The following is a 115,343-nucleotide window of genomic DNA, read 5'->3' as shown; positions in this document are numbered from 1 at the left end:
CTTGGCGTCGATCCGGTGCATCAGCCGGGGGGCGAGCTGGGAGCCGAGGATGACGCTCAGCGAGTGCGGCAGGAAGCCCAGCCCGGCCTGGATCGCGCTGTAGCCGAGGACGTTCTGCATGTAGAGCGACATGAAGTACCACATGGAGAACAGGGCGGCGCCGCAGACGAACATGCACAGGTTGGCCGCCCACACCGAGCGCAGCCGGAACAGCCGCAGCGGCATCAGCGGCGCGACCGCCCGGGACTCCACCGCCAGGAAGCAGCCGACCAGGGCCAGTCCCGCGCCCAGCGGAGCCAGTGCCGCCGGAGCCGTCCAGCCCAGGCCCTCGGTGCGCACCACCCCGTAGGCGACCGCGCCCAGGCCCAGGGTGACGAGCAGCGCGCCCGGAACGTCCAGCCGCCGCCCGGCGGCCACAGCCGCCCCGTCGGAGTCCGGCTCGGGGCGGCTCTCCACCAGCCACAGCAGCGCGGCGAGCAGCACCACCCCGCCGACGGGCCCGTTGATGAGCAGCACCCAGCGCCAGGAGAGCGCGTCCGTGAGGATCCCGCCGAGCAGGCCACCCACCGCGCCGCCCCCGGCGCCGACGGCCGTCCAGACACCGATCGCCCGGGTGCGGGCCCGGCCGTGCGGGAAGGTGAGCGTCAGCAGCGTCAGGGTGGCCGGGGAGAGCACCGCGGAGCCCACACCCTGCGCGGCCCGCGCGAGGAGCAGCTGCCAGGGCGCCTGGGCCAGTCCGCCCGCCAGGCTGGCCGCGGTGAACAGGCCGAGCCCGGCGACGAACACCCGCTTGCGGCCGAAGAGGTCGGCCGCCCGGCCGCCGAGCAGCATGAAGCCGGAGAAAGTGAGGGTGTAGAGGTTCACCACCCACTGGAGTCCCGCCTCGTCCATCCCGAGCCCGGTCCGCATCGAGGGCAGCGCCACGTTGACCACCGACACGTCGAGCACGGCCAGGAACTGCCCGGCACACGCCGCCAGCACCACCACCCACGGCCGTGAGCCGCCGCCCCGGGCCCGCGGCGCCCCGGCGGCCGATCCGGACTGCGACATAGCGCGCATCGTCGCACCGGTACCCCGCCACCGGCCGGTATCCCCCGCGCGGGGTGCCGCGCACCGGAGGGAAAGCCCAGTTCAGCGCGGTCCGTCCGGCATGCTGGGGCGGCCGCGCACCCGGACGGCCGCCCTCCGTACCGCGCTGGCCGCGGGGCCGCCGGGCCGCCGGGTGTCCCGGCCGTCGCCCGCTCCGGGGGGGGCGGACGGTGAGCGGGCCCCGCCCCCGCGAGCCACCACGGGCGGTACGGCATCATGTCCCCGCCAAGCCGTGCCCTGGGACCGGAGGAAGAGTGTGAGCCAGCCCCCCCAGCCCGAGACCCTCGCCGCCTTCGAGGCGGCGAAGGGCTTCATGCCCACGGACGAGGGGCTGGCGCTGCACGCGGCGGCCGCCGAGGCGGCCACGCTCGGCCTGCCCCTGCTGGAGATCGGCAGCTACCGCGGACGCTCCACCCTGCTGCTGGCCGACGCGGCCCGGACGGCGGGCGTCCAGGTGGTGACCGTCGACCACCACCGTGGCAGCGAGGAGCAGCAGCCCGGCTGGGAGTACCACGATCCGGAGACCGTCGACCCGCGTACCGGGCGGATGGACACCCTGCCGCTGCTCCGCCGCACCCTGGCGGAGGCCGGGGCGGAGGAGGACGTCATCGTGATCGTGGGCCGCTCGCCCCGGGTGGCGCGGCTGTGGGGCGGCCGGTTCGGGCTGGTCTTCGTGGACGGCGGTCACACCGACGAGCACGCCACCGCCGACTACGAGGGCTGGGTGCCGCACCTCGTCCCGGGCGGGCTGCTGGTGATCCACGACGTCTTCCCGGACCCGGCGGACGGCGGGCAGGCCCCCTACCGGATCTTCCAACGCGCCCTGGGATCAGGAGCGTTCGACGAGGTCTCGCGGACGGCCTCGCTGCGGGTGCTGCGCCGGGTGGGCGAAGGCCAGTGAGCGGCGACGGCATGGGCCGACGGCGCTACGGACTGTCAGTCGCCCTGACCGCGCTGCTACCGGCCGGGCTGGTCGGCTGGCTGGTGTGGCAGGGGACGTCGGGCGGGCCCGGCGGCGACCGGGCGGAGCAGCCGAAGCCCGCGCCCTCCAGCACCGCGACGGAGCGCGGCCCGGACGCGAGCGGCGAACCCGGCGCGAGCGCCTCGCCCGGCGGCCCCTCGGCCTCCCCCACCGGGGCGGACCGGAGGGACGACCTGCGGGGCCGTACCGTGGTGCTCGACCCGGGGCACAACCCGAACAACGGGAAGCACCCGGACCGGATCTCCCGGCTCGTCGACGTCGGGAACGGCCGCAAGGAGTGCGACACCACCGGCACCCAGGCGCGTTCCGGTTACACCGAGGCGGAGTTCACCCTGGACCTCGCGCGGCGGGTCCAGAAGCGGCTCGAAGCCCGGGGCGCCACCGTGAGGTTCACGCACACCGGGCGGCTGCCGTGGGGCCCGTGCGTGGACGACCGGGCGGAGGCGGGCAACAGAGCCCGCGCGGACCTGGCGATATCCCTGCACGCGGACGGAGCGTCCCCGGGCGACCGGGGGTTCCATGTGATTCTTCCCGCACCGGTGCGCGGGGACGGGGCGAACACCGGGCCGATCGTGCGGCAGTCGCGACGACTTGGGGAAGATCTGGTGACCGCCTTCCGGAAGGCCACCGGCACCGCCCCGTCCAACTACCTCGGTGGGGGAAAGGGCTTGGACACCCGTGATGACCTCGGAGGTCTCAATCTGAGCACGATCCCCAAAGTTTTCCTCGAATGCGGCAATATGCGGGATCGCCAGGACGCGGCCCGGCTCGCTGACCCCGAGTGGCGGGAGCGTGCGGCACGCGGCGTCTCCGACGGCGTCGCCACGTATGTCACGGGGGTGCGGTGAACGAGATACGAAGAAGCGAACCCCCCCGCCGGGCCCGTAGTGTCATCCGTACGATGGGGTGCCCGCCCCCGGCTGACCAAGACCATGACAAGACCGACTAAGGACCCTACGTGAACATCCGCTCGCTCACGCGAGGCGACGCGGCGGTGATCGCAGCCGCAGTTCTGCTGTTCATCGCCTCGTTCCTGAACTTCTACACCGTTGACACTGGCCAGATGGGTGGTTCGGCCGACGAGGAGAACGGCTGGGCGTCCGAGCTCTTCCCCGTGCTGCCGTCGATCTATCTCGCCGGCATCGCCGGTGCCGCGCTGATCGTGTTCGGCCGGGCCCTGGCGGGCCGCACCTTCGCCGGGCTCGACCTGGGCCAGCTGGGCGTCGGCGCCGTGCTGTTCGCCACCTGGACCGCGCTGTGGACGATGTTCGACAACCCGATCAAGAACATCGGTGGCGACCAGATCGAGCTGGGTTCCGGGCACATCCTGGCCTTCATCTCGCTGCTGGTGATGTCGGGCGCGGCCATCGCGACCCCGTTGGTGCCCGCGCTCAAGGCACCGCTGACGGGCGGTACGCCGGGGCAGCCCGGTCCGTACGGCGGTGCGCCGTACGGCGGCCAGCCGCAGGGTGGTTACGGCTACCCGGGCGGCCCGCAGGCGGGTCAGCCCGGTCCGTACGGCGCGCAGCAGCAGCCGGCCGCGCAGCAGCCCGGTGGCGGCGCCCCCGGTGCTCCGGACCCGAACTTCCAGCCCTTCTGGTTCGCCGTTCCGGTCGCCCGTCCGCTCTACGCGGAGGACGGCTCCCCGCAGCCGGTGGCCGAACTCGCCCCCGGTACCTGGTACCTGGCGGTCGAGCAGCGTGGCCAGGCACTCGTGGCGCAGACCCAGGACGGCCGTCGCGGCGTCCTCCAGGACACCTCCGGTATCCAGCGCGGCTGAGCCCCGGGTCGGTCGGCGGGTCCGGCAGCCTCCGTTCGGCGACGCCGCACAGCACGAAGGCCCCCATTCTCGGATGGGGGCCTTCGTGCGTCGCGGGACCGGCGTGTGTGCGGGGACGGCGCGTGTGCGGGGCCGCCACCGAGCGGCCGGGCCCGTACGCGGCCGGGCGGGCGCCGGGCGGCCAACAGATGACCAACAGGCCCTGGAGAGCCGGTTGTTCGGAGCCGGTTGAGGACTGTCGGGGCCGGTTGAGGACTGGTTCGGGACTGGTTGAGGCTGGTCGCGGGCTGGCTGAGGCTCGTTCAGAGCCGGTTCGTGCGCGGTGCTCCGGGCGACGGGCTCAACGGGTGGCGCCCGCACAGCAGTCGGGTTCCAGCACGGTGGGCAGCCGCTCGCCGCCGAACACCGTGGCGGTGGCCTCCTCCCCCACCAGCGCGGCCACCGCCAGCAGCAGGGAGCCCGCCGTCCAGGCGGTGCGCTCGACGGGCCAGACGGCGGCGTCCGCGAAGACGTACCCGGTCCAGTACATGCCGTCGTCGGCGCGCAGGTGGCGGATCCAGCGGAGGATCAGCGCGGCCCGCTCCGCGTCGCCCATCGCCCAGAGGGCCAGGGCGAGTTCGGCGCTCTCGCCCCCGGTCACCCAGGGGTTGGGGAGCACGCAGCGCACGCCGAGTTCCGGCACCACGAACCGCTCCCAGTCCGCCGCGATCCGCTCGCGCGCGGCCTCGCCACGCAGCGCGCCGCCCAGCACCGGGTAGTACCAGTCCATCGAGTAGTGGCTCTTGTCGAGGAACAGCTCGGGGTGGTGCCGCAGCGCGTGCCCCAGCCAGCCCGCGGCCAGCTCCCAGCCGGGCTGCGGCTCCCGCCGGTGCTCGGCGAGCGCCAGCGCGCAGCGCAGCGCCTGGTAGACGGAGGAGGAACCGGTCAGCAGGGCGTCCGCGACCGGGGTGCCGTCCGCCTCGCGCTTCCAGCCGATCTGCCCGCCGGGCTGCTGGAGTTGGAGCACGAAGGTGATGGCGCGCTCCACCACCGGCCACAGCCTCTCGACGAACGTCTCGTCTCGGGTGGCCAGATAGTGGTGCCAGACGCCGACCGCCACGTAGGCGCAGAAGTTGGTCTCCCGCGCCAGGTCGGTGGGGCGGCTGGCGTCCCCGTCAGCGTAGGCGGAGTACCAGGAGCCGTCGGGCAGTTGGTGCCGGGCCAGCCAGTGGTAGGCGGCCTCCGCGTGGTCGTGCTCGCCCGCCGCGTCCAGCGCCATCGCGGCCTCGACGTGGTCCCACGGGTCGAGATGGTGCCCGCGGAACCAGGGGATGGCGCCGTCCGGGCGCTGTTCGGCCAGCACGCCGCGTACGGTGCGCGCCGCCTCGGCGGCGGTCAGCACCCCGGGCAGGACCAGCGACTCCGCCTTGCCGCAGGTCACTTGACGGCCGTCGCGGGCAGCTGCGGCTTGACGGCGTACGCCACGAAGCTCTTGCCGATCAGCGGGTTCAGCGCGCGTTCGGCGGCCCGGGTGGCCAGGGGGCGCTTCATGATGTCCCAGACCAGCAGCTTGTGGTAGGCGCGGACGGGCAGCGCCGCCGCGTCCCCGTCCCGGTGCACGCCGAAGGCGCACTTGAGCCACCAGTAGGGGGAGTGCAGGCCGTGCGCGTGGTGGGTGCCGTACGGCCGGAGCCCGGCCTCCCGCATCCGGCCGAGGAGTTCGTCGCCCCGGTAGATACGGATGTGGCCACCCTCGACCTCGTGGTAGGCGTCGCTCAGCGCCCAGCAGACCTTCTCCGGGCCGTAGCGCGGGACGGTCACCGCGATGCGCCCGCCGGGGCGCAGCACCCGCACCATCTCGGCGAGGACGCCCTTGTCGTCCGGGATGTGCTCCATCACCTCGGAGATGATCACCACGTCGAAGCTGTCGTCGGGGAAGGGCAGCGCGAGCGCGTCGCCCTCCAGCGCGGTGGCGGTGGCGCCCGCCGGGGCCTCCCCGGCCTCCTCCATCGCCGAGAACCAGCGCGCGACCTCGCGGATCTCCTCCGCGTTCCGGTCGAGCGCCACGACCCGGGCGCCGCGCCGGAAACACTCGAAGGCGTGCCGTCCCGCGCCGCACCCCAGATCCAGGACACGGTCGCCGGGGGCGAGGGGAAAGCGGGAGAAGTCCACGGTCAGCACGGGGTGTCTGCCTCTTCCTGTTCCTTGGGGGTCGCCGGGCCGCTCGCCACCCGGCGGTGGTCGTGCTCCGGGCCGTTCGCCGCCCGGCCGCGCCGGTGTCCCGGCCGCCGCCAGCCCACCGCCTCAGCGGGCCGCCGGGGCGGCCCGGGCCGCGAGGGCCGCGCGGTAGCGCTCGACGGTGCCGCGGGCGGCCTGCTCCCAGGTGAAGCGGCGCAGTACCCGCTCGCGTCCGGCGGCGCCGAGGCGGGCGCGCAGCGCGGGGTCGCCCAGCAGCCGCCCGAGTCCGGTCGCCAGCGCCCCCGCGTCGCCGGGCGGCACCGCCAGGCAGGTCTCGCCGTCGGCTCCGGCGACCTCGGGGATCGCTCCGCCGGTGGTGGCCAGCAGCGGGGTTCCGGTGGCCATGGCCTCCGCGGCGGGCAGCGAGAAACCCTCGTACAGCGAGGGCACGCAGGCGACCTGGGCGCCGCGCAGCAGCTCGGCGAGGTCGGCGTCGCTGATGCCCTTGACGAACTCGACGGCTCCGGCGAGTCCGTGGCGCTCCATCGCCGCGGCGACCGGCCCCTCCGTGGGTCGGGTGCCGACGACGACCAGATGGGCCCGGGGGTGCTCGGCGCGCACGGCGGCGAGCGCCTCGACGAGGTGCACCAGCCCCTTCAGCGGCACGTCCGCGCTGGAGGTGGTGACGATCCGGCCCGGCACCTCGGGCGTCGCCGGCTCGGGAGCGAACAGCCGGGTGTCGGCACCGACGTGCACCACGTGGACGCGGCGGGCGGGCACGCCCAGCTGCTCGACGATCTCCCTGCGGGAGGAGCCGGAGACGGTCAGGACGGTGGGCAGCCGCCGGGCGACCCGGCGCTGCATCCTGGTGAAGCCGTACCAGCGGCGCACCGAGAGCCGCCGCCGCCAGTCCGGGGCGGCCTCCAGCTCCAGGCGCCGGTCGACGGTGATGGGGTGGTGGATGGTGGTCACCAGCGGGGCGCCGAGTCTCCCGGGGCCGCCGAGCAGTCCGTAGCCGAGCGTCTGGTTGTCGTGGATCACGTCGAACTCACCCCGGCGGGCGGCGAGATGGCGTCTGGCGCGGAGTGAGAAGGTGAGCGGTTCCGGGAAGCCGCCGGTCCACATGGTGCCGACCTCCAGCCGGTCGACCCAGTCGCGGTACTCCTCGCGGGAGGGGGTGCGGAAGGCGTCCGGCTGCCGGTAGAGGTCGAGACTGGGCAGTTCGGTGAGGCGGACCCCGTCGTCCAGGACCGGGTAGGGCTGCGCGCCGATCACCTCGACCGAGTGGCCGAGGCGGGCCAGCTCACGGGAGAGGTGGCGTATGTAGACGCCCTGCCCCCCGCAGTACGGGTTGCCCTTGTAGCTCAGCAGCGCGACGCGCAGCGGGCGTTCGGCGCCGCCGGGGGCCGGGGCGGGTTCCGGGGGCCGGGTCCGGGGGCCGGACTCGCTGTCCCGTATGGCCTCTGCGGTCACTCGCGGCCCCCTTCGTCACTGCACTTTCGCGGGAGCGTAGCCGCCCGCGCTAACCTAGAACAAGTTTCAGGATTCGCCTTCCCACGGGGTTCCGCACACCCCGCGCGCTATGAATCTACCGGCCGGTCACTTCCGGCGAACGACCGGTCCGGGTGATTCCCGCCACCCGGCGCCGACCAGCGCGCACCGCACCGCGCCCGGCCCGCCGGGACCACGCGGACCCGCCGGGGAGCCGTGGACGCCGGGGAACCCGGAGGCCCGCAGCCACGGAGGACCCGGTGAGCCCCAGGAACGACGAGGCACACGGAAGGCAGCACGGAGGGTGGGAGACATGACGACGCGGGCCAGGCCGTCCGCCTCGGCGCTGACCGAGCGCCAGGAGGCGCGCCGCCGCCGCATCCTGGGGGCCAGCGCGGAGCTGGCCCGGCGCGGCGGGTTCGACGCGGTGCAGATGCGGGAGGTGGCGGAGGTCTCGGGGGTGGCGCTCGGCACCCTGTACCGCTACTTCCCGTCCAAGATCCACCTGTTGGTCGCCACCATGCGCGACCAGCTCCAGCGGATGCGGGAGACGCTGGACGAGCATCCGCCCACCGAGCCGGACCCGGCCGACCGGGTCGCCAAGACGCTGATGCGCGCCTTCCGCGGGCTGCGGCACGAACCCCAGCTCGCCGACGCCATGGTGCGCGCCCTCACCTTCGCCGACCACTCGGTCAGCGCCGAGGTGGACGAGGTCTCCCGGCTGACGACGGCGATCATCCTGGAGGCCGTCGGCCGGGACGTCCCACCCGATCCACGGACGCTGTCGGTGGTGCGGGTCATCGAGCACACCTGGCTGTCGGCGCTGATCACCTGGCTCTCCGGCCGCGCCTCGATCGAGCGGGTGCGGGTCGACGTCGAGACGGTCTGCCAACTGGTCACCACGCTCCCGGACCCCGGGGCCGGAACCCGGACCAGCGCTGGAGCCAGCACCGGGGCACCCGGGACGAACCGGGCGGAGACGGACGGCGGGTGAGCCCGGCGCGCGCGGCGCCGGGGAGGCGCCGCTTCCGGTGCGGTGCGTCCCGCGTACGCCCCTCCCGCTACAGTGGCCGGGTAGTCAGTGCCTCCGTTCGGGGAAAGCCGGTGCGAATCCGGCGCTGACCCGCAACCGTGAGCTGGCCCGGAAGGGCGGCGAGCCGGAGCACCCGGACAGAGGCAGGCTCGGACGGCCGGAACCTCCCGCACGGGGTACCGCCGTCGGCACCGTCGAGGTATACGGAGCCGGGCCCGGTGTGCATCGCGCGGCGTTCCGCGGGGTGGGCGGCCGTGCGCGGCTGCTGACCGCTCACCGAAAGGCACCCGAGATGTTCCTGCGCCGCAGTGCGGCGGCCCTCGCGGCCTCCGCCGTGCTCAGCGCCGCCGTTGCCCCCGTCGCCCACGCCGACGGCTCCCCCTCACCCGGGAAGCCGTCGAAGCTCCCCGAGGGGCTGTACGGGAAGAGCGACCCGACGTTCGACGGGGTCTGGCGGCAGTCCCTGACGCTGCTGGCCCAGGAGGCGTCCGGGGCCACCCCGGCCAAGGAGGCCGTGGACTGGCTCGCCGGGCAGCAGTGCGACGACGGCTCGTTCACCGCGTACCGCGCGGACCCGGAGCGCCCGTGCGACGCGGAGGACCAGAAGAAGACCCCGTCCGACACGAACGCCACGGCGCTGGCCGTCCAGGCGCTCGCCGCGGTGGGCGGGCGGAGCGACGCGGTCGCGAAGTCCGTGGACTGGCTGACCTCCGTGCAGAACAAGGACGGCGGCTGGGGCTTCAACCCCGGCCAGCCCTCGGACGCGAACTCCGTCGCGGTGGTCGTCGGCGCGCTCACCGCCGCCGGGGAGAAGCCGCGCGAGGTGGTGAAGGACGGCAAGGACCCCTACGCGGCACTGCTCTCCCTCCAGCTCGGCTGTGACGCGAAGAAGCCGGAGCGCGGGGCCTTCGCCTACCAGCCCGACAAGAAGACGGGCGATCTCGCCCCGAACGACTACGCCAGCACGGCGGCGGTGCTCGCCACACTCGGCAAGGGCCTGCTGACCGAACCGGCCGACGGCGAGGGCTCCTCCGAGCCGAAGCCACTGGCCTGCGAGGACGGCGAGGAGACCGGGAAGCGCACCCCGAGGACCGCCTCCTCGGCCGGCGCGGCCTACCTCACCGGGGTACTGGACGCCAACGACGGCCACCTCCGCTCCGCGATGCCGGGCGCCGAGAAGCAGCCCGACCACGTCACCACCGCCTACGCGGTGATCGCGCTGGCCGCCGGGGGCCAGCGGGACGAGGCCCGCACCTCGCTGAGGTGGCTGGAGAAGAGCCTCCCCGACTGGAAGAAGGCCAAGAACGACCCCGGCTCGATCGCCGCGGTGATGCTCGCGACGCACGCGACCGGCGGTGACGCCGCCGAACTGGGCGACGTCGCCCTGCTGAAGCGGCTGAACGCCACCGGACCGGAGCCCGCCGCGATGCCCGCCGCCGGATCGGACGACGGGGACGGCGACGGGGACGGCGGCAGCAGCGCAGTCGCCACCTGGTCGCTGGTCGGCGCCGGACTGGCGGCCGGGGCGGGGATCGGTTTCCTCATGAGCGGCCGCAGGAAGCGCCAGGGACTGTGACCGCGGACCCCACCGGGCGGGCCCGTCCCGCCCGGCGGCTCCGCGCGGGCGCGGTCAGCGGCGGCGCGGGGCTCGCCGGGCTCGCGGTACTCGCCGGGGCCCTCGTGTCCGGGCTGGCCCTCGCGCCCGGCGCGCTCGCCGCGAGCCACTCGGCCGACCGGGCCGCCGCCCCCACCGCCACGCGGGCGGCCGCCGCGGAGCAGTACCGGTACTGGTCGTTCTGGGAGCGCTCCGACGACACCTGGCGCTACGCCACCCAGGGGCCCGCCACCCTGCGCCCCGGCGAGGGGGACACCGTCGCCTTCCGCTTCGCGGTCAGCGAGGACTCCCGCGACGCCAAGGAGCCGCGACGCGCCCCCACCTTCGCCGCGACCTGCGGTGACACCGACCGGCCCGACGGCGGCAAACGCGTGCTGGTGCACCTCGACTTCGGGACCAAGGACGACGCCCCGCGCGGCGAGACGCCGCCCGCGCCCCGTTCGGCCTGCGCCGCCGTCGACGCCGACGCCAGCGCCGCGGACGCGCTCGCGAAGGTCACCAAGGGGCTGCGGTACGACTCCGGTTCGCTGCTGTGCGCCATCGACGGCTACCCCGGGCGCGGCTGCGGCGAGCCCGCCGGTGACGGCTCCGGGGCGGACGAGGCGGACGCCGCCGACGAGCCGGGCGACTCCGACGGCCTCCCCTCGTGGGTGGGGATCACCGCGGGCGCCGTGGGCGTCGCCGCGCTCGGCGCGGGCGCCGCCTGGCAGATCCGCCGCCGCCGGGGGTAGTCCGATGAACCGCGCCACCCGCCCGGAGGCGGGCTCCGCCCGGCTGCCCCGGGAGCGGCCCGCGCCGCGTCGCCGCGCGGACCCCGCCCGCCGTTCCGGGGGCGGGGAGGCGCGGCGCCCGCTGGAGCGGCTGGGCGCGCCCCGCGCCACCCGCGCCACCGCCCTGCACCCGGGAGCCTGGTGGCTGTGGGCGCTGGGCCTGGCCACCGCGGCCTCCCGCACCACCAACCCGCTGGTGCTGGCGCTGCTCGTCGCGGTCGCCGGGTACGTGGTGGCGGCGCGCGGCAGCGACGCGCCCTGGGCCCGCTCGTACGGCGCGTTCCTCAAGCTGGGCCTGGTCGTCCTCGCGATCCGGCTGGTCTTCGCGTTCTTCCTGGGCTCCCCCATTCCCGGCACGCACGTGCTGGTGACCCTGCCCGAGGTTCCGCTGCCGGAGTGGGCGCGGGGCGTCCGCCTCGGGGGGCGGGTCACCGCCGAGGGGCTGCTCTTCGCGCTGTACGACGGGCTGAAGCTGGCCACCCTGCTGATCTGCGTGGGGGCAGCGAACGCGCTGGCCAACCCGGCCCGGCTGCTGAAGGCGCTGCCCGGCGCGCTCTACGAGGCGGGGGTCGCCGTGGTCGTCGCGATGACCTTCGCGCCGAACCTGGTCGCGGACGTGCGGCGGCTGCGGGCCGCCCGCCGTCTGCGGGGCCGGGCCGACCGGGGCGTCCGCTCGGTCCTCCAGGTCGGACTGCCGGTCCTGGAGGGCGCGTTGGAGCGCTCCGTCGCGCTGGCCGCCGCGATGGACGCGCGGGGGTACGGGCGCACCGCCGCCGTGCCCCGGCGGCTGCGCCACCTCACCGCCGCGCTGCTGGTCAGCGGCCTGCTCGCGGTGTGCGCCGGAACCTACGGGCTGCTGACGGCGGACGCGGCGCCCCTGGGCCTGCCGGTGCTCGCCGGAGGCGCGGCACTCGCGCTGGGCGGACTCTGGCTCGGCGGACGGCGCGCGGTGCGCAGCCGCTACCGGCCCGAGCGCTGGGGCGCCCGGGCCTGGCTGGTGTCCGCCTCGGGCTGCGCGGTGGCGGCGCTGATGATCTGGGCGGCGGGCGCCTTCCCGAACGCCCTGCACCCGCCGACGATGCCGCTCGCCGCCCCCGCCCTGCCACTGCCCGTCGCGGCGGCCACCCTGCTCGGGCTGCTGCCCGCCGTCGTCGCGCCGCTCCCGGCCCGGAACGTCCCGGCCGCCGGGGACCCCGTTACGGCCACCGCCGGGGAGTCGGTCCGGGACGGCCCGGGCCCCCGGACCGGGCGGGTCCCGGCGGCGGCCTCCCGGGCCACGCTCGTCCGGCTGCGGCCCGGCTACCGCCCGTCGGAGTACCCGCCGCCCGCCGCACCGCACGAGGAGGAGCGTCGCCCGTGATCCGCTTCGAGCAGGTCTCCGTCCAGTACGAGGGCGCGGCCCGGCCCGCGCTGCACTCCACGGACCTGACCGTCCCCGAGGGGGAGCTGTGCCTGCTGGTCGGCCCGTCCGGCGTGGGCAAGTCCACGCTGCTGGGCACGGTGTCCGGGCTGGTGCCGCACTTCACCGGCGGCACGCTGCGCGGCCGCGTCACCGTCGCCGGACGGGACACCCGCGAGCACCGGCCCCGGGACCTGGCCGACGTGGTGGGCAGCGTGGGGCAGGACCCCCGCGCGCACTTCGTGACCGACACCGTCGAGGACGAACTCGCCTACGGCATGGAGTCGCTGGGCCTGCCACCAGGCACGATGCGGCGCCGGGTGGAGGAGACGCTGGACCTCCTCGGCCTCGGCGAACTGCGCGACCGGCCCATCGCCACCCTCTCCGGCGGTCAGCAGCAGCGCGTCGCCATCGGGTCCGTCCTCACCCCGCACCCCCGGGTCCTGGTGCTGGACGAGCCGACCTCCGCGCTGGACCCGGCCGCCGCCGAGGAGGTGCTGGCCGTCCTCCAGCGCCTCGTCCACGACCTGGGCACGACGGTGCTGATGGCCGAACACCGGCTGGAGCGGGTCGTCCAGTACGCCGACCGGCTGCTGCTCCTCCCCGAACCGGGCGCGCCGGCCCGGCTGGGCGGCCCCGCCGAGCTGATGGCGGTCTCCCCGGTGTACCCGCCGGTGGTGGCGCTCGGCCGCCTCGCCCGCTGGTCGCCGCTCCCCCTCTCGGTACGCGACGCGCGCCGGGAGGCCGCCCCCCTGCGGGCCGAACTCGACACCCGGGCACCGGAGTCGGCCCGGCACGCGGCCGACGCCACCACCACCGACGCCACCACCCCGGACGCCACCGGTGCGGTCGGCTCCGGTTCGGTCCGCTCCGGGCCACCGGCCCAGGTCACCGGGATGACGCTGCGCCGGAACCGGCTCACCGTGCTGCACGAGATCGACCTGACCCTCCGGGCCGGGGAGACGGTGGCGCTGATGGGCCGGAACGGCGCGGGCAAGTCCACGCTGCTCAACTCGCTCGTCGGACTGCTCGAACCGACCCTCGGCAGCGTCACCGCCGGAGGCGCCGCACCCCACCGCACCCCGCCCCGCGAACTGCTGCGGCGGGCCGCGCTGGTCCCCCAGGACCCGCGCGACCTGCTGTACGCGGACACCGTCGAGGCGGAGTGCGCCGCCGCCGACGCGGACGCGGAGGCCGAACCGGGCAGCTGCCGCGCGCTCGTCACCGAACTGCTGCCCGGTGTACCGGGCGAGGCGCACCCCCGTGACCTCTCCGAGGGACAGCGCCTCGCGCTCGCCCTCGCGGTGGTGCTCACCGCGCGCCCGCCGCTGATCCTCCTCGACGAACCCACCCGGGGGCTGGACTACGCAGCCAAGTCCCGCCTGGTCCAGGTGGTGCGCGGGCTGGCGGCGGCGGGCCACGCGATCGTCCTGGCCACACACGACGTGGAGCTGGCCGCCGAACTCGCGCACCGCGTCGTCATCCTCGCGCAGGGCGAGATCGTCGCGGACGGGCCGACCGCCGAGGTCGTCACCTCCTCCCCCGCCTTCGCCCCGCAAACCGCCAAGGTGCTCGCGCCCCAGCCCTGGCTGACGGTCGCCCAGGTACGGGCCGCGCTGGAATCCCGCCCCGCCCGGGGCGCCCCGGGCGATCCGGAGGTGCCCCGATGAGCGGCGAGCGCGCGGGACGCCGCCCCCGTGCCATCCGGCTCGGCCCGCGCTCCGTCCTCGCGCTGGCGCTGACCAGCGCGGCGGGCGTCGCCGCCTTCGGCTGGCCGCTGCTCGCCGACTCCACCTCCGGACTCGCGCACTCCGGTGACGCGCCCTGGCTCTTCGCCGCCCTGCTCCCGCTGTTGCTGGCCGTGGTGCTGGCGACCATCGCCGACACCGGCCTGGACGCCAAGGCCATCGCGATGCTCGGGGTGCTGGCCGCGGCGGGCGCCGCGCTCCGTCCGCTCGGCGCCGGAACGGCCGGACTGGAGCCGATGTTCTTCCTGATGGTGCTGTCCGGCAGGGTGCTGGGGCCGGGCTTCGGCTTCGTGCTGGGGGCGCTCTCCATGTTCGCCGCCGCGCTGCTCACCGGCGGCGTGGGCCCGTGGATGCCGTTCCAGATGCTGAGCATGGGCTGGGTGACGATGGGCGCCGGGCTCCTCCCGGGCGCCCACACCCTGCGCGGACGCCGCGAGCTGCTGCTCCTCGCCGGGTACGGGGCGGTCTCGGCGCTGCTCTACGGGCTCGTGATGAACCTGCACGGCTGGCCGTACATCGCGGGGCTCGGCTCCGGCATCTCCTTCGTCCCCGGCGACCCGCTGACCGACAACCTCGCCCGCTACCTGGCGTACGTCCTCGCCACCTCGCTGGGCTGGGACGTACCGCGCGCCGTCCTCACCGTGGTGCTGACCCTCACGCTGGGCGGCACCGTCCTGCGGGCGCTGCGCCGGGCGACCCGCCGGGCCGCCTTCGAGGCCCCGGTGGGCTTCGAACCGCCCCCCGTCACACCGCTCCCCACCACACCCGCCGTCGGGCCGCCCGGGTCACCGGCCGCCGGTCCCCCGGCACCGCCCCGCCCGCCGGGGCGCTGAACACAGCGGCGGGCCACCGCCGTCCGGCGAACCCGGGCCCGGGAGGCCGGAACGTCCGGGCCCGAGGTACGGAACCTCCGGCCCCGAGGTCCCGAACGTCCGAGCCCGGAACGGGGAGACGCGGGCTCTCAGGCGCCCTTCGGCGCCGCCTGCTGCACCACCTCGAAGGACCACAGCGTCGAACCGGTGGCCGCGGGCCGGGACTCCTTCCCACCCCGCTCACCGTCCCGCGCGCCGCCGCCCGAACCGCCGCCCTGGTGCGCCGCCTTCATCGGGCCCTCCATCCACGCCTGGAAGTCGGCCTCGCTCCGCCAGCGGGTGTAGACGAGGTACTGGTCGGTTCCCTCCAGCGGACGGAGCAGTTCGAACCACTCGAAACCGTCGGAGTTCTCCACGGAACCGGCGCGGGCCGCGAAACGCCGCTCCAGCGTCTCCCGCTGCTCCTCCGGCACCGTCAGGGCATTGATCTTCACTACGCTCATGCGTCCATCGTGCCGTACGCTCGTCCGAGACGCGGACCGGTCCCGGCGCTGACCCTGTCTCACACGCGGCATTACCGTTCATGACCGGTCGCCGGGAGACCCCTCGCGCACACTCGCCCAAAGACACCGGGAGTATGTCAGGCAGCGAGTAAGTTGCTCGCGTCTGACCCTCGGGCCACCCCTCGGTGCCCGGACGGTGATCCTCGCGGAAGAACGACAGGAGACAACGGGGCGTGGCGGCGGAAACGACGGCGGAGCGGAGCCCTCAGCGGCCCGGCACACTCCTGCGGCACCTCGGATCTCGCACGGGCCTGGCACTGGCCGGCCTCTGGCTTCTCGCGGGCGCGCTCGCCGTGCGGCAGGCCCGGGCGATCCTCGGGAAGCCCGTGGACGAACGGCTGCCGGACCTGCTGGGCTGGCTGGGCGACAACGGCGCCCTCCAGGAACGGGGTTCGCTCTACGAGGGCGTCTCCCCCTTCACCGGCACCCCGCTCGCCGGTCTGGTGCTGACCCCGCTGACCCGGGCGGCCGAGCAAGGGCTCGGCGTGGCCTGGACGTTCGGGACCATGGCGCTGGTGGTGGCGCTCGGGGTGGTCGCGGTGCGGGCGCTGCCCGGCCCGCTCTCCCCCCGGGCCCGGCTCTTCGCCGTACCGGTGGCGCTGACCCTGCTGGCGGTCTCGGTACCGGTCCGCAACACCTTCCACCTCGGCCAGACCAGCGTGCTGCCGGTGCTGCTGGTGCTCGTCGGCTGGCTGCTGACGGGGCGCCGGGCGCGGCTGGGCGGTGTGCTGACCGGCCTCGGCGCCGCGCTCCAGCCCGCCGTGCTGCTCTTCGCGGTGCTGCTGTGGCTGGTCCGGCGGCGCGAGGCGGCGATCGCCACCGCCGCCTCCTTCGCCGCCGCGACGGCGGTGGCCTGGGCCGCGCTGCCCGGCGACTCCTGGACGTACTGGGTGCACCACCTGGCCGGAACCGGGCTGGGCGAACCGTCCGACGCGGTGGCCAACCAGTCGCTGCACGGCGTCCTGCTCCGCGCGGGCCTGCGCGGACCGCTGGAGATCCTGCTGCTCCTGCCGCTGGTGGTGGGGGTCTGCTGGCTGGCGCTGCGCCGCGCCGTCCGGTACGCGCGGGACGAGCAGCCGCTGCTGGCGGCGGCCGTCACCGGCTGCGCCGTGATCGCGGCCTCCCCCGTCGCCTGGCAGCACCAGCAGCTGTGGGTGCTGCTGGCCGTCGTCGGGCGGGTCGGCAAGCGCAGCGGGGACCGGCTGATGTGGCCGGTCCTCGTGGCCCTGGTGATGTCGCTGACCAGCGACGCGCTGGTGCCGAAGATCGCGGTGCTGGGCCCGCTGGGCGAGAACGCGCCGCTGATCGCCGCGCTGCTGACGGCCTGCGTGATCCCGTTCATGCCGCGCACCTCCGAGACCTGGGACCGGCCGCTGCCCTCCGGGCCGCTGAGCAGGCCCAACCTGATGCTGGAACTGATGCTGATCCGGGTCGGGTACTGGGCCTACTCGTACGTGCGCGGGCACGCCCCGGACGGACGTGACCTGGCCGAGGGCCACGGCGAGCAGATCCTGCGCTGGGAGTCGGTGCTCCACATCGACATGGAGCACGCCCTCAACCTGGCGGCGGCACGCACCCCCTGGCTGGAAGCGGCGTGCAACTACTACTACACGACCTTCCACTTCCTGGTGCCGCTGTCCCTGCTGGCCTGGCTCTACCTGCGCAGGCCGGGCACCTACCGGAAGACGCGCACCGCGCTCAGCTTCGCGACCCTGCTCGCGCTGATCGGCTTCTACTTCTACCCCCTCGCGCCGCCCCGGCTGATGCCCGGCCTCGGCTACATCGACACCGCGCACGGCCCGCAGGACCTGGAGGACCCGGACTTCGGCGCGCTGACCGAGATCTCCAACCAGTACGCGGCGATGCCCTCGCTGCACGTCGGCTGGTCGCTGTGGTGCGCGGTCGTCATCTTCCTGGTGACCCGGCGCCGCTGGATCCGGGCGCTCGGCGCCCTCTACCCCCTGCTGACCACCTACGTGGTGATGGCCACCGCCAACCACTACCTGCTGGACGCGGTCGGCGGCGCCATCGTCGTCGGCACGGGCTTCTGGCTGGCCCACCTGATCGCCCGGGCCAAGGACCGCCACGCGCCGGAGGAGCCGGAGACCCCCGAGGGCGCCGGGAGCCCGTCCGGCCCGAAGGACACGGGGAGCGCCGGGGAGGCGAAGGACGCGGCGGTGGAAGGGTCCGGCGGGGACCACCCCGAGGAGGAAGGGCGCGAGGCGGCTCCGGCGGCGGCCGAACCGGCGCGCGCCGCCGTGGCCGCCGGGCAGGCGGACGAGACGAAGCCGGGCGTCCGGGCCACCGTGCCCCGGCAGAGCCGGAGTTCGGCGGCGGACGAGGCGGAGCCCGGCGCGGAGGAGGGCGCGGCCGCCCCGTCCGCGGGCGGTCAGCCGCCGGAGGGCGGTCGCCGGGCCCCCGCGCCCCGGGAATAGGCCCAGCCCGCGCGTACACCCACCGCGAGCAGGCGCGTCGGGGGCCGAGCCCACGCGTCCCCGGGCCCACACACGGAGCACCGCCCCGGAAGGTCACCTTCCGGGGCGGTGTCGTGTGCGGAGCGGGCCGGTGGCGAGGCCCGGCGGCGCGGGCGGGTCCGGCGCGGGCGGGCCCGGGCGGGGTCAGCCGAGGTGCAGGCGGAAGCCGCCGTCCCCGGGGAGCCGTTCGACGCGGACCGCCCGCAGGTCCGGGACGTGGGCGGTCGGGCCGAACTCCGCCGCGCGCGGGCCCACGCCCACCACCGGCGACCCGGCCGCCCGCGCTGCCTCGATCCCCGCCCTGGAGTCCTCGAAGACCACGCAGTCCGCCGGGTCGTGGCCCAGTTCGGCGGCGCCCTTGAGGAAGCCCTCCGGGTCGGGCTTGCTCGCGCTCACGCTCTCCGCGGTGACCCGGGCCCGCGGCATCGGCAGGTCGGCGGCGGACATCCGGGCGGTGGCCAACGCGAGGTCCGCCGAGGTCACCAGCGCGTGGGGGAGCGGGGCGATCGCCGCGAGGAAGGCGGCGGCGCCGGGGACGGGAACCACACCCTCGGTGTCGGCGGTCTCCCGGGCCAGCAGCTTCCGGTTCTCCGCGAGGTGCCGCTCCAGGGGGCGGTCGGGCAGGAAGTGGGCCATGGTGGCGTGCCCCTGCCGTCCGTGCGCGACGCGCAGCACCTCGTCCTGGTCGAAGCCGTACCGCGCCGCCCACTCCCGCCAGATCCGCGCGACCACGGCGTCCGAGTCGACGAGGGTGCCGTCCATGTCGAGCAGCAGTCCGTGGGCGGTGAGGGGTGCGGTCTGCATCTGCGAGTACCTCCGGGAGCGGGATGACACAAGTGGCTCCGTCCGCCGGTCAGGGACGTCCGCGACGCTGCGGACCACGGACGGAACCACTTTGTTCCTCCACGTTACAAAACGAGTCCGCTCCACGCCACGCCTGGTTCCGGCCCATCCCGCCACGGGCCACTCCGCCGCCACGGGCCACCCCGCCACGGGCCCGGCTGGAACAGACCGGTTCGGAACATGCCGAAGGGAATGTACCGAGGGGAACGGAACCGGTCGGAACAGACCTCTCGTCCCGGCCGGGACCACCACGGCCGGGGCGGGCGGTCGGACGGCCGGGACCACCCGGGAGGACGCGTCGGGAAGGCCGGGACCACCCGGGAGGGCCGGGGGACGAGCCGGGCGGACCGGACGGGTGGGCAGGCGGGCGGGGCCTCACCCCCGGCCGTCCACCCCCCGGCCGTCCGCCTTCCGCTCACCCGAGGGGCACTCACCGGCCGCCCCTCCGGTCCGCTCGTTCAACTCCCGCACCAACTCGGTCAGATCACGCGGCCGGTCCGGCGTCCACCAGTCGCCGAGCAGCTCGGCCAGCTCGCCCTCCCGCGCCTCGGCCAGCCGGGCGGCGGCCTCCTCCCCCGCCCGAGACAGCACCAGCGGCAGCCCCTCCCGGACCGCCAGCCCCCGCTCCTCCAGCTGCCGGGCCGCCCGGGTGACCACCTCGCGCGGCACCGAGGCGCGCTCCGCGAGCCGTCCCGGCTCCACCGAGCCGTACCGGTGGGCGCGAAGCACCAGCCAGCAGGAGGCGGGGGCCAGGTCCAGCCCGGCACGCCCGGCGATCCGCGCGTACAGGTCCCGCTTGCCCTCCCGGGTGCTCAGCAGGGACAGCGCGCGCCGCAGCTCGTCGGCCGAGGAGCGCTCCACCGGGTTCGGCGGCAGGTTCTCGCTGCCCTCCGGCACCCGTACGGTGCCGCGCAGCCGCTCGCTGCGCAGGAAGAGGGAGAGCGCGCAGGCCAGGGCGGCGACGGGCGCCGCGTAGAGGAACACCTCCGTGATCGCGGACGCGTACCCGTCGAGCACCCCGACGCGCACCGCGGACGGCAGCGCGCCGACCGACCGCGGGTCGTGCTGGAGGGACTCGGCGGAGACGCCCGGGGGCAGCCGCCGCCCGCTCAGCTCGGTACGGAGTTCGCCGCCCAGCCGGGCGGTGAACAGCGCGCCGAAGACCGCGACCCCGACGGCCGCGCCCACGGACCGGAAGAAGGTGGCGGCCGAGGTGGCGACGCCCAGGTGCCGGTAGTCCACCGCGTTCTGCACGACCAGCACCAGCACCTGGAGCACCAGTCCGAGGCCGAGCCCGAAGACCGCGAACCGCAGCCCCATCTCCAGCGTCGAGCTGCGCCGGTCCATCCCGGAGAGCAGCACCAGGCCGACGGCCATGATGGCGGTCCCCAGCGGGGGGAAGCCGCGCCAGTGCCCGGTCCGGCTCGCGAGCTGCCCGGAGAGCGTGGAGGAGAAGAACATCCCGGCCACCATCGGCAGCATGTACACGCCGGACATGGTGGGCGAGACCCCGTGCACCACCTGGAGGAAGGTCGGCAGGTAGGTCATCGCGCCGAGCATCGCGAACCCGACGATGAAACCGATCACCGAGCAGAGCGTGACGTTCCGGATCCGGAACAGCTCCAGCGGCAGCACCGGCTCCTCCGCCCGCCGCTCCACCCGGACGAACAGCACCACCGCGACGGCGGCCAGCGCCGCGAGACCGTAGGTCCACGGGCCGTTCCACGGCCAGCTCGTCCCGCCGAGCGAGGTGAGCACCACCACCGCGGCGGCGGCCGTGGCGATCAGGAAGGTGCCCAGGTAGTCGATGCGGTGCCGCACCGGCCCCACCGGGATGTGCAGCGCCGCCGCGATCACCAGCAGCGCCAGCACGCCGAGCGGCAGGTTGACGTAGAAGACCCAGCGCCAGTCGAGCTGCTCGGTGAAGAAGCCGCCCAGCAGCGGCCCGAGCACGCTCGTCGTCCCGAAGACCGCGCCGAACAGGCCCTGGTACCTGCCCCGGTCCCGGGGCGGGACCAGGTCGCCGACGATCGCCATGGAGAGCGTCATCAGCCCACCACCGCCCAGCCCCTGGAGCGCCCGGAAGCCGATCAGCTGCGCCATGTCCTGGGCGGCGCCGCAGAGCGCGGAGCCGATCAGGAAGATCACGATCGCCAGCTGGAAGAGCTTCTTCCGCCCGTACTGGTCGCCCAGCTTCCCCCAGAGCGGCGTCGCGGAGGTGGCGGCGAGCAGGTAGGCCGTCACCACCCAGGACAGGTGGTTCAGGCCACCGAGTTCGCTCGCGATGGTGGGCAGCGCGGTCGCCACGATGGTCTGGTCGAGCGCGGCGAGCAGCAGCCCGAGCAGCAGCGCCGCCATCGGGAGCAACACGGACCGGGCGGGCGGGCCGTCCCCGGGTTCGGTGGCCGGTGCTGACGCGGACTGCTCCGCCACGACGCCTCCTCGCTCCTGGGCCGCGAGACGAACGGCGATACCGGACGTTCAGCCCGATACGCCCATCATCGTCGCCGGACCGGAACCCGGCCTCCGCACGTCCCTCCCCCGGTGGCGCCCCGCCCGCCGGGCGACGCGCCCGGCCATCCGGACGACGGGCCGGACGGACAGCCGAACGAACGACCGACCAGCCGGACCGATCCCGCCCCGGACCGATCCCGCCACCGGACGGTGGCGGAACGGGCGGCACGGCGCGGGAACGGGGCGGCGACGGAGGGACGGACACCACCGGACGGTGACGGAACGGGCGGGGTGGCTCAGCCGGTGAGCGCGTCCACCAGGCTGAGCCCGGCGAGTACGAGCATCAGCAGCGCCGCCACCCGCGTGATCAGCTTGAGCGGGACGAAGCGCATCAGGGTGCGGCCCCCGAGGACGCTGATACCGGCCACCGCCCACAGGGCCAGCACCGCGCCCAGCCCGACCGAGAGCGGGTCGTCGTACCGGGCGGCGAGGTTGGCGGTCATGATCTGGGTCAGGTCGCCCCACTCGGCCACCAGGATGAGCGTGAAGCCGCTCCCGGCGACCTTCCAGAAGGACTGCCCCTCCGGGGTCCTGACCTCCTCCCCCTCGTCGTCGTCCTTCCGCACCAGCAGCAGTACGGCGCCGATCAGGAAGAGCGCGCCGACCACGCCCTGGAGGAGGCGCTGCGGCAGCAGTGTCAGCACGTTGCCGACGGCCACGGCGATCGCCACGTGGACGAGGAAGGCCGCCGCCATCCCCGCGAACACGTAGCTGGCCCGGTAGCGGGTGCCGAGCACCAGCCCGGCGAGCGCCGTCTTGTCCGGCAGTTCCGCGAGGAAGACGACGCCGAAGGTCACGGCGAGGACGGTCAGACTGAGCACAGGGTTGATCCCCTTACTGGACGGGGCCGCCGCGCCGACGCGAGACACACTCCGGCCCGGCGGCGTCGGCACCGGGACACACCCGGTGATGGGACACCGCGGCCGAAGGTCTCGCTGGCGTGCCGCGCGGGCACGCTCCGGGCGCCGGGTCCCCCTCCTCGCGTCCACCCGGGGTGGCGCGGCGGGGTGCGGGACCAGTGTGTCGACGGTCCGGCGAAGAGCTACTCCCCTTCAGTCGGGGGCGACTGTACTCGATGCCCCGCCCCCGCGCGACGCGCGCCGTCCGGCCCCGCCCAGGGGCCGCGCGGGAACCGGGATCGCGCGGGTTCCGGGGCGGCGGGGTGGGCCGGAGCTTAAGGGCACCGTAAGCGTCCCCTAAGGACGCGTCGGGCGGAGCCCCCGGCTCCCGCGGGCGCGCGGCGGCTCGCGGGCCGCGCCCGGGGGCGACACCGGGGCGAACGCCCGGTCGACACCACCAACGGTGAGGCGCCGAAGGGGAGTTCGGACGGGGCGAAGCGGATGGGAAGAACGCGCGCCGGGTATCTAACCCTTGAACTGACGTGCACACGTCGCCAGTCTGTTACCTGTCACCCGCGGGGCGGAAACCCGGTGGGGGCAGCATGTTCGCCAACAGCGCCTCATACCGAGGGATTTACTTCAGGGAGTTACGTATGCAGGGCATACGCCGCAAGCTCTACGCGCGTCGAGGGAGGTCGGCACTGTTCGCCGGACTCGCGGCGCTGGTCGCGGGCGCGCTGATGTTCATCACCGGCACCTCCTCCGCCCAGGCGGAACCGCCGGCCCCGCCCAGCGCGGAGGAAGCGACCACCATGCTCAACGGCCTCACCGAGGAGACGGAGGGCTCCTCGGACGGCTACGACCGCGACAAGTTCCCGCACTGGAGCGACCAGGGCGACAACTGCAACACCCGGGAAGCCGTCCTGAAGCGGGACGGCGAGGGCGTCGAGACGGGCAACGACTGCTACCCGACCAGTGGCAGCTGGCCCAGCCCGTACGACGGCGAGACCTGGACCGACCCCTCCGACGTGGACATCGACCACGTCGTCCCGCTCGCCGAGGCGTGGCGTTCCGGCGCCGCGGACTGGACCCAGGACGAGCGCGAGGGCTTCGCCAACGACCTGGACATCGCCCAGCTGATCGCCGTGACGGACAACGTGAACCAGTCCAAGGGCGACAAGGACCCCGGCGAGTGGATGCCGCCGAAGTCCGACTACCACTGCGAGTACGCCCGCATGTGGATCTGGGTGAAGGACGAGTACGGCATGACGGTGGACTCCGCGGAGAAGGGCGCGCTCAGCGAGGCGCTCGGCACCTGCTGATCCCCTCGGTCCGGCCCGCTCTCCGGCCGGACCCGGTGGGTTCCGGTCCCGGCTGACCGGTGCCGGAACCCACCCGTCGAGCCCAGCGACCACTCCCGAACAGCGCCCCGGACCACCGGCCGACCCCGGTCGCGGCCCGGGAGCGCCCGGCCGGATCCCCCCACACGGTGGGCCCGTCCCTCCAGGCGGCGGGTCCGCCGTATCCGGCCGGCCATCCGGGAGCTGGCCCTTCCCTCCGTTGTTCCCTACCGTGCGGAACGACGGAGGGAAGGTTCGAGGCTGATGGCCACGCTGCTACTGGGACCACTGCTGCGCTACGTCGACGAGGGCACCGCGACCGTCTGGGTCGAGACGGACGCCCCGTGCGCGGTGGAGATCCGCTGCCCGGGCACGGACGCGGGAGGCCACACCCCCTCCTGGCGTGTGGCGGGACACCACTACGCGCTGGTGACGGTCTCCGGGCTGCCACCCGGGACGGACACCCCCTACGAGGTGCTGCTGGACGGCGCCCCCGTCTGGCCGCCGCGCGGCTCCCCCTTCCCGCCCAGCGTCATCCGCACCCCCGCCACCGCCCCGGGCGGCCAGGCCCCCGGGCTGCGGGTCACCTTCGGCTCCTGCCGCTGGGCCGCCCGCCCGGCCGGAAGCCACCACGCGAGCATCGGCCCCGACGCACTCGACGCGCTCGCCGAGGCGATCCTCTCCGGCGGCGAACGCCCCGACGTCCTCCTGCTGCTGGGCGACCAGGTCTACGCCGACGAGACCTCGCCCGCCGTCCGCGAACAGCTCGGGCACCACCGCGACCTGGACCAGCCGCCCTGGGGACAGGTGGCGAACTACGCGGAGTACACCCGGCTCTACGCGGAATCCTGGCTGGACCCCGAGGTGCGCTGGCTGCTCTCGACCATCCCCAGCCTGATGATCTTCGACGACCACGACGTGGTGGATGACTGGAACACCAGCGAGACCTGGCAGCGGGAGATCCGGGCCACCGGCTGGTGGCGCGAACGCATCCTCGGCGGCCTCACCTCGTACTGGGTCTACCAGCACCTCGGCAACCTCACCCCCGCCGAACTCGCCCGCGACCCGCTGTTCGACGCCGTCCGCGAGGCCGGGGACGGCATCGATGTCCTCCGCGCGTTCGCGGAACGCGCCGACCAGGACCCCACCACCGCCCGCTGGAGCTACCGTCGGGACTTCGGCCGCGTCCGGCTGCTGATGGCCGACACCCGGGCGGCCCGGGTACTGCCCGAGCACCGCCGCGCCATGCTCGACGACAAGGAGATGCACTGGCTGCGCGAGCAGGCCCTGGAGGGCGGCCCCGGCTCCTACGACCACCTGCTGATCGGCTCCTCGCTGCCCTGGCTCCTCCCGCCGCTGATCCACGACGCCGAGACGTGGAACACCGCGCTCTGCGGCGGGGCGCGCGGCCCGCGCTGGGCCCGGTTCGGCGAAACCCTGCGTCAGCGCGCCGACCTGGAGCACTGGGCGGCCTTCCCCGACTCGTTCCGGCGGCTCAGCGAAATGATCGAGGAGGTCGCCGGGCACCCGGACGCCCCGGCCACGGTGTGCGTGCTCTCCGGGGACGTGCACCACGCCTACGTCGCGGAGCCCCGCCACCCCCGGCGATCCACGGCCCCACCGCCCCGGGCCCGCGTCCTCCAGCTCACCTGCTCCCCCGCGCACAACAGCGTCCCCGCCCCGCTGCGCGCCGGATTCCGCTTCGGCTGGAGCCGGGTGGGGCGCTGGGTCGGCCGCGTCCTGACCCGGCACGCGCGGGTGGAGCGGCCCCCGATCCGCTGGCGGCGGGGCGGCGGCCCCTGGTTCGGCAACCAGCTGATGACGCTGACGCTGCGCGGCCGCGCCGCCGACCTCGCCCTGGACCAGGCCCGCCCCCTGTCCACGCCCCGCCGCTCCGCCCGACGCGCGGCCGCCGACGCCGGAGCGGGCGGAGACGCCGGAGAGGGCGCCGGCCCCGAGGTCGCCGCCGTCCCGCCCTCCGGGGCCGCGCCCGCCCTCTCGCGCGGCTCCCGGCTGAAGCGGGTGTCCACCCGTCAGCTCACCGGACCCCCGGCTGGGGAGCGGGCTGGGGGCACCGCTGGGGCGTGAGGAATCGCACACCGGAGCGAGGTGTTCCCTTCGGGCATGATGGGCCGCGGCCAACGCACCCCACCCGCCCCACACGCCCCCCTCGCACCAGGAGAACCCCGTGGCTCAGCACCACGCCATCGCCGTCGTCGGAGCGGGTCCGCGGGGCACCAGCGTGGTGGAGCGGATCTGCGCCTCCGCCCCCGAACTCCTCCCGCCCGGCGACCGGTTGACGGTGCATGTGATCGACCCGGAACGGCCGGGACCGGGCCGGGTCTGGCGGGCCACGCAGTCCCGGCACCTGCTGATGAACACCGTCGCCTCCCAGGTGACGCTGTACACCGACCCGAGCGTCACCGCCGAGGGCCCGATCCGCGAGGGCCCGAGCCTGTACGAGTGGTCGGAGCGGCGTCGTCCCGGCGCCCTCGGCCCGGACGACTACCCCACCCGCGCCCGCTACGGCGACTACCTGGAGTGGGTCTTCGACGAGGTGGTCGCCCACGCCCCCGACGCGGTGACCGTGGAGGTCCACCGGGCGCGCGCCGTCTCCCTGCGCGAGGAGGGCGGACGGCAGTGGATCACCCTCTCCGACGGCACGGTGACACCCGCCCTCACCTCGGTGGTGCTCGCGCAGGGCCATCTGCCCGCGCTCCCCGACACCGCGCGGCGCCAGCTCACCACGTACGCGCGGGAGCACGGACTGCGCTACCTGCCACCCGCCAACCCGGCCGACCTGCTGCCCCAGTTGGCGGCGATACCCGCCGGGCAGCCGGTCCTGCTGCGCGGCCTCGGCCTCACCTTCTTCGACCACGTGGCCCTGCTGACCGAGGGCCGCGGCGGCCACTTCACCCCCCGCGCGGACGCGCCCTCCCGGCTGCGCTACCACCCCTCCGGCCGGGAGCCCCGGCTGATCGCCGGTTCACGACGCGGCATCCCGTACCACGCGCGCGGCGCCAACGCCAAGGGCGCGCACGGACGTCACGAACCGCTGCTGCTCACCCCCGAGCTGATAGCCGGATTCCGGAAACGGGCGGACGACGGCGCGCCACCCGACTTCCACACCGAGGTCTGGCCGCTGATCGCCAAGGAGGTCGAGGCGGTCTACTACGCGGCGCTGCTCGCCCGACGCGAGCGGCCCACCTCCGGCGCCACCGGGTTCCTGGACCGCTTCCTCCCCACCCGGCACGGCTCCGCCGAGGAGACCGCCGTCCTCGCCGCCCACCGGCTCGACGGACGCCGCTGGGACTGGACGGCCCTCGAACACCCCGACGCCGGACGGGACTTCACCGGCCCCGCGGACTTCCGCGACTGGCTGCTCACCCGGCTCCACCAGGACGTGGCCGACGCGGCCCTGGGCAACGTCGAGGGCCCCGTGAAGGCCGCCCTGGACGTCCTGCGGGACCTGCGGAACGAGATCCGGCAGATCGTCGACCACGGCGGGCTGACCGGGACCTCCCGCCACCGCCTGGACAACTGGTACACCCCGCTGAACGCCTTCCTCTCCATCGGCCCGCCGCTCTCCCGCGTCGCCCAGCTGGCCGCGCTCGTCGAGGCGGGCGTGGTCGAACCGCTCGGCCCCCGGATGGAGGTGCGCACCGGCCCCGACGGCTTCACCGCGAGTTCCCCCGCCGTGCCCGGCGCCACCCACACCGCCCGCACCCTCATCGAGGCGCGGCTCCCCGAACCCGGAATCCGGGACACCGCGGACCCGCTGCTCAACGAGCTCCTGGCCGACGGCGCCTGCCGGACGCACTCCACACGGGGCTATCCGACAGCCGGACTGGACGTCACCGAGAGCCCGTACCACCTGATCGAACGCCAGGGACGGGCACATCCCCGCCGGTTCGCCGTCGGCGTCCCCACCGAGGGCGTGCACTGGGCGACGGCCGCCGGAGCGCGTCCGGGCGTGAACTCCGTGACGCTGACCGACACCGACGCCGTCGCCCGCGCCCTGCTGCGCTCCCTCACCACCGCACCACCCACCCGGCCGCCGGAGCCCGCGCCCACCCCGCGCGAGCGGCGTCCCACCCCCGCCGACCTGACCGGCAGCCGCGGCTGACCCCACCCCAGGACGCACCGCGCCCGCCACCCCACGTCGCCCAGCGGCGGGCGAACGGACGGAGCGGCGGGCGGAGTTGAGGGGAAGGTCACCGGCGGCGGAACACCGTCCGCCGCGCGTACCCGGCGGCGGCTACCCGGCGGAGCGGCCCGGCGCACGGTCGAAGGGGACGGTGAAGCAGGCGAGCCGCGCACCGGCGTCCCCCGCGTGCCCCTCACCGGTCCCCGTCGCGTGCTCGTGCAGCACCAGCGACCGGGCCTCCCCCTTCCGGAAGCGCCACTCGTGCCAGGTGGAGGCGGTGCCCCGGCCCTCCCCGTCGGCCCGGAAGTCCAGCCAGACCTCGTTCCGTTCGTTCGCGTACCGCGGGTCCGTCGACGGCTGCCGGGGATCCTCGCGGTGCTGGTAGTGCGGCCCCGAGTCGGCGGGGCGCGGCCCGCAGGTCCCGGTGTGGACGTGGGCGCCGTAGACCCGGTCCGGCGCCACCCCGGAGACCTTCAGCCGCACCGTCATCCCGAGGGGGCCGACCCGCCACACCACCTCGATCCGCGCCCCCTTCGGCACCCGCCGCTGGTCGTGGGTGACGGCCGCCGGGGCCGTGGAACCACGGGGCGGGGCGAAGACACCGCGCGCCCGCATCCAGTACTCTCCGGACTCCTCGCCCGCCTCACCGCCCCGCGGTTGGCTCCCCGGCCGCTGGTCAGCGCCCGCGCTGCCCGTCGCCCCACCGACCGCGAGCACCGCCGCCGTCACGACCGCCGCCACCGTCCGCACCGTCATCTCCGCCTCCGTCTGTGCCGAGTGCGCTGATCACGTGCATCTGTATCGCGGATTGTGATGAGATCGTGGCCACGTCCCCCCAACGGACCTGTCCGGGCGATGCCCGCGTACGCTGTGCGGCGGTAAACGGCTGTGCGCGGAGAGTCGGTAGGAAACGTCGGCGGACACGAGGGGACGTCGACGGAAACGGGAGAGCAGAAACGGGGACTGCGCAGTGATGGACATCCTGGGGTCACTGACCGGATCCCCATGGATCTACGCGATCATCGCGACGTCCGTACTGCTCGACGTCTTCTTCCCCCTGCTGCCCAGCGGCGTCCTCGTGATCACCGCCGCGACCGCCGTCGCGGGCACCACCGCCGCCGAAGCCGCCAACCTCCCCGCCTCCGCCCGGGCCGCCGCCGAGGCCGCGCACTTCCCCGAGATGCTGCTGCTCGTGCTCTGCGCCACCGTCGCCTCCGTCGTCGGCGACCTCTTCGCCTACCAGCTCGCCTGGCGCGGCGGCCACCGCTTCGACCGCGCCATCGCCCGCTCCCGCCGGCTGACGGTCGCTCAGGCCCGCCTCAGCGACGCGCTCGTCCGGGGCGGCGGCGCCCTCGTCGTGCTGGCCCGCTTCGCCCCCGCCGGGCGCTCCGTCATCAGCCTGACCGCCGGGGCAGCCCGTCGCCGCCCCAAGGACTTCATCCCCTGGTCCCTGCTGGCCGGCCTCACCTGGGCCGTCTACAGCGTCAGCCTCGGCTACTTCGGAGTGCAGTGGCTCGGCGCCTCCTGGCTCGGCACCGGCGTCTCCGTCCTGGCGCTCTTCGCCGCCGGATCGCTCGCCGCCTACGTCATACGGCGCGCACCCGTGCAGCCCACCGCCGACCCCGCCTGAACTCCCCGCCCCACCCCGCCACTTCGGCCTCCGCCCCACCGCGCGCCTCCGGCCACCCCGCGACCCCCGCGCCAGCGCCGCCCCTCCCCACAAGGCCACAGCGACTGACGCGACGCCCCTTCCGCACGACCCCACACGCCGCGCGCCATCGCCCGTCCCCCGCCAGCCTCCGGCACCGCTCCCGGCGCCCAGTGGCCGCCTACCGGCTCCGCACCCGGCTCCCCGCCACGCACCGACGTACGCCGCCCCCGCCGCGCACCCAGATCCCCGAACGCCCGGATTCCCGGACTCCGGGGCACCCGGACTCCGGCGGGGAATCGACTCAACAGCCGTGCGGCGAAGGGGACTTCTCCGCCCTGCGCCCTGGTGCCGCAGCACCCTGTGCGGCGACATCGCGAGGCAGGGGCAACTCAGTTAGACACCCGGTACGCACCAGAGCCCCGTTAAACCCCCGGTACGCACCAGAGCCCCGCCGAGGATGCTCGGCGGGGCTCCGACCTGCTTCTACAGGGTGGGCACAACTGGGATCGAACCAGTGACATCTTGCTTGTAAGGCAAGCGCTCTACCGCTGAGCTATGCGCCCCCATGCTGACGAACGCACAGCGTACCCCGTGACCGGCGGGAGCGCGCAAACCCCCGGACCCGCCCGTCCGCGCCCCACCGGACGGCCGGAGAGGCCGGAGAGGCCGGAGAGGCCGGAGAGGCCGGAGAGGCCGGAGAGGCCGGAGAGGCCGGAGAGGCCAGAGAGGTGGAGGAAGCGGAGGGGTGGAGGAAACGGGGCGGCCGTTCCCGGCCCCGGCCCCGGCGGCGGCCGGAGGGGCGCGCGGTGGCCGGGGTGGAGCCTCGTGGCCCGGGGCAGCCGGGGGCGGGACCGGGGCCGGGGTGGGGGCGGTGAACTATCGGGCCCGTGTGTTCGTTGGAACGGGGTGGGAGAATGGCGGTCGGTCCTACGGCTGCGGCACACACGGGAGAGGGATTCGTGACGGCGATGAACGGCGGGGGCACTCGCCGCTGGGGGTGGGGCGGCGGGCGTGCGGAGAACCTGCGGACCGAGGCCCAAGCCGCCAAGGACGCCGCAGCGGCCGCCTTCTACGCGCTGGACACCGCCCAGCGCGAGGTGCGCATCTCGGTCGAGACGATCAGCGCGGTGGAGAACTCCGCCGCGGCGCGCCGGACGGTCGAGGAGTTCGCCCAGCTCTGTACGCGCATCGACCACGCGAGCCACGAGTACATCACCGCCGTCGACGCGCACGATCTCGACCGGGACGATCTCGACTCCGGCACCGCCTCCCGCGCCCGGGCCGAACTCGCCCGTGCCCGGGAGGACTTGGACCGGGTCAAGGCCGAGCTGGACCGCTTCTCCCAGGGGCTCGGCACGCTGCTGACGCAGGCGGAGAACCAGCTGGCCCGGGTGGCGCCCGCCGTGGAGCGGGCCCGGCAGGGGCTGCTGGCGGCCAGCGAGTCGCTCGACCGGGTCCGCGGCTCGGGTCTGCGGGCCGATGACCACGCCGCCCGGCTCGCCGCCCTCTCCCCGGAACTGACCAAGCTCAACGAGGGCGCCGGGCAGCACGGCGTGCACGAGACGGTGCGGCGGGCCGACCGGGTGGTGCGGGAGGCCGGGGCCATCCGCAGCGAGGTGGAGCGACTGCCGGAGACCGCCGCCGAGCTGGACAAGCGCCTGTCCTCGCTGCGGACCAGGGCACAGGCCCTGCACACCAGGGCGGAGCAGTGCGAGCCGGTGCTCAGCGAGTTGCGCCGCCGGTTCAGCCTGGCCTGCTGGGAGGACCTCCAGCAGGTGCCGCGCGAGGCCGGGGAGTCAGTGCGGCAGGCGGAGGAGCGACTGCGGGAGGCCAGGGAGGCCCGGGAGCAGCAGCGCTGGGCGGACACCACCGCGCTCCTGTCCACCACCCGGGCGCTGCTGGACGGCACCGACGAGGCCGTCAAGGCCGTGACGGAGCGGCTGCGCCGGCTGGACGAGGTCGCGGCGGACCACACCGCGGAGGTGGAGCGCGCCCGGTTCGCGGTGCGGGACGCGCAGCGGCTGGCGATGGCCGGGCGCAGCACTCCGGACCCGCGGCACGCGGGGCCGCTGGACAGCGCGGTGGAGCGGGTGCGGCGCGCGGTGGACTCGCTCACCGGCCGTCATCCGGACTACTGGCACCTGCTCAGCGAGCTGGACGCGGTGCGCGAGACGGCGCAGCGCGTGGTGGATCAGATCCGGCAGGATCGCGCGGGCGGCGGCTAGCCCGGTCCCGTCCGGCTGGTTGCCGGGGCGGCCGGGAAGCGGTCCTGGCGGGGTCCGTGGTGGGGCCACACGGCTACGCTGGTCGCATGCCGCGATACGAGTACCGCTGCCGCGAGTGCGGGGCCACCTTCGAGCTGAACCGTCCGATGGCGGAGTCGAGCGCGCCCGCTGACTGTCCGGAGGGACACGGTGACACCGTGAAGCTGCTGTCCACGGTGGCGGTGGGCGGTACGGCCGCGCCCGCGGCGCCCGCGGCCCCCTCGGGCGGGGGCGGCTGCTGCGGCGGGGGCTGCTGCGGCTGAGCCCCGGCGGCCGGGCGCGTGGCCCGGCATCGGCGGCGGTCCCGGGGGGGGCGGGGCGGCGCTTCCCGTTTCCGGAGCGGTCCGGAGCGGTGGGGGCTGGCGGGGCGGAGCCCGATAGGCGGGAGCCTCAGTCCGGCAGAGCCTCAGTACGGCAGAGCCCGGGTGGGGCGGGGCGGACGGGCTTCGGTTGAAGCGTGGGCGGCGCGGGCGGATGCTGGAGGGAGGCGTTCCGCCAGGACCGCATCCGCGACCCCCAAGGGGGCTTGACCCATGGCTGGCGCTTCGATCGTCAGCAGCGCCCTGCTCGACGAGCACCTCCCCGTGGACCACCGGCTGAGCCGGGTCTACCGGGTCGGCGCCGGGCTGACAGGGCTGTTGCTGCTCACCTTCGGCATCCTGGGGTTCGCCGGATCGTCGGACGTGGGCTTCTTCGAGACACCGGGCCAGATCGTCGCCGGGCTGAGCACCAACGGCGCGCTGAGCGTGCTGTCCATCGCGGTGGGCGCGGTGCTGTTCGGCGGGATGGTGCGGGGCGGTAACACGGCCTCCTCGCTGAACATCGTGCTGGGCCTGACCTTCGTGCTCAGCGGTTTCATCAACCTCGCCCTGCTGGAGACCGGTTGGAACGTGCTGGCGTTCCAGCTGCGTAACGTGCTGTTCAGCTTCGTGGTGGGGCTGCTGCTGATGGTCTTCGGGATGTACGGGCGGGTGGGCAGCGCGCTGCCGCACGACAACCCGTACTGGCGCAGCCGCCACCCGGAGCAGGCGGTGCGCGAGGAGCGGGGCGACCGGGCTCCCCGGCACACCGGGCAGCGGCATCAGGGACAGCGGCCCCGGCTGGAGTGAGGCCCGGCCACCCGGTGGCCTGTCCGGTCCCGGCGTGCCCGGTCCGGCGCACGGTCCCGACGCCCGGTTCCGGCGCCGCGGTGCCCGGCCGGCGGCTACTCGGGGCGCACGGCCTCCCGTAGCAGGGCGAGGATGCGCTCCCCGGCCGCGACCCCGCGCTCCGGAACCGCCGTGACGTGCGGTGCCGCCCAGCCGTCCGCGGCCAGTTCCCCGTGGCCCGGGCGCCAGCCCCGGTCGGCGTCGAGCAGCAGGTCGGCGTCGAGCAGCGAGTCCCCCGCGGCGCAGACGAGCCCGGCGCCGGTGCGGCGGGCCACCTCGGCGGCGGCGGCGCTCTTGGTGAGCGGGCGGGGCACGGCGTACACCTTGCGGCCCTGGAGGGACAGGCTCCAGCCGCGCTCGTCGAGCCAGGCGGCGCGTTCCTTCAGCCAGGTCCCCGGCAGCGCGTCGCGGTCGACGACCAGGTACACGAAGAGGTCCTCGGCGGTGCGGAGCTTCCGCAGCCAGGCGGGGTCGGCCGCGCGGGACAGCTCGGCGCGCACCTCGTCGAGCGGGGCGCAGGCGGTGAGTTCCCGTCGGACGCGGGCCCGCCAGCCGGGGTCGCTCTCCCCGTCCACCAGCAGGTGGCCACCGTTGGCGCAGATCGCGTAGCGCGGCGGCGGGCCGGGCAGCCGGACCCGCGCGTACTGCTCGCGGGTGCGGGTGGTGGTGGGCACGAAGTGGGCGTGCGCGGCGAGTTCGGCGAGCGTCGCGGCCGCCGTCTCCGTCATGAAGGAGAGCGGCGCGCCCTTGTACACCTCGACGCAGAGCAGCCGGGGCGCGGCCGCGTCCGGGGCGTCGAAGGCGAGCGCGGCGGCCGAGTAGATCAGGGTGCGGTCGAGGTCGCTGGCGACGACGGGCGCGCCGGGGGGCGGGGTCATCCGGTGGCCTTTCCGTCGGCGCCGGTGGCGCCCCTGGTGTAGCGGGGGTGGATCAGTCCGACGCAGCTGTACGGCAGGTCGCCCGCCTCCTCGACCGGGACGCCGCGCTGCTCGGCGAGCAGCCGTACGTGGTCCAGTTCGGCTCCGGCGCCGGTACGGGTCAGGACGCGCCAGGGGACGCGCCGCAGCAGGACGCGGGTGGTCTCGCCGACACCGGGTTTGACGAGGTTGACGTCGTGGATGCCGTACTCGGCGCTGATCCGCTCCACCGCCCGCCAGCCCGCCCAGGTGGGGGCCCGGTCGGCGGCGAGCAGTCCGCGCACGTCCTCGGCCACCCGCTCCGCCACCTCGGGGAAGCGCGCCTCGACGGTGTCGAGGAAGCGGGCCGAGACGTCCGCCGGGGCCAGCTCGCGGTAGAACTTCGCGCCGTGGAAGTCGTCCGGGCCCACCAGGTCGGCGCGGAGCACGGTGCGCGAGATCAGCCCGGAGACGGTGGAGTTGAGGCAGGCGGAGGGGATGAGGTAGTCCTCCCTGGTGCCGTAGGTGCGCACGCAGGAGCCGGGGTCGGCGAGCACCGCGAGCCGCGGGACGAAGCCGGGGAAGGGCCGCAGCGCCTCGGCCAGCTCCCGGGTGATCGCGCCCTTGCCGGTCCAGCCGTCGACGAACACGACGTCGGCGGGGTCGTGGTGGGCGGCGAGGTAGCGCAGGGCGGTGGTGTCGATGCCCCGTCCGCGCACGATGGAGACGGCGTAGTGGTGCAGCCGCGTCCCCCGCGTCCGCAGGGCCCAGCGCCGCATCAGCACCCCGACGGGGGTTCCCGCGCGGGCGAGCGAGACCAGCACCGGGCCGTCGCTCCCCGGCCGGGCGGCCCGGTGCTCGGCGAGCACGGTGTCGGTGACGGTGCCGACGGCGCGGGCGACGCGGGCCGCCGAGGACTCCAGCGCGGTGTGGAACAGCCGCTGGTACTCCGGGCTGGGCTGGTACTCGACGGGCAGTGACTCCGCGTAGTGCGCCCCGCCCCGCTGGATGGCCTCCTCCCGCTCCTCGGTGGGGGCTTCCAGCGCGGCGCCGGAGAGGTCCTGGAGCAGCCAGCCGACCTCCTCGGCCCGGTAGGAGGAGAAGGCGGGCCCGTACAGCGGCCGGGGCCCCCGCCACACCGCCGCCTCCGGGGCCGGGTCGGGGGTCGGGGCCGTCGCGGGGGTCCTCGCGCCGGGGGGCGGGGCGGGCGGGGCGGGGGTCGCGGTCGGGGCGTACGCGGGCAGGACGGCCAGCAGCACCCGGTCGGTGTGCTCGGCCAGCCGGGCCAACAGCCCGTCGGGGGCGTGCAGTTCAGGGGTGTCCCCGGCGGAGTCGACCACGGCGGCCACCGCGTCGAAGCGGCGCTCCGGGTCGGCGCCGGGCGCCACGTTGTACGCGTAGCGCTCGCCGGGGCCCTCGCGGGGCGCGTCATGCGCGGGGAAGCGCAGGGCGGTACGCACCGCGTAGCCCGGGTCGTCCACGCTGAGGACCGGGGAGCGGGTGGTGGTGGAGAACCGCACCTCGGCCGCCGTGCCGAGCCGCCGCTCCAGCGCCTCGGCCAGCCGCAGGGGCGCGTACATCAGCTCCTCGCTGCCGAGCACCAGGACGCGCGGGGGGCGCGGCCCGGCGGCGGGACGCGGCGGTGCGGGGGTCGAGTGCGCGGAGGTGGGGAGTACGGGTTCCCCGGGCGTGGGGGTGGGTTCGGGATGGGCGAGGGGCACACCGGCCCGGCGCAGCCCGTCCGCCAGGCGCTCCGCCATACCGGGGAGGGCGGCGTTCAGCCGTCGGCGGTGGGCCTCGGTGAAGCCGTGCCGTCCCCCGTCCGGCAGCCCGGTGGGCCAGCCGAGGTCCAGCCGGTGCGGCGCGGGCGCGGGCCCGCCGCCGGAGCCGCCGGGGCCCGCCGGGGGCGCGGAGCCGTTCGCGGAGGGCGCGGGTGCGACCGGCGTCCGTTCGTCGTGCTGGGCCACCAACTCCCGTCCCCGGAGCAGCACATCGTCCGGCAGCTCGACCCGCCCGGTGGCCAGCGCCACCACGTCGACGCGCATCCCCAGCGCGGCGGCGGCCTCGTCGAACGCGGCCCGGTCGGCGGCCGAGCGCACGTCCACCAGCGTGACGATCACGCAGCGGCGGCGGCCCGGCGCGGTGTCGCGCAGGGCGGCGACGGTGTTGCGGACCGTCCGTCCGGTGGACAGCTCGTCGTCCACCAACACCAGCGGCCCGTCCCCGCTGAGCAGCTCCGGGTCCTCGGGCAGCAGCAGATGAGAAGTGGCGTGGCTGTGTTCCTCCTCGAACCCGCCGACGGGGGCCACCCCGGGCACCAGCCGACGGGTCGAGTGCAGGTAGCGGACGCCACCGACGCCGTCCGCGACGCTGTGGCCGAGCCCGGTGGCGGTCTCCGCGTAGCCCAGGACCACCGCGCGGTCGGCCTCCGCGTCGCCGAGCAGTTCGCGGACCCGGGCGCCGAGGCGCAGCCCGGTCTCCCACACCTCTCCGGGCCGGGCCGGTACGTGCTTGCCGAGCACCCGGGAGACCAGCAGGTGCGCGCGCCGGGGGTTGCGGCGCAGCGCCAGTCCGAGCACGGAGCGGAGCCCGGGCGCCCCGGCGGGACCGCCCTCCCGCAGCCGGACGCCGAGCCGCTCGGCCACCCAGGTACCGGGCCAACAGGGCTCCGGCTCCCCGGAGTTGGCCACCGGTTCGCCGGACGGCTCCGGAGGTGCGGGATGCTCCGGGCTTCCCGGGGTTTCCGGTTCCTCCGTCCCTCCCGGGCCGCCGGTCCGGGCGGGGGGTACCGCCGGTCCCGCCGCGTCGCCGCCTGACGGCGGGGCCGGTGCCGGGGCCGCGCCCTCGGGTTCCGTGCGCGGTGCCGCGTCCGCCGTCTCGGGGTGGGGGCCGCGCGTCCCGGCCGCCGTCACCCGGCGCTCGCCCGTCATTCGACGCTCGCCGCCAGCAGCTCGACGAAGCCCACGCCCGCCCGGGCGACGCCGAAGACCTCGGCGCGGCGCAGGGTCCGCTCGGCCCACGCGCGGTGCGGCTTCACCTCGTTCATCTTGTTGGTGTACGCGGAGCGCATCACTCCGCCTCCGTTCCGTTCGGGGAGCAGGATGTCCGTGGCGTCGCTGTACTCCTCGTGGCTCACCACGGACAGCGCGTGCACCGGGGGGACGTGCGAGGGGTGGATGCAGGTCTTGCCCAACAGCCCGTTGGCCCGGTCGAGTTCGATCTCGCGCAGCAGCCCGTCCATGTCGTGCTCGATGAGCGTGGTGCGCAGCGCGTCCGCCCGGCCGGACATGAAGGGGCTGCGGCGCAGCTGGGGTTTGAACATCCGCTCCGGCGGGCGGAAGTACTCCCAGACCGGCCCGGTCACGGTGAAGCCGGTGCCGTCGGCCCGGCCGAGCAGGTTCACCACGTCCCCGATGACCGAGGCGACCAACTGCACGTCGTACGCGGTCATCTCGGGGGTGCGACGCAGTCCGTAGGCCGAGCAGAAGTCGGTCACCCCGAGGCGGAGGGCCAGTACCCGCTCGCGGTGCGCGGTGGTGGCGCGGGCGATACCCGCCAGCGTCTCGGCCCGGGTCTCCAGGTGCAGCAGCTCGGGCGACTCCAGCACCGGCATCGCGAACAGCCGGGCGCCGCTCTCCGCCTCCGCCTCGGCCACCGCCGTCAGGAACGGAACGCCGCGCTCCTCGGTGAACTTGGGCAGGACGAACCCGGAGAGCAGCCGTACCGCCGGGCCGAGCCGCCGCACCAGGTCACGCACCTGCCCCGGCTCCCGGACCCGGACGAAGAGCAGCGGCAGCGGCGGCGCGTCCGCCCCGTCGCGGCTCGCCCGGTCCAGCTCCGTCAACTGCCGTACCAGGTTGGCCTCGGCGTGCGGTACCTCCGCGTCGTCTATGGAGTCCTCCAGGCACAGCACCATCGAGACGACCCCGCGGGCGCCCTGTTTGCGTACGTCGGCCGCCAGCGCCCGCCGGGTGGCGGGGCTGTAGAGGGTCGCGCCGAGCGCGACGGCCAGGGTGGTGGCTGGGGCGTCGGGGGTGAACTCGGCCGGTTCCCGGTGGAAGAGCGCCCCCCGGATGTCGGGCGGCAGGTGCCTGAAGTGCCGCATGGCCATCCCGAACTCCTGTCTCAGCTGACGTACAGCCGCTCATCGTACGGAAGCCGCTGGGTAAAGAGTTCTCCAAGGGGGTGAAAAAGTGGTTACTTCGCCGTAGACCGCTCGGGCGCCACGTTGTGGCGGTTCAGCTCCGGGAGGCAGGATGAGGGCATGACGCGCGCGATGACGAAGGGGTCGAACACCCAGCTGGACGCGGGAGCGGTGCGGGCCGTCCTGCGGTGGACCCCGGGCCCGGGGGTCCCGGACGTCGACGCGTCCGCGCTGCTGCTGGGACCCTCCGGAAAGGTCGGCTCGGACGAGGACTTCGTCTTCTACAACCAGCCGCGCCACCCCTCCGGCATGGCCCGCCACCTGCCCAAGACCCGGGGCGCGGACGGGATCGCGGACGCCGTCGAGGCGGACCTCGCCTCCCTCTCCCCCACCGTCCAGCGGGTGCTGCTCGCCGCCTCCGCGGACGGCGGCAGCTTCACCGAGGTACCCGACCTCCGGCTGGAGCTGCACGACGCCGGCGCCGCGGACGGGAAGGCGCTGCTGGAGTTCGTCATCGCACCGGAGACGGGCGCGGAGACCGCGATGATCTGCGGCGAGCTGTACCGGCGGGGCGAGGGCTGGAAGTTCCGCGCGCTGGGCCAGGGCTACGAGTCCGGACTGGTCGGCCTCGCCACGGAGTTCGGCATCTCCGTCGACGACGGTGGCGGGCTGGAGGAGAAGCCGGAGCCCACCGGCGCCGGAGACGCCCCGGCCCCCCCGGACGCCACCCCCGAGGGCGAGGCCGCGCCCAGCCCGGCGGCGCCCCCCGTGCCCGACCCGGACGCCACCCTGCCCTACGTCCCCGGCAACGAGACCCAGGGCTCGTGGCGCGTCCCCGAACCCGGGCCGCACGCCGCCGAGACGGTCCGGGCCGCCCGGACGGGCACCGTTCCCCCGCCGCCGACCGAACCGGACTTCCCGCAGCCCGACCCGGTCCCCACACCCCGGCCGGAACCGGCACCCGAGCCGGAGCCGAGCCCGGTGCCGGAGCCCGTCCCCGCCCCGGAGCCGCCCACTCCGGAACCGGAGACCCAGCCCGCCCCGGTGTCCGCCCGCTACCCGGACGACCACCCGACCCATCCGGCCGCGCCCTCGCCCTTCCCGGCCCCACCGCAGCAGCCGCCCTCCACCCAGCCCGCGTACGGCTACCCGCAGCCCACCTACGGCTATCCGCAGCCGGACCCCTCCTTCACCCTGCCTCCGCAGGGGCCGCAGTTCATGCCCCGCTGAGCACCCCCGCGGCGCCGTCGGGAGTGGAACGCGCGAACGCCGCCCACCGAAGGAGGTGGGCGGCGTTCGGCGGGCGGTCAGAGACTGGAGGTCTTGTACCCCCGGCCCCACTGGAGACCCCAGCCGTAGAGCCGGTCGAGCTCCGCCTGGAACCCGTAGACGTACCGCACCTCGCGGTGCACGATCAGCTCGTCCTTGGACTTCTCCATCAACAGCACCGCACAGGACCGGGCCTGGGGCGCCGCCTCGTCCAGGGCGATCTCGATCTGCGGCCCGTTGCTCGGGACCAGCGTGACGACGGCCGACGTGCGGTCGAACGCCGGGGTGTTGTCGTAGATGTAGACGAAGAACAGCAGCCGCTTTATCGCGTCCTTGTGGTCGAGGTTCACGTAGAGCGTCTCACCGGACGGTGAACCGAACCGGTCGTCCCCGGTCAGCTTCACGTACGGCGGCCCGTGGAGATCGCCGTAGAAGCCGCCCAGCGGCTGACACACCCCCTTGCTGCCGTCCTCCAGCTCGTACAGACAGGCGAGGTCCAGGTCGACGTTGACCACACCCTGGGTGTGCGCCTGCACCTGCTGCGGTTTCAGCATCTCCAGGGGATGCCGCAGCGAGCCCCGCCGCCGCTTCTGCCCCAGGTCCGACGTGCGCATCCGCCAGAACAGGTTGACGCGCATACTGCCGCTGTCCGCGCCCTGTTCGGTGAGCGAGACCGTCGGATGGCGCTTGGTCAACTGCACGTTGTACGAGGTCCCAGCCCCCGTGTCGAACCTCGGTCCCCGGTGGCGGACACCGAGCCCCCGCCGCCAGTGCTCCCAGAGGGAGACCATCACACACCCCCACTCGACATGGCCAACTGCCGCGGGGCGACCCCCGGGTGCTACCGGTGGCCGCCCCGCTCAGAGCGTTCCGCATTCGGGGGCCGGTCACACCCCGGTGGTCGCGGGCTCCTTGTCCTCGTTGCCGGGGCCGTCGTCCGACCCCCCGCCCGAGGCTCCGTCCCGCCGGTTCTTGCGGAGCGAGGCGATGAACGAACCACCGATCAGCGCCACACCGACCAGACCCGTGATCATCTCGTGGATCTCGAACTTGATGGTGATGAGCAGGATCGCGGCCAGCGCGCCGATCGCGTAGTGGGCGCCGTGCTCCAGGTAGACGTAGTCGTCCAGCGTGCCCTCGCGCACCAGGTAGACCGTCAGCGAACGGACGTACATCGCGCCGATACCGAGGCCCAGAGCCATCCAGAAGATGTGGTTGGTGATAGCGAAGGCGCCGATGACCCCGTCGAAGGAGAAGGACGCGTCGAGCACCTCCAGGTAGAGGAACATGAAGAAGGCCGCCTTGCCGGCGAGCCCCACCATGCTGGGCTCCTTGCCCTCTCGCCTGGCCTGCTCCTCGGCCTCCTCCAGGCGCTCCTCGTCCTCCTCCAGCTTGTTCTCGAAGTACCCCGAGAGACCACCGACGATGAGGTAGGTGATGAGGCCGGCGACCCCGGCGAGCAGGACCGTCGCTGACTTGTCCTCGTGTCCCGCCGAGACGTGCGCCTCGGTGGCGAAGGCCATCGTCGACCCCAGCAGAGCGATCAGGGCGACACAGACCGCCAGCCCGTCAACCTTGCCCAGCCGGGCGAGCGGGCGTTCCAACCAGCCCAGCCACTTGTGCTCGCGCTCCTCGAAGATGAAGTTGAGGAAGATCATCAACAGGAACATGCCACCGAAGGCCGCGATGGCGGCGTGCGCGTCGGTGACCATGTCCTGGTACTGGCCGGGCTCGTTCATCGCGAGCTCGACCGCTTCGATGGGCCCGGTCTTGGCGGTAATGGCGACGATGACGACCGGGAAGACCAGCCGCATACCGAATACCGCGATCAGGATGCCGATGGTGAGGAAGATCCTCTGCCAGAAGGCGTTCATCTTCTTCAACACGCTCGCGTTGACGACCGCGTTGTCGAACGACACCGAGATCTCCAGGATGGACAGGATCGCCACCACGGCGAAGCCTTCCCACCCCCAGAAGAACGCGGCGAGGGCGAGCCCCGCGGCGGTAACGCCGAAGGACCAGCCGAAGGTTTTCAGAACCACTGGGCTACCCAATCCGATCTACGACTGACGGGGGGGTTGTCTTTACACAACGTTGACCCCGAAGTCTAGGGCGATGCCGCGCAGCCCTGACGCGTACCCCTGGCCTACCGCACGGAACTTCCACTCCCCGCCATAACGGTAGAGCTCACCGAAGATCATCGCGGTCTCGGTCGACGCGTCCTCACTGAGGTCGTACCGCGCTAGTTCATTACCGTCCGCCCGGTTTATCACCCGGATATAGGCGTCCGTGACCTGCCCGAAGGTCTGGTTCCGCACGTCCGCGTCATAGATCGAGACAGGAAACACGATCTTGTCCACATGGGACGGCACCAGGGAGAGATCGACCAGCACCGTCTCGTCATCCCCACCGGTACCGCCGACCAGTTCGTCACCGGTGTGCTCGACGGAGCCCTCGGGGCTCTTGAGGTTGTTGTAGAAGATGAAGAAATCGTCACCCAGCACCTTGCCCCGGGCGCAGAGCAAGGCACTGGCGTCGAGATCGAAGTCAGCCCCGGTGGTGGCACGGGCCTTCCAGCCAAGACCGATCTGGACCTGGGTCAGATTCGGCGCGGCCTTCGAGAGGGAGACATTTCCCCCCTTGGCGAGCGTGATGCCCATGGTTCCCTTCCTCTCCCCGGTAGCGGTGCACGAACTGTGGTGAGCACTGTCAGCCGCGGTGCGCGCGGCGAACCGCCCGACGAACCGCGATGAGCCGTGACGAGCCGCGGTGGTCCGCGCTGACCCCGTACACAGCGCGCACGGGGTGACCGTCATACCCGGCATCCACAGCGCGAACGACGCGAACCGTGGCGCACGGCGTCACCACGGTCCGCTACACCGGGGCCCCGCAGCACCGAGCGCCGCACACCTCCTGCACGGGAAGTCTGCGGCGCTGGTGCCCGCCGAGCCCGGATCAGACGTTGACGCCGAAGTCCTGCGCGATACCACGCAGCCCCGAGGCGTACCCCTGACCGATCGCGCGGAACTTCCACTCCGCGCCGTGCCGGTACAGCTCACCGAAGACCATCGCGGTCTCCGTCGACGCGTCCTCCGTGAGGTCATAACGCGCCAGTTCGTTGTTGTCCGCCTGGTTGACCACGCGGATGTAGGCGTTACGGACCTGCCCGAAGCTCTGCTGCCGGGTCTCCGCCTCGTAGATCGAGACCGGGAAGACGATCTTCTCGACGTCCGCGGGGACGCCGACGAGGTTCACCTTGATCGCTTCGTCGTCGCCGTCGCCCTCACCGGTGAGGTTGTCACCGGTGTGCTCGACGGAGCCGTCCGGGCTCTTGAGGTTGTTGAAGAACACGAAGTTCTGGTCGGAGGCGACCTTGCCCTCGGAGTTCGTCAGCAGCGCGCTGGCGTCGAGGTCGAAGTCGCTCCCCGTGGTGGTGCGGGCGTCCCAGCCCAGACCGACCAGTACGGCGGTCAGGTTCGGAGCTTCCTTGGTCAGCGAGACGTTGCCGCCCTTGCTGAGGCTGACTCCCACGAGTCCTCCTGAGTTGGTTGTTCGCGAGGACCACTCTGTGCCCCCGTACTGCGGATGCCGTCAGATCAACGATTGGATACTAGTGAGCGGTTCCCAGCTCACACAGCCCCCGCGACCCACCGGAACTCCGGCGGCACGGCCGGGCCTGCCATATCAGAGCGAACCGAGGGCCTTGACGTAGTCATTGAGGTCACGGGCGTCCGGCAGCCCGTTCACCACGTTCCAGCGCACCACGCCCTCCTTGTCGATGACGAAGGTGCCGCGCACGGCGCAGCCCTTCTCCTCGTCGAAGACGCCGTAGGCGCGGGACACCTCGCCGTGCGGCCAGAAGTCGGAGAGCAGCGGGTACTCCAGCCCCTCCTGCTCACCGAAGACCCGGAGGGAGAACGGCGAGTCATTGGAGACCGCGAGCAGCTGCACGTCGTCGTTGACGAACGTGGGCAGCTCGTCACGGAGCGCGCACAGCTCGCCCGTGCACACCCCGGTGAACGCGAAGGGGTAGAAGAGCAGCACGACGTTCTTCTGCCCCTTGAAATCAGACAACCGCACGGCCTCGCCGTGCTGGTTCTTCAGCGTGAAGTCGGGCGCTGGGGTGCCGGCGTCGATCGCCATGACGAATTCCCTTCACTGAGTGGCCAAGTGGCTCCACCCTAGGCCGTGCCCAGCGCACTCGGGCCGGGAGTCCCCATTCCCCGCCACCTGTCCACGCCCCGGGACCTCCCCGGCCCCGGCGGCCCGGCGTCGCGGCGGCACCTCGACCGCCCGCGCGCATCCCCACCACCCACACCGCCCCGTCGCGCTCGCCACACCGGCGACCCCACCGGCCCCCCACGGCCCGGCAGCCCACGCTCCGGCAACCCACGATGGTCTGGAGCACGCCCCCCGACGCCGGGGCCGCACCCTCCCCGGCACGTCGAACCCCCGCCGGGCTGACCCGGCGGGGGTTCGATGTCTCGGGCTCCGTAGCGCCGAGGGACCTCAGCGCTTGCCAGACGCTTTCGGGGTGACCAGCCGACTGCCGGTCCAGTCCTTCGCCGCGTTGAAGCTCTTCGTCTGGGACAGCCCCGCGGTCTGTGCGGCCTCGCCGATCTCACTCGGTTCGACATAGCCGTCACGGCCGGTTTTGGGGGTCAGAAGCCAGACCGGGGCACCCTCATCGATCATGGTGGTGGCGTCCACCAGCACGTCCGTCAGGTCTCCGTCGTCCTCGCGGAACCACAGCACCACGGCGTCGGCCACATCGCCGTAATCCTCGTCGACGAGCTCCTGGCCAGTGATCTCTTCGATGGCCTCACGGAGCTCCTGGTCGACATCGTCGTCGTAGCCGATCTCCTGGACCACCTGATCGGGCTGGAAACCCAGCCTGGCGGCAGGGTTGGTCCGCTCCTCCGCGTGGTCCGCGGTCGCGCTCACGGATTGCCTCCTGTCATGTGTCTGGAATATGAGGTGCGCCCCGCGCAGGCGGGGCATTGGCGGTAGTCCACACGGGCGGGACCGATCACGCAAGTACCCGGCCCTGGATCCCGCCCAAACGTTGACGTCTCCCCCCACAATGCCTGACGTACAGGTCGTACCACCACAGCGGCCCCCTGGCGATGCGCCGGGTTTGCCCCGACTGGAGCCGGGGAGGCGCCCCCGGAAGCCCCTCCACCGAACGCGGCGCGACCCGTGACCGCACGGACGTCCGGGGCGAACGTAAGGTGACGATTTGGCCGCATTACTGCCCCGAGCCCCGCTCCGGGTCATCCGGTGCGCGCCCCGGTTACCTATCGGTAGAGATGACGTACGTGCGGCAGCGGTACACGATGGAGGCGGCGTCAACGCCGTAGAGAACCCCAGAGCAAGCCCAGACACAGCGAAGGAACAGCGTGGCTTCCGGATCCGATCGCAATCCGATCATCATTGGCGGCCTTCCCAGCCAGGTCCCGGACTTCGACCCCGAAGAGACCCAGGAATGGCTTGACTCGCTCGACGCGGCCGTCGACGAGCGAGGCCGGGAACGCGCCCGCTATCTCATGCTCCGGCTCATCGAGCGCGCCCGCGAGCAGCGCGTCGCCGTGCCGGAAATGCGCAGCACGGACTATGTGAACACCATCGCCACCCGGGATGAGCCCTTCTTCCCCGGCAACGAGGACATCGAACGCAAGGTCCTGAACGCCACCCGCTGGAACGCGGCGGTGATGGTCTCGCGCGCGCAGCGACCGGGGATCGGGGTGGGTGGGCACATCGCCACCTTCGCCTCCTCCGCCTCGCTCTACGATGTCGGCTTCAACCACTTCTTCCGGGGCAAGGACGCGGGAGACGGCGGCGACCAGATCTTCTTCCAGGGCCACGCCTCCCCCGGTATCTATGCCCGCGCCTACCTGCTCGACCGGCTGAGCGAGGCGCAACTCGACGGCTTCCGGCAGGAGAAGAGCCAGGGCGCGAACGGCCTCTCCAGCTACCCGCACCCCCGATCCATGCCGGACTTCTGGGAGTTCCCCACCGTCTCCATGGGGCTCGGGCCCATCGCGGCGATCTACCAGGCCCGGATGAACCGTTACATGGAGGCCCGGGGGATCGCCGACACCTCCGGTTCCCATGTGTGGGCGTTCCTCGGTGACGGCGAGATGGACGAGCCGGAGTCGCTCGGTCAGCTGTCGCTCGCCGCCCGCGAGGGACTGGACAACCTCACCTTCGTCATCAACTGCAACCTCCAGCGGCTCGATGGCCCGGTGCGCGGCAACGGCAAGGTCATCCAGGAGCTGGAGTCGTACTTCCGGGGCGCCGGATGGAACGTCATCAAGCTGGTGTGGGACCGCTCCTGGGACCCGCTGCTGGCGCAGGACCGGGACGGCGTGCTGGTCAACAAGCTCAACACCACGCCGGACGGGCAGTTCCAGACCTACGCGACGGAGAGCGGCACCTATATCCGCGAGCACTTCTTCGGCGGGGACCAGCGACTGCGGGCCATGATCGAGGGAATGACCGACGACCAGCTCCTGCACCTGGGGCGCGGCGGTCACGACCACCGGAAGGTCTACGCGGCGTACAAGGCTGCCAAGGAACACTCGGGGCAGCCCACGGTCATCCTGGCGCAGACCATCAAGGGGTGGACCCTGGGCCCGAACTTCGAGGGCCGGAACGCCACGCACCAGATGAAGAAGCTGACGGTCGACGACCTCAAGGGCTTCCGTGACCGGCTCCATCTCCCCATCCCGGACAGCGAGTTGGAGTCGGGGCTGCCTCCCTACTACCACCCGGGCAAGGACTCGGAGGAGATTCAGTACATGCACGACCGCCGGCGGGAGCTGGGCGGGTACGTGCCGACGCGGGTGGTACGCGCGCAGCCGCTGAAGCTGCCGGACGAGAAGGCTTACGCCGCCGTGCGGAAGGGGTCGGGTCAGCAGCCGATCGCCACGACGATGGCCTTCGTCCGGCTGCTGAAGGACCTGATGCGGGACAAGGAGATCGGCAAGCGGTTCGTGCCGATCGCCCCGGACGAGTACCGCACCTTCGGGATGGACTCCTTCTTTCCCTCGGCCAAGATCTACAACCCGCTGGGCCAGACCTACGAGTCCGTCGACCGTGAACTGCTGCTGGCCTACAAGGAATCGCCGACCGGTCAGATGCTGCACGACGGTATCTCCGAGGCGGGCTGCACGGCCGCCACGATCGCCGCGGGCTCGGCCTACGCCACCCACGGTGAGCCGCTGATTCCGATCTACGTCTTCTACTCGATGTTCGGGTTCCAGCGGACCGGCGACCAGTTCTGGCAGATGGCCGACCAGTTGTCCCGGGGGTTCGTGCTCGGCGCGACCGCGGGACGGACCACGCTCACCGGCGAGGGGCTCCAGCACGCTGACGGTCACTCGCAGTTGCTGGCCTCCACCAACCCGGCGGCGGTGGCCTACGACCCGGCGTTCGGCTTCGAGATCGCCCACATCGTGCGGGACGGTTTGCGCCGGATGTACGGGTCGAGCCCGGAGCACCCGCGGGGCGAGGACGTCTTCTACTACCTGACCGTCTACAACGAGCCGATCCTCCAGCCCGCCGAACCGGAGGACGTGGACACCGAGGGCATTCTCAAGGGGCTCTACCGCTACCGCGAGGCCGACCAGGGCACGCATCCCGCGCAGATCCTGGCTTCCGGCGTCGCGGTGCCGTGGGCGCTGGAGGCCCAGCGACTCCTCGCCGAGGACTGGGGGGTGCGGGCGGATGTGTGGTCCGCGACCTCCTGGAACGAACTGCGGCGCGACGCCGTCGAGGTGGAGGAGCACAACCTGCTGCACCCCGAGGAGGAGCAGCAGGTGCCGTACGTCACCAGGAAGCTCCAGGGTGTGGAGGGGCCGAAGGTGGCCGTCTCGGACTGGATGCGGGCCGTACCGGACCAGATCGCGCGCTGGGTACCCGGGAGCTTCCAGTCGCTCGGCACGGACGGCTTCGGTTTCGCCGACACCCGAGGCGCGGCCCGCCGGTTCTTCCACATCGACGCGCAGTCGATCGTGGTGGCGGTGCTGACCGAACTCGCCAAGGAGGGGAAGGTCGACCGTTCGCTGCTCAAGCAGGCGGTGGATCGCTACCAGCTGCTCGACGTGGCGGCGGCGGACCCGGGCGCCGCCGGAGGCGACGCCTGAACCACCGGAACGCCAGCACCACCCTTGGATGGATACGCCGCCCCCGGCCCCTAGCCGGGGGCGGCGTCGTGTTCCGGGCCGGAGAACGGGAGACATCTGTCAGTTCTCCCAGATCTTGAACGCCCTTGCCCGGTACGGGCTTTCCGGCGTCCAGCTGCCGGAGGGGTGGGTGACCAACTCACCGGTCTCGGCACACTCCGCGCTCTGGTAGAGCGTCACCGGACGGCCGGTGCGGTTGGCGACGGCGACGGCGCTGGTTCCGGCGGGCAGCGGGACGCAGCTCTCGATGTCTACGTCGCTGAGTTCGAAGGACTGCCGGGCGCCTCGAAACTCCGACTTCCCCCACAGACAGAGGGTGCCCTGTGCGCATGGGCCGAGTCGGGACGCGGACGTGGCGGAAGCGGCGGCGGCCGGAACCGGCGTGAGCAGGACGGCCAGCGCGGAGAGCGCGAGGAGCCCGGCTACGCGCGCCAGCGCGCGGGTGACGACGGCGGCACCGAGCGGGCGGGCGGCACGCACCGGAGCGGGGACCGAGTCCGGAGCGGGGGCCCAACCGGGGGTGGAGATCCGGCGGCGGACGGCGGTTTCCCGCTGAACGGTCAGTGCTGAGGCAGGCGTTGACATGCTGATCACTCCCCGTGAGTGCGGGACGCGGCGCGCCCCTCTTGCTGACCAGCTTGTCCGCCGCCCGATGCGGTTCCAAGGAATGCCGACGGGCTTCACCAGGAGGTATGGCCGGGTTATCCACAACCCGTCGGTAGGGAGATAGGAGCAGCCCAGTACCCAGCCGAGTGGTCGAGCGAGCGGGCGGCTGACCGGCCCATCAGCACCGGCAGAAGGCGGAGTTGAGCGCGGATCTGGCACAGGCCAGCCGGGGGGCTCGCGGCTCTGTGACATGCCGGGGAGGGGCGGGGCGGGGAAGCGCCGCGCGGTTCTGGGAAGTGCCGTGTGGTGCGGGGCCGTGCCGTGGAGTTCCGGGGGGCGGGGATCCGCGTGCGGCCGGAACGTCGCCACGGGGGGCTCGGCCCACCCGCCGCCGGTGACCGCCGGTCAGGCGGGGTGGTCCGCGTCAGTGGAGCGCAGGAGGGGCAGCCACATCTCGTCCACTATCTCGACGACCGAGGCGTCCGGTACCGCGTGCGCCGTCATCAGCATGTCGTGGCGGAGCAGGTCGAGCGGCATGTTCACCACACGGGCGGAGCGGGGGGCGTCCGGCAGTTCACCCCGCGCGACGGCTCGCGCGACGATCTGCTCGAAGGCCGTGGCCTGGCCCGGTGCGCGCAGGGCGTCGCGCAGTTCGCTGAAGCTGGTGCCGGAGTCCCGGAAGTGGTCCATCAGCTGCACGCTGATCAGCGTGGTCATGTGGGCGCGGAGGGCGTTGGCGGCGCGCAGGAAGCCGACCGCGTCCTCCCGGAGGGTGCCGGTGTCCGGCACCGGGATTGGCTGCCACTTCTCGGCGAGGGTGGCCAGCAGCAGGTCGTCCCGGTGTGGCCAGCGGCGGTAGAGCACGGGGCGGCTGGTCCTGGCGCGGGTGGCGACCGCCTCGTAGGTGAAGCCGGGGTAGCCGCGTTCGACCAGCACGTTCCACGCGGCGTCGAGGATCGCGCCTTCCAGCTCGGGGCCGCGCCGTCGGGAGGGAGCGCCCACGCGGGGGGTGCCGGTGTGGGGCTGGCCACGCGGGGCGTCACCGCCCACCGGTGCGTCCGTCGTCTCGGGCTCGTCCGCGTTCCGTTCGGGCTCTGGATTCACTTGTGTATCTTAACGCGGCGCTCTACGGTGTCGGCGTTAGATACACACGTGCACCTTAAGGAGCGGCCGTGATGTTCGACGTCCTCGTCGTCGGCGGTGGACCCGCCGGGCTCTTCCTCGCCTGCGAGTTGCGGCTGGCGGGAATTCGGCCCCTGGTGCTGGAACGCCTGCCGGAGCCGGATCCGTCGGACAAGGCGCACGGCCTCGCCGGACAGGTCGTGCGGCTGCTGGACCACCGGGGGCTCTTCGAGCGCTGCGGAGGCCGGGGAGTTCCGGAGCCCGCCCCCGGGCTGTTCTTCGGCGGACTGCCGCTGCCCCTGGGAGCGCTGGGGGCGGCGAATCCGATGTATCTCCTGCCGGTCCAACAGCGGGACCTCGAACGGGTGTTGGGCGAGCGCGCCGCGGAACTCGGCGCGGAGGTCCGGCGCGGCTGGGAGGCGCTCTCCCTGCACCAGGGGGAGGACCGGGTGAGCGTCACGGCGCGCGGGCCGGACGGCGGCGAGCAGACCCTCACCGCCCGGTACCTCGTTGGCTGCGACGGCGCGCGGAGCCTCGTGCGGAAGGCGGCGGGGATCTCCTTCCCCGGCGGCAGCGATGACGGCGTCGTGGACCGGACGGCGCTGATCGGGCCGAGCGAGCACCTCCACCTCCGGCCGGGCGGGCGGGTCGAGGTCGAGGATCTCGGTGAGATCCCGGCGATGTTCCACCGGACCGAGCGGGGCGTCTTCACCCTGCTCGCGCACGACCCGGAGCGGCCGCTGGTCAACACCGCCGAGTGGGAGGGCGATCCGGCGGACGGGGGCCCGGCGCGGGACGCCCCTATGACGCTGGCCGAGATGGAGGAGAGCGTCGAACGGGTCCTGGGGGCGCGTCTTCCCCTGACACCGCCGCCCGAGGGCGCGCCCACATTGCTGCGCCGTCTGCGTGGGCGGAACTTCCGGCTGGCGGACCGCTACCGCGCGGGCCCGATCCTGATCGCGGGGGACGCGGCGCACGTGAGTCACGGGCCGACGCTCAACACCGCCCTGCACGACGTGGCCAACCTCGCGTGGAAGCTCGCGGCCACGCTCCAGGGCTGGGCCCCGGAGGGCCTGCTCGACAGCTACCACCGCGAACGGCACGCGAGCGGGGAGCGCGTCCTCCTGCACACCCGCGCCGGTTCGGCGCTGACCAGCCCCGGCGAGGACATCACCGCGGTCCGGGGGCTCGTCGGGGAGCTGCTGGCCAGCCCGGACGGTACGCGGCTGATCGCCGACCTGATGGCGGGCGCCGACGTCCGGTACGACATGGGTGAGGAGGAACCGGCCGCGCCCACCGGCTGGTTCGTGCCGCCGCTCGATCTGAGGGCAGGCGGAAGGTCACTGCGTCTCGCGGAACTCCTGCGTGACGCCCGGCCGTTGCTGCTCGACCTCACCGGTGGGCCGGACCTCGCCGCCGTCGCGGAGCCCTGGACCGGATCGGCGGCGCGGGTGCGCTACGTCCCCGCGACCGCCGAGGAGGCCCCGGCACCCGCGCTGCTGATCCGGCCGGACGGATGTGTCGCCTGGGCGGGCGCGGACCCCGGCGACCTGAAGGCCGCCCTCATACGCTGGTTCGGCGTCCACTGACGCCACGGCGGCGCCCGGCCACGGGGCGCTCCCCGGCGCCAACGCTCCGCCACCGGACGGGAGTTCGCCCGGCGGCAGGGATCCGAGCGGAGCTGGCGTTCACATGCGGAACCGTGGGAGCGGCCCGGCTGACGGGCGCGGGTCCGCCCCGGACACCGCGTCCCGGGACCCAGCCGGGCTCGGGCTCGACGTCCGGACCGTCCCCGCTCCGCGGCCCGGGCACCCGTCGCGGGTGCGGCGGACACCTCGGGCCGGGGCGGCGGTGCGTGGGGTCAGACGTGCACCGAGGGCCCGCTGTCGTTGCTGCCGCGCTTGGTGAGGAGGGCGACGCACGCGGCCGCCAGGGCGATGCCGCCCGCGCAGACGAAGGCCAGGCTCATGCCGGAGATGAACGAACCGTGCACCACCCCGGTCATCTTCTGGGCGATGGCCTGCGGGATCTCCTTGGACCACTCCGGGGCGACGCCGAGTTCGGCCAGCCCCTTGAGCTGCTCCTCACGCTGCGGGGGCAGGGGGTCGAGACCGGCGTCCGACCACCGCTCGTCGAACTCGCGGTTGACCCGTCCGGCCATCACCGCGCCCAGCACGGCGGTGCCGAGACTGCCGCCGACCTGCATCGCGGCCTGCTGGAGACCGCCGGCGACACCTGCGTGCCGCAGGGGGGCGTTGCCGACGATGACCTCGGTCGCGCCGACCATCACGGGGGCGAGACCGAGCCCGAGGACCGCGAACCAGAACGAGGTGACGGCGGCGCCGCTGTCCTTGTCGAGCGTGGAGAGCCCGAACAGCGCGACACCGGCGATGAGCATGGCGCTGACGAGCGGAACGCGCGGCCCGATCCGGGTGATGACGGTACCGGCCAGCGGTGAGGCGACGATCATCATCGCGGTCAGGGGAAGCAGCCGGAGGCCACTGTCCACGGGGCTCAGCCCGTTGACGTTCTGGAGGAAGAAGGTGACGAAGAAGATCCCGCCGATGAAGCCGAAGGCCATCAGCACCATGAGCACGGTCCCGGCGGCGAGCGGGATGGAGCGGAACATGCTCAGCGGCAACAGCGGTTCCGCGGCCCGCCGTTCCCAGAGGACGAAGAACACGAAGGCGAGGATGGAGCCGCCGAGGAACAGCAGCGTCCGCTGGTCGCCCCACTGCCACTCCGGTGCCTTGATGATCGCCCAGATCAGGCAGAACATCGCGGTGGAGAGCAGCAGGATGCCGGGGATGTCGAAGGACCGGGGGGCCTCCGCCGGGAGGTGGTCGCGGAGGATGGCGAGCCCCATCCCCAGTGCGAGCGCCCCGACAGGGACGTTGATGAAAAAGACCGATTCCCAGTTGTAGTGCTCGACCAGGAACCCGCCGACGATCGGCCCGGCGGCGGTGGAGGCGCCGATGACGGCGCCCCAGATGCCGAGCGCGGAGTTCAGCTTCTCGGCGGGGAAGGTCGCCCGGAGCAGACCGAGGGCGGCGGGCATCAGCAGGGCGCCGCACAGTCCCTGGAGCACCCGGAAGGCGATGACGAGCGCGATGTCGTCGACGAAGCCGATCGCGGCGGAGGAGAGGGCGAAGCCGACGACGCCGCTGAGGAACGTCTGCCGGTGCCCGAAGCGGTCACCGAGCTTGCCCGCGGTGATCAGCGAGACGGCGAGGGCGATGAGGTAACCGTTGGTTATCCACTGCACGTCGGCGAGCGAGGCGTTGAGGTCCTCGCGGATGGCGGGGTTGGCGATGGCGACGATGGTGCCGTCGAGAGCGACCATCGCGACCCCGAAGGCCACGGTGACGAGGGTCAGCCACGGGTGACCGCGCAGCCCCCCGCGGGGGCCGGGTATCTCCGCGTCGGGTGGTGGGTCGGATGGATCCGGCGCACTCTTCGCGGCGGGGGTGGTGTCGGAACTCATGGAGCGGGAGCTTATTGGCAGCCACTGACAGTTGACAAAAAATTTCCTTCGCGGGTAAACGACAGAACCACACCCGCCGTGGGCCCTCACCCGAGCCAAGGAGTAACCACCAGTGACCGGACTGCGTGAACGGAAGAAGCAGCGCACGCACGGCGCCCTGATCCGGGCGGCCATCGAGCTCTTCGTCACGCAGGGGTACGACACCACGACCATCGACGAGATCTCCGAGGCGGTGGACGTCTCCCAGCGCACCTTCTTCCGGTACTTCGGCAGCAAGGAGGAGGTCGCCCTCGCGCCCCAGTCCGCCGTCGACCGCGCCTACCTCGACGCGGTGATCGCCCGGCCCCCGGAGGAGTTCCCAGCCCAGGCGCTGCGGAACGCGCTGGACGCGACCTGGCCGGAGATGGGCGAGACGGTCGGGGAGATCGTCTCACTCAACCTCTACATGCGGATGTGGCAGGTCATCGAGACCACCCCGGCGCTGCTCGCGGCCCAGCTACGCGCCTCCTTCACCACCGAGGAGCGCCTGGCCGCCGCGCTCGCCCGCCGGGAGGGCGTGGACCTCGACGAGGATCTGCGGCCCCGCGCGCTGGCCGCCGCCTTCTCCGGGGTGCTGCGTGCCGCCGGACGCCACTGGGGGAGCGGCAGCGACAGCTCGCTGGCCGCGGCCCACGGACTCACCGCCCGGTACGTGGACCAGTTGTTCCCCGCGCTCCAGGGGTCCTGGTCGGAGCGTGGAGCGGCTCGGCTCCCGGGCCCGCACGCGGGCTGAACGCCCCTCCCCCGCGAGCGACGGCGGGTGCGCCGAAGAGTGCGCCGGGAGGGTGCGGCAGCCTCCGAACGGACGCCGGATCGGGGGTGGTTCGCGGACCGTCACCCCGGGTGACAACCGGCGGCCGCGCCCCGCTGACCAGCCGGAACAGTCCTCCGGCGGCACCGACACGCGACGTGAGATGGCTCACGGCGCCCCGGCCGGTGCCTCGGTCCGTCCGGACCATCTCCTAGGGTGGCGCCCCAGTGACGAACTCTCCCGACCTTTCGGCCTTCGGCGGCCCGCTGTCCGGGGCGGCTCCCACCGCCGTCGCGGAGCCGGGCAGCATGGCCTGGCGCGCGCTGCTGGTGCTGGCTGTCGTCTTCGCGCTGCTGCTCACCACCGGCTGGACCACGGTGCGGCAGGGCGACGCACCGCCCGGACCGTACGCCGCCGCGGAGCGGGAATGGCACGCGGACGCCCGGGACCAGCAGGTCCGCGACCGTCTCGCGGGTCGTGCGCTCCCCGCCACGGACGCCGGGCCGCGGGAGGTCGCCCGGTTCTTCGACACGCTCGGCGTGGGCCAACGGCAGTGGCTCGCCGAACGGCACCCGCTCATCGTCGGCAACCTCGACGGGGCGCCCACCAGCCTGCGGTACCGCGCCAACCGCACCGCGCTGAGTCAGGCCCGGGACGTGGAGCGGCGACGGATGGCCGACCACCGGCTGACGGACGAGGGGCGTGAGGCGGCGAACCGTCGGGCGCACCGCTTCAGTTCCCTGCTGGAGCCGGGTCGGCAGATCATCGCCTTCGACCCGACCGGGCGCGGCAGGGCGGCCGAGGTCTTCGGCGACCTGGACCGAGCCCGGCGCGTCTCGGTGATCGTGCCCGGGGTCGATACCGACGTCCTGACCTTCCAGAAGTCCGCGCGGGCCTACTCGGCGCCGGTCGGCATGGCGCGCGCGCTGCACGCCGCGCAGCGGTCGAGCGCCCCGGACCTGCCCACGGCCACCATCGCCTGGGCCGACTACACCGCGCCGTCCGGACTCGGGGTGGAAGCGGCCTCGGGTGAGCTGGCGGAGGAGGGCGCCGAACGGCTCGACGACTTCGTCACGGGGCTCCCGGGCCGCGACACGAGCCCCGTCGCGCTCTTCTGCCACAGCTACGGCTCCACGGTCTGCGGTGAGGCGGCGGCCGGACTGCCGAGCCGGGTCTCGGACATCGTGGTGTCGGGGAGCCCGGGGATGCGCGCCGACAACGTCGACGGGCTGCGGACCGAGGCACGGGTCTGGTCGACGCGGGACGGCGACGACTGGATCGCCGACGTGCCGCACCTGAACGTCGGCGGGCTGGGGCACGGCGCCGACCCGGTCTCGCCCGGTTTCGGCGCCCGGCGGCTCTCGGCGGAGGGTGCCGTCGGACACACGGGGTACTTCGTTCCGGGGACGCGCAGTCTCGCGAACTTTACGGCGATCGCGGTCGGCACCCCCGCTGCCGTGGAGTGTGTGCGCGCTGAGCGGGGCTGCGGCGGGGGCGACGATGTACGCGCGTAGTGCTGTACAGGGGGACGGACGGCCCAGCGCCGCATACGATGACCCACATGGGTGACGTACTGGTCGGGATTCACTCCACCTGGGAGTTCGACACGGACTCCATGCTCATCCGCTTCGAGCGGGGGATCCGCACGCCGAAGCTCTTTCACGTCCTCGGCGAACGTCGCATCCCCTATGAGGCGCTGAGCGCGGTCGAGTTGGCGCCGGGTGGCAAGCGCGGCACGGTCGTGCTGCGCGCGGTACCCCGCAGAGGGGCCGACCCGTTGGTGGAGGCCGCCGACGGGCAGCTGAAAGAGGCCAGTGACCCCTACCGGCTGGTGCTCCCCGCCGAGCGGGAGACCCTGGCGGACTACTACGCGACGGAACTGCGCGCGGTGCTCGGCCCGGACGCGGCCAAGGAGGCCGACTGGCACATGGTCTCGGCGCCCGCCGCCCCGCTGAGCTTCAAGGCGTACGACGGCAAGGCCGCCTTCGACGGGCACACGGTCAGCTTCCGCTGGTTCTGGACGGGCGCCTCCTCCGCCAAGTGGAAGGCGGGCGACCAGTCGTTCTCGGTCCGGGAGCTGGAGGGCGTGGAGTGGCGCTCGCCCGACGTGCTCAACGGCCACCTCCGCCTGCGGCTGCGCGGCACCGAACCGCCTGGCGAGGCTGACCAGGACCCCGCGTCGGTGATCTTCGGCCTGGGGTACGGGCTGGTCTACGAGTCGCTGCCCTTCGCCGCCTCGGTGCTGGAGGCCGTCCGCTCGGTGGGGCCGACGGCCGCGCCCGAGACGGAGCACCGCCCCACGGCGCCGGTGCGCCAGGTCCGCTCGGACCCGGCGGACATCGCGGAACGCATCCGGCACCTCGGCGAACTGCACGAGGCCGGTCTGATCACGGACGAGGAGTTCTCCGCGAAGAAGGCCGAACTCCTCGCCGAGCTCTGAACCCCGGCGGCGGGCCGCCCCGCCCCGGCCGTCGTACCGGGAACTACGGTACGACTCAGCTACCGCGGTAGCCCCTCGCGACCGCCGGTACCCGGCGGGGTGACTTGCCGGAGCGCGACGACCCCGTACCGGGGTAGCCCTCCCCCTACCTCCGTATGACGCGCCGGGTGACCCCAAGCTCTACGCTGACCAGCGATGTCGAACATACCGCCGGATCCCCCGCGCGCGTCCCCCGCGCCGCCGGATCCCGGGGCGCTGGAGGCCGGACGGCGACAGCTGCGGGCGCTGGTCACCGCTCTCCTCACCCCGGCCCCCTCCGCCCAGCCCCTGCTCGCGGACGCGCGGAGCCGGTGGGTCCGGCGGCTGCCCTACGCGGTCGCGCTGAGCTTGACGATCATCCTGATCCCGACCACCGCCCAGGTCCTCTCCCACGACTACGGCCTGTCGGGGGCGCTCGCCGGGGGGCTCGCGGTCGCGCAGAGCGCGCCGCTGCTGCTGGCCGTGGTGCGGCCGCTGCCCGCCTGGTGGATCATCGTCTGCGCTGACACCGCCGGTGCGCTGGTGCTTCTGACGGTGCCGCTGCCTCCGGGGCGGGACTGGCCCTGGCCCCCGATGGCCATCGTGGGGTACGTGGCGCTCTGCCTGGCGCTGGCGTTGCGGGAGAGCCGTCGCACGCTGGTCTCCGTCTGGCTGGTGACGGCGGTCGTCTCGCTCGGCCTCGGCTTCCTCGCCCCGGAGCGCAGCGACGGCGCGAACGTGCTGCTCGTCATCGTCAGCGGGATCGTGCTGCTGCTGGGCGCGGTGGTGCGCGAACGCGCGGACGCCCAGCAGCGGCTCGCCGAGCAGGAGACGATCAGCGAGGCCGAGCGGTCCCGGCGCACCCTGCTGGAGGAGCGAGCCCGGATCGCCCGCGAGCTGCACGACGTGGTCGCCCACCACATGTCCGTCATCACGGTGCAAGCGGACAGCGCCCCCTACCGGCTGCCGGAGCTGCCCGAGGCGGCGCGGGAGGAGTTCGGCAGCATCGCCACCACGGCACGGGCCTCGCTCTCCGAGATGCGCCGCCTGCTCGGGGTGCTGCGCAGCGCGGAGACCGGCGGGGACCTGGCCCCGCAGCCCGGACTCGACCGGCTCGGCGGCCTGGTGGAGGCGACGGTCCGCGCCGGTGTGCCCACCGAGCTGTCCGTCGACGTGCCCGAGGGGCGGGAGCTGCCCCGGGCGGTGACGCTCTCCGCCTACCGGGTCGTGCAGGAGGCGCTGGCCAACGTCGTCCGGCACGCGCCGGGGGCGCGTACCCGGGTGACCGTGGACGGACAGGGGCCCCTGCTGCGGGTCCTGGTGGTGAACGGCCCACCGAGCGGGCCCGCCGGGGCTCCGGTGGAGACCTCGGGGACCGGGCACGGCCTGGTCGGCATGCGGGAGCGGGTACGGCTGGTCGGCGGCGAGCTGGAGATCGAATCCCTGCCGGGCGGCGGCTTCCGGGTCGCGGCGCGACTGCCGGTCGCCGAGCCGGACGCGGAACGGGGGCCGGACGTTCCGAGGGGCGTCGCCGACCCGGCTCCCGGACCAGACGTGCCGAAGGACCCGTCCGGCACGGCCGAGCACCCCGCGCGGCAGGGCCGGTTCCGGCGCGGAAAGGGCCGCGCCGCCCGGTCGGGGGAGGCCCGGCCACGGCACGGCACCGGCGGCGCCACGCCACCGACCACAGCAGACGACACGGAGCACGACGGAGGGCCCGGCAGCGGATGAACGGCGAGCAGACGGCGGCGACCCGGGTAGTGATCGTCGACGACCAGGCCATGGTGCGTGCGGGATTCGCCGCGCTGCTGGCCGCGCAGAGCGATATCGACGTCGTGGGCGAGGCCCCGGACGGCCAGCGGGCGCTGGCGGTCTGCCGCGCCGAACACCCGGACGTCGTGCTGATGGACGTGCGGATGCCCGAGATGGACGGGCTGGAGGCGACCCGTCGGCTACTCGACCCCTCCACGGGTGACGTACGGCGGCCGCGGGTGCTGATGCTCACCACCTTCGACGTGGACGACTACGTCTACGAGGCGCTGCGCGCCGGGGCGAGCGGGTTCCTGCTGAAGGACGCCCCACCCGCCGACCTGATCGCCGCGGTCCGGGTTGTCGCCGAGGGCGACGCGCTGCTGGCCCCCTCGGTGACCCGGCGGCTGATCGCGGACTTCGCGCGACAGCGGCCAGCGGCCCGGCGGTCCCGGGCGGTACGGCTGAACGGGCTGACGGAGCGGGAGACGGAGGTGCTGGGACTCATCGCGCGGGGCCAGTCGAACGCCGAGATCGCGGAGGCGCTGTTCCTCGCAGAACAGACGGTCAAGACGCACGTCAGCCGGATCCTCGCCAAGGTGGGGCTGCGGGACCGGGCCCAGGCGGTGGTCTTCGCCTACGAGTCGGGGCTGATCGCGCCCGGCGACGGCTAGGGCCTCGGGGCACGGCACCACGGGTGCGGCCTCGCGTCCGCTCCACGCCGCCCCCTCCCGGTACGTCCCCCGTACTCCCCCTACCCCGGTGGGGCCCGGCGATGAGCACCACGGGGTGACGCGGCGCCCCTCTCCCCCGGCGGACGCTCCGTCCGCCGCCCCGGCGACCGGGGTGGCGGAAGGGAGTGCCCACCGTGCCGCGCCGTCTCCTCCGCGCCCTGTTCGCCGCCGTACTCTGCCTGGCCACCGTGTCGACCACGGTGGGCTGGATCTCCGGGGAACGCCAGGAACCGGTCACCGGCCCGCCGCCCGGCACCGCCGCCTGGCGGGCCGACGGCTCCCTCGGACGTTCCCTGCCCGACCCCGCCACGGTCGCGCCCCGAGGGGTCGCGGACTTCTTCGACGGGCTCTCCTTCACCGAGCGGCGACGGCTGGCCCACCGGCACCCCGAGGTCGTCGGCAACCTGGACGGCGCCCCCATCGCCCTGCGCTACACGGCCAACCGGCTGGCCCTGCGGGCGGCTTCGGAAGCGGCCGGGCGCCGCGCCGACGACCCGTCGGCCAGCGGCGCGGACCGGAAGCTGGCCCGGGAGCGGGTCGAACGGTACCGCTCGCTGCTCGCCCCCGGCCGCCGCTTCCTGGCCTTCGACCCCCGCGGGCGCGGCCAGATCGCCGAGGTGTACGGGGACCTGCTCCGGGCCCGGCACACCGCCGTGACGGTCCCGGGCACCGACATCGACCTGGCCTCCTTCGACCGCGACGGCGCCAACCGGTACGGCACACCGGCCGGGATGGCGCGCGCCCTGCGGACCCGCATGGCCCAGGAGGCGCCGGGCACCCGCACCGCCGTCATCGCCTGGACCGGCTATACCACGCCGAAGGGAATCGGGGTGGACGCGGCCACCGGGCGGCTGGCCGCGGCGGGCGCGCCCCGGCTGGCCGAGCTGCTGCGCGGGCTGGCCGCACGGGACGTACCCGCGCCAGCCGTGTTCTGCCACAGCTACGGCTCGGTGGTCTGCGGGCGGGCCGCGCGGGACCTGGGTCCGGGTGAGCTGTCCGATCTGGTGCTGTTCGGCTCGCCCGGCACGGGGGCGGACGCGGTGTCGGGGCTCGGCGACCGGATCCGGGTGTGGGCGGCGCGCGGCGCGGGCGACTGGATCGCGGCCGTCCCGCACACGCGGCTGCTCGGTCTGGGCCACGGGCCCGACCCGGCCGCGGAGAGCTTCGGGGCGCGGGTCGTCACGACCTCCGGGTCGCGGGGGCACGCCGGGTACTTCACGCCCGGCACGGAGTCACTGGCCAACTTCGCCCGGATCACCCTCGGTTCCTTCGACGCCGTACGGTGCACGGACGCCTCACGGTGGTGTGGGCCGGGACGGTGACCACCCCGCCCCGTCACACCCCCGACCGCCGCGGGCCGTTCCGAACGGCTCCGGCCGGACGCGGCCCCGCACCGCGCCCGGCGGTCCGGGCCGGAATCCGCACGCCCTTCCGCGCGCCGTCACTCCCGTCCGGCGGAGGTGAACGACATGTCCGCGTGGCGGGTACCGGCCACCTTCCCGGCGATCGGCTCCAGCGACGCCAGCTCCGCCTCGGACAGCTCGATTCCGACGGCGGCGGTGTTCTCCTCGACCCGGGCCCGGCGGCGGGTGCCCGGAATGGGGACCACGTTCAGGTTCCACCGCCGCGCCCGCTGGTGCACCCAGGCCAACGCGATCTGCCCCGGCGTCGCGTCGTGCGCCCGCGCCACCGCGCGCACGTCCTCCAGAAGCGCCGCGTTCCGCTCGGCGTTGCTCCCGGAGAAGCGCGGCAGCCCACCGCGGAAGTCCTCGGCGGTCAGCTCCCGGGAGGCGTCGGTGAACGAGCCCGTGAGGAAGCCCCGTCCGAGGGGCGAGTAGGCGACGAAGGCCACGCCGAGGTCGGCGGCGGCGCCCACCACGTGCCGCTCCACGTCCCGGCTGAAGAGCGACCACTCCGACTGGAGTGCCGCGATGGGGTGCACCGCGTGCGCCGCGCGCAGCTCGTCGGCTGTGACCTCGCTCAGGCCGAGGTGTCGCACCTTGCCCTCCTGGACCAGCTCGGCCATGTCGCCGACCGTCTCCTCGATGGGCCGCCGCACGTCCCGGCGGTGCAGGTAGTACACGTCGAGCGCGTCGACGCCGAGCCGCCGCAGGCTGTCCTCCACGCAACGCCGCATATGGGACCGGTCGTTGCGGATCAGCCGCTCCCCCGTCTCCCGGTCGACGACCAGCGAGAACTTGCTCGCCAGCACCACCCGGTCCCGGTGCGCCCGGACGAACGGCGCGATGAACCGCTCGTTGTCCCCCGGTTCACGTCCGTAGACGTCCGCGGTGTCGAAGTGAGTGACGCCCAGTTCGACGGCGCGCTCCAGGGTGGCGCGGGCCTCCTCGGCGTCGGTCGGGCCGTAGGCGAAGGAGATGCCCATACAGCCGAAGCCCTGCGCGCTCACCTCCGGGCCGTCGGTGCCCAGCCGTACCGTCGGTATCCTGCCGATGCTCATCAGCTCACCCCTCCGGGTGCCTCCGCGTAGTGGTCGATCTTCCTGTCGAGTACCGCGAGGGTGTCGCTCAGCTCCGCGATCCTGCGCAGTACGTCCTCTCGGGTGGCGCGCAGCAGCCGCTCCCGCTCGGGGTAGGTGTGCTCTCCCGCGCGCACCAGTTCCGCGTAGCGCACCATGTCGGCCACGGGCATTCCGGTCAGCCGCAGTCGTGAGACGAGGGTGAGCCAGTTCAGGTCCCGGTTGGTGAACCGGCGCTGGCCCGTGTGCGACCGATCCACGTGCGGCATCAGCCCGATCCGCTCGTACCAGCGCAGGGTGTGCGCGCTCAGTCCGCTCAGCTCCGCGGCCTCGCCGATGGTGTAGTGGTCCTCGCCGTCCGGCCGGGGGTGCGGCAGGGGCGGTCCGCAGGCCCCGTTCGCGCGGCGCCGCGCGGTCTCCGGCCCCGCGGCGACCGTGGGGGCGGCCGCCAACTCCGGACCCGGCTGCCTCAGTTCGGTTGTGGTCGCGCTCATGAGAGGAACGCTACGGACTTCGAGCGCGCTCCAGGCAAGTGCGATGGCGGCCGATTTTCCGACCGGCGTTAGGGTCGGGGCCATGGAGAGCCTGCGGATGATCGATGACTGGCCGGTACCGACCGTGGCGGCGGCCGTGGTCCGGGCGGACGGCGGCGTCGCCGGGAGCCGCGGCCCCTCCGGCCACCGCTTCGAACTCGCCTCGGTCACCAAGCCGCTGGCCGCCTACGCGGTGCTGGTCGCGGTCGAGGAGGGCGCCGTCGAGCTGGACGAACCGGCGGGCCCGGAGGGATCGACCGTCCGGCACCTACTGGCCCACACCTCCGGGCTGGCCTTCGACGAGCCGCGGACCATGGCCACCCCCGGAACCCGCCGCATCTACTCCAACGCGGGCTTCGAGGTGCTCGGCGAGCACCTCGAAGCGGCGACCGGCATCCCCTTCGCCGACTACCTGCGCGAGGCGGTCTTCGACCCCCTGGGCATGACCTCCACCGAACTGGCCGGCTCACCCGCGAAGGACGCCGTCGGCAGCCTCGACGACCTGGTGCGCTTCGCGGCGGAGGTACAGGCACCGAAACTGCTGGACCCGAGCACCGTCCGGCTGGCGTCCTCGGTCGCCTACCCCGGGCTCAACGGCGTGCTCCCGGGCTACGGCCAGCAGAAGCCCAACGACTGGGGCCTCGGCTTCGAGATCCGGAACGGCAAGGCCCCCCACTGGACAGGGGTCTCCTCCTCACCGCGCGCCTTCGGCCACTTCGGGCAGCAGGGCACCTTCCTGTGGATCGACCCCGACGCCGCCGCGGCCTGCGTGGTACTGGGCGACCGCGCGTTCGGGCCGTGGGCGACGGAGGTCTGGCCGCCGTTCACCGACGCCGTCCTGGCGGAGCTGGCGGGCTGAGCGCCGCCCGCGTGCGCCCGGGTGGCCGCGGGGCGTCCCCGGCGGGCGCGACCGGGGTGGCCCCGGGCGCGCTAGCCGTACTCCGGCTCCGCGTGCATCTCCCAGACCAGCAGCTCCGCCGGGCCGAGCGCGGCCACCTCCAACCCCCGGGCACCGGTCACCCGGGCCGCGTCACCCGGCCCCAGGGTCTCGCCGCCCAGGGCCGCGCGGCCCCGCACCTGATGGACGTAGACCCAGGCGGCGTCCGGCACGGCGGCGCGCTCGCCGTCCCGCAACCGCCGCACGTGCAGAACGGCCTCCGAGCGGGGCAGGGCGAAGGGGGTACTGTCCGCGATACCGCGCACCACCTCGTAGTCCGGGTCCGCGCCGAACTCCCCGGGGAACAGCCACATCTGGACGAACCGCAGGGGCTCGGGCCCGGCGTTCCACTCGCGGTGCCGCACACCCGATCCGGCGCCCAGCCGCTGCACGTCGCCCGGCCGCACCACGGTGGCCTGGCCGGTCGAGTCCCGGTGCTCCAGCTCCCCCTCCACCACCCACGTCACGATCTCGATGTCCCGGTGCGGGTGGAAGTCGAACCCCGAACCCGGCTCCAGCCGCTCCTCGTTGCAGGCCACGAGCGGCCCGAAGCGCACGTTGTCCGGATCGTAGAACCCGGAGAAGGAGAAGGCGTGCCGGGAGTCGATCCCGGCCTCCGGATCACCACCGCGGTACCGGTCGTCACTCCGCCACAGATGAAGCATCCATCCACCGTAGACCGGGCAAGCGCCCCCCGGGCCGCGCCCGCCACCCGATAAGGCAGGCTTGTCCCGTGCCCGAAGCCCAAGAACCCTCACCCCCTTCCCAGGGCCACCCGCACGCGGCGACCCTGCGGCGCCTGGAGCAGTCCTCGGGGAAGCTCTCCGCCGCGGCCATCGCGCGCATGGACGAGCAGTTGCCCTGGTACCGCGCGATGGTGCCGGAGAACCGCTCCTGGATCGGCCTGGTGGCCCAGGCCGGTATCGCCGCCTTCACCGAGTGGTTCCGGCACCCGGAGACCCCGCAGGCCATCAGCACCGACGTGTTCGGCACCGCGCCCCGCGAGCTGACCCGGGCCATCACCCTGCGGCAGACCGTGGAGATGGTGCGCACCACGATCGAGGTGGTCGAGGCGGCGATCGACGAGGTCGCCGCCCCCGGCGACGAGGCGGTGCTGCGCGAGGCGCTGCTCGTCTACGCGCGGGAGATCGCCTTCGCCACCGCCCAGGTCTACGCGCAGGCCGCCGAGGCGCGCGGCGCCTGGGACGCGCGGCTGGAGTCGCTCGTGGTCAACGCGGTGCTGTCCGGCGAGGCGGACGAGGGCGCGGTGTCGCGAGCCGCCGCGCTCGGCTGGAACTCCCCCGACCACGTCGCCGTGGTGCTGGGCACCGCGCCGGACGGGGACAGCGAACTGACCGTCGAGGCCATCCGGCGCGCCTCCCGGCACGCCAAACTCCAGGTGCTGACGGGGGTGCTGGGCAGCCGGCTGGTCGTGATCGCGGGCGGCTCCGACGATCCGCTGCGCATGGCGAAGTCGCTGATCGGCCCGTTCGCGGCGGGTCCGGTGGTGGCTGGTCCGTTGGTGGGCGACCTGCTCTCCGGGACCCGTTCCGCGCAGGCCGCCGCCGCCGGGCTCAAGGCGTGCGCCGCCTGGCCGGACGCGCCCCGTCCGGTACTCGCCGACGACCTGCTGCCGGAGCGCGCGATGGCCGGGGACCCGGTGGCCCGGAACCTGTTGGTGGAGGAGATCTACAGACCCCTGGAAGAGGCCGGATCCGCGCTGCTGGAGACCCTGAGCGTCTACCTGGAACAGGCCAGTAGTCTGGAGGGCGCCGCACGCATGCTGTTCGTGCACCCCAACACCGTCCGCTACCGGCTGCGACGTGTGACGGACGTCACCGGCTGGTCGCCGTCGGACGTCCGCTCCGCCTTCACTCTGCGTATCGCGCTGATCCTGGGCCGTCTCACGGACTACGGCGGATACCCCTAGGCTCACATCCGTCGATTGTCAGAGGTGGACAAAACCCCTGACGGTTCTTCGTCTCGGTCCCCACCGGCGGGGACCTCACTCCACAGGAGAGGCTGAGAGAGTGCTCGTACTCGTCGCTCCCGGCCAAGGCGCTCAGAAGCCTGGCCTACTGACCCCCTGGCTCGACCTCCCCGGCGTCGCCGACCGCCTCGCGGCGTGGTCGGACGCCATCGACCTCGATCTGACGCACTACGGCACCGAGGCCGACGCGGAGCAGATCCTGGACACGGAGGTCGCGCAGCCCCTGCTCGTCGCGACGGCGCTGATCTCGGCGCACGAGCTGCTCGGTGACCGCAAGCCCGCCGAGGTCCACACCGCCACCGCCGGCCACAGCGTCGGCGAGCTGGCGGCGGCGGTCCTCGCCGGAGTGCTCGACCCGGAGACGGCGGTCCGTCTGGTGCGGACCCGCGGCACCGCCATGGCGCGGGCGGCCGCCGTCACGGACACCGGCATGTCGGCCGTCCTCGGCGGCGACCCGGCGGAGGTGGCGGCGCACCTGGAGCGACTGGGGCTGACCCCGGCGAACATGAACGGCGCGGGTCAGGTCGTCGCGGCCGGAACCACCGAGGCGCTGGCCGCGCTCGCCGAGGACCGGCCGGAGAAGAGCCGGGTCCGGCCGCTGAAGGTGGCCGGGGCCTTCCACACCCGGCACATGGCCCCCGCGGTCGAGGCCATGCGGTCCGAGGTCGCCGACGTCGTACCCGGTGACCCCACGGTGCCCTATGTCTCGAACCTGGACGGCCAGGTCGTGACCTCCGGCGCGGACGTGGTCGACCGGCTGGTCGGCCAGATCTCGTCGCCGGTCCGCTGGGACCTGTGCGTGGAGACCTTCCAGGAGCTGGGGGTCACCGCGCTGCTCGAACTCTGCCCCGGTGGCACCCTCACCGGTCTCGCCAAGCGTGCTCTGCCCGGAGTGCGGACCCTCGCGCTCAAGTCCCCCGACGACCTCGACGCCGCCCGCGAGCTCGTCGCCGAGTACGTGACCGCCTGACCCGAGAGGCCATCAGCATGACCGCGAAGATCAAGCCCCCGAAGGGCTCCCCGTACTCGCGCATCCTCGGCGTCGGCGGATACCGGCCCACCCGGGTCGTGCCGAACGAGGAGATCCTGCGGCACATCGACTCCTCGGACGAGTGGATCCGCTCCCGCTCCGGGATCACCTCCCGGCACTGGGCAGGCCCCGAGGAGACAGTGGCCGAGATGACGCTCACCGCGGCGGGCAAGGCGCTGGCCTCCGCCGGGATCGCGGCCGACCAGATCGGCGCCGTCATCATCTCGACCGTCTCGCACTTCAAGCAGACGCCCTCCATCGCCACCGAGATCGCCCACCGGCTCGGCGCCGGGAAGGCCGCTGCCTTCGACATCTCGGCGGCCTGCGCCGGGTTCGGCTACGGGCTGACCATCGCCAAGGGACTGATCAGCGAGGGGAGCGCCGAACACGTTCTGGTGGTCGGCGTCGAGCGGCTCTCGGACCTCACCGACCTCACCGACCGCACCACCGCCTTCCTCTTCGGGGACGGCGCGGGCGCGGTGATCGTCGGCCCGGCCGAGGAGCCCGGCATAGGGCCGAGCGTCTGGGGCTCGGAGGGCGACAAGGCGGACGTCATCTCGCAGACCATCCCCTGGGAGGACTTCCGCGTCGGCGACGTACGCGAACTCCCCGTCGACGACGGCGGGGAACTGCGGTTCCCGGCGATCCGGCAGGAGGGCCAGACGGTCTTCCGCTGGGCCGTCTTCGAGATGGCGAAGGTCGCCCAGCAGGCGCTGGACGCGGCCGGGATCGCCCCCGGCGAACTGGACGTGTTCATCCCACACCAGGCGAACATGCGCATCATCGACTCCCTGGTGAAAACCCTCGGGCTACCGGAGCAGGTCGCCGTGGCCCGGGACGTGGAGACCACGGGCAACACCTCCGCCGCCTCCATCCCCCTCGCCATGGAGCGGATGCTGGCGACCGGGGAGGCGAAGAGCGGTGACACCGCGCTTGTCATCGGCTTCGGGGCGGGTCTCGTCTACGCAGCGACGGTCGTTACCCTCCCCTAGTCAAGATCCGAGCGGCCTGGCACGCCGATGTGCCGGCCGCTGACCACCACCGCGAAACACCGAAGGAGCGTCGCAATGGCCGACACACAGGAAGCGATCGTCGCCGGTCTCGCCGAGATCGTGAACGAGATCGCCGGTATCCCCACCGAGGACGTCCAGCTGGACAAGTCCTTCACGGACGACCTGGACGTCGACTCGCTGTCCATGGTCGAGGTGGTCGTCGCAGCCGAGGAGCGCTTCAACGTGAAGATCCCGGACGACGACGTCAAGAACCTCAAGACGGTCGGGGACGCCACCGAGTACATCCTCAAGCACCAGAGCTGACACAGCCGTTGACGCGTGTGTCGCCACCCGGACTCCGGGTGGCTCCAACAGATCACCCTCTACCAGTGGAGACAGAATTCCTGTGAACGCGACCGATCGCACTGTGGTCGTCACCGGTATCGGCGCAACCACACCGCTGGGTGGCGACATCGCTTCGACCTGGGAAGGTCTCGTCGCCGGGCGCTCCGCTGCCCGGGTCCTCGACGAGGAGTGGGCTGAGGAGATGCCCGTTCGGATCGGCGCGCGCGTAGCGGTCGAGCCGACCGAGATCATCCCGCGCCCGCAGGCTCGCAAGCTGGACCGCTCGGCCCAGTTCGCACTGCTGGCAGCGCGGGAGGCGTGGGCCGACGCGGGGTACACCGGTCCGGCGGGCTCCGACTCCGCCGTGGACCCGGACCGGCTCGGGGCCGTCGTCGCCTCCGGTATCGGCGGCGTCAGCACCCTGCTCGGTCAGTACGACATCCTCCGAGAGAAGGGCGTTCGGCGGGTCTCCCCGCACACCGTCCCGATGCTGATGCCGAACGGCCCCTCCGCCAACGTCGGCCTTGAGGTCAACGCGCGCGCGGGCGTGCACACTCCGGTCAGCGCCTGTGCCTCCGGTTCGGAGGCCGTGGGCTACGGCGTGGAGATGATCCGCACCGGCCGGGCGGACGTCGTGATCGCCGGTGGCACCGAGGCCGCCATCCACCCGCTGCCGATCGCCGCCTTCGGCAACATGATGGCGATGTCGAAGAACAACGACGACCCGCAGGGCGCCTCCCGCCCCTACGACGTGGACCGGGACGGCTTCGTCCTCGGCGAGGGCGCCGGGATGATCGTGCTGGAGTCCGCGGAGCACGCCGCGGCACGCGGGGCGCGGATCTACGCCGAGGCCGTCGGGCAGGGCCTCTCGGCCGACAGCCACGACATCGTGCAGCCCGAGCCGTCCGGCAACGGCATCGCGCACGCCCTCCAGAACCTCGTCGCCAGCACCGACATCGACCCCGCCGAGCTGGTGCACATCAACGCGCACGCCACGTCGACCCCGCTGGGCGACATCGCGGAGATCAAGGCGCTGCGCAAGGTCTTCGGTGACCACGTCGACCACATGCGGATCTCCGCGACCAAGTCGATGACGGGACACCTGCTGGGCGGCGCGGGCGGCGTCGAGTCGGTCGCCGCCATCCTGGCGCTGCACCACCGCGTCGCCCCGCCGACGATCAACATCGACACGCTCGACCCGGAGGCGGACGCCGACATCGTCCAAGGTGAGGCGCGGCCGCTGCCCGAGGGCCGCATCGCCTCGCTCAACAACTCGTTCGGGTTCGGCGGTCACAACGTGGTGCTGGCCTTCCGCACCCCCTGACCCACCGAGCGACCGCCCGACCGAACGGCCTTCGCCGCGTCGGCCGGGCGGTCGGCTCAGGGACAGGAGACGACCTGGCCCGCCCAGGAGAGTCCCCCACCGAAGGAGAACAGCAACACCGGAGCCCCGGCCGGGATCTCACGCCGTTCCACCAGCTTCGCCAGCGCGATCGGCACCGAGGCGGCCGAGGTGTTACCGGAGTCGACCACGTCCCGCGCGATCACCGCCTTCGGCGCGTCCAGCTGCCGCAACACCGCCTCGACCAGGCGCAGATTGGCCTGATGGGTGACGATGCCCCGCAGTTCGGCGACGTCGACCCCGGCCCGCTCGCAGGTCTCGCGGAGCAGCGGCGGCAGCGTGGTGGTCGCCCAGCGGTAGACCGCCTGCCCCTCCTGCGCGAACCGTGGCCGCCACTCGTCCCGCAGTCGGACGACACCGCCCAGCGCCGGGTCCGAGCCCCACAGCACCGGACCGATGCCCGGTTCCCCGCCAGCGCTCACCACGGCCGCCCCGGCACCGTCGCCGAGCAGTACACAGGTGGAACGGTCCGTCCAGTCCGTCACATCCGACATCTTCTCCGCCCCGATGACCAGGGCGTGCCGGGCGGCACCGGCCCGTACCGAGTGCTCGGCGGCGGCGAGCGCCGTGGTGAACCCGGCACAGCCGTTGTTGAGGTCATAGGCGACCGGGGTGGGAATGCCCAGGCGCCCCGCCACCGTCGCCGCGGTGGACGGACAGCGGTCCCGGGCGGAGCAGGTCGCGACCGTGACCAGGCCGATCTCGGCGGGGTCCAGCCCGGACTCCCCCAGCGCCTTGCCCGCCGCGGCAGCGGCCAGATCAGCCACGGACTCGTCCTCGGCGACATGGCGGGTGACGATGCCGGTCCGCTGCCGGATCCACTCATCGCTGGTGTCCACCAGCTGGGCCAGGTCGTCGTTGGTCAGCACCCGTTCAGGCTGGTGATAGCCGAGGGCCGCGATACGTGTTCCATACGTCCCATGTGTCATGCCCTCAGCCTGCTCCCGTCAGGCGTTTCGGGCAGCGCGCGCGGACGCCAAATCTCGGGGCCGGTTCCTGTGCACACCCTCGCGGTGTGACCGAGCGGCGGCCGCCGAGGAGCGGACGGCTTCTCCGGCTTCGGTGACCGAGGGCCAGGAGAGCGAGACCAGGAACGAGACCGGCTCGGGAAGCCCCCGTCCGAGCGATGTTCCGGAGTTGACGTGGGCTCAGACCACCTGGTGGAGCCAGCGAACCGGGGCACCCTCACCCGCGTACCGGAAGGGCTCCAGCTCGTCGTCCCAGGGCTTGCCGAGCAGCTTGGAGATCTCCGCCTCCAACTCGCTCTCGCCACTCGCCGACCGCAGGACGGCAGCGCGCAGACGGTCCTCGGGGATCAGGATGTCGCCGTGCATCCCCGCGACGGCGTGGAAGATCCCGAGGTCCGGGGTGGAGCTGTAGCGCTCGCCCTCCGCAGCGGGGCACGGCTCGGCGGTGACCTCGAAGCGCAGCAGATGCCATCCCCGCAGGGCGGAGGCGAGCTTCGACGCGGTGCCCGGCTCCCCCTGCCAGGAGAGTTCCGCGCGCCAGGTTCCGGGAGCCGCTGGCTGTCTGATCCAGTCGAGGCTGACGCGGGCGCCCAGAACCCCCGCTACCGCCCATTCGATGTGCGGGCACAGCGCGCGGGGCGCGGAGTGCACGTACAGAACTCCACGTGTCGTCACCGGGACCTCCACTGCGGTTCAAGGGCCTGCCGGCTACCTCGGCTGCCTACCGATCAGGCGTGGGCGCCTGGTTCTGCGCTCCTCGGGGCCATCCCGCGGCGCCCGAGGCCACGAATAGTAAACACCATGACAGTCAATTCTCCCCGAAAGGGACATGAGGTGACGCCATGTAATATCCACGTGACAGTGCGACCCGCACTGGTCCGCCTCTCACCCTGCGAAAGTTATCGTGCGACAAGGCCTTGTGCCGAGCACATCGTCATAGGGGAAGCCGAACGGGGGGACGGAGATGTCGGAGTCGCACAGGGATTCGCCAGGGCACGGAGGGTCTCCCGAGCCGTCTTCGCGACGTCCCCGGCGGCGCCTCCTCGCCGTCATGATCGCCGCGTTCACCACGGTGATCGCGGCTGGCGCCTCGCTTGCCGCCGTGAGCGGTGGACTCGGCTCCGCACAGGACCCGGGCAACGGCATCGGGTCCGCGAAGGCCAACAAAGCCCCCCGTCCGACCGGGCCACCACCCCGACTCTGGGACCGCAACCCCGACTCGATCGCCGCCGTGGGGGACTCCATCACCCGCGGCTTCCACGCCTGCGCGCTGCTGTCCGACTGCCCCGACGCCTCCTGGGTGACCGGCGCCAACGGGGAGGTGCGCAGCCTGGCCAGCCGGCTGGACATTCCGAAGAAGCGCACCTGGAACTTCGCGAACACCGGCTCGCGCGTCTCCGAGCTGTCCCAGCAGATGCGGAAGGCCGCGAAACAGAAGCCGGATCTCATCACCGTGCTCGCCGGGGCGAACGACGCCTGCACCGACAGGACCGCGCAGATGACCTCCACCGCGGACTTCCGAAACGACGTTCGCACCGCCTTCCGGGAACTGCGCCGCGTCGACCGGAAGGCACACGTCTACGTCGCGAGCGTGCCGAACCTCAAGCGGCTCTGGGCGGAAGGACGGAAGAGCAACTTCGGGATCGGCAAGGAGGTGTGGCGGCTCGGTATCTGCCAGTCGATGCTCAAGGACCCGAACTCCCAGGACAAGGCCGCCAAGGATCGCCGCACCCAGGTGCACGACCGGGTGGTGGCCTACAACCGCGTGCTGCGCGCGGAGTGCCGGAAGGACCGGCGCTGCCGCTACGACGGTGGGTCCGTACACGGCTACCGCTTCTCCGGCTCCCAGCTCAGCAAGTGGGACACCTTCCACCCGAACAAGAAGGGTCAGCGGGAACTGGCCGCGCTCGCCCACCGGAAGATCACCGCGAGGGGGGAAGCCGGCCGCTGACGGAGCGTCCCGCTCCGGCCGGGCACGGCGATGCCCGGAGGCTCCCTGCGCCAGCGGGCGGCGCGAGCGCGGGAGGGGATCGCCCGGTCCCGCGCCCGAGCGCTCCTCCCTCCCTCGATGCCACCCCGGGATTTCCGGCCGATCTCGGACAGGACGCGGCTGCCCGCACACCGGGCGCACGAAAGCGGAGCCACGGCTTCGTGAACCGCCACACACCAGCCCCACGCTCCACCACTCCCGAACGGCACCAGCCACCTGACCGGCTGGGTATCGCCGGTTCGGCCCCAGCCCCACTCGACTCCGGGCCCGGCGCACGGACGGACCCGGCGGACCTTCCCGCGAGGGCGCCCCACGACCGCTCCTCCGGCCCGGCAAGGAGGCGTGACAGGGCACTTCGGCGCCGCTCCACGACCAGTCACCCCATCGGGAGTCCACCCCAGAACGGGGCGGCCCGATCCCCTCGTCGGAGTGGCCATTTCCCCACGGACCCCCCTCAGCACCACTCGCCGCACGTGCCACGGCGGCGGCAGAATCCTCCCTGGCACGGAGTCGTGGCCGTACTGCCCGCCACCGGAACGGCGGGAACGGAGGGGTGGGATGACGGGCGCACCACATGCGACGCGCGAGACCAGCGCCCGAGCTGTCGTTGTCGACGGACCGCGACAGTATCGGCTGGTGCGCGGAGTGCCCGCGCTCCCCGGACCACATCAGGTCAGGGTCGCCGTGTACGCGGCGGGCGTCAGCGCGACCGAGCGGGCGCTGTACGAGGGGACGCCGCACGTCGCCGACGCGCGCTACCCCGTGACCCCGGGACGAGAGTGGTCGGGGACGGTCGACGCGGTGGGCGAGGACACAGACCCGTCGCTGCTGGGCCGGAAGGTCGTCGCGGAGGGGATCCGCTCCTGCCTGAGCTGTGCACGCTGCCGGGAGGGAGCCACGCCGCTCTGCCTCGGCGGAGCCGAGATCACCGGAGTCACCCTTCCGGGCGCCTTCGCGGACGCGCTCACCCTGCCCGCCCGGCTGCTGCATCTCCTGCGTGACGAGGCCGACCTGACCGCGGCGGCGCTCCTCCAACCGGGCGCCGTCGCGGCAGCCGCCGTCCTCGCGGGCGAACCGCGCCCTGGTGAGCGGGTGGCGGTGCTCGGCGCCGGAACACTGGGGCTGCTCACCGTGCAGTTGCTCGCCGCCGTCTCGCCCGTCGAACTGCTCGTCGTCGACCCGCTGCGGTACCGCGCGGAGCGGGCGCTGCGCCTGGGCGCGTCCGGCATCCACACCCCGGACGACCTCGGGTCCCTGCGGGGCCGCTGCGACCTGGTGGTGGAGACGGCCGGAGCGAACGAGAGCGCACTCGACGCGTGTCAGCTGGCTCGACGCGGCGGCCGTACCGTGCTCACCGGGAGCTTCGACGAGACGGCGCGGGGCATCGACCCTGGCCACCTGATCACGAATCAGCTGACGGTCCGCACGGTGTGCGGGGCGCCACCAGCCGCCTGGTCGTACGCGGTACGTGCCTTCACGGCGGGCCAGCTGGACCCTGCTCGGCTGATCAGCCACGCGCTGCCGCTCAGCGAGTTCCCCCGGGCCGTCGCGCTCTCCCAGAGCGGCGGCCCCGAGGTCGGGAAGGTTCTGCTGTGCCCCGGCACTGACTGAGCCGCCCACTCCACCGCCCGTCGGTACCCGGCGGGCGGCACCCAGCGACGACGCCGTCCGCGAACCGGGCGGCCACCACGGTCGGACCACGAAGGCGGCACAGCCCCGAAGCCGGTGGGCGGCAGCCGCCCGCCACGACAAGGCACGCGACCTGGCCCGCCGCGCGGCGTGCGCCCTACCGGTGTGGCGGACCGCCCACCGCGACGGTGCGGGCACCGCCGACCGGGCGGGAGCGGCGGTAGGGCGGGGCTCAGCTGACATCCAGGGTCACCTCGATGTTTCCGCGGGTGGCCCGTGAGTAGGGGCAGACCTGGTGGGCCCGCTCCATCAACTGTCGCGCGGTGGCCCGGTCCACCTTCGGGATGGACGCCGACAGCGTCACGGTGAGTCCGAAACCTCCGTCGGAGGTCTTCCCGATCCCCACCCGGGCCGTGACCGTGGAGGTGGAGATGTCGACGTGCTCCTGACGGGCGACGGCGCTGAGGGCTCCCTGGAAGCAGGCGCTGTATCCCGCCGCGAACAACTGCTCCGGGTTGGTGCCCGCCCCGCTGCCACCCATCTCACGAGGCGGGTTGACCACCACGTCAAGTCTTCCGTCGTCACTGCACACCCGGCCGTCGCGGCCGTTCTCCGCGGTGGCGACGGCGGTGTAGCTGACCTCGACGGGCTGAACTGCCATGGGATTCCTCCTGGTTGGCGGTGGCGCGAGCGGGGTGCCGCGCCGGTCCCTCACCGGAGCGGGGTTCCCCCGGCCGGTGTGGCGACTCACGAGAGGACGGAAAGCGCACCTGAGCGGCGGACCCGGGTGGGCGGGTGGGCGGGTGGGCGGCGATCCACTGGTCGGACCGGCCGGACCGGCAGCGGAGGGCCCCAGACGCGACGGCGCGGAGGCGCGGGCGGACCGGGCCGGACAGGCGGTTTTTCAGCTCAGGGGTTCCGGCACCTCACTCCGCGAGGCTGACGATCATCTTGCCGTCGTTCCCACCGGAGAACAGCTGGAGGAAGGCGTCCACGGTGTTCTCGATGCCGTGCTCGATCGTCTCGCGGTAGATCAGCTGACCGGAGCGGATCCAGGCCGACGTCTCCTCGACGAACTGGGGGCGGGAGGCGAGGTGGTCCGTAACGACCAATCCCTCAAGGCGCAGTCGCTTCCCCACGATCTGCCTCAGGTTCCGGGGCGCCGCCGGGGGTTCCGTGGCGTTGTACTGGCTGATCATGCCGCAGATAACGGCCCGTCCGAAGACGTTCATCGAGTCGATCGCGGCCTCCAGATGCTCTCCTCCGACGTTGTCGAAGTAGACGTCGATCCCCTCCGGAGCCAGCGCGCGCAGCTGCTCGGCCACCGGGGCCGAGCGGTAGTTGAACGCGGCGTCGAATCCGTACTCCTCGGTCAGCACACGGACCTTGGCGTCCGAACCGGCGCTCCCGATCACCCGGGAGGCGCCCTTGATCCGGGCGATCTGGCCGACCTGACTGCCGACGGCACCCGCGGCGCCGGAGACGAACACCGCGTCCCCCTCCCGGAGGGAGGCGATCTCCAGCAGTCCGGCGTAGGCGGTCAGGCCGGTGAGACCGAGCGCGCCGAGATAGAAGCTGAGAGGCGCGGCCTTGGCGGAGACCGGGACCGCGTGCTCGGCACCCAGCGTCGCGAACTCCCGCCAGCCCAGCATGTGCTGGACGTGGTCACCGGGTGCGAAGCCCTCGGCTCGGGAGGCGAGCACCACGCCGACCGCCCCGCCCTGCAAGGGTTCCTCCAGCGGGAAGGGCGGCAGGTAGGACGCGACGTCGTCCATCCGGCCGCGCATGTAGGGGTCCACCGAGAGATGGAGGTTGCGCACCAGGATCTCCCCCGCACCCGGTTCGACCACCGGGATCTCCCGCAGGGCGAAGTCCGCCGGTTCCGGCAGACCGCTCGGCCGGGAGACCAGGTGCCAGGCACGGCCGAAGCGGGGCCACGCCTCCGTGGACCCGGGAGCGGAGGCGGAGGGAGAAGTAGAGAGCGAAGAGGGAGAGGAGGAGGGGACGGCAGAGAGGCTCATGAGTCGGGCTCCCATTCGTTTCAGGCAGTGAAAGAATCATGCTCGGCTATGTTTCATGATGTCAAGCATCGAGGTAAGCTGACCACATGTCGGCTTCCAGTCCCCCACAGAACAGCCAGGATTCGCCCACCACACCAGCCGGTCCGTCGGCCGCCGAGGCGCCCGCGGGGGCGTCCGGCGCCTCCCCCGGGGATCCGGTCACGCTGGAGGTGGTCGAGCTGATCGGCACCGTCGTGATGCGGTATCACGAGGAGTACGAGCACGCCGCCGCCGGGTTCTCGCTCACCGGCGCGCAGGCCCGGGTGCTCGCCCTCCTCGCCCGTGAACCGACCCCCATGCGGAAGGTCGCCCAGCAGCTGAAGTGCGAGCCGTCGAACATCACCGGCATAGTCGACCGGCTGGAGAACCGCGGTCTGGTGGAGCGGCGTCCGGACCCCGCGGACCGCAGGGTGAAGCTGGCGGCGGCCACCGAGGAGGGCGTGGCCACCGCCGAACAGCTGCGCGGCGGGCTGGACTTCGCACGTGAACCACTCGCCGAACTCTCTCCCGCCGAGCGCGCCCTCCTGCGGGACCTGCTGCGGCGGATGCTCACCAACGACTGATCGGGGCCGGGCCCGTCCGGCTCCGGCGGGACCAGCCCTCTGAGGAACCGAGCCACGGAGGTACGGCAGTGCACCACTGGAAGATCAGTCAGGACACCGGGGTGCAAGGCCCACACCCTGACCGGTCAGCCAAGCTCGCCGCGCAGGCGCATCGCGCGCAGCACCAGTTCCAGCTCGAAACGGTTGTCCGGCTCGTCGATGTCCTCGCCCCACAACTGCCGGATCTGCCGCAGCCGGTAGCGGACGGTCTGCGGGTGGACACCCAGTCTCCCCGCCACCTCCGGAGCGCCACCGCGGGTCTCCAGCCAGGCGAGCAGGGTTTCGGCGAGCCGCCTGCGATGCGCGGGGCCGCACTCCTCCAAGGGCGCGAGCCGCCGCCGGGTCAGCCCCTCGATGAGTTCCTCGGGGGGAAGCAGGACCAGGGCCTCGGTGTGGTCCGTGCAGTAGAGCAACTCCCCGGAGGGCAGCAGGCCGCGTTCCATCAGACTGAGCGCGCACTGCGCCCAGCGCAGCGAGGTGGCCGCCGCGGCGAGCGGCACCGGTGGCCCGACCGCGCCCGCCCACCCGGCCGTGGCGCGGCGCAGCAGGTCGACGCGTCCGGCCGCGTCGGGGTCGGGCACCACCAGGCGAGGCTGTTCGCTCTCCATGTCAAGCAGCATCTCGTCACCGACCGCCGGGGCGACGGCGGAGGGCGCGGGGCGGACGAGCAGGGCGACGGCCACCGTCTGCGGCAGCCGCCAGTTGATCCGGGCGGCCCGGTCGGCGAGCAGTTCACCGTGTTCGGCGGGGCCCCGGTGGTGCTCGGTCAGCAGCAGGTCGAGCAGGCGGCGCTGGAGACGGAGCCGCTCACCGGCCTGACGGGCGGCGGCCTCCGCGTAGCCGCGCACCGACTCGGCCACCAGACCGTCGAGGTACTGGAACCCGGAGTCGGCCAGTTCGTACATGGCGGGAGGCGGGATCTCCATCTGGGTGCCGAGGTCGGCGAGCCGACGCCAGGAGAGCCGGATGCCGAGCCGGTACACCGCCTGGAGGGAGTCGAGGCTCCGCCCCTGGAGCACCTCGCCCCTGCCGAACTGCTGGAAGACCTGCGGTGGCACATGCGGGGTGTAGCTCCCCGAGGCCAGCGGGCGAACGAAGTGCTCCAGCGCGCGCCGGATACCGATGAGCGCCATCGGTTCGCCGGAGTCGTCCAGCGCCAGCGGCAGCGAGGGGTACTCGCGCCGGATGGCCTGGAGGATGTCCTCCGCCAGCACGGGGATCTCGGCGAGCGCCCGCTCCGCGAACTCCCGTACCCGCGGCGCGGGAACGTCCTGCCAGGCGGAACGGGGAGTGCCCGTCGTCACTCCTCACCCTGCCCGGCCGCCGGAGAGGGGGTGTCCGGGCCACCGGGCTCCTCCCCACCGGGCTCGGCGTCCCCACCGCCACGGGCGGCGCCCTGGTCGGCGCCGGTTCCGGGGCTCCGCTGCCCGGGCTCGTCGGTGTCGCCACCGGCGCCGGGCTTGTCGGTACCGGAGCCCTGCTCCTCAGCCGGGGAGGCGGGCGCCGAGGGGGTGGCGGACTTCTCTCCCGAGCCCGGGACCTCGTCCGGTGAGGAGTGGAAGTGCACGAGCGGCTCGTTGGGCTGCTCCGGGGTGGCATTGAGCGCGGCGACGATACCGAAGGCCGCGCCCACCGCGAGAGCCGCGGCAGCGACACAGGTGACTGCGGCTGCGAGGAGTTTGTGCATGGCGCGGCGAACCTCTTTTCGTGGTGCGTGATGCTGTGGTTGCGCAGCGCCGCCCCGCCCCGGGGCTCTTCTCTCGCGATGCCGAGTTTCGGGAACCATTGACTCCGTGTCAAGGCTCTGTCTACGGTTCCGCTCCAAACCGGGCCTTCACGGTTCTTCATCGAACGCGCACGTGTCTTCCGCTCTCGCAGCGTTCTACCACCCTCGGAGTGTTCCGTTATGCGCCGTTCCGTCTCTCCTGTCGCGCTGGTCTTTCTGGGCCTCGGCGTCTTCTTGCTCGTTCTGTCGCCGTTGCTTGCCTGGTACGTCGAGCCACGGGCGAAGCGCACCCCCACGGATGTCAACGTCACCTCGGTGTTCAAGGGCACCGGCAGCTACTTCGACCAGAGCGCGGTGAAGACCCGGAAGGACCAGGAACTGACCGTGACCCGGCGGGTGCTGGGCAATGTGTCGGCGAGCGAGAAGAGCGGCCGGGCGGTCTGGGACGTCTCCCAGACGATAGACAGCCCGGACACCCTGAAACTGGACGATCCGCGCAAGTCGTTCCAGTGGACGGTGGAGCGCTGGGTCACGGACCGGGAGACCAACAAACCGGTGCGGTGCTGCGGCGCGAAGCCGAAGAACTTCGCCGGTGACGCCTACCTGAAGTGGCCGTTCGACGTCGAGGAGCGGGACTACACCTGGTGGGACAGCACGCTGGGCGGCACCGTGCCGCTCCAGTACAAGGGCCGGGCGAAGGTGAAGGGCTACGAGGGGCTGCGGTTCGCCGCCACCGTCGAGCAGCAGCGCGCGGGTTCCCGGCAGGTTCCGGGGCTCCTGGTCGACCGGCCGAAGAGCGGGCAGGTGCACGCCGAGCAGTGGTACTCGAACTCCGGGCTGGAGTTCATAGTCGACGAGCGCACCGGCCGGATCCTGAACGCGAAGACCGGCCCGAAGATGGTGCTGCGGGCGCCCGGCGGCAAGCAGGACAAGGTCACCCTGCTCCAGAGTGACAAGTTGGAGTTCACCTCCAAGACCCAGCGGGAGGCTGTTGACCTCGCCAAGGACGACAACAGCAGGCTGGAGCTGGTGGGTCAGACCGCTCCGGTGGGGGCGGCCGCCGCCGGTGGGGTGTTCTCCGTGGGTGGCGGGTTCCTGTTGTGGCGCCGAGGCCGGAACGAGCCCTCCCTGGAGGGCCGGGACACCTCCGGTGGGGCGTGAGCCGTGGGCGGATTCGCACACCTCGTGCCCACTTTGGGCGCGCGTGAGGAGCGCGAAGTGATGAAGCGGGAGCACCTGACGGGGTCGAAATTGTCATGCCGGTGAGTAGCCCCGCACCGCGGTGCGGCGAACACTGAGGCCACCAGAGCGCACCGCCGCCCCGCTCCGCCCCGTGTGCCCCTGGTATCTCTCTCGCAGCCGCACCCCCCGCATCCCCCGCACTAGGACGGCCCGTACCGCCCCCGATCGAGTCGGAGCACCTATGCCTCAGCACGTTCCGCCCTCCCTGGTCCCACCACGGGGCGCGTCCTCCGTGCCGACGCCCACGACCAGGCAGCGTGCCGCTGATCCGTCTCCTCGCCGCATCGTCTTCCTGGCCCGCCGGGACCTCGGCAACCCGGCCGCCGGCGGCTCCGAGCTGCTGGTCGACCGGATCGCCGAGGGTCTGACCGCCCACGGCCACCAGGTCACGCTGTTGTGCGGCGGTCCGGCGGCCTACCGGGACTACCGGGTGGTCTCGGCGGGTGGGGACGCGGGCCACTTCCTCCGCGCCCGCCGGGCCTTCGCCCGGCAGGTGGGCGACTGTGACCTGCTGGTCGAGGTGTGCAACGGCATGCCGTACCTGGCTCCGCTGTGGCACAGCGGCCCGACGCTCTGCTTCGTCAACCACGTGCACACCGATCTGTGGGGGATGCGGTACCCGGCTCCGGCGGCCCGGCTTGGCCGCCGACTGGAGCACTGGGCGCTGGCCCAGAACCACCGGAACAACCTCAAGGTCGCCGTCTCCCCGTCCACCGCGGAGGCGCTGCGCGGGCTGGGCGTGCCAGGCGAGGACATCCGCATCGTGCACAACGGGGTGGAGGAGCCGCCTCCGCTGCTGCCGCCCTCGCCCGAGCCGCTGTTCCTGGCGATGGGGCGGCTGGTCGAGTACAAGCGGATCGATCTGCTGCTGCGTCTCTGGGAGAGAGTGCGCCCGGTGACCGGCGGCCGACTCGTGATCGTGGGGGACGGCCCGGAACGCGCTCGTCTGGAGGCGATGGCCGGACCGGACGTGACCTTCGCCGGGCATGTCACGGAGGGCGAGAAGCACCGGCTGCTGTGTCGTGCGTGGCTGCTGCTGCACCCCTCCCTCATGGAGGGCTGGGGTCTGGTCGTCACCGAGGCCGCGACCCGCGCCACCCCGACCGTCGGTTTCGACATCCCCGGGCTGCGCGACTCGGTCGACCACGGCAGCACCGGACTGCTGGCCTCCGGTGAGAGCGCGTTCGCCGCGCACTGGTGCACTCTGGCGCTCTCCCGGGAGCGGCGCGAGGCGATGGGTCAGGCCGCGCGGCAGCGGGCTGAGCGCTTCCGATGGGCCAACACCGTACGGAGCTTCCAGGCCGTGGCCGCCGAGGCGTACGCGCGCGGTTCGGTGGCGGACGAGAGTGCCCGCTCACGGCAGTTCGGGCGGTGAGGGGAACGGTGCGTGACCCTTCGCTGCGAAGATCCGTGGCGCTTTTCCGGGGCTTCATGCGGGAGCAGAGCGATCCGGAGGCGTGCTATCGGCTGCTGGCGCGTGACGCGGTGGCCCAGGTGGCTCAGCACGCGCCGCTGCCCGGAGCCACCGTCGTCGATGTCGGCGGCGGTGCCGGGTACTTCACCGAGGAGTTCCGTGAGCGGGGCGCCGAGTGCTTCCTGTTCGAGCCGGATCGCGAGGAGTTGGGCGCCCACGGCCGTCGGCCGGAGGGCGCTGTGGTCGCGGACGGCTATCTGCTGCCCCTCGCCGACGGCGCCGCGGACGTGTGCTTCTCGTCGAACGTGCTGGAGCACGTCGCCGACCCGCAGACCTTCCTCTCCGAGATGGTGCGCGTCACCCGGCCCGGCGGGCTGATCTACGTGGCGTTCACCAACTGGTACTCCCCGTGGGGCGGCCACGAGACCGCCCCCTGGCACTACCTGGGCCACGCCCGTGCCCGCGCCCGGTACGAGCGGCGCACCGGCAGGCCCGCCAAGCACACCCTGGGCGAGAACCTCTTCGCCGTCCACGTCGGCCCGACCCTGCGGCATGTCCGCGCCCGGCCGGACGTGGAGATCGTCTCCGCTCGTTCCCGCTACTGGCCCTTCCTGGCCGGCGCCGTCACCCGCGTACCCGGCCTGCGTGAAGTCGCCACCTGGAACCTCCTCCTCATCCTTCGGCGGTGTTCCCCATGACCACGACCGTCCAGGCGCCACCCCCGGCCCCGGCCACCTCTCCCCAACCGGCTCCCCCTCCCGAGGAGCCGCGCAACCGCCGTTGGCTGCTGGGGTTCTGGGCGATCGTGTTCGTCGCCTTCCTCGCGAAGTCCCCGGGGAAGATGACCTTCGAGACGAAGCTCGGCGTCGCCACGGATCCCTGGCAGTTCATCAGTGACCTCGGTGGGCTCTGGCACGACCGGGGTGGCTTCGGCGGCATCGCCGACCAGTACGTCGGCTACCTCTTCCCGATGCTCCCGTACTACGGGCTGGCGGACCTCGCGCAGGTGCCGACCTGGCTGGCGGAGCGGCTGTGGATGTCGCTGGTGATCACGGCGGCGTTCTGGGGCGCGCTGCGGCTCGCGGAGCGGCTGGGTATCGGTGCTCCCGGTTCCCGGCTGTTCGGCGCGGCGGTGTACGCGCTGTGGCCCACGTTCACCATCGTCGTCGGTTCCACCTCGGCGGCTGCGCTGCCGGGCGCCGTGCTGCCGTGGGTGATCCTGCCGCTGACCTCCGTGGTGCTCAGCCCACGGGTGGCGGCGGCCCGCTCCGCGTTGCTGATCCCCTTCATGGGTGGGGTGAACGCCGCCTCGACGCTGGCCTCGCTCCTGCCGGTCGGCCTGTACGTCCTGACGCGGACGGGCCGTCGGCGCCGCACGCTGCTGGCCTGGTGGATACCGGGTGTGCTGCTGGCCACCGTCTGGTGGGTGGTACCGCTGCTGCTGCTGGGCGCGTTCGGCGAGGACTTCATGCCGTACGTGGAGACCGCCGAGACCACGACCGGCACCATGTCGGCGACGGAGATGCTGCGCGGCGCCGGCAACTGGACGGCGTACCTCAACTTCGGTGAGGCGTGGCTGCCCGCGGGCTGGACGGTCGCCGGGAGCGTGCTGGCCATCCTGGGCGGCGCGTTCGCCGCGGCGCTGGGTCTCGCCGGGCTCGCCCGCCGGGACCTGCCCGAGCGGCGCTGGCTGGTGCTGGTCGTGGTCACCGTCGCCGGGATCATGCTGGCCGGGTACGCGGGGGCGCTGGGCGGTCCGTTCGCCGAGCCGATCCAGGGCTGGCTGGACGGCGCGCTCCGTCCGTTCCGCAACATCTACAAGTTCCAGCCGGGGCTGGCCCTGGCCCTCGCCTTCGGGCTGGCGCACTTCACCGCGATGGTGGTGACGGCCCGGCACGCCCGTCCGCTGCCGGGTCGGCGGTTCCTGCCGGCGCTGGCCGCCGTCGCGGTGCTGCCGGGGCTGGCACTGCCGTACGCGAACGGCGACATCCTCCAGCCCGGCGCCTTCAAGGAGCTGCCCCGGCACTGGGAGCAGACGGCGGACTGGCTGGAGAAGAACTCGCCGAACAGTCGCGCCTACGTCACTCCGGCCACCGCGCACGGGACCTACACCTGGGGTTCGCCCATCGACCAGCCGCTGGACGTCCTCGCCGACTCCCCCTGGGCGCAGCGCGACTACGTGCCGTTCGGCACCCCGGGCAACCGGCGGGCGACCGACGCGGTCGAGCAGGCGCTGATGACCGGCAGCGAGGTGCCGGGGCTCGCGGCCTTCCTGGCCCGCTCCGGGCTGCACAACGTGGTGGTCCGCGGCGATCTGGACCCGGACCAGCTGGGGTACGTACCGCCGCAGACGGTCAAGCGGACCCTGGAGGCGTCCGGCTACGAGAAGGTGAAGGGCTACGGTCCGAAGCTCACCGGTGGCCGGATTCCCGCCGACACCCCCCTTCAGGTGGCGGGCTTCTACCCGCGCCAGCAGGCCGTGGAGATCTACGCGCCCAAGGACACCGAGCGGCCCAAGGAGGTCGCGCTGCGGCCGGTGGCCGACACCGCCCAGGTCAGCGGTGGCCCGGAGGCCTTGCTGCGGCTCGCGGCCGACCCGTCGTTCGCGGAGCGGCCGACGGTGCTCACCGGAGACCGGCATCCCGGGCTCGACACCCCGTCCCTCCAGGCGACGGCGGACGGGCTGCGCCGGGCCGACACCCGCTTCGGCCTGGTCAACACGAACACCTCGTACACGTACACCGCCTCTGAGCGGAACCACGAGAAGAGTCTCCAGAACCCGGGGGCCGCGCCGAAGCAGATCCTGCCCCCGGAGCCGCCCCGCGGCGGCAAGGGGCGGCAGACCACCGCGGTGCTGCGGGGGGCCTCGTCCGTGACGGCGTCCAGCAGTGGCAACTGGCTGTTCCACCTGCCACAGTTCGACCCGGTCGGGGCGTTCGACGGCAACCCGGACACGGCCTGGGCCGAGGGCTCGGCCGGGGATCCGGTCGGCCAGTGGCTGCGGATCGGGTTCGACGGCACGGTCGACATCCCGGACACCCTGGAGCTGACGCCGCTGCCCGCCGAAGAGACCCGGGCCGCGCCGACCCGCGTCCGGATCGAGACCGATCACGGCAGCAAGTCGAGCGCGCTCCAGCCGACCGGCAAGAAGCAGAAGGTGGCGGCCCCGCGCGGCGCCGCGAAGTGGATGAAGATCACCATCACCGACTCGCAGCGGCCCAAGCCGGGGCTGTCCGGGGCGGGCTTCTCGGAGATCTCCATCCCGGACGTGCAGGTCACGCGGATGCTGGAGCTGCCCTCCGACGCCCGGGGACACGGCGCGGACGGCGAGACCATCTCGCTGCACCGGGGCAGCGACCCCGGCGGCCTCTCCCCGGTCTCCGCCGAGACGGGCCTGCACCGGCAGTTCTCCACCGACAAGCCCGCCGACTACCGGCTGCGCGCTCAGGCGCTGCCGGTGCCGGGAGACGAACTCGACCGGCTGCTGGACGAAGTGGCTCCCGGCTCGCGGGAGCGGATCACCGCGTCCGTCGACTCCACCAGCCGCACCGGTACGGCGCTCAGCGCCCGTAACCTGGTGGACGGTGACCTCACCACGGCGTGGATCGCCGGGGACAAGCCCACGATCCGGCTGCGCTGGCCGGAGAAGCGGGAGATCAGCGAGATCGTGCTGGCGTCGGCCGGCGGCATCTCGTCCCGTCCCGAGGAGGTGCGGATCTCCTCGCCGGACGGCGCCACCACGGCCGGAGTGGACAAGAACGGCCAGGCCCGGTTCGAGGGGATCGAGACCGACCAGCTGGACATCACCGTGACCAAGACGAAGAAGCTCACGGTGCACAACCCGATCGCGGACAAGAACCTCCAGCTGCCCGTCGGGCTGAGCGAGGTCTACCTGCCCGCGCTGAAGGATCTCCAGGTGCCGCCGCCGGACCCGAAGCAGACCTTCGAACTGCCCTGTGGCCAGGGCCCGGCGGTCGCGGTGGACGGCACGCTGCACACCACCAAGGCTGAGGGGAAGGTCCGGGACCTGACGGAGCGCCGCCCCATATCCGTCGAGCTGTGCGCGGGTGAGGCCAAGGACGGCAGTCTGGAGCTGAAGTCGGGGAAGCACACCGTGGAGGCGGGTGACACCGGTCCGCTGGTTGTCACCGACATCAGCCTGAGCAGCGGTACGGCGGCGTCCCCGGACGGTGCGCGGACGGCGGCGGACGGCATCGCGAGTGCCAGCCGCACCGTCTCGGCCGAGGACTGGTCGGGAGACGACCGGAAGGTGCGCGTCGGTGACGGCGACGCCGCCTACCTCCAGACCCACCAGAACGCCAACGACGGCTGGAAGGCCACGCTCAACGGCAAGGAGCTGGAGTCGCTGACGCTGGACGGCTGGCAGCAGGGCTTCCTCATCCCGGAGGGCGAGAAGGGCACCGTCACCCTGGAGTACGAGCCCGCGAGCTGGTATCAGGGCGGCCTGATAGCGGGCGGCCTCGGCATTCTGGCGCTGCTCGGCTTCGCCTTCGTCCGTCCCCGCAGCGGTACGCCGCTGGGTGAACAGGGTGAGGCGGAGGTGCCGCGTCCGGGCTGGGTGCTGGGCACCGTCGCGCTCACGCTGGTCGTGGCGCTGGCCGCCGGGCCGTACGCGCTGGTGGTTCCGGCCCTCGCGCTGGTAGCGCGCTGGCGTCCCGGTCCGCTGCCCGCGGTCGCCGCGCTCGCCATGGTGGGCGCCGGTATCGCGGCGGCGATCGGCACCGGCACCTCGGCGAGCAGCCAGTCCGGCGCCTTCGGGCACACCGCGCAGGCGCTGGCGCTGCTCGGCCTCACCGCCGCGCTGGTGACGCTGCCCGGCCGTACTCCCGAGACGGAGCGGGACGCGGAACCGGACGGCTCGTTCGGGCCCCGGCCGCCGGAGTTCGACGAGTCGGCCCGGTCCGGGAACACCGTGCCCGCGCCGAGCGGCCCCGGCCTGACGAAGCCCGCCGGGCCCGCCTCCGGCGGCAGGCCCGGACCGTCCGGTCAGCGCCACCAGCACAACCAGCACGACCAGGGGGAGGGCCCCGCGTCATGACCGCACCGCACCGGCACTACGACCGGTCTCCCGCCGACCCGGCCCCGCGTGGGCCGGGCGGTGGGCCCCCCGCCGATCCGGAACCGACCCCCACCGGGCCGCTTCCGGAGCCCGGGACGGCGACCGGAGCTGCCGGGGCAGGCGGAGGTACCGCGGGCGCCCGAGGTACCGGGGGCACCCGGGGGGAGGGGGGCGCCGGGCCGCTCCCGGAGGTGCTGCCCTTCCCCACCGTCGACGAGATCAGCAGGCACTGCCTCTCCGCGACGGAACCGGAGACCATCCACATCGAGATCCATCTGCCCTCCCGGCCCCGGCACGACCGGCTGACCGCAGCGTTCACCGAGGCCATGCGGCGCCATCCGCGCATCCTGGTGCGGGAGGCGCGGGTGCGCTGGTGGCACCGGAACTACAGGTGGGTGCTGACCGGTGAGCCCGACCGGGACCCGGTCTCCTACCCGGGAGGAACCCTGGAGGAGGCGCGGCGCAGAGCCCTCAGCGACTGCCCCTCGCCGGACGCCTCCCCACCGATCCGGGTCGAGGTCGTCGCACACGGCGAGGGGTGGGTGCTGCTCGTCACCATCAACCACACCGCGCTCGACGGCCCGGCCTGCCTGCGCGTGGTGGCGACCGCCGCCGAACTGTACGGCGGGGCGGACAACGCGCCCGCGCCGCCGCCGGTACGCACCGCGGCGGCCACCCCGGAGCGCCGCCCGGCCACCGGCTCGCCGCTGTCTCGGGCGGTGGCCCCGTTCTGGCCGCTGCCCGCCCGGGTCGCCGCCGACACCGGGCACCCCGGCGCCCCCGGCAACGGCATGCTGATCTCCGATCTGCCGCTGCCCGGGCGTCCACCCCGCGAACCGGGCCAGCCCAGCGCGTACACGGTCAACGATCAGCTGCTGGTGGCCAGTTGGCTCACCATCGCCCGCTGGAACCGGGTCCACCGGCTGCCCGCCCGGCCCATCCGGATCACCATGCCGGTGGACGACCGTCCGCGCGGCGCCGACATGCCGATCAACAACGGCACCCGGCTGGTCGAGGTGGCCTTCGCGCCGGAGGAACGCGCGGAACACGAGGCGCTCACCGCCACCGAAGAGCCCGATCCGGCGGCGCTCGACCGGCTGCTGCGCGCGACCGCCGCGCGGACCCGCGCGCTCAAGGCCGCCGACCGCCCCCAACTCGGCTTCAGCGGCGACCTGCTGACCAGCCCGGTGCTGCCCGTCGGGGTGCGCGCCGCCGGGGTCCGCGCGCTGCGCGGGGCGGCCGGACCGTGGGCGTCCAGCGTCCTGCTGTCGAACATCGGCCGCGTCCCCTATCCCCTGGACTTCGGGGACGCCGGGCGCGCGACGGCCGTCTGGTTCTCCGCCCCGGCCCGCGTCCCGCGCGGGCTGTCCATCACCACCGTCTCCACCGGCGGCCGTCTGCAACTGGCGTTGCGCTGGTCGCGGGCGCGGCTGGACGACGAGGCGGGCACCCGGCTCGGCGCGCTCTTCGCCCGGGCCCTCGCCGCCACCGCGTACCGGCCGTGAGTCCGGAGGCACCCCAGCCGGAGGAGAAGATCATGAGCACCACCCCAGCCCAGGACACCGCGGCGCACGACGGCGCCGCCCCCGCGTCCCGCGCCGCCGCGCCCCGGGACAGCCTGCACGAGCTGTACGAGGATCCGGCCACCCCGGTCGCGTCCGGACCGGACCGGGCCCGGCGGCAGGCGGCGATCCTGGCGCGCGCCCTCGGCGACCGCCCCGGCTCCACCCCCGCCACGGTGCTGGACGTCGGCTGCGGTGACGGCACCGCGGCGGCGACCGCCGCGCGCGTCCTCGCCCCGCACCGCATCGTCGGCGTCGACTGGTCACAGGACGCGCTGCGCCGGGCCGCCACCCACATCGGCGCGGTCCGCGGCGAACTGACCGCGCCAGGGCTGCCTATCGCCTCCGGAGCCGCGGACGCGGTGTTGTTCTCCGAGGTCATCGAGCACCTGGTGGATCCGGACGCGGCGCTGGACGAACTGCGCCGGGTGCTGCGCCCCGACGGCCATCTGCTGCTCTCCACCCCCAACCTGGCCGCCTGGTACAACCGCGCGCTGCTGCTCTTCGGTACCCAGCCGGTGTTCTCCGAGGTCTCGCTGCGCGGTATCCACGGCCGTCCCGGCTCCCAGGTCGTCGGCCACCTCCGGCTCTACACCGCCCGCGCGCTGCGCTCCCTGCTGCCCGCCGCCGGGTTCGAGGTGGTGCGGATCACCGGCGCCCCGTACCACGACGTGCCCCGCCCCTTCCGGCCTCTGGACCGGGCCGCCTGCCACACCCCCTCGCTCGCCTCCATCCTGCTGGTGCACGCCCGGAAGCGCGGCGGCCCCGACGCCACCGCCACCGAGCGGGCGAACGGCACCCGGGGCGAACCGGCCCAACCCGCACGGACGGACCGGTAATGCTGTGGGGAGTCGGCGCGGCGCTCATCGCCAACCTGCTGTTCAGCGCCGGATTCGTGATCGAGAAGCGGGCGTTGTCCGGACTGCCGCCGCTCTCCGCCACCAGGCCCGCGCAGCTCGTCCTCCATCTGCTGCGCAGCCCGCTCTGGATCCTCGGCGCCGCCTCGCTGCTGCTCGGCTTCGTCGCGCAGCTCGCCGTGTACCGCACCCTGCCGCTGGTCGCGGCGCAGGGGCTGTTCGTCACCGGTCTGGTGATGCTGTTGCTGCTCTCCGCGCTGGTGCTCGGCGAACGGCCGGGCAGCCGCGAGCGGTACGCGATGGCCGCGATCCTGTGCTCACTGGTGATGCTGGTGTTCTCGCTGCGCGGCGGCACCGAACCGATCAGCAAGATCGCCCCGCTGCCGGTGCTGCTCGGCATCTGCCTGCCGTCCCTCGCGCTGGCGCTGGGCCTGTTCGTCGCCGCGGAGCGCCGCTCGCGCCGCCGCCACCGGATGCCGACCGCCGGGGTGCCGTACGGCGTCGCCGTCGGCTTCCTCTACGGCGTCAGCTCGCTCGCGATCAAGGGCGTGTCCGGGCTGCTGGACTTCGAGGACCCGGGCGGCACCATCCGCGCCCTGCTCACCTCGCCCTACCCGTACCTGCTGCTGTGCACCGGCTCCACCGGGCTGGTGCTGTCGCAGACCGCGCTCCAGCGCTGCCGCGCCTCCCTGATCGTTCCGGTGTGCACCACGGTGAACTTCCTGTTCGCCGTGGTCAGCGGGACGGTGGCGTTCTCCGAGCCACTGCCGGAGGAACCGCTGCGACTGGCGCTCCGGCTCGGCGGAGGTGTCCTCGCCATCGCGGTGCTGCTGACCCTCCCCCGGCACGACGAGACCGCCGACGGCCCCCCGGACGACGGCCCCACCTCCCCACCCGGTCAGCGGCCCGGCGGCCGCGCCGAGGCCACCCCGGACCCGCCGGGCACCGCGCCCGGCCGGGAGGACGCGGACGGCCCCACCGGCCCCCGCCCCCCACCGGACCCCGCTCCACAGCCACCGATCGCGGGGCGTCCGCTCTCCGCCACGCTCCCCCGCACCACCGAGAAAGGCCCGGACCATGCCCCGTATTTCGGCTGACGACCCCCTGTTGAGGATCCTCGCCTGCCCGCTCGACAAGGGCCCACTCACCCTGCTCGAACCGGAGGAGGCGCTCTACAACCCCCGGCTGCGCCGCCGCTACCCGATCGTGGACGGCATACCGCAGCTCCTGCCCTCGGCGGGCGAACAGCTCGACGAGGAGGAGCACGCCCGGCTCCTCCGCAGCCTCAGCGATCCGGAGGAGCGCCCCTCATGACACTCGCCTCCCGCATCGGCCCGCACCTGCCGCCGCGACTGCTGACCCGGGCCACCGACCTCCTCTATCCGCGCTTCGAACCGGAGTTGGGCCGTCTCGCCGACTTCTGTCCCCGTGGCGGCACCGCCGTGGACATCGGCGGCTGGTACGGCCCGTGGACGCGACGGCTCGCCACCCGCGCCGACCGGGTGGTCACGGTCGAGCCGGTGCCGCACCTCGCCCGCCACCTGCGCGGTACCGCGCCGGAACGCGTGGAGGTCCTCCAGGCGGCGGCCAGCGACCACTCGGGCCGCGCCACCCTCTGGCTCCCGGCGGACGGGCGGGGTGACCGTGGCGTCTCCTCCCTGGTCCGGCGGGAGGTACACGACGCGACGCTGGAGGTCGCCTGCTTCCCGCTGGACGAGCTGGCGCTGAGCGACGTGACCCTGCTCAAGATCGATGTGGACGGCAGCGAACTGCCCGTCCTGCACGGCGCCGAGGCCACCATCGCCCGCGAACGTCCCGCGCTGTTCATCGAGTTGGAGGTACGCATCCAGCCGCTGGACCCGGTGCTCAGCCTGCTGTCCGGCCTCGGCTACGACGGCTGGGTGCTGCCAGCCCGGGAGTGGTGCCCGCTCGCCTCCTTCGACCTCGCCGAACACCAGCGCCGCACCGGACACGTCGCCGAGCACGGCCTGCTGCGCCGCTCCCTCGCGCCGCACCGCCGGTACGTCAATTCGGTGCTCTTCCTCCCCGACGGCCGGACACCGGGCGCCTGACCTCCCGGCGGATCCCCCGGTCGGGACGGACCGGGGCCGCCCCACGGCAGCCCCGGCGCGCCCGCGACGGCTCAACCGGCCTTCCGCGCGGGGCGCTTCGCCGCCGTCTTCCTCGCGGCGGACTTCTTCCCCGCCGTCCCGCCCGTCCCCGTCTTCTTCGCGGAGGCGGACTTCTTCGCCCCGGTCTTCGCCGTCCCCGTCTTCTGCGCCGCCGCCTTCTCCCCCGTCTTCCGGCCGGACGTCCCGGCCGTCTTCTTCGTGGACCTCTTCGTCGCGGACTTCTTCGTCGCCTTCTTCCCTGACGCCTTCGCGGACTTCTTCGGCTCGGTCTTCCCACCCGCGGACCGCCCCCGCCGGTCCGACAGCTCGTGCACCGTCGCGTCCTCTCCGCGCGCCTCCCGCGCCTCGTCGACGCTGCTCCGCAACACCGCCATCAGATCGACGACCTGCCCCTTGCCCCGTCCGGCCGCCGGAGCCGTCTCGGCCTCGCCCGGCTCGACGCCCTCCGCTTTCGCCGCGACGAGCTGCTCCAGCGCCTCGCGGTACTCGTCACGCAGCTCGCCCCAGTCCAGCTCGCCCAGCGTCTCCATCAGGGTGTCCGCCAGGTCCAGCTCCGCGTCCCGCACCGTGACCCGCTCCTCGGGCGCCATGCCCTCGGCCGAGCGGATCTCGTCGGGCCAGAGCATGGTGTGCAGCGCGAGAGTGTCCGCGTAGACCCGCAGCATCCCCAGGCTCTCCCGGCCGCGCATCGCCAGCTTGGCGACGGCGACCTTGCCCGACCGGGTCAGCGCCTCCCGCAGCAGCACATAGGGCTTGGCGGCGCGCTGCCCGTCAGCCGCGAGGTAGTACGACCGATCCAGCTGGATGGGGTCGATGTCCTCCTCCGGCACGAAGGCCAGGATCTCCACGGTCTTCGCCGTCGGCAGGGGGAGCGCCGCCAGGTCCTCGTCGGTGATCAGCACCGTCGAACCGTCCTCCGTCTGGAAACCCCGGCCGATCTCCTCCCGCGGCGCCTCCTCCTCGTCCAGCTGGCACACCTTGCGGTAGCGGATCCGCCCGCCGTCCGGGATGTGCACCTGGTGAAAGGAGACGCTGTGGTTCTCGGTGGCGGCGAACACCTTGACCGGCACCGACACCAACCCGAAGGATATGGACCCTTTCCAGATAGATCGCATAGTTCGTCCCTTCTGTGGGACTCTCAGGGTATGCCGCACACGGAGATCGAGGGGCACCGGCTGACGCTCAGCAACCTCGACAAGGTGCTCTACCCGGCCTGCGGATTCACCAAGGGCGAGGTGCTGCACTACTACACGGAGGTCGCCGACAGCCTGCTCCCGCACCTGGAGGGGCGCCCCCTCTCCTTCCTCCGCGCACCGGACGGGGTCGACGCGGACCGCTTCTTCGCCAAGCACGTCCCGCCCGGCACCCCCGGCTGGGTGACGGTGCGCACCATCACCCGGGCCAGCCGGGAGCCCATGAACCAGGTCCTGCTCCAGGACCTCGCCAGCCTCGTCTGGGCGGCCAACCTGGCGGCGCTGGAACTCCACACCCCACAGTGGCGGACGGAGTACGAGGGCGCCGCCGACCGCATCGTCTTCGACCTCGACCCCGGCGAGGGAACGGACATCCTGGACTGCCGGACGGTCGCCGACTGGCTCCGGCACCGACTGCGCCAGGACGGCCTCCACGCCCTCCCCAAGACCTCCGGCTCGAAGGGCCTGCACCTGCTCGCCGCCATCGAACCCACGGAGTCCGACGACGTCTCCGCCTACGCCAAACGCGTCGCCCAGGAAGCCGAGGCCGACCTGCCGGACCTGGCGATCAGCAAGATGGCCCGCAAGCTGCGCCCCGGCAAGATCTTCGTGGACCACTCACAGAACAACGGCGCCAAGACCACGGCCGCGCCCTACACCCTCCGCGCCAAGCGCCGCCCCACGGTCTCCACCCCCGTCACCTGGGACGAGCTCGGGGACGCCGGATCCGCCGAAGACCTGGTCTTCCTCTCCAGCGACCTCCCCGGACGGCTCCGCGAGCACGGCGACATCCTCGCCCCCCTCCTCGACCGCGAGGCCGCACCCCGCCTCCCCTGATTCCCACCCGGCAGCGACGCGCCCCACCACCGGCCCGCGCCCGGGCCGCACCTCCGCCACGACGGACCTCCAGGGCCCCCACCCACGGGCCCGGCACCCTGGGCCGCACCCACCGGGCACCGGGACCCACCCACCGGGCCGGCGCACGCTAGACGGAACCGGTCCCCCAGCCGTCGTCCATCGGGGTGCGCTGATCACGCAGCGACCGGACACGATCGCTCACCGAACCGGGAAGACGCTCACCGAACCGCTCGTTCACCGCGTCCACCGCCTTCGAGGCCGCCTGCCGCCCCGTCTGCACGGCCGACTCCCGCGCGTTACGCACCGCCGGGTTCTCCGCGAACCGCTGACCGGCCCGGCACAGCTGCTCGTACCGTTCGCGACCGGCACGCGTACCCAGCACGTACCCCACGGCCAGCCCTGCGACGAACGTGAGCCGGTAGCGCATGCCCACACACCTCATTCTCTCGGTTCCCTTGGCTCTCATGGTCCTCACGGTTCTCCCGGGACGCGCTCTGAACGCCTCCCCGCTCCGCAACGTTCCCCGCTCCCCCGGAATCCAGGGCGACCGTCCGGATACCGATTTCGGAGTACCCCCGGGCATGCGCTAATGTATGGGTCGCAGCGAGGGAGCGCCCCCCAGAGCGGGTCAGCGCCCCTGAGCAGAGCAATCCCGTGTAGCTCAATCGGCAGAGCAGCCGGCTGTTAACCGGCAGGTTACTGGTTCGAGTCCAGTCGCGGGAGCACCACCCAAAGGGCCCCCACCGGGGCCCTTTCTCGTGCGCCCACCCCCGCTGCCACTCGTCCGGCGCCGCCCTCACCGGGCCAGCTCCACACCGCACCCGACCCCTCGGCCCCTCCCCGCCCGCACCGCACACGTGTCCACCCGTCAGCCCTTCGCGAGCCACCGGACGCCTCCTCGAGCAACCCTGCCGGAACCGCACGGCCCGTCAGCTTCCCCGCTTCCCCGCCCTCGACCGACCTGGCCACCGCCCCAGCCACGGCGGCAGCGCGAAGGCCGACCCACCACCCGAACCCGGTCGGCCCAGACGTCCACCACCCGAACCCCGGCGAACCCAGACCGGGTTGAGCCGTTCGTGCTCGCGGGACCGCCCCACCCCAGCGCAACGCCCACCGGACGCCCGTGAAGTGATCCGTGACTACCGGGAACCAGACGCCCGCGAACGGTGTCCTCTCTCCCGTAGATCCCCATCGCCCCCGTGAGCCTCCCCCGGCACGGGCGGCAGATCGTATGAGGAGCTATGCTGCGGCAGACGGCGCGCACAGATGTGCGCGGCGCGCCGTAACGGGGCGGTAGCTCAGCCGGTTAGAGCAACGGACTCATAATCCGTCGGCCGTGGGTTCGAGTCCCACCCGCCCCACCCAGCAAAATCGATCTGACCTGGGAAAACGTCTGGTCTGTGGACCCCGCCGAGGACGGTGACCCCGTCCGTTATCGCTCAGACCAGGGCTCAGGGGACACTCAGGGGACAGGGCATACGGCCCAGGTCGCGAAGGTGACCTGGGCTCCCTTCGGCGCATCGCGGATATCCCCTCTGGTCCAACACGACCCATCCCCTGTCGCGGCCTCAGGGGGCCACGTACGAAATTTGGTAGGTGGATCGGCGTGGCCTGGGCCGTCAGGGACGACGGCTCCTCACCTTCGTGAATCGGCTCTCGTGACGGGGCCGCCGTCTCCCTCGGTTGTCAGCCTCGCGGGGCGTGCTGCCGTGGGACGAGGTCAGTGGTGAGGCCGGTGGCGCGGTCGTCCAGGGCTGTCTCCTCCTCGGTCCGGACCGGCGGCTCGGCCAGTGCGGCGGACGTGGCAGGCCCCCGAGGAGACTCGGCTGGGCCGCCCGTGGGCTCAAGTGCCGGGGAGGTCCGAGTCGCGGCCGCCACGCGGTAGTTGGCGGCCGTACAGCGTCACGGCTGGCGCGCACCGTGGCGCGGCGGAGTGGGCGCCCTGCGCGAGGGAGCGTCAATTCGGCGGGCTCAGGCGTGCGTTGGGTCGAGGGGGAGGCATAGCGGGGGGACGGCGGGGGTCGGTACTGGTCCGGCCCCGTCCGGGCTTGCGGACGGGGCCGGGTGTGCGTGGGCGGTCTCAGTAGCGGGGTTTGACCTTGCCGGCGGGGATCTTGGTGTCGTCCTTGCCCGCCAAGGTGCAGGTCATGGCACGGAATCCGTTGTCCCAGTCCACGTCGTTGATCCAGCCGGTGATGGTGTAGAGATCCGAAGAGGGCCAGGAGTCACGGTACTTGTTGCGACAGAGATCGTTGGGGCTGATGTCGTCGTACTTGGCGTCGGATTCGGCGAAGGCCGGGCCGATCACCTGCTCGCTGTGCGGACGGTCGCAGGGGACCAGGTAGGTGTCGTAGGTGATCGAGTCGTCGGTCTCCTCGGAGTTCCTGGTGTCGAAGCAGTCCCCCTCGCCCAGCTGCGTGACGAAGACGTCGTCCCCCATCGTGCGGAACTTGCCCAACGGGCCCCCGACGGACGTGTTCCGCTGGAGCACCAGGCAGCCCGCCTCCGCGTTGTGCGCGCTGCGCGGGTCAGGGACCACCGTGTAGAGGATGGGGTCAGCCAGCTTCTTGAGCAACGAGCCCGTGCGGGCCCGGCATTCGCTCTCGGCCTCCGGACGGGTGGTCTTGTCCACGGTCGCGACGATCTGCCCGTCCGGACTGTCGTCGCAGGCCTCCGGCTTGAGGGTCGGAGTGCCCTTGTACGGCTTGTCGTTCCAGGAGTCGTTGAGGCAGTCGCCCGCCTTGAGAGCGCTGTTGAGGCCGACCTTCTCGCCGTACGGGAGTTCGGCGTCGGGGCCGGCCGAGGAGTCGGACGCGTCGCCCGCGCCGCCGGACCCCTTGGAGTCGTCGGACCCGTTCTTCTTCGGCCCTTGACTGGCGTTGTTTCCCTTGCTGTTGGCCTCGATACGCTCGATGACCATCGCGGTGGCGAAGAGCACCGCCATCACGACGACGAACGCCACGACCTTTCCCGTGAGGGTCAGCCCGCGCAGCCAGCGCCACAGCCGCCGCAAACTGTCTTCCCGTTTGGCGGGGTTGGCCGCGGAGCCGCTCATGGCCGGGCTCTGCGCGGGGTTCGCCAGGGCGGGCGCGCCCGCCGGAGTGCCCGGAGGTGCGGTGGCCGCGCCTCCGAGGCCCGAAGCACCGTACGTGGTCGGCGAGTTGTCGCCGAAGCCCGGGGCCGGAGGCTGTCCCGGAACGGGGTGCCGCGCCGGTCCGGAGGATCCGCTCGCGCCGCGACCCGTGGTCCGGAAGTTCCAGGTGACCTCTCCCGCGGCCGGAGCCTGCTCGATGCGGGTGAGCCAGGTCAGGGCGGAGCGCATGTCGGTGCGCTGGTCGGGGTCCTTCTCCAGCAAACCGAGCAGGACGGCGCGGAGTTCGGGGCTCGCCTGGACCGGTGACCGTGGCGGTTCGAGAAGCGAGGCGGAGAACGAGGCCATGGACGTGGCGCGGTCAAAGGGGCCGTGCCCCTCGGAGGCGCAGTACAACGTCGCGCCGAGCGAGAAGAGATCGGACTCGCGCCGCTCCTCGTCGCGCATGCGCTCGGGCGCCGTGAACCCCGGGGTGCCGATGAAGCCGGTTTCCGTCATCCGGGTCTGGCTGGAGTCGGCTTCGAGCGAGATGCCGTAGTCGGTCAGCATGACCCGCCCGTGCCGGTTCCCGGCGTGATCGGGCGCGAGGAGGATGTTCGACGGCTTCACGTCACGGTGGACGATGCCGTGCCCGTGGCCCGCTTCCAGCGCGGTCAGTACCGCGATGCCGATACGGCAGATCTCGGCTTCCGGGAGGCGGGGCTGGTCACGGATGACCTTGGCCAGATCCGTCGCGCCGGAGACGTACTCCATGACGATCCAGGGCAGGCCCTCGTGCTGCACCACGTCGAGCACCGTCGCCACGTGGGGATGGCCACGTAACTTCGTCGCGTGCAGCGCCTCGCGACGAGCACGACGGATGAGCGCCTCCCCCTGGGAGACCTCGCCGCTCTCCGCGCCGGACTCACCGCTCCCGGTTCCCCGCACGCTCCCCGTGCCCCGGGGCATCTCGATCTGCTTGATGGCGACCTGCGCGCCCAGCGTCTCGTCGTCAGCGAGCCACACACTGCCCATGCCGCCAGCTCCGAGGCGTTCCCGCAGCAGGTAGCGGCCCACATATTCCCCCTGCGCTTCGGCCACCCGTCCCCCTCGCAGAGCAGTTTCTCGTTTACCAACCCGTGAATGTTTCACCGTAGTGGGCGTAACAGTACTCAGCGATCGTCTCGAGCCGGGACGGGCCCACCGTCCACGCCCCCAACTCACGCCCCACACCCCTCGATTCACGGCCCCACGCCTCAACGCGCGGGCTCACGCCGCGAGGTGAGCGGAACAGGACCAGCGACGGACGGGGCGCGAGCGCGCGGAGGCGGCACGCGGGACGGCACGGGAAGCCCGGCGGGGGCGCGGTGTCCGTAGACCAACTCCGTTCGCTGGGCGGTACGTTCGGTACCCACAGGACGCCTCGCGCGATGACGCTCCGGGCGGGTGAACGCGACCCCCGGCGACCGGGACACGTCCATCGCGTCAACCGCCCCTGGGCGCCGTGATGACGATCAACCCACTGTGTGGACAGGGCAGTTCGGTGGTCGGGGACCCGGTGCCTCACGGGTCTCTCCCGAACCCCGTCGGGTGGCCCTGGAGTCACCCGGCTCGCCGCGACCGCTCCGGTTGTCGCTCCAGCGGCTGTCCGGGCCGGGACGACATGACGGCTGGACCCACGGGACGCGGGGAACACTCCGCTCCCGCCCAGCGGTTCAGGAGAGAACCGCCGCGACGAACGCGAGGTGCCCCCGGCCGGACCCCGTCCTTCGCGTCAGGCGCCCGGGCTGACGCTGGCGAGGGCCTGATCGAAGAGGTCCAGCCCGCGGTCGAGTTCGTCGTCCGAGATGGTGAGTGGCGGCGCGATCCGCAGGATGCTGCTACTGCCGGGGAACTGGACGATGTTCATGTGCAGCCCCAACTCGAAGCACTTCGCGGTGACTTCGGCACCTATCTCGTTCGCCGGGCTCTTCGTCTCACGGTCGGCGACGAGTTCGACGCCCTGAAGCAGACCCCGGCCACGTACGTCGCCGATGTGCTCGTGCCGCGACTGGAGTTCGAGCAGTCCCCGGCGAAGGCGCTCGCCGCGGCCCATGGCGACCTGCTCGAAAGCCCCCTCCGCGAGGACGTTGACGACGGTCAGCCCGATCGCGGCGGCCATCGGATCGGAGACATGTGTGGTCCCGAAGTAGAAACCACGCTCGTGACAGCGCTCCTCGATCTCCGGGCTGGTGATCACCGCGGACAGGGGGAAGCCTGCACCGAGGGTCTTGGACAGGGTCAGGATGTCCGGCGTGACGCCGTCGTGCTGGAAGGCGTACCAGTCACCGGTGCGGCAGAGCCCCGTCTGCGCCTCATCGACGATCAGGAGCATGCCGCGCTCCTCGCACTTCTCCTTGAGCGCCGCGAGGTAGCCCGGCGGCAGCTCGATGATGCCGCCGGTGCTCAGGATCGGTTCGAGGATGAACGCCGCGAGACTGCCCACGGACTGGCGATCGACCATGCCGAAGGCGAAGTCCAGCTCGGCCCGCCAGTCATGACGGCCGTCACGCTCGAACAGCGGCCGGTAGGCGTTCGGTGTCGGGATGACGATGTTGCCCGGCGCGACGGGCCCACACCCCTGCCGCGACAGGCTGTACGTCACGGCGGACGAGCCGTGGGTGACCCCGTGGTACGACTGGTCGAACGCCACGACCTCGTGCCCGCCGGTGAAGAGCTTCGCCATCTTGATGGCCGCCTCGTTCGACTCACCACCGGTGCTGAGCAGCATGACCTTGCTCAGCGAGGACGGCAGCGTGTCAGCGAGGGCGGCGGCCAAATCGACCACGGGACGGCTGAGCATCCAGCTGAACAGATGGTCCAGGGTCCCGACCGACTCCCGGACGGTCTCCACGACGGCCGGGTGGGAGTGCCCGAGCAGCGCGCTCATCTGTCCCGAGGTGAAGTCCAGAATGGCGCGCCCATCGCTGTCGAACACATGGGATCCGGCGGCACGTTCGATGATGGCGGGGCTGAAGTCGTTGCGTGCGTAGCGGATGAGATGCCGACGGGCCGTCGCCCAGAACTCCCCCGTGCTGTCGGCGGGTTGCGTGTTCGCCTGAGGTTCCATCGTCGCGCTCATGTCCTGCCTGCCTTTGCCTCGGAGACGTCGGTGGGGAAGGTGCGTGACCAGGCTAGGGAGAAAACCGGAGCACTCGATTGCAGATATTGCCCAGGTCAGAGTGGCGTTGGCACACTTCGTGCGTGGACAGCACCGATCACGCAATAATCGAGCACCTGCGCCGCGACTGCCGCATGACCAACACCGAACTCGCGGACCGCGTCGGTCTCACCCCCTCCCCCTGCCTGCGCAGGGTCCGGCGTCTGGAGAAGGAGGGAGTCATCCTCGGCTACCACGCGCGCATCGCCCCCAAAGCCCTCAACCGCGGCTTCGAGGTACAGGTCGACTTCGAACTCACCGACCAGACCCGGGAGACCGTCGAACGGTTCGAAACCGCGCTCACCGACTTCGACGAAGTCGTCGAAGCCCGCCGCATGTTCGGCGCCCCCGACTACCACGCCCTCGTCGCGGTGGCGAACCTGGAGACCTACGAGCACTTCATGGCCCAGCAACTCCTCGCCCTGCCCGGCCTGGCCAGACTCCAGTCACGCTTCGCGATGAAGACGCTCAAGTCCGACGCCCCCCGATCCGGCCACTGACCCCAACCCCCGCCCACCCGTCTCCCGCCAACGTCGGGGCCCATCCCCGCGTGGGCGGGGAGCATCACGTCCTGCTGATCGAGCGGGGCTGGGACCCGGGTCCATCCCCGCGTGGGCGGGGAGCAGGGCTACGCGTCGTCGGCGGGCAGGCGCCGGACGGGTCCATCCCCGCGTGGGCGGGGAGCAGCGCAGCATGGCATCCGCAGCGCGCGCTGAGCAGGGTCCATCCCCGCGTGGGCGGGGAGCAGGCGACCGCGCAGTACGAGCCGAACAGTCCGGCGGGTCCATCCCCGCGTGGGCGGGGAGCAGCCGGTGGTGGTGCCGTGCAGCGCCGGGAAGGGTCCATCCCCGCGTGGGCGGGGAGCAGCGTGCCAGCTGGCCCCGGTCGACCAAGCGCACGGGTCCATCCCCGCGTGGGCGGGGAGCAGTCGGACTTCAGCAACAGCACGGTCCATGAGGCGGCCCATCCCCGCGTGGGCGGGGAGCAGATCTCCAGCCCGTTCGCCATCACCTCGGCGGAGGGTCCATCCCCGCGTGGGCGGGGAGCAGAGGGGGAAATGACCTGCGGGTTTAGCGGGGTGGGGGTATGCGGGAGGCCGGTTTCGCGGATTCCGGCATATGGCACATACGCCTCGTAGTTCGCGATGGTTCACCGTCCGCGCGCCAGTCGACAGAGCGTGCGTGAACGCCCGGTGACGGGACGGGTGGCGGGTCACAGGGTATGCGGTTTCGCCGCCGCGCGGGCCGGACTGGCCCGTCCCGCGCGGACGGGAACGCCATCCGGGCGTCTCTCCTGTGTGCCCCGGCCACACCGCCGAGAGGCGCACGGCGGCGGGGCGGGTGGTGAGGGGGCCGGGGCGTGGGGACGCGTGGGCTGCCTGGCGCGGCTCGGCGGCCAACTGGTGTGAGGGGTCAGGCGGTTCGGTTGATGCGGCCGGCGTAGCGGGCCTCCAGCGCCTTGTTGTGTTCGTCGCCGGCGGGGATGTTGGCGGAGAGGTAGACCGGCGGGGTGATGTCGCGGGCCAGGAGCAGGCGGATCGTCTCGGCGGCGATCAGCTGGACGAGGAGGGCGCCGGTGATGGAGGAGATGGCGCAGGCCGTGCCGCCGCCGGGGAGTTCGAGGAGGGAGTCGCCGAACGGGGCGCCGTTGTCGAGGAGGACGTCGGCGAAGTCGGGCAGTCGCTTGCCGGAGGGGTGGCGGGAGGTGGAGCGAGCGCCGTGCTCGACGGAGGTGACGGCGATGAGGGGGTGGCCGTGCTCCTTGACGATGGTGGCCATCTCCACGATGGAGCCGTTGATGCCGGAGTTGGAGGCGATGACGAAGACGTCCTGGGGGTGGGGGGCGGCGATCTCGTAGAGGGCGCGGGCGGTGGCCGGGTCTCGTTCGAGGTGCGGGTCGGAGATGAACTCCTTGGGCTTGTCGCCACGGAGCACGACGTCCCGTAGGGCCAGCTTGTTGGTGGGGACGAAGCCGCCCGCGCGGCCGGAGATCTCCGTGGCGAGGGCTTCGGAGTGGCCGGTGCCGAACGCCTGGATCACGCCGTTCCCGGCCAGGGAGTCCGCCCACAGGGCCGCGGCGGCGAGGACGGCCTCGTGTTGGCCGTCGCTGACGCGGGCGATGGTCTCCAGGGCCAAGGTGGTGAACGTGGCGGCGTCGATGGCGTGATCGGTCATGGAAGGACCCAACTCCCGGTGAGAGGCGCACAATTATTCGTCGTCGTGGGAGAAATCTGCTTGTCCCCGAGGTACGAGTCAAGGGGTTGACAGGGTTCGGTGCCGCTGGTGAACAATTCTTCGCTATGCGTCAGATCGTCGATCGCCTCCGTGCGCTGGAGCCGGAACTGCCGGAAGCGCAGCGGGCATTGGCCGCGCTCATCCTGGAGGACCCGGCCTCGGTGGCGGAGCGGACGATCCTCGAACTCGCGGAGACGGCCGAGGTGTCCACCGGCAGCATCACCCGGCTGTGCCGCACCCTGGGGCTGGCCGGGTACTCGCAGCTGCGCCTGGCGCTGGCGGCCGAGCAGGGCGCGCGGAGCGCCCGCAATACGTGGCAGGGGGATGTCGGCACGGACATCAGCGAGCACGACTCCCTCCGGCGCGTCGCGGAGGCGGTGGTGGGGGCGGTCTCGGAGGTGGTCGCACGGTCCGTTGAGGGCGTTGACCTCGTCGCGCTGGAGGAGGTGGCGACGCGACTGGCGGCCGCCCGGCGGGTGGAGCTGTTCGGGGTGGGGGGAAGTGCCACCGTGGCGGGCGAGTTGCAGCATCGGCTGTACCGGATCGGGGTTCCGGCGTGGTCGTGGAGCGACGCGCACGTGGCGCTCACGGGGGCCGCCCTGCTGGGCCCCGGTGACGTGGTCGTGGTGCTCTCGCACAGTGGCGGTACCCGGGAGTCGTGTGACGTGCTGGCGGAGGCCGTCTCGCGGGGTGCCACGACCGTCGCGGTCACCAACGACCCCGGTTCGCCGCTGGCCCGGCACGCCGAACTGACCCTGGCCACACGGGTGCGGGCGGTGGGGCTGAGCACGGAGGCGGTCCTCGCGCGGCACGCGCAGATGGCCGTCCTGGACGTGCTGTACATCGCCGTGGCGCAGCGCACCTACGACTCCAGCACGGAGGCCATGGCGGCCACCACGGAGGCCGTCCGCCCCTACCGGCACCGCAGTTGACCCTCGCGCACCTTCGACCGGGAGCCGTTCCATGGACAGCACCACTCTCGCCCGTGTGGCGTTCGGCAGCTCAACGGGCCCGGCTGTGGGGTCGGTTCGCGTGGCCGGGAGGTGGTGTTCGCAGGTTCCCGTCGCGCGGCGGAGCGGGACGGGCGGCTCCACGAGCGGAGGGGACGTCCGGTGAGCCTGGTACTGGGGATCGACGGTGGGGGCAGCAGCCTGCGGGCCGCTCTCGCTCCGGCCACGCGCGGGCCGCTGCTGGGCAGGGCGTCAGCCGGGGCGGGCAACGCGCGGTCGGTGCCGGAGGCGGAGTTGGCGCGGCGGCTGACGGCGGTGGTGGGGGAGGTGCTGGCACACGGGCGGGGCGAGGACGTGGCGGCGGTCGTCGCCGGGTTCGCCGGGGCCGCGGGCCCGGAGCAGCCGGTGGACGCCGGACGGGACGTGGCGGGGCGCGCGTTGGGCGCGGCACTGGCCCAACACGGTGTGCGTGCGAGGGCCGTTCGCATCGTCCCCGATATCGAGATCGCCTTCGCGTGCGCCCCGGGCACCCCGGCGGACGGGGTGACGATGGTGGCGGGAACGGGCGCCGCCGGGGCCCGGATTCGCGGCCACCGGCTGGTCGCCGCCTCGGACGGCTGTGGCTGGCTCGCCGGGGACGACGGCAGTGGCTTCTGGATCGCCCGCGAGGGCCTGCGGCGGGCGTTGCGCGCGCTGGACGGTCGGGGTCCCGCGACGGTGCTGACCGAGCAGTTCGTGGAGGTCTTCGCGGAGAGCGCGCCGCGTGGGGAGTCACCGCGGCTCGTCCTGGTGGACGGTGGTCTGTCGCTGACGTCTCCGGTGCGTCTGGCCCGTCACTGCCCGGTGGTGGTGCGGGCGGCGCGGGACGGCGACGAGGTGGCGGGGGCGATCCTCGACGAGGCGGCGGACCTGCTCGCGGAGAGCACCCGGGCGTTGGGACCGTTGCCGGGTGAACCCCTGGTCACGGTAGGGGGGTTGCTGGGCCCGGAGGGGCCGCTCCTCGCACGGTTCGAGGCGCGGGTGTCCGGGATGGGCCTGTCGCCGCTTCCGGTCTCGGACGGCCTGGAGGGGGCGGTCGTGCTCGCCCGGCTGGCGCTGGGTTCCGGGTGGACGCCGGATGGCGGGAGTTGAGTTGAGCATCACCGCCGCAGCCGTGGTTGCCGAAGCCGTGGGCCTCGTCGAGTGGACGGCGGGTGGCGGGAGTTGACGGTCGGGCGCCGCCGGGGCGGCGGCCGCTCGGGGTCCCGGTGCTCCGGGTGGGTCCCGCTCGCGTGTTCCGAGGGCGCGCGGGACAGGGAGGGCTGTCCGGGCCCGGGGGGGGGTTCACCTCGTCAACTCGTCCCCGACGCTGGTCCGTTGGCAGCACGCGATGGGGCGCGCGGAGGAGGCCGGGGGTGGGGGACACTGCGGGGGTGAGTTCCGGAGTCTCCAGGTCACCGCGGGAACGGGCCCTTCGGTATGTGACGGGGCGGGCGTCGGGCCCTCCCGTGGACCCGTCGTTGCGGGTGACCCTCAACTTCCACCCTGACCGGCTGCGGCAGGGCCGGCCGATCCTGGAGGCGCTGGCCGAGGACGGCGTGTACCACTCGCAGTTCGTCACGGGGACCAGCAACGGCGGGCTGACCGCGCATCCCGGTGGGGACCGCTGGCGCTGGGAGAGCCGGATCTTCGGCGGCGCCTACGACGAAGCGCCCGCTCACGAGCGTCCCGTCTACGGGGCGTTGAACTTCCGTCGCAAACCGGTGGGCGGGGCGCCACGGTTCGGTTCGGCCCACTTCCGGCTGACGGCCGGGACGGTGCCACGGACCACGTTCTGCTACCCGGACAGTGTGCTGGAGCCGCGGGACTTCGGAACGGCCGCCAGGATGGGGCTGGTTGACCTCGCGCTGGCTGACCGTACGGACCGGCTCGACGACTACGTGGAGGCGCAGGTGCACGGAACGGTCCGGCTGGACCGCGACGTCGAGGCGCTGGTGCTGGACCCGTGCTACCGGGACACGGCCGTCGAGACAGCGGCGCTGCGCCTGGGCTGCCCGGTGGAGTGGCATTCCGGCTTCCGGCTGGGGGTCGAGGAGCTGCGCCGCCATCCTGACTACCGGGGCCCGGAGTACGTCGACGTGGGCGCGCGGATGGCCGTTGACGGGATGCTGGACCCGCGGGTGGTCGGGGACGCGGCGCGCGCCGGTCAGCATCCTCCGCCGGCGGTCAAGCGGGTGTGGCACTGCCTGGCCCGGTTCGGGGCACCCGGGAACGACGCCGCGCTCCCCTGACCGCCAAAAGCCCCGTCCGGTCGCCCGAGGTCCCGTCTGGCCGCCCGAAGACCCCGTCCCCCTCGGAGAGTTGGCAGGGTTCGGCGCTCAACGGCCGCCGCACGGCGCCGTGTGGGCGGGGCCGTCCGGCGCGGGCGGTTCACTCGCTGGCGGCGCCCAGGGTGAAGAGCAGGTAGAGGAAGGCCGCGAGGACGTGGCCCGCCACGACGTACACGAAGAGGCGCAGGGCCAGTCCGCGCGGGAACCGGCCTTCTCCGCGCTCGGCTCCGGGTTCGTCCTTCGGCATGATGCGGCCTTTCGGTGATCGGGGGGTCGGGGCTGGGGCGTCGGGGCTGGGGGCGGGGCTCACCCGGAGGAGGGGTGGGGCGTGCCGTGCGGCGCGCTCTCGCCGAGGCACAGCTCGGCCGCGCCGCTCTGGAGCAGGGTGTGGACGAACAGGAGCTGCGCGCCGTGCGGTGTCTCCGCGGCGATGCGGTGCGGGGTGAGCGAGTCGAAGTGCGCGGAGTCGCCCTCGTCCAGGACGTACCGATGGTCACCCAGCGTGAGCCGGAGGGTGCCTTCGAGGACGTAGAGCCACTCCTCGCCGGGGTGGACACGCACCAGGTCGTTCTGCACCCCGACCGGTACCCGCACCCGCAGGGCCTGCATGGCGCGGCCGGATCCGCCCGCGCGCCAGTACGTCCAGCCCTCGGCCTCGGTGGCCTCCATCCGGTCGGCGCGGACGATCGGCTCCCGCTGGGCGGGCGTCTCGCCTAGCAGGCCGGAGACCGTCGTACCGTAGATGCGGGCCAGGAGCAGCAGTACCGGGAGTGACGGCTGCCGCTGGCCGGTCTCCAGCCGGGAGAGGTGAGCCGGGGAGAGGCCGGAGTGGCGCGCGGCGGTCTCCAGGGTCAGCCCGCTGTTACGCCGCGTCGCGCGCAGTCGCGGGGCGACGATCGGCAACTCCGCGTCACCGTTGCTGGTGGGGCTCATACCTCGATTGAGCCAGAGTTTTACCTTTCAGGCAAATCTCTTGCCTCAGGGGCAAAGTCGCCGGTGGAGAGCGCCACGCGACACGTCTCACGACACTCGGCGGCTTCCCCGCCCCACCTCACCACTGTCCGTGACCGGGCGTGCGCCCATGGCCCCTCACCACCCGTGACCGGGTGTGATACCTGTGACCGTCCGTGCCCCCGGCCCGAGGGCAGGGGGTCGGGGTCAGGGGCGCAGGCGGGCGAAGGTGTCCATCCGCTCCCGGTGGTAGTCGAGGTCCTCCGTGTCGTGCCGCACGCCGCGAGCGCACGCGAGGTCGAAGTACACCGCCTCGCGGCGGAGTCGGTGGCGTACGAGCTGGGCCAGCGTCTCCTCGTCGAGTCGTTCGGCGGTGCCCCCGGCCTCCCGGTAGGTGGCGGCGAACCGGCGTACGCCGTCCATGCCCGTGCCGTCGTCCTCGGTGAACTCCAGGGCGGCGCCCGCCACATCGACCTCCGGCGGGGCGATCAGCGCCTCGTCCCAGTCGAGCAGGGCAACCACGCTGCCGGGGGAGTCCCGGGCGGTGAGCACGTTGCCGTGGTAGAAGTCGCCGTGCAGCGCGTGCCGCAGCGGGGCGTGGGTGGTGAAGTCGGTGAGCCAGGCGTCGAGTTGGGGGTCGCGTAGCGCCGGGTCGGAGTACTCCGCCCGGCCGTCCAATCCGGTCTCCAGTGAGCAGGACAGGGGGCGTGGCGGGAGGTCGGCCCGGGCCAGCGCGCGGTGCAGCCCGGCCAGCAGTCGCGCCGCCGCCGTGACGGTCGCGGGGTCGTCCGGCGCCCACACCCCGTCGACGTAGGGCCAGAGCGAGACGGTCCGCCCCTCCACCCGGGTGGCGGTGGCACCGTCGTGCCGTCCGGGCAGGGGCAGCGGCGCCAGCGCCTCCGCGCAGCCACCGGCACGGGCCGCGACCGCGACGCGGTGGCACCACTCCGCGTCGGCGGGGTCCCGGTCATAGGCGCTGATCCGCACCACCACGTCCCCGACGCGCCAGGCGGCGGACTCCTCCCCGCCGTAGAGGCGTTCGGCGTCTCCCCGCACGCCGGTGGCCGTCCGCACCGCCGGGGTCAACGGCACCTCCACGAACACCATGTCCGTTCCCTCCGGTTGGGGCCCGCGCGCCCACGCCGGTGCGGACCGTGTGCCGGGCACTCCCGCCGGGGCGCCCAGCGGCCGAGCGTAACAAGGCGGTACGGCACGAATGCCGCGAACGGGCGGGCGTACGGGCCGTGTTGGCGGTGCGCGGCTCGGCCCGTGGGCGCGGGTCGCGGGGCCACGACGGTGGTCCGGCCGGCCGCCACCGCCGGGCGGCGACCGTGGCTCCGGGCCCTGTCGCCGTCGCCCGGCTGGCGTCCACCGGACGGTCGAGCGCACGCGGCCGCCGCACGTCACGCCGCCCCGGTGAGCGGGGGCACACCGGGGCGGCGGGGTGCCGGGCGGCGGGAGCGGCCCGGCGGGACCGCGACGGGCCGGCGGGTGCGCGGCCGCTCCCCCGGACCGGGTCCCTCCCGCCGGGTCACGGTCGCCCGACCCGGCCCGCCCGATGTCGCGCACCGGCACTGTCACCGCTCGCTGCGAGGCTGCCCCCATGAACGCAGACCAGCACGACTGGAACCGCTCACTGCGCGAGCAGTGGGAGTTCCACTGGAACCACCAGCTCCGCGACCGCCTCGCGGGCCTCACCGACGACGAGTACCTCTGGTCACCGGCGCCGGACACGTGGAGCGTACGACCGCGCGGCAGCTCCACGGCCCAGATCCAGGCCGGTGCCGGGGAGTTCACGATCGACTTCGCCTTCCCGCAACCCGATCCGGCGCCCTTCACCACCATCGCCTGGCGGCTGGGGCACGTCATCGTCGGTGTGCTCGCGGCCCGCAACGCGACGCACTTCGGCGCTCCGGCCGCTTCCTACGAGGACTGGGAGTACGCGGGGAGCGCGGCCGGGGCACTCGACCAGCTGGAGACCCAACTCGCCGTGTGGACGGCGGGAGTTCGGGGCCTCGGAGAGGACGAGCTGCGGGCCCCGGTCGGCGCGGGGGAGCCCTACCCCGAGCTGGCCATGGCCGACCTGGTGCTGCACATCAACCGCGAACTGATCCACCACCTGTCCGAAGTCTGCCTGCTGCGCGACCTCTACGCGCACACCGTCGCGGGCGGAACCACGAACGGAGCGACCCGTTGAGCCGCCACATCCAGATCACCATCGACGCCCACGACCCGCGCGCCCTGTCCACCTTCTGGTGCGCGGCGCTGGGGTACGTCCATCCGGCGCCGCCCGGCGTCGAGTTGCCGGAGGGCGCGGACGCGCTGGCGGCGTGGGACGAGTTCCTCACCCGGGTCGGCGTCCCACGGGAGGAGCACAACGCGAAGTCGGCCGTCGAGGACCCGGACGGGCACGGGCCACGGGTCTTCTTCCAGCGGGTCCCGGAGGACAAGGTGGTCAAGAACCGAGTCCACCTGGACGTACGCGCGGCCCCCGGACTGAGCGGTGAGGAGCGCATGGCGGCGCTGGAGGCCGAGTGTGAGCGGCTGGTCGCGCTGGGGGCGACCCGGGTGCGCCGCGATGAGCCCGCTCCCCCGATGAGCGCCGGATTCCTCGTGCTGGCCGACCCCGAGGGCAACGAGTTCTGCCTGGACTGACCGGAGTTGAGGCCGCCGTCACGGCCTCGGGGTCTCCGGCGGAACACCGCCGGAGACCTTCCGTCACCACGTCATCCGGCGGCCAGCCGGGACGGCCGCCGGGTGAACGGCGGGGGCAGGGCGGGGCGCTGGGATTCCGGGGAGGGCAACTTCGTTCGTGGGGCGTCGAGTCGGGGTGGCGGGGGTGCCGTCCGGGAGTGTGGGAGTGGGGGTGGTCCCCTCCTTATTCGCTGACGAACCGTACGTCAACGGCTGAACACCCCTGTAGGGCACAGCATTTCACCCCTGCCTCAGCCCCTGCCATAACGGAAGTCTCCCTAAAACGGGGCAATACGGCCTTGTCACTCCCGGGTGCGCGGCTTACGTTTGCGACGGTTCCCGCACCCTGAACCTTTTTTCAACACACCGAGAATATCCCGAACACTCACGGGCAGGTGGCCGATGATCACGATTCCGCAAGAAGGCTCCCGCATCGGTATAGCAGTCGACGAATTCGACGCACTCTCCGTTCCGGAAAGCGATATAGCGCAGCTCAAGCAACTCGTCTACAGCCACCGGATCGTCGTGTTGCGTAATCAGCACCTCTCCCCCGGTGACTTCGTGGAGTTCGGCCGGCGACTCGGCGAGGTGGAGACCTATTACCAGCCGATGTACCACCACCCGGAACACCGGGAGATCTTCGTCTCCTCCAACGTCAAGGAGGACGGGGCACAGGTCGGAGTACCGCAGACCGGAAAGTTCTGGCATCACGACTACTCGTTCATGCCGCGCCCCTTCGGACTGACGCTGATATATCCGCAGGTGATCCCACAGAAGAACCGCGGGACCTTCTTCATCGACATGGCGAGGGCGCACGCGGACCTGCCCGAGGCGCTGAAGGCGGAACTGGGGGGCGTCCGCGGGGTCAACAGCGTGCGGCGCTACTTCAAGGTCCGCCCGACGGACGTCTACCGGCCGATCACCGAGATCCTCGCGGAGATCGAGGAGGTGACCCCGGAGGTCGCCCACCCGGCCGTCTTCACCCACCCGGTGACCGGGGAGTCGGTGCTGTACATCAGCGAGGCGGTGACCTACCGGCTGGAGGACGCCGAGGGGAACCCGGTGCGGGAGAAGCTGCTGGACGAGCTGTTCGAGGCGTGCGGGCAGGCCGACACCACCTTCGAGCACGACAACATCCACCTCCAGACCTTCGACAGGGGCGACATGCTGATCTGGGACAACCGGGCGCTCGTGCACCGCGCGCTGCACACGGTGAACCCGGAACCCGCCGTCTCCTTCCGGGTGACCGTGCACGACGAGCACGAGTTCTACCCCGGCATCTCGCTCTGAGGAGCACCGGCGTGGAACACGAGACCCCAGCGCCCCCGGCCGAGCCGGGGAGTCCCGGACGGGACGCCCACCGGACCTTCGAACACGACGGAGCCCTGCTGGAGCAGGTCCTCCGGGTCTACAAGCCGCACTGCCGCTACCTGACCTCCACCACCGTGACCGCGAAGGGCGACCCGGCGCGGGAGGGTGGCCAGGTGAGCGTGCGCGGGACGTTCCACATTCCGGAGTCGTGCTACATCGACGACACCGGCCACTTCAACTCCGTGGAGTTCAACCTCTGTTTCAACCAGATGATTTATTTCATCATGGCGAAGTCCATCAAGGAACGGCTGATCGCCGCCTTCGACAGCTGGGACATGGACGACTACTGGACCAGACAGCTTCCCGACATGTTCATCGTCGACTTCCGGAGCAGTTTCCGCCGGGCGATGCGGGGCCGCAACTTCTGGGGGCAGCTCGACATCGTCAACGTCGTCCAGCGTGACGGAGGAAACGGACCGCTGCTGATTCTCGGTACCACCTGCCGCTACGGGGAGGACGAGAGCGCCGCCTGTCACGGGTCGATCCGGCTGGCGCTGAAGAATCCGGCACCCGCGGGATTATCCACCCCCTGACCCACCGCCCACCGCAGCACGAACGGACCCGAGCGGGAGCCATGACCTCACTGCACGATGACCCTGTCGCCATTGTCGGAATAGGAATCCGCCTGCCGGGGGGAAACAACACCCCGGACGGATTCGCGGAGTTTCTCGGGGCCGGGCAGTCCGGCGTCGGGCCGCTGCCCACCGACCGCTGGGACCCGGAGGGATTCTTCTCCGACGACCCGGAGGACGTCGGCACCATCCGGTGCGCCCAGGGCGGATTCATCGACAAGCCGGACCACTTCGACGCCAAGTTCTTCAACATCTCCCCGAGAGAGGCCGACTTCGTCGATCCGCAGCAGCGGCTGACGCTGGAGGTGGCCTGGGAGGCCCTGGAGGACGCGGGCATCGACCCCGAGCCGCTGCGGCACGGGGACGGTGGGGTCTACATGGCCGTCAGCAACATGGACTACTCGACCATGATGAGCGAACTCCCCAAGGAGCAGCTCAACGGCTGGATCGGCACCGGCATGGCGCACAGCGCGGTGTCCGGCAGACTCTCGTACTTCCTCGGCTGGCGCGGCCCCTCCATGACGGTGGACACGGCCTGTTCGGCGTCGCTGGTCTCGGTGCACCTGGCCGCGCAGGCGCTGCGGGCCGGAGAGTGCGGCATCGCGCTGGCGGGCGGGGTCAACACCATCCATCTGGCGATGGGGCACGTCGTCGCCTCGCACGGGCGGATGCTGGCGCCGGACGGGCTGTGCAAGACCTTCGACGACTCGGCCGACGGCTACTGCCGCAGTGAGGGCGGCGCGGTGGTCGTCCTCAAGCGGCTGTCGGACGCGCGGCGTTCCGGGGACCGGGTCTACGCGCTGGTGCGCGGCTCGGCCGTCGGGCAGGACGGGGAGAGCAGCGCGCTGATGGTGCCGAACGGCGCCGCGCAGGAGACGATGCTGCGGCGGGCGCTGGCGAACGCGGGCCTCACCCCCGGCGACATCTCGTACGTGGAGACGCACGGCACCGGCACCTCGCTGGGCGACCCGATCGAAGTGGGCGCGCTCAACGCGGTGTTCGCGGAGTCGCACTCGCCGGAGCGGCCCGTCACCATCGCCTCGCTGAAGACCAACCTGGGGCACCTGGAGTCGGCGGCGGGCATCGGCGGTCTCGTCAAGACGGCGCTCCAGCTCCGGGAGCGGACGATCTTCCCGCATCTGAACTTCCACACCCCCTCGCGGCACATCCCGTGGGACACGGCGCCGGTCACCGTGCCGACGACGGCCCGCCCCTGGGAGGCGGAGACGCGCCGGGCCATGGTGAACTCCTTCGGTTTCGCGGGCACCATCGCCTCCGTCGTCCTGGAGGAGGCGCCGGAGCCCGAGGCGGCTCCGGAGCCCGGACCGGCCGACGAGGCGGAGCCGCCGCGGGTGTTCACGCTGTCCGCGAAGAGCCCCGCCGCGCTGCGCGGGCAGATCCAGCGCTACCAGCGCTTCCTCGACGACTGGCCGGACACCGAGGTCGACGGGCTGTGCCGGGGCGCCGCCACCGGCCGGGCGCACTTCCCGCTGCGGCTGGCCGGGGTGGTGCGGGACACCGAGGACGTGGCGCGGCTGCTGGACCGGAGCCTGAGCCGGGGCAGCCAGCTCGGGCAGGACCGCGGGCCCTCACAGGTGGCGTTCCTCTTCTCCGGCGGCGGTTCGCAGTACGTGCGGATGGGCCTGCCGCTGTACGAGCAGTTCCCGGTGTTCCGGGAGCGGCTGGACCGCTGTGACGAGCTGTTCGCGGAGCGGCTGGGCCGGTCGCTGCGGGACATGGTGCTCGGGGTCGTCGGGGACGCCGAACTCATCCACGAGATCCGCTACATGCAGCCGGCGCTGTTCATGCTGGAGTACGCGGTCGCGGAGCTGTGGCTCTCCTGGGGGGTGCGGCCCTCGGTGCTCGCGGGGCACAGCATCGGGGAGATCGTGGCCGCCACGGTGGCCGGGCTGTTCTCGCTGGAGGACGCGGTGACGCTGATGGCGGCGCGCGCGGAGGTCATGCACGCCTCGCCGCCGGGCGCGATGGCCGCCGTGGAGGCGCCGGTCGAGCGGGTGGCCCCGCTCGTCGAGGGCCGGGAGGACCTGTCCGTCGCCGCCGTCAACGGGCCGGAGCAGCTGGTGCTCTCCGGTGGGCGGGACTCGCTGGCCACGGTCGTCAAGGAGCTGGACGCGCTCGGGGTCAAGAACAAGCCGATCGCGGTGTCCTGCGCCGCGCACTCCCCGCTGCTCGCCGAGGCGGCGGAGAAGCTGCGCGAGGTCGTCGCCCAACTGACCTTCCACGAACCCCGGTTCACTCTGATCTCCAACCTGACGGGCGACGTGGCCGTCCCGGGCGAGCTGGCCACGGCCGACTACTGGGCCCGCCACCTGCGGGAGCCCGTGCGGTTCTCGGACGGGATGCGCGCCATCGCCGCGCGCGGCCCGCACCTCTACCTGGAGGTGGGCCCGGCCACCGAGCTGGTCGGGATGGGCAAGCAGTGCGTCCCGGACGACGGCAGCCGCTGGCTGAACAGCCTCCACCCAGAGGACGCGGACGGCACCGTGGTGCGGCAGTCCCTCGCCCAGCTGTACGCGCGGGGCGTCACCGTCGACTGGGCCGCGTACCACGCGGGCGCCCCGAAGCCGGACCTGGCGCTGCCGACCTACGCCTTCGACCGGCGGCGGCACTGGCTGCCGTTCGCCACCGGCGGGGCCGAGCCGACGGTGGTGTCCGGGGTGCACCCGCTGCTCGGTACGGAGATCGACGGGCCGGAGCGACGGGCCGCCGGGGAGCGGGAGTTCGGCGCCGAGCTGAGCGCGGACCAGCCCGCCTACCTGGCCGACCACAAGGTCATGGGGAAGGTCGTGTTCCCCGGCGCTGGCTATCTGGAGATGCTGCTGGCCCTCCAGGACGCGGTGTTCGGGGAGAGTGACCGGCCGCTGCGCGACGTGACCATCCACGAGGCGCTGTTCCTGCCGGAGTCGGGCGGCACGCGGGTGCGTACCCGGCTGCGTCCCGGCGCGGACGACACCGCCGAGGTGGAGATCGTCAGCCTGGCCACGGCGGAGGGCGCGGACGGGGCACCGCTGGAGCGACGGCACCTCACCGCCACCATCGGCCAGCCCACCGACGCCCCGGAGACGCTGCCGGAGGCGCTGCGCCCGCTGGCCGGGCAGCCGGAGGCCGAGGGCACCACACGCCGCGCCGACGAGCTGTACGAGGACTTCGCGGAGCTGGGCGTCGACTACGGCCCCCGCTTCCGCGGGCTGGCGAGCGTCCGGCGGTACGGGACGGACACCGCCGTCGGCGAGCTGCTCGCCGACCCGTCCGGCCCGTCCGCCGAACTGCTGCCCCCCGCCCTGCTGGACAGCGCCTTCCAGAGCATCGCGGCGCTCTCCCAGGAGGGCGACGTGGTCGCCATGCCGGTCGGCTTCGGCCGCTGCCGCCTGCTGAAGAAGCCGCGCGGCGGAGCGCTGCGCAGCGTGCTGCGGCTGCGCCCGCGCACCGGCCCGGAGGAACCGCCGGTCGCGGACCTGCTGATGCTGGAGGGCGAGCGGGTGGTGTTCGTCCTGGAGGAGCTGACGCTGCGCCGGGTGGCCAACGCCGCCGCGCCGGACCCGGACCGGATGTACTCGGAGGTGCGGTGGGTCAAGCGTTCGCTCCGCGCGGAGCTGGAGTCGTCCCGCACGGCGCTGCTGATCGGCGCCGGGCCAGGGCGGCGGGCGGCGCTGAGCGCGGCCGCCGAGGGCCACGAGGTGGAGCTGCGCTGGGCGGAGAGCGTGGCCGACGCGGCCGGGCCGCTGGCCGAGGCGCCGACCGACGTGTGCTGGTTCTGGCGAGCGGGGGCGCCGGAGGGGACGGAGCCGGGCTCGCTGGAGGCGCTGCGCGCCGAGTGCGCGGCGAACTACGGCGAACTGCTGGCGCTGCGCGACCTGTTGGACCAGGCGGGCAGTGTTCCCCGGCTGTGGCTGGTCACCGAGGACGGGCAGCGGCTGCCGGGCGACACCGGCTGGCACGGCGAGGTGCCGCCCGCCTCCGCCACGCTGTGGGGCTTCGGCCAGGTGTGGTGGGGTGAACACCCGGCGCACCACGTCACGTTGGTGGATCTGGAGGCCGGTGACGCAGAGGCGCCACGGCTGCTCGACGAGGTGCTGGCCCCACCGACGCCCGACTACCAGGTGGCCTACCGCGCCGGACACCGGCACGTGCGCCGGGTGTTCGAGGAGGCGGGCGGTCCGCGCACCGACGTGGAGCTGGTCGTCAAGGAGTACGGCCAGTTCACCGGGGTGGTACCCGTGCCGCTCCAGGACGAGCCGGAGCCGGAGGGCGACCAGATCCGGGTGCGGGTGCACGCGGCCGGGCTGAACTTCAAGGACGTGCTGAACGCGCTCGGCCTGCACCGGCTGGGGGCGGCCCCGGACGCGCCGGAGCTGCCGCTCGGCCTGGAGGGCTCCGGGGTGGTGCTCGCGGCGGGGCCGGACGCGGAGTTCCAGCCGGGCGAGGAGGTCGTGGTCTCCCATCTCGGCACGTTCCGGGAGCGGTTGACGTGTTCCTCGGCGCTGGCGGCGCGGAAGCCGGAGGGGGTCTCGCACACCGAGGCCGCCGGGCTGCCGACCGCGTACCTCACCGCCCACCACGGGCTGCACGGGTGCGCCGGGCTGAAGCGCGGCGACCGGGTGCTGATCCACGCGGCGGCTGGTGGGGTGGGGCAGGCCGCCGTGCGGCTGGCCCTGCGGGCGGGCGCCGAGGTGTTCGCCACGGCCAGCCCCCACAAGTGGCCGCTGCTGCGGGAGTTGGGGGTGACGCGGCTGTACCACTCGCGCACCACGGACTTCGCCGAGGAGATCCTCCGCGACACCGGCGGCGCCGGGGTCGATGTCGTACTCAACAGCCTGAGCAAGGAGTTCATCGACGCGAGTGTCCGGGCGCTGGCGCCCGAGGGCCGGTTCGTGGAGATGGGCAAGCTGGGCATCTGGACCGAGGAGCGCTTCCACGCCGAGCGGCCCGCCGGGTCGTTCCACGTCTTCGACTTCAGCGAGTACGGCGCCGAGGCGATGCGGGAGCTGACGCGGGAGGTGCTGCGCCCGGTGATGGCGGAGGTCTCGCGCGGTGAGCTGACGCCGCTGCCGGTGCGGGGCTACTCGCTGGACGAGGTGGAGGAGGCGTTCAGCGTCCTCAGCCGGGGGGCCAACGTCGGCAAGGTGGTGCTGGAGTTCGGCGGCGCCGAGCCGCCGGCCGTGGAGGCCCCGCTGGTCGACGGGGACCACACCTACCTGGTCACCGGCGGTACCGGGGCGCTGGGGCGGCTGGTCGCGGAGCTGCTGGTGGCGAGGGGCGCCCGGCATCTGGCGCTGCTCAGCAGGAGCGCGCCGGACCCGGCGTGGCTGGCGGACCTGCGGGAGCGGGTCGGCCCCGGCACGGAGATCGTCTGCTACCAGGGCGACGTGGGGAACGAGGCGGACGTCGAGCGGGTCGCCGGGGCGCTGCGGGCCCGCCGGTGGCCGGTGGGTGGCGTCGTGCACGCCGCGGGTGTCCTCGCGGACGCCCCGGTCGCCTCGCTGACCTGGGAGAGCATCGAGACCATCTTCCACTCGAAGGTGTACGGCAGCTGGCTGCTGCACCGGGCGGACTTCCCGGAGCTGCGGTTCTTCCTCGGCTACTCGTCGATCTCGGCGCTGATCGGTTCGCGGGGGCAGGCCAACTACGCGGCGGGCAACGCCTTCCTGGACGCCCTGCTGTCCAACCGGCACGCGTCCGGGCTGCCCGGTCTCAGCGTCAACTGGGGCGCGTGGGGCGAGACGGGCCTGGCGTCGGAGATGTCGCGGCGGAACATCTCGATGGTCGAGAACCAGGGCTTCACCTTCTTCAAACCGGCGGCGGGCATGCGGGCGCTGGGCCGGGTGCTGGACCGGCCGCTGGGCCAGGTGATCATCGCGGAGGTGGACTGGGACCAGTACGCGCGGACCCGTCCACAGCCCAACGCGCTGTACCAGCAGGTGAGTCGGGCCTCCCAGGAGGCGGAGGCACGGATCGACCCGGCGGAGCTGCTGGCCCTGCCACGGGCGGAGCGGCTGGAGACGATCTCGTGGGTGCTGCGGGGGTCCATCGCGGACCTGCTGCACTTCGACGGGCCGGACGACGTGCCGGCGGACGCGCGGTTCTTCGAGGTCGGACTGGACTCGCTGTCCGCCGTGGAGCTGAAGAACCGGCTGGAGCTGGCGTTCCGGATCGCGCTGTCCGCGTCGAGCGTGTTCGACAACCCGTCCGTCCAGCAGCTCAGCGCGTTCGTCGACGAGCGGATGACCACCGGAGGGGAGGCGTGATGGGCACCTCCGACCGGCCGTCCACGGCACGTCGTCCGGCGACCGTCGCGGCGACCGCGGCGCACCACGCCCAGGTCCGGCCGGACCGGATCGCGGTGGAGTGCGCCGGGCGCCGCCTGAGCTTCGGCGAGCTGCACCGGGAGAGCAACCGGACGGCGCACGCGCTGCGCGGGGCGGGCGTGATGACCGGCGCCCGGGTCGGCTATCTGGCCCGGGACACCGAGCACTACTACGACCTGTTGCTGGCCTGCGCGAAGACCGGCGCCGTCCTGGTGCCGATCGACCCACGGCTGACGGGCGCGGAGATCGAGCACGTGCTGCGGGACTCCGGGGCGGTGCTGCTGCTGACCGACGGGGAGCGGCGGCCGGTCGCGGAGGAGGTCGCCGCGCGGCTCGGCACCCGGCCCACCCTGCTGGGGATCGACGGCCCGGACGGTGCCGGGGGCGACGAACAGGACGCCCGGCGGAGCGAGTTCCACCGCTGGAAGGCCGAACAGCCGGACGGCGACCCCCGGGTGAGGGTTCCCGCGCGCGCCGCGCTGGCGCAGGTGTACACCAGCGGGACGACGGGCGCCCCCAAGGGCGTGGTGCTGGGCCAGAACACCTTCT

The 115,343-nt window shown here is 73.1% G+C and carries 92 protein-coding genes, 3 tRNA genes, 1 pseudogene, 1 CRISPR repeat array and 1 riboswitch (2 of these 98 cut by a window edge); of the genes and pseudogenes, 57 read left to right on the top strand and 39 right to left on the bottom strand.

Annotation, left to right across the window (positions count from 1 at the left end; genetic code table 11):
- Window positions 1-1,050: the 5' portion of an MFS transporter gene (locus E0L36_RS03705; RefSeq protein WP_258015885.1), read on the bottom strand. The gene continues 540 nt to the left of window position 1, outside the view; the window shows 1,050 of its 1,590 coding nt (coding positions 1-1,050); it begins with the start codon at window positions 1,048-1,050; its stop codon lies beyond the left edge, outside the window.
- 352 nt (window positions 1,051-1,402) lie between these two features.
- On the opposite strand from E0L36_RS03705, the gene E0L36_RS03700 reads away from it, so the two are divergent.
- From E0L36_RS03700 to E0L36_RS03690, 3 genes are all read left to right on the top strand, one after another.
- Window positions 1,403-1,990, top strand: coding sequence for a class I SAM-dependent methyltransferase (locus E0L36_RS03700; RefSeq protein WP_180928577.1), 588 nt, complete (start codon window positions 1,403-1,405; stop codon window positions 1,988-1,990).
- A gap of 11 nt (window positions 1,991-2,001) precedes the next feature.
- Window positions 2,002-2,919 (top strand): N-acetylmuramoyl-L-alanine amidase, encoded by a 918-nt coding sequence (locus tag E0L36_RS03695; protein ID WP_180928576.1) that lies wholly within the window; start codon window positions 2,002-2,004, stop codon window positions 2,917-2,919.
- A gap of 110 nt (window positions 2,920-3,029) precedes the next feature.
- Window positions 3,030-3,851, top strand: a complete 822-nt coding sequence (locus tag E0L36_RS03690) for a hypothetical protein (protein ID WP_180927393.1) — start codon at window positions 3,030-3,032, stop codon at window positions 3,849-3,851.
- 340 nt (window positions 3,852-4,191) lie between these two features.
- Here the strand turns inward: E0L36_RS03690 and E0L36_RS03685 are convergent, their stop codons facing one another.
- The 3 genes from E0L36_RS03685 to E0L36_RS03675 form a co-directional block, all read right to left on the bottom strand.
- Window positions 4,192-5,232, bottom strand: a complete 1,041-nt coding sequence (locus E0L36_RS03685) for a prenyltransferase/squalene oxidase repeat-containing protein (protein WP_180928575.1) — start codon at window positions 5,230-5,232, stop codon at window positions 4,192-4,194.
- 35 nt (window positions 5,233-5,267) lie between these two features.
- Complete coding sequence (locus E0L36_RS03680) at window positions 5,268-6,011, bottom strand: class I SAM-dependent methyltransferase (RefSeq protein ID WP_180927392.1); 744 nt, start codon at window positions 6,009-6,011, stop codon at window positions 5,268-5,270.
- 123 nt (window positions 6,012-6,134) lie between these two features.
- Window positions 6,135-7,481, bottom strand: a complete 1,347-nt coding sequence (locus tag E0L36_RS03675) for a glycosyltransferase family 4 protein (RefSeq protein WP_180927391.1) — start codon at window positions 7,479-7,481, stop codon at window positions 6,135-6,137.
- A 331-nt stretch (window positions 7,482-7,812) separates the two neighbouring features.
- Here E0L36_RS03675 and E0L36_RS03670 point away from each other — a divergent pair, with 331 nt between their 5' ends.
- The 6 genes from E0L36_RS03670 to E0L36_RS03645 all read left to right on the top strand — a co-directional run bounded on the left by E0L36_RS03670 (window position 7,813) and on the right by E0L36_RS03645 (window position 14,897).
- Entirely contained in the window at window positions 7,813-8,493 is a 681-nt protein-coding gene (locus E0L36_RS03670; RefSeq protein WP_180927390.1) for a TetR family transcriptional regulator, read from the top strand.
- Between the two features lie 100 nt (window positions 8,494-8,593).
- Window positions 8,594-8,667: riboswitch (cobalamin riboswitch) on the top strand.
- Window positions 8,668-8,752: 85 nt separating this feature from the next.
- Window positions 8,753-10,108 carry a prenyltransferase/squalene oxidase repeat-containing protein gene (locus E0L36_RS03665; protein WP_308416620.1) on the top strand — a complete coding sequence of 452 codons (1,356 nt, stop codon included), beginning with the start codon at window positions 8,753-8,755 and terminating at the stop codon, window positions 10,106-10,108.
- Between the two features lie 104 nt (window positions 10,109-10,212).
- Window positions 10,213-10,878 carry an SCO2322 family protein gene (locus tag E0L36_RS03660; protein ID WP_374705505.1) on the top strand — a complete coding sequence of 222 codons (666 nt, stop codon included), beginning with the start codon at window positions 10,213-10,215 and terminating at the stop codon, window positions 10,876-10,878.
- Between the two features lie 130 nt (window positions 10,879-11,008).
- Complete coding sequence (locus E0L36_RS03655; protein ID WP_258016018.1) at window positions 11,009-12,277, top strand: energy-coupling factor transporter transmembrane protein EcfT; 1,269 nt, start codon at window positions 11,009-11,011, stop codon at window positions 12,275-12,277.
- Window positions 12,274-13,986 carry an ABC transporter ATP-binding protein gene (locus E0L36_RS03650; RefSeq protein WP_180927387.1) on the top strand — a complete coding sequence of 571 codons (1,713 nt, stop codon included), beginning with the start codon at window positions 12,274-12,276 and terminating at the stop codon, window positions 13,984-13,986. The genes E0L36_RS03655 and E0L36_RS03650 overlap by 4 nt, the downstream gene beginning before the upstream one ends.
- On the top strand, window positions 13,983-14,897 hold the full coding sequence (locus E0L36_RS03645; protein WP_258015884.1) for an ECF transporter S component: 915 nt from the start codon (window positions 13,983-13,985) through the stop codon (window positions 14,895-14,897). Before E0L36_RS03650 ends, E0L36_RS03645 begins: the two co-directional genes overlap by 4 nt.
- A 128-nt stretch (window positions 14,898-15,025) precedes the next feature.
- Here the strand turns inward: E0L36_RS03645 and E0L36_RS03640 are convergent, their stop codons facing one another.
- Window positions 15,026-15,379 (bottom strand): antibiotic biosynthesis monooxygenase, encoded by a 354-nt coding sequence (locus E0L36_RS03640; protein ID WP_180927386.1) that lies wholly within the window; start codon window positions 15,377-15,379, stop codon window positions 15,026-15,028.
- Window positions 15,380-15,612: 233 nt separating this feature from the next.
- Between E0L36_RS03640 and E0L36_RS03635 the strand changes: the two genes are divergently transcribed.
- Window positions 15,613-17,874, top strand: coding sequence for a bifunctional glycosyltransferase 87/phosphatase PAP2 family protein (locus E0L36_RS03635; protein ID WP_374705485.1), 2,262 nt, complete (start codon window positions 15,613-15,615; stop codon window positions 17,872-17,874).
- A 183-nt stretch (window positions 17,875-18,057) separates the two neighbouring features.
- On the opposite strand, the gene E0L36_RS03630 is transcribed toward E0L36_RS03635, so the two are convergent.
- The 3 genes from E0L36_RS03630 to E0L36_RS03620 form a co-directional block, all read right to left on the bottom strand.
- A complete protein-coding gene (locus E0L36_RS03630) occupies window positions 18,058-18,717 on the bottom strand; it encodes an HAD-IA family hydrolase (RefSeq protein ID WP_180927385.1) in 660 nt (219 codons plus the stop codon).
- 414 nt (window positions 18,718-19,131) lie between these two features.
- Window positions 19,132-21,189, bottom strand: a complete 2,058-nt coding sequence (locus E0L36_RS03625; RefSeq protein WP_308416619.1) for an MDR family MFS transporter — start codon at window positions 21,187-21,189, stop codon at window positions 19,132-19,134.
- A gap of 317 nt (window positions 21,190-21,506) precedes the next feature.
- Window positions 21,507-22,091 (bottom strand): TMEM165/GDT1 family protein, encoded by a 585-nt coding sequence (locus E0L36_RS03620; protein WP_180927384.1) that lies wholly within the window; start codon window positions 22,089-22,091, stop codon window positions 21,507-21,509.
- A 671-nt stretch (window positions 22,092-22,762) separates the two neighbouring features.
- Here E0L36_RS03620 and E0L36_RS03615 point away from each other — a divergent pair.
- From E0L36_RS03615 to E0L36_RS03605, 3 genes are all read left to right on the top strand, one after another.
- Window positions 22,763-23,431: an HNH endonuclease family protein gene (locus E0L36_RS03615; protein WP_180927383.1), complete on the top strand. Its 669-nt coding sequence runs from the start codon at window positions 22,763-22,765 to the stop codon at window positions 23,429-23,431.
- Between the two features lie 282 nt (window positions 23,432-23,713).
- Complete coding sequence (locus tag E0L36_RS03610) at window positions 23,714-25,537, top strand: alkaline phosphatase D family protein (protein ID WP_180927382.1); 1,824 nt, start codon at window positions 23,714-23,716, stop codon at window positions 25,535-25,537.
- 100 nt (window positions 25,538-25,637) lie between these two features.
- Window positions 25,638-27,575, top strand: coding sequence for an FAD/NAD(P)-binding protein (locus tag E0L36_RS03605; protein ID WP_180927381.1), 1,938 nt, complete (start codon window positions 25,638-25,640; stop codon window positions 27,573-27,575).
- A gap of 132 nt (window positions 27,576-27,707) precedes the next feature.
- Here E0L36_RS03605 and E0L36_RS03600 read toward each other — a convergent pair whose 3' ends face one another.
- Window positions 27,708-28,352 carry a superoxide dismutase family protein gene (locus tag E0L36_RS03600; RefSeq protein WP_180927380.1) on the bottom strand — a complete coding sequence of 215 codons (645 nt, stop codon included), beginning with the start codon at window positions 28,350-28,352 and terminating at the stop codon, window positions 27,708-27,710.
- A 217-nt stretch (window positions 28,353-28,569) separates the two neighbouring features.
- Here E0L36_RS03600 and E0L36_RS03595 point away from each other — a divergent pair, with 217 nt between their 5' ends.
- A complete protein-coding gene (locus E0L36_RS03595; RefSeq protein WP_219636278.1) occupies window positions 28,570-29,226 on the top strand; it encodes a VTT domain-containing protein in 657 nt (218 codons plus the stop codon).
- A 512-nt stretch (window positions 29,227-29,738) separates the two neighbouring features.
- On the opposite strand, the gene E0L36_RS03590 is transcribed toward E0L36_RS03595, so the two are convergent.
- Window positions 29,739-29,810 (bottom strand) — tRNA-Val (locus E0L36_RS03590).
- 405 nt (window positions 29,811-30,215) lie between these two features.
- Here E0L36_RS03590 and E0L36_RS03585 point away from each other — a divergent pair.
- From E0L36_RS03585 to E0L36_RS03575, 3 genes are all read left to right on the top strand, one after another.
- Window positions 30,216-31,472, top strand: a complete 1,257-nt coding sequence (locus tag E0L36_RS03585; protein WP_180928571.1) for a hypothetical protein — start codon at window positions 30,216-30,218, stop codon at window positions 31,470-31,472.
- A gap of 86 nt (window positions 31,473-31,558) precedes the next feature.
- Window positions 31,559-31,774, top strand: a complete 216-nt coding sequence (locus E0L36_RS03580) for a zinc ribbon domain-containing protein (RefSeq protein ID WP_180927378.1) — start codon at window positions 31,559-31,561, stop codon at window positions 31,772-31,774.
- Between the two features lie 270 nt (window positions 31,775-32,044).
- Window positions 32,045-32,620 (top strand): DUF4383 domain-containing protein, encoded by a 576-nt coding sequence (locus E0L36_RS03575; RefSeq protein WP_180927377.1) that lies wholly within the window; start codon window positions 32,045-32,047, stop codon window positions 32,618-32,620.
- 95 nt (window positions 32,621-32,715) lie between these two features.
- Here E0L36_RS03575 and E0L36_RS03570 read toward each other — a convergent pair whose 3' ends face one another.
- The 3 genes from E0L36_RS03570 to E0L36_RS03560 form a co-directional block, all read right to left on the bottom strand.
- Entirely contained in the window at window positions 32,716-33,537 is an 822-nt protein-coding gene (locus tag E0L36_RS03570) for an HAD family hydrolase (RefSeq protein ID WP_180927376.1), read from the bottom strand.
- The gene (locus tag E0L36_RS03565) at window positions 33,534-36,200 is read right to left on the bottom strand and encodes a phosphoribosyltransferase (RefSeq protein ID WP_374705484.1); all 2,667 of its coding nucleotides are present in this window, start codon (window positions 36,198-36,200) and stop codon (window positions 33,534-33,536) included. The genes E0L36_RS03570 and E0L36_RS03565 overlap by 4 nt, the downstream gene beginning before the upstream one ends.
- Window positions 36,201-36,481: 281 nt before the next feature.
- Window positions 36,482-37,660: an HpcH/HpaI aldolase/citrate lyase family protein gene (locus tag E0L36_RS03560; RefSeq protein WP_180927375.1), complete on the bottom strand. Its 1,179-nt coding sequence runs from the start codon at window positions 37,658-37,660 to the stop codon at window positions 36,482-36,484.
- Window positions 37,661-37,819: 159 nt separating this feature from the next.
- On the opposite strand from E0L36_RS03560, the gene E0L36_RS03555 reads away from it, so the two are divergent.
- Window positions 37,820-38,929, top strand: coding sequence for a TerD family protein (locus E0L36_RS03555; protein WP_180927374.1), 1,110 nt, complete (start codon window positions 37,820-37,822; stop codon window positions 38,927-38,929).
- 77 nt (window positions 38,930-39,006) lie between these two features.
- Here the strand turns inward: E0L36_RS03555 and E0L36_RS03550 are convergent, their stop codons facing one another.
- The 6 genes from E0L36_RS03550 to E0L36_RS03525 all read right to left on the bottom strand — a co-directional run bounded on the left by E0L36_RS03550 (window position 39,007) and on the right by E0L36_RS03525 (window position 43,912).
- The gene (locus E0L36_RS03550) at window positions 39,007-39,759 is read right to left on the bottom strand and encodes a Tellurium resistance (protein ID WP_180927373.1); all 753 of its coding nucleotides are present in this window, start codon (window positions 39,757-39,759) and stop codon (window positions 39,007-39,009) included.
- A gap of 96 nt (window positions 39,760-39,855) precedes the next feature.
- Window positions 39,856-41,010, bottom strand: coding sequence for a DUF475 domain-containing protein (locus E0L36_RS03545; RefSeq protein WP_180927372.1), 1,155 nt, complete (start codon window positions 41,008-41,010; stop codon window positions 39,856-39,858).
- A 42-nt stretch (window positions 41,011-41,052) separates the two neighbouring features.
- A complete protein-coding gene (locus E0L36_RS03540; protein WP_180927371.1) occupies window positions 41,053-41,628 on the bottom strand; it encodes a TerD family protein in 576 nt (191 codons plus the stop codon).
- A gap of 295 nt (window positions 41,629-41,923) precedes the next feature.
- Window positions 41,924-42,499, bottom strand: a complete 576-nt coding sequence (locus E0L36_RS03535) for a TerD family protein (protein ID WP_180927370.1) — start codon at window positions 42,497-42,499, stop codon at window positions 41,924-41,926.
- A gap of 153 nt (window positions 42,500-42,652) precedes the next feature.
- Window positions 42,653-43,111: a peroxiredoxin gene (locus tag E0L36_RS03530; protein WP_180927369.1), complete on the bottom strand. Its 459-nt coding sequence runs from the start codon at window positions 43,109-43,111 to the stop codon at window positions 42,653-42,655.
- Window positions 43,112-43,477: 366 nt separating this feature from the next.
- A complete protein-coding gene (locus E0L36_RS03525) occupies window positions 43,478-43,912 on the bottom strand; it encodes a DUF3052 domain-containing protein (protein WP_180927368.1) in 435 nt (144 codons plus the stop codon).
- A gap of 455 nt (window positions 43,913-44,367) precedes the next feature.
- Here E0L36_RS03525 and aceE point away from each other — a divergent pair, with 455 nt between their 5' ends.
- Window positions 44,368-47,115: a pyruvate dehydrogenase (acetyl-transferring), homodimeric type gene (gene aceE / locus E0L36_RS03520; protein ID WP_180927367.1), complete on the top strand. Its 2,748-nt coding sequence runs from the start codon at window positions 44,368-44,370 to the stop codon at window positions 47,113-47,115.
- A gap of 99 nt (window positions 47,116-47,214) precedes the next feature.
- Here aceE and E0L36_RS27385 read toward each other — a convergent pair whose 3' ends face one another.
- Entirely contained in the window at window positions 47,215-47,589 is a 375-nt protein-coding gene (locus tag E0L36_RS27385; protein ID WP_374705504.1) for a peptidase inhibitor family I36 protein, read from the bottom strand.
- A 576-nt stretch (window positions 47,590-48,165) separates the two neighbouring features.
- Window positions 48,166-48,864, bottom strand: coding sequence for a TetR/AcrR family transcriptional regulator (locus E0L36_RS03510; protein WP_308416618.1), 699 nt, complete (start codon window positions 48,862-48,864; stop codon window positions 48,166-48,168).
- Between the two features lie 71 nt (window positions 48,865-48,935).
- Between E0L36_RS03510 and E0L36_RS03505 the strand changes: the two genes are divergently transcribed.
- Window positions 48,936-50,471 (top strand): FAD-dependent monooxygenase, encoded by a 1,536-nt coding sequence (locus tag E0L36_RS03505; protein WP_180928568.1) that lies wholly within the window; start codon window positions 48,936-48,938, stop codon window positions 50,469-50,471.
- 272 nt (window positions 50,472-50,743) lie between these two features.
- On the opposite strand, the gene E0L36_RS03500 is transcribed toward E0L36_RS03505, so the two are convergent.
- On the bottom strand, window positions 50,744-52,366 hold the full coding sequence (locus E0L36_RS03500) for an MFS transporter (protein WP_180927365.1): 1,623 nt from the start codon (window positions 52,364-52,366) through the stop codon (window positions 50,744-50,746).
- 112 nt (window positions 52,367-52,478) lie between these two features.
- Between E0L36_RS03500 and E0L36_RS03495 the strand changes: the two genes are divergently transcribed.
- The 6 genes from E0L36_RS03495 (at window position 52,479) to E0L36_RS03470 (ending at window position 59,419) form a co-directional block, all read left to right on the top strand.
- Complete coding sequence (locus tag E0L36_RS03495) at window positions 52,479-53,138, top strand: TetR family transcriptional regulator (protein WP_180927364.1); 660 nt, start codon at window positions 52,479-52,481, stop codon at window positions 53,136-53,138.
- A gap of 326 nt (window positions 53,139-53,464) precedes the next feature.
- Window positions 53,465-54,670, top strand: coding sequence for an alpha/beta hydrolase (locus E0L36_RS03490; protein ID WP_180928567.1), 1,206 nt, complete (start codon window positions 53,465-53,467; stop codon window positions 54,668-54,670).
- Window positions 54,671-54,717: 47 nt separating this feature from the next.
- Window positions 54,718-55,596, top strand: a complete 879-nt coding sequence (locus tag E0L36_RS03485) for a DUF4429 domain-containing protein (RefSeq protein WP_180927363.1) — start codon at window positions 54,718-54,720, stop codon at window positions 55,594-55,596.
- Between the two features lie 195 nt (window positions 55,597-55,791).
- The gene (locus E0L36_RS03480; protein ID WP_180927362.1) at window positions 55,792-57,345 is read left to right on the top strand and encodes a sensor histidine kinase; all 1,554 of its coding nucleotides are present in this window, start codon (window positions 55,792-55,794) and stop codon (window positions 57,343-57,345) included.
- The gene (locus tag E0L36_RS03475; protein ID WP_180927361.1) at window positions 57,342-58,037 is read left to right on the top strand and encodes a response regulator transcription factor; all 696 of its coding nucleotides are present in this window, start codon (window positions 57,342-57,344) and stop codon (window positions 58,035-58,037) included. Before E0L36_RS03480 ends, E0L36_RS03475 begins: the two co-directional genes overlap by 4 nt.
- A 194-nt stretch (window positions 58,038-58,231) precedes the next feature.
- A complete protein-coding gene (locus E0L36_RS03470) occupies window positions 58,232-59,419 on the top strand; it encodes an alpha/beta hydrolase (RefSeq protein WP_180927360.1) in 1,188 nt (395 codons plus the stop codon).
- Between the two features lie 119 nt (window positions 59,420-59,538).
- On the opposite strand, the gene E0L36_RS03465 is transcribed toward E0L36_RS03470, so the two are convergent.
- Together E0L36_RS03465 and E0L36_RS03460 are read right to left on the bottom strand one after the other, a co-directional pair.
- Window positions 59,539-60,558 carry an aldo/keto reductase gene (locus E0L36_RS03465; protein WP_180927359.1) on the bottom strand — a complete coding sequence of 340 codons (1,020 nt, stop codon included), beginning with the start codon at window positions 60,556-60,558 and terminating at the stop codon, window positions 59,539-59,541.
- Window positions 60,558-61,070 (bottom strand): MerR family transcriptional regulator, encoded by a 513-nt coding sequence (locus E0L36_RS03460; RefSeq protein ID WP_180927358.1) that lies wholly within the window; start codon window positions 61,068-61,070, stop codon window positions 60,558-60,560. The genes E0L36_RS03465 and E0L36_RS03460 overlap by 1 nt, the downstream gene beginning before the upstream one ends.
- An 82-nt stretch (window positions 61,071-61,152) precedes the next feature.
- Here E0L36_RS03460 and E0L36_RS03455 point away from each other — a divergent pair, with 82 nt between their 5' ends.
- Window positions 61,153-61,968, top strand: coding sequence for a serine hydrolase (locus E0L36_RS03455; RefSeq protein WP_180927357.1), 816 nt, complete (start codon window positions 61,153-61,155; stop codon window positions 61,966-61,968).
- A 71-nt stretch (window positions 61,969-62,039) separates the two neighbouring features.
- Here E0L36_RS03455 and E0L36_RS03450 read toward each other — a convergent pair whose 3' ends face one another.
- The gene (locus tag E0L36_RS03450; protein WP_180927356.1) at window positions 62,040-62,711 is read right to left on the bottom strand and encodes a pirin family protein; all 672 of its coding nucleotides are present in this window, start codon (window positions 62,709-62,711) and stop codon (window positions 62,040-62,042) included.
- Between the two features lie 50 nt (window positions 62,712-62,761).
- Between E0L36_RS03450 and E0L36_RS03445 the strand changes: the two genes are divergently transcribed.
- The 5 genes from E0L36_RS03445 to E0L36_RS03425 all read left to right on the top strand — a co-directional run bounded on the left by E0L36_RS03445 (window position 62,762) and on the right by E0L36_RS03425 (window position 67,727).
- Complete coding sequence (locus E0L36_RS03445; RefSeq protein WP_180928566.1) at window positions 62,762-63,976, top strand: CdaR family transcriptional regulator; 1,215 nt, start codon at window positions 62,762-62,764, stop codon at window positions 63,974-63,976.
- Window positions 63,977-64,076: 100 nt separating this feature from the next.
- Complete coding sequence (locus tag E0L36_RS03440) at window positions 64,077-65,006, top strand: ACP S-malonyltransferase (protein ID WP_180927355.1); 930 nt, start codon at window positions 64,077-64,079, stop codon at window positions 65,004-65,006.
- 17 nt (window positions 65,007-65,023) lie between these two features.
- Window positions 65,024-66,058 (top strand): ketoacyl-ACP synthase III, encoded by a 1,035-nt coding sequence (locus E0L36_RS03435; protein ID WP_180927354.1) that lies wholly within the window; start codon window positions 65,024-65,026, stop codon window positions 66,056-66,058.
- A 75-nt stretch (window positions 66,059-66,133) separates the two neighbouring features.
- On the top strand, window positions 66,134-66,382 hold the full coding sequence (locus E0L36_RS03430; protein WP_180927353.1) for an acyl carrier protein: 249 nt from the start codon (window positions 66,134-66,136) through the stop codon (window positions 66,380-66,382).
- An 82-nt stretch (window positions 66,383-66,464) separates the two neighbouring features.
- The gene (locus E0L36_RS03425) at window positions 66,465-67,727 is read left to right on the top strand and encodes a beta-ketoacyl synthase (RefSeq protein ID WP_180927352.1); all 1,263 of its coding nucleotides are present in this window, start codon (window positions 66,465-66,467) and stop codon (window positions 67,725-67,727) included.
- A 56-nt stretch (window positions 67,728-67,783) separates the two neighbouring features.
- On the opposite strand, the gene E0L36_RS03420 is transcribed toward E0L36_RS03425, so the two are convergent.
- Window positions 67,784-68,734 (bottom strand): beta-ketoacyl-ACP synthase III, encoded by a 951-nt coding sequence (locus tag E0L36_RS03420; RefSeq protein WP_180927351.1) that lies wholly within the window; start codon window positions 68,732-68,734, stop codon window positions 67,784-67,786.
- 219 nt (window positions 68,735-68,953) lie between these two features.
- Entirely contained in the window at window positions 68,954-69,448 is a 495-nt protein-coding gene (locus E0L36_RS03415) for a DUF3145 domain-containing protein (protein WP_180927350.1), read from the bottom strand.
- 376 nt (window positions 69,449-69,824) lie between these two features.
- Between E0L36_RS03415 and E0L36_RS03410 the strand changes: the two genes are divergently transcribed.
- Window positions 69,825-70,724, top strand: coding sequence for an SGNH/GDSL hydrolase family protein (locus tag E0L36_RS03410; protein WP_180927349.1), 900 nt, complete (start codon window positions 69,825-69,827; stop codon window positions 70,722-70,724).
- Window positions 70,725-71,321: 597 nt separating this feature from the next.
- Window positions 71,322-72,374: a zinc-binding dehydrogenase gene (locus E0L36_RS03405; RefSeq protein WP_180927348.1), complete on the top strand. Its 1,053-nt coding sequence runs from the start codon at window positions 71,322-71,324 to the stop codon at window positions 72,372-72,374.
- Between the two features lie 250 nt (window positions 72,375-72,624).
- Here the strand turns inward: E0L36_RS03405 and E0L36_RS03400 are convergent, their stop codons facing one another.
- Together E0L36_RS03400 and E0L36_RS03395 are read right to left on the bottom strand one after the other, a co-directional pair.
- Window positions 72,625-73,053, bottom strand: coding sequence for an organic hydroperoxide resistance protein (locus tag E0L36_RS03400; RefSeq protein ID WP_180927347.1), 429 nt, complete (start codon window positions 73,051-73,053; stop codon window positions 72,625-72,627).
- A 265-nt stretch (window positions 73,054-73,318) separates the two neighbouring features.
- On the bottom strand, window positions 73,319-74,413 hold the full coding sequence (locus E0L36_RS03395) for an NADP-dependent oxidoreductase (RefSeq protein ID WP_180927346.1): 1,095 nt from the start codon (window positions 74,411-74,413) through the stop codon (window positions 73,319-73,321).
- A 236-nt stretch (window positions 74,414-74,649) separates the two neighbouring features.
- Here E0L36_RS03395 and E0L36_RS03390 point away from each other — a divergent pair, with 236 nt between their 5' ends.
- A complete protein-coding gene (locus E0L36_RS03390; protein WP_258016013.1) occupies window positions 74,650-75,015 on the top strand; it encodes a MarR family winged helix-turn-helix transcriptional regulator in 366 nt (121 codons plus the stop codon).
- Window positions 75,016-75,140: 125 nt separating this feature from the next.
- Here E0L36_RS03390 and E0L36_RS03385 read toward each other — a convergent pair whose 3' ends face one another.
- Both E0L36_RS03385 and E0L36_RS03380 read right to left on the bottom strand, forming a co-directional pair.
- Window positions 75,141-76,358, bottom strand: a complete 1,218-nt coding sequence (locus tag E0L36_RS03385; RefSeq protein WP_180927344.1) for a helix-turn-helix domain-containing protein — start codon at window positions 76,356-76,358, stop codon at window positions 75,141-75,143.
- A complete protein-coding gene (locus tag E0L36_RS03380) occupies window positions 76,355-76,741 on the bottom strand; it encodes a hypothetical protein (RefSeq protein WP_180928718.1) in 387 nt (128 codons plus the stop codon). Before E0L36_RS03380 ends, E0L36_RS03385 begins: the two co-directional genes overlap by 4 nt.
- A 219-nt stretch (window positions 76,742-76,960) precedes the next feature.
- Here E0L36_RS03380 and E0L36_RS03375 point away from each other — a divergent pair, with 219 nt between their 5' ends.
- The 9 genes from E0L36_RS03375 (at window position 76,961) to E0L36_RS03335 (ending at window position 89,007) form a co-directional block, all read left to right on the top strand.
- Window positions 76,961-77,941, top strand: coding sequence for a DUF3068 domain-containing protein (locus E0L36_RS03375; RefSeq protein WP_180927343.1), 981 nt, complete (start codon window positions 76,961-76,963; stop codon window positions 77,939-77,941).
- A gap of 262 nt (window positions 77,942-78,203) precedes the next feature.
- On the top strand, window positions 78,204-79,397 hold the full coding sequence (locus tag E0L36_RS03370) for a glycosyltransferase family 4 protein (RefSeq protein ID WP_180927342.1): 1,194 nt from the start codon (window positions 78,204-78,206) through the stop codon (window positions 79,395-79,397).
- Between the two features lie 8 nt (window positions 79,398-79,405).
- Complete coding sequence (locus E0L36_RS03365) at window positions 79,406-80,134, top strand: bifunctional 2-polyprenyl-6-hydroxyphenol methylase/3-demethylubiquinol 3-O-methyltransferase UbiG (protein WP_180927341.1); 729 nt, start codon at window positions 79,406-79,408, stop codon at window positions 80,132-80,134.
- Window positions 80,131-84,495 carry an alpha-(1->3)-arabinofuranosyltransferase family protein gene (locus E0L36_RS03360; RefSeq protein WP_180927340.1) on the top strand — a complete coding sequence of 1,455 codons (4,365 nt, stop codon included), beginning with the start codon at window positions 80,131-80,133 and terminating at the stop codon, window positions 84,493-84,495. Before E0L36_RS03365 ends, E0L36_RS03360 begins: the two co-directional genes overlap by 4 nt.
- 212 nt (window positions 84,496-84,707) lie before the next feature.
- Window positions 84,708-86,021 carry a condensation protein gene (locus E0L36_RS03355; protein WP_180927339.1) on the top strand — a complete coding sequence of 438 codons (1,314 nt, stop codon included), beginning with the start codon at window positions 84,708-84,710 and terminating at the stop codon, window positions 86,019-86,021.
- Window positions 86,022-86,053: 32 nt separating this feature from the next.
- Complete coding sequence (locus tag E0L36_RS03350) at window positions 86,054-86,917, top strand: bifunctional 2-polyprenyl-6-hydroxyphenol methylase/3-demethylubiquinol 3-O-methyltransferase UbiG (RefSeq protein ID WP_180927338.1); 864 nt, start codon at window positions 86,054-86,056, stop codon at window positions 86,915-86,917.
- The gene (locus tag E0L36_RS03345; protein ID WP_180927337.1) at window positions 86,917-88,032 is read left to right on the top strand and encodes a DMT family transporter; all 1,116 of its coding nucleotides are present in this window, start codon (window positions 86,917-86,919) and stop codon (window positions 88,030-88,032) included. Before E0L36_RS03350 ends, E0L36_RS03345 begins: the two co-directional genes overlap by 1 nt.
- On the top strand, window positions 88,022-88,249 hold the full coding sequence (locus E0L36_RS03340) for a Trm112 family protein (RefSeq protein WP_180928565.1): 228 nt from the start codon (window positions 88,022-88,024) through the stop codon (window positions 88,247-88,249). The genes E0L36_RS03345 and E0L36_RS03340 overlap by 11 nt, the downstream gene beginning before the upstream one ends.
- Entirely contained in the window at window positions 88,246-89,007 is a 762-nt protein-coding gene (locus E0L36_RS03335) for an FkbM family methyltransferase (protein WP_180927336.1), read from the top strand. Before E0L36_RS03340 ends, E0L36_RS03335 begins: the two co-directional genes overlap by 4 nt.
- A 71-nt stretch (window positions 89,008-89,078) precedes the next feature.
- Here E0L36_RS03335 and E0L36_RS03330 read toward each other — a convergent pair whose 3' ends face one another.
- On the bottom strand, window positions 89,079-90,182 hold the full coding sequence (locus tag E0L36_RS03330; RefSeq protein WP_180927335.1) for a Ku protein: 1,104 nt from the start codon (window positions 90,180-90,182) through the stop codon (window positions 89,079-89,081).
- Window positions 90,183-90,212: 30 nt separating this feature from the next.
- On the opposite strand from E0L36_RS03330, the gene ligD reads away from it, so the two are divergent.
- On the top strand, window positions 90,213-91,097 hold the full coding sequence (ligD, locus tag E0L36_RS03325) for a non-homologous end-joining DNA ligase (protein WP_180927334.1): 885 nt from the start codon (window positions 90,213-90,215) through the stop codon (window positions 91,095-91,097).
- A 148-nt stretch (window positions 91,098-91,245) separates the two neighbouring features.
- On the opposite strand, the gene E0L36_RS03320 is transcribed toward ligD, so the two are convergent.
- Complete coding sequence (locus tag E0L36_RS03320) at window positions 91,246-91,545, bottom strand: YtxH domain-containing protein (protein WP_180928564.1); 300 nt, start codon at window positions 91,543-91,545, stop codon at window positions 91,246-91,248.
- A gap of 223 nt (window positions 91,546-91,768) precedes the next feature.
- On the opposite strand from E0L36_RS03320, the gene E0L36_RS03315 reads away from it, so the two are divergent.
- Window positions 91,769-91,841: transfer RNA gene (locus E0L36_RS03315), tRNA-Asn, on the top strand.
- A gap of 564 nt (window positions 91,842-92,405) precedes the next feature.
- Window positions 92,406-92,479, top strand: a tRNA-Ile gene (locus tag E0L36_RS03310).
- Between the two features lie 719 nt (window positions 92,480-93,198).
- On the opposite strand, the gene E0L36_RS03305 is transcribed toward E0L36_RS03310, so the two are convergent.
- A complete protein-coding gene (locus tag E0L36_RS03305) occupies window positions 93,199-95,289 on the bottom strand; it encodes a serine/threonine-protein kinase (protein ID WP_180927333.1) in 2,091 nt (696 codons plus the stop codon).
- Window positions 95,290-95,962: 673 nt separating this feature from the next.
- A complete protein-coding gene (locus E0L36_RS03300; protein ID WP_258015882.1) occupies window positions 95,963-97,309 on the bottom strand; it encodes an aspartate aminotransferase family protein in 1,347 nt (448 codons plus the stop codon).
- Between the two features lie 122 nt (window positions 97,310-97,431).
- On the opposite strand from E0L36_RS03300, the gene E0L36_RS03295 reads away from it, so the two are divergent.
- Entirely contained in the window at window positions 97,432-97,887 is a 456-nt protein-coding gene (locus E0L36_RS03295; RefSeq protein WP_180927332.1) for an Lrp/AsnC family transcriptional regulator, read from the top strand.
- A 36-nt stretch (window positions 97,888-97,923) separates the two neighbouring features.
- A CRISPR array of direct repeats spans window positions 97,924-98,436; the repeat unit is 29 nt; unit sequence GGGTCCATCCCCGCGTGGGCGGGGAGCAG.
- Window positions 98,437-98,799: 363 nt separating this feature from the next.
- Here the strand turns inward: E0L36_RS03295 and E0L36_RS03290 are convergent.
- A complete protein-coding gene (locus E0L36_RS03290; protein WP_180927331.1) occupies window positions 98,800-99,561 on the bottom strand; it encodes a sugar isomerase domain-containing protein in 762 nt (253 codons plus the stop codon).
- A 125-nt stretch (window positions 99,562-99,686) separates the two neighbouring features.
- On the opposite strand from E0L36_RS03290, the gene E0L36_RS03285 reads away from it, so the two are divergent.
- The 3 genes from E0L36_RS03285 to E0L36_RS03275 all read left to right on the top strand — a co-directional run bounded on the left by E0L36_RS03285 (window position 99,687) and on the right by E0L36_RS03275 (window position 102,841).
- Window positions 99,687-100,553: a MurR/RpiR family transcriptional regulator gene (locus E0L36_RS03285; RefSeq protein WP_180927330.1), complete on the top strand. Its 867-nt coding sequence runs from the start codon at window positions 99,687-99,689 to the stop codon at window positions 100,551-100,553.
- Window positions 100,554-100,733: 180 nt separating this feature from the next.
- Complete coding sequence (locus E0L36_RS03280) at window positions 100,734-101,702, top strand: BadF/BadG/BcrA/BcrD ATPase family protein (RefSeq protein ID WP_180927329.1); 969 nt, start codon at window positions 100,734-100,736, stop codon at window positions 101,700-101,702.
- A 329-nt stretch (window positions 101,703-102,031) separates the two neighbouring features.
- Window positions 102,032-102,841 (top strand): DUF3626 domain-containing protein, encoded by an 810-nt coding sequence (locus E0L36_RS03275; RefSeq protein ID WP_308416698.1) that lies wholly within the window; start codon window positions 102,032-102,034, stop codon window positions 102,839-102,841.
- A 139-nt stretch (window positions 102,842-102,980) separates the two neighbouring features.
- Here the strand turns inward: E0L36_RS03275 and E0L36_RS03270 are convergent, their stop codons facing one another.
- The 3 genes from E0L36_RS03270 to E0L36_RS03260 form a co-directional block, all read right to left on the bottom strand.
- Window positions 102,981-103,127: a DUF6126 family protein gene (locus E0L36_RS03270; protein ID WP_180927327.1), complete on the bottom strand. Its 147-nt coding sequence runs from the start codon at window positions 103,125-103,127 to the stop codon at window positions 102,981-102,983.
- A gap of 59 nt (window positions 103,128-103,186) precedes the next feature.
- A complete protein-coding gene (locus E0L36_RS03265) occupies window positions 103,187-103,813 on the bottom strand; it encodes a helix-turn-helix domain-containing protein (RefSeq protein ID WP_180927326.1) in 627 nt (208 codons plus the stop codon).
- A gap of 225 nt (window positions 103,814-104,038) precedes the next feature.
- Window positions 104,039-104,938 (bottom strand): phosphotransferase enzyme family protein, encoded by a 900-nt coding sequence (locus tag E0L36_RS03260; RefSeq protein WP_180927325.1) that lies wholly within the window; start codon window positions 104,936-104,938, stop codon window positions 104,039-104,041.
- A 496-nt stretch (window positions 104,939-105,434) separates the two neighbouring features.
- On the opposite strand from E0L36_RS03260, the gene E0L36_RS03255 reads away from it, so the two are divergent.
- The 6 genes and pseudogenes from E0L36_RS03255 to E0L36_RS28450 form a co-directional block, all read left to right on the top strand.
- A complete protein-coding gene (locus E0L36_RS03255; RefSeq protein WP_180927324.1) occupies window positions 105,435-106,028 on the top strand; it encodes a DinB family protein in 594 nt (197 codons plus the stop codon).
- The gene (locus E0L36_RS03250; protein ID WP_180927323.1) at window positions 106,025-106,486 is read left to right on the top strand and encodes a VOC family protein; all 462 of its coding nucleotides are present in this window, start codon (window positions 106,025-106,027) and stop codon (window positions 106,484-106,486) included. The genes E0L36_RS03255 and E0L36_RS03250 overlap by 4 nt, the downstream gene beginning before the upstream one ends.
- A 441-nt stretch (window positions 106,487-106,927) precedes the next feature.
- On the top strand, window positions 106,928-107,815 hold the full coding sequence (locus tag E0L36_RS03245; RefSeq protein WP_180927322.1) for a TauD/TfdA family dioxygenase: 888 nt from the start codon (window positions 106,928-106,930) through the stop codon (window positions 107,813-107,815).
- Window positions 107,816-107,826: 11 nt separating this feature from the next.
- Window positions 107,827-108,429, top strand: coding sequence for an FcoT family thioesterase (locus E0L36_RS03240; protein WP_308416617.1), 603 nt, complete (start codon window positions 107,827-107,829; stop codon window positions 108,427-108,429).
- Between the two features lie 41 nt (window positions 108,430-108,470).
- Complete coding sequence (locus tag E0L36_RS03235; protein ID WP_180927321.1) at window positions 108,471-114,734, top strand: type I polyketide synthase; 6,264 nt, start codon at window positions 108,471-108,473, stop codon at window positions 114,732-114,734.
- Window positions 114,734-115,343 (top strand): annotated as a pseudogene (locus E0L36_RS28450) (long-chain-fatty-acid--CoA ligase); its annotated part runs 977 nt beyond the window's last position; the annotation flags it as partial. The gene E0L36_RS03235 and the pseudogene E0L36_RS28450, both read left to right, overlap by 1 nt.

This window comes from Streptomyces sp. AJS327, assembly GCF_013450295.1.
Classification (GTDB): domain Bacteria; phylum Actinomycetota; class Actinomycetes; order Streptomycetales; family Streptomycetaceae; genus Streptomyces.
This window is presented reverse-complemented; position numbering and strand designations above follow the sequence as displayed.

Bases quoted from the DNA above. Each gene is read 5' to 3' on its own strand.
- E0L36_RS03700 (WP_180928577.1), top strand. From the start codon at position 1,403: ATGCCCACGGACGAGGGGCTGGCGCTGCACGCGGCGGCCGCCGAGGCG.
- E0L36_RS03695 (WP_180928576.1), top strand. From the start codon at position 2,002: ATGGGCCGACGGCGCTACGGACTGTCAGTCGCCCTGACCGCGCTGCTA.
- E0L36_RS03670 (WP_180927390.1), top strand. From the start codon at position 7,813: ATGACGACGCGGGCCAGGCCGTCCGCCTCGGCGCTGACCGAGCGCCAG.
- E0L36_RS03645 (WP_258015884.1), top strand. From the start codon at position 13,983: ATGAGCGGCGAGCGCGCGGGACGCCGCCCCCGTGCCATCCGGCTCGGC.
- E0L36_RS03640 (WP_180927386.1), bottom strand. From the start codon at position 15,379: ATGAGCGTAGTGAAGATCAATGCCCTGACGGTGCCGGAGGAGCAGCGG.
- E0L36_RS03630 (WP_180927385.1), bottom strand. From the start codon at position 18,717: ATGCAGACCGCACCCCTCACCGCCCACGGACTGCTGCTCGACATGGAC.
- E0L36_RS03615 (WP_180927383.1), top strand. From the start codon at position 22,763: ATGCAGGGCATACGCCGCAAGCTCTACGCGCGTCGAGGGAGGTCGGCA.
- E0L36_RS03610 (WP_180927382.1), top strand. From the start codon at position 23,714: ATGGCCACGCTGCTACTGGGACCACTGCTGCGCTACGTCGACGAGGGC.
- E0L36_RS03600 (WP_180927380.1), bottom strand. From the start codon at position 28,352: ATGACGGTGCGGACGGTGGCGGCGGTCGTGACGGCGGCGGTGCTCGCG.
- E0L36_RS03595 (WP_219636278.1), top strand. From the start codon at position 28,570: ATGGACATCCTGGGGTCACTGACCGGATCCCCATGGATCTACGCGATC.
- E0L36_RS03585 (WP_180928571.1), top strand. From the start codon at position 30,216: ATGAACGGCGGGGGCACTCGCCGCTGGGGGTGGGGCGGCGGGCGTGCG.
- E0L36_RS03580 (WP_180927378.1), top strand. From the start codon at position 31,559: ATGCCGCGATACGAGTACCGCTGCCGCGAGTGCGGGGCCACCTTCGAG.
- E0L36_RS03575 (WP_180927377.1), top strand. From the start codon at position 32,045: ATGGCTGGCGCTTCGATCGTCAGCAGCGCCCTGCTCGACGAGCACCTC.
- E0L36_RS03570 (WP_180927376.1), bottom strand. From the start codon at position 33,537: ATGACCCCGCCCCCCGGCGCGCCCGTCGTCGCCAGCGACCTCGACCGC.
- E0L36_RS03560 (WP_180927375.1), bottom strand. From the start codon at position 37,660: ATGCGGCACTTCAGGCACCTGCCGCCCGACATCCGGGGGGCGCTCTTC.
- E0L36_RS03555 (WP_180927374.1), top strand. From the start codon at position 37,820: ATGACGCGCGCGATGACGAAGGGGTCGAACACCCAGCTGGACGCGGGA.
- E0L36_RS03550 (WP_180927373.1), bottom strand. From the start codon at position 39,759: ATGGTCTCCCTCTGGGAGCACTGGCGGCGGGGGCTCGGTGTCCGCCAC.
- E0L36_RS03540 (WP_180927371.1), bottom strand. From the start codon at position 41,628: ATGGGCATCACGCTCGCCAAGGGGGGAAATGTCTCCCTCTCGAAGGCC.
- E0L36_RS03530 (WP_180927369.1), bottom strand. From the start codon at position 43,111: ATGGCGATCGACGCCGGCACCCCAGCGCCCGACTTCACGCTGAAGAAC.
- E0L36_RS03505 (WP_180928568.1), top strand. From the start codon at position 48,936: ATGTTCGACGTCCTCGTCGTCGGCGGTGGACCCGCCGGGCTCTTCCTC.
- E0L36_RS03500 (WP_180927365.1), bottom strand. From the start codon at position 52,366: ATGAGTTCCGACACCACCCCCGCCGCGAAGAGTGCGCCGGATCCATCC.
- E0L36_RS03490 (WP_180928567.1), top strand. From the start codon at position 53,465: ATGGCCTGGCGCGCGCTGCTGGTGCTGGCTGTCGTCTTCGCGCTGCTG.
- E0L36_RS03485 (WP_180927363.1), top strand. From the start codon at position 54,718: ATGGGTGACGTACTGGTCGGGATTCACTCCACCTGGGAGTTCGACACG.
- E0L36_RS03480 (WP_180927362.1), top strand. From the start codon at position 55,792: ATGTCGAACATACCGCCGGATCCCCCGCGCGCGTCCCCCGCGCCGCCG.
- E0L36_RS03475 (WP_180927361.1), top strand. From the start codon at position 57,342: ATGAACGGCGAGCAGACGGCGGCGACCCGGGTAGTGATCGTCGACGAC.
- E0L36_RS03465 (WP_180927359.1), bottom strand. From the start codon at position 60,558: ATGAGCATCGGCAGGATACCGACGGTACGGCTGGGCACCGACGGCCCG.
- E0L36_RS03460 (WP_180927358.1), bottom strand. From the start codon at position 61,070: ATGAGCGCGACCACAACCGAACTGAGGCAGCCGGGTCCGGAGTTGGCG.
- E0L36_RS03455 (WP_180927357.1), top strand. From the start codon at position 61,153: ATGGAGAGCCTGCGGATGATCGATGACTGGCCGGTACCGACCGTGGCG.
- E0L36_RS03450 (WP_180927356.1), bottom strand. From the start codon at position 62,711: ATGCTTCATCTGTGGCGGAGTGACGACCGGTACCGCGGTGGTGATCCG.
- E0L36_RS03435 (WP_180927354.1), top strand. From the start codon at position 65,024: ATGACCGCGAAGATCAAGCCCCCGAAGGGCTCCCCGTACTCGCGCATC.
- E0L36_RS03430 (WP_180927353.1), top strand. From the start codon at position 66,134: ATGGCCGACACACAGGAAGCGATCGTCGCCGGTCTCGCCGAGATCGTG.
- E0L36_RS03420 (WP_180927351.1), bottom strand. From the start codon at position 68,734: ATGACACATGGGACGTATGGAACACGTATCGCGGCCCTCGGCTATCAC.
- E0L36_RS03410 (WP_180927349.1), top strand. From the start codon at position 69,825: ATGATCGCCGCGTTCACCACGGTGATCGCGGCTGGCGCCTCGCTTGCC.
- E0L36_RS03405 (WP_180927348.1), top strand. From the start codon at position 71,322: ATGACGGGCGCACCACATGCGACGCGCGAGACCAGCGCCCGAGCTGTC.
- E0L36_RS03400 (WP_180927347.1), bottom strand. From the start codon at position 73,053: ATGGCAGTTCAGCCCGTCGAGGTCAGCTACACCGCCGTCGCCACCGCG.
- E0L36_RS03395 (WP_180927346.1), bottom strand. From the start codon at position 74,413: ATGAGCCTCTCTGCCGTCCCCTCCTCCTCTCCCTCTTCGCTCTCTACT.
- E0L36_RS03390 (WP_258016013.1), top strand. From the start codon at position 74,650: ATGCGGTATCACGAGGAGTACGAGCACGCCGCCGCCGGGTTCTCGCTC.
- E0L36_RS03380 (WP_180928718.1), bottom strand. From the start codon at position 76,741: ATGCACAAACTCCTCGCAGCCGCAGTCACCTGTGTCGCTGCCGCGGCT.
- E0L36_RS03375 (WP_180927343.1), top strand. From the start codon at position 76,961: ATGCGCCGTTCCGTCTCTCCTGTCGCGCTGGTCTTTCTGGGCCTCGGC.
- E0L36_RS03370 (WP_180927342.1), top strand. From the start codon at position 78,204: ATGCCTCAGCACGTTCCGCCCTCCCTGGTCCCACCACGGGGCGCGTCC.
- E0L36_RS03360 (WP_180927340.1), top strand. From the start codon at position 80,131: ATGACCACGACCGTCCAGGCGCCACCCCCGGCCCCGGCCACCTCTCCC.
- E0L36_RS03350 (WP_180927338.1), top strand. From the start codon at position 86,054: ATGAGCACCACCCCAGCCCAGGACACCGCGGCGCACGACGGCGCCGCC.
- E0L36_RS03345 (WP_180927337.1), top strand. From the start codon at position 86,917: ATGCTGTGGGGAGTCGGCGCGGCGCTCATCGCCAACCTGCTGTTCAGC.
- E0L36_RS03335 (WP_180927336.1), top strand. From the start codon at position 88,246: ATGACACTCGCCTCCCGCATCGGCCCGCACCTGCCGCCGCGACTGCTG.
- E0L36_RS03330 (WP_180927335.1), bottom strand. From the start codon at position 90,182: ATGCGATCTATCTGGAAAGGGTCCATATCCTTCGGGTTGGTGTCGGTG.
- ligD (WP_180927334.1), top strand. From the start codon at position 90,213: ATGCCGCACACGGAGATCGAGGGGCACCGGCTGACGCTCAGCAACCTC.
- E0L36_RS03320 (WP_180928564.1), bottom strand. From the start codon at position 91,545: ATGCGCTACCGGCTCACGTTCGTCGCAGGGCTGGCCGTGGGGTACGTG.
- E0L36_RS03300 (WP_258015882.1), bottom strand. From the start codon at position 97,309: ATGAGCGCGACGATGGAACCTCAGGCGAACACGCAACCCGCCGACAGC.
- E0L36_RS03290 (WP_180927331.1), bottom strand. From the start codon at position 99,561: ATGACCGATCACGCCATCGACGCCGCCACGTTCACCACCTTGGCCCTG.
- E0L36_RS03285 (WP_180927330.1), top strand. From the start codon at position 99,687: ATGCGTCAGATCGTCGATCGCCTCCGTGCGCTGGAGCCGGAACTGCCG.
- E0L36_RS03270 (WP_180927327.1), bottom strand. From the start codon at position 103,127: ATGCCGAAGGACGAACCCGGAGCCGAGCGCGGAGAAGGCCGGTTCCCG.
- E0L36_RS03265 (WP_180927326.1), bottom strand. From the start codon at position 103,813: ATGAGCCCCACCAGCAACGGTGACGCGGAGTTGCCGATCGTCGCCCCG.
- E0L36_RS03260 (WP_180927325.1), bottom strand. From the start codon at position 104,938: ATGGTGTTCGTGGAGGTGCCGTTGACCCCGGCGGTGCGGACGGCCACC.
- E0L36_RS03255 (WP_180927324.1), top strand. From the start codon at position 105,435: ATGAACGCAGACCAGCACGACTGGAACCGCTCACTGCGCGAGCAGTGG.
- E0L36_RS03245 (WP_180927322.1), top strand. From the start codon at position 106,928: ATGATCACGATTCCGCAAGAAGGCTCCCGCATCGGTATAGCAGTCGAC.
- E0L36_RS03235 (WP_180927321.1), top strand. From the start codon at position 108,471: ATGACCTCACTGCACGATGACCCTGTCGCCATTGTCGGAATAGGAATC.